The sequence below is a fragment of the Methylobacterium litchii genome, from assembly GCF_038442315.1.
Taxonomy (GTDB): domain Bacteria; phylum Pseudomonadota; class Alphaproteobacteria; order Rhizobiales; family Beijerinckiaceae; genus Methylobacterium; species Methylobacterium litchii.
Window position 1 is genome coordinate 55,869 of sequence record NZ_JBBXMY010000001.1, and the last position, 109,665, is coordinate 165,533.

General features: G+C 70.4%; 110 protein-coding genes and 1 riboswitch (1 of these 111 cut by a window edge). Of the genes, 57 read left to right on the top strand and 53 right to left on the bottom strand.

Annotated elements, in window-relative coordinates:
• On the top strand, positions 1-570 hold the 3' end of the coding sequence (locus AAHF99_RS00295) for a polyhydroxyalkanoate depolymerase (protein ID WP_342162161.1). It extends 708 nt beyond the left edge of the window; only the last 570 of its 1,278 coding nucleotides appear in the window; the start codon falls outside the window, past its left edge; its stop codon occupies positions 568-570.
• A 12-nt stretch (positions 571-582) separates the two neighbouring features.
• Here the strand turns inward: AAHF99_RS00295 and AAHF99_RS00300 are convergent, their stop codons facing one another.
• The 4 genes from AAHF99_RS00300 to tsaE form a co-directional block, all read right to left on the bottom strand.
• Positions 583-801: a hypothetical protein gene (locus AAHF99_RS00300; protein ID WP_342162162.1), complete on the bottom strand. Its 219-nt coding sequence runs from the start codon at positions 799-801 to the stop codon at positions 583-585.
• A 140-nt stretch (positions 802-941) separates the two neighbouring features.
• Positions 942-1,724 (bottom strand): SDR family NAD(P)-dependent oxidoreductase, encoded by a 783-nt coding sequence (locus tag AAHF99_RS00305; RefSeq protein WP_342162163.1) that lies wholly within the window; start codon positions 1,722-1,724, stop codon positions 942-944.
• A 42-nt stretch (positions 1,725-1,766) separates the two neighbouring features.
• Positions 1,767-2,510, bottom strand: coding sequence for a nucleotidyltransferase family protein (locus AAHF99_RS00310; RefSeq protein WP_342162164.1), 744 nt, complete (start codon positions 2,508-2,510; stop codon positions 1,767-1,769).
• Between the two features lie 26 nt (positions 2,511-2,536).
• Positions 2,537-4,111, bottom strand: a complete 1,575-nt coding sequence (tsaE, locus tag AAHF99_RS00315; RefSeq protein ID WP_342162165.1) for a tRNA (adenosine(37)-N6)-threonylcarbamoyltransferase complex ATPase subunit type 1 TsaE — start codon at positions 4,109-4,111, stop codon at positions 2,537-2,539.
• Between the two features lie 195 nt (positions 4,112-4,306).
• Here tsaE and cynS point away from each other — a divergent pair, with 195 nt between their 5' ends.
• Positions 4,307-4,795 (top strand): cyanase, encoded by a 489-nt coding sequence (cynS, locus tag AAHF99_RS00320; protein WP_243956051.1) that lies wholly within the window; start codon positions 4,307-4,309, stop codon positions 4,793-4,795.
• A 6-nt stretch (positions 4,796-4,801) separates the two neighbouring features.
• Here the strand turns inward: cynS and AAHF99_RS00325 are convergent, their stop codons facing one another.
• The 4 genes from AAHF99_RS00325 to AAHF99_RS00340 form a co-directional block, all read right to left on the bottom strand.
• Complete coding sequence (locus AAHF99_RS00325; RefSeq protein ID WP_243956052.1) at positions 4,802-4,954, bottom strand: hypothetical protein; 153 nt, start codon at positions 4,952-4,954, stop codon at positions 4,802-4,804.
• 101 nt (positions 4,955-5,055) lie between these two features.
• Positions 5,056-7,308, bottom strand: coding sequence for a xanthine dehydrogenase family protein molybdopterin-binding subunit (locus tag AAHF99_RS00330; RefSeq protein WP_342162166.1), 2,253 nt, complete (start codon positions 7,306-7,308; stop codon positions 5,056-5,058).
• Positions 7,309-7,315: 7 nt separating this feature from the next.
• Positions 7,316-8,323 (bottom strand): FAD binding domain-containing protein, encoded by a 1,008-nt coding sequence (locus AAHF99_RS00335; RefSeq protein ID WP_342162167.1) that lies wholly within the window; start codon positions 8,321-8,323, stop codon positions 7,316-7,318.
• Positions 8,320-8,847 (bottom strand): (2Fe-2S)-binding protein, encoded by a 528-nt coding sequence (locus AAHF99_RS00340; RefSeq protein WP_243956060.1) that lies wholly within the window; start codon positions 8,845-8,847, stop codon positions 8,320-8,322. Before AAHF99_RS00340 ends, AAHF99_RS00335 begins: the two co-directional genes overlap by 4 nt.
• 214 nt (positions 8,848-9,061) lie before the next feature.
• Between AAHF99_RS00340 and AAHF99_RS00345 the strand changes: the two genes are divergently transcribed.
• The 3 genes from AAHF99_RS00345 (at position 9,062) to AAHF99_RS00355 (ending at position 14,550) form a co-directional block, all read left to right on the top strand.
• Complete coding sequence (locus AAHF99_RS00345) at positions 9,062-10,450, top strand: M20/M25/M40 family metallo-hydrolase (RefSeq protein WP_342162168.1); 1,389 nt, start codon at positions 9,062-9,064, stop codon at positions 10,448-10,450.
• A gap of 108 nt (positions 10,451-10,558) precedes the next feature.
• Positions 10,559-11,431, top strand: a complete 873-nt coding sequence (locus AAHF99_RS00350; RefSeq protein ID WP_412759808.1) for a transporter — start codon at positions 10,559-10,561, stop codon at positions 11,429-11,431.
• A gap of 266 nt (positions 11,432-11,697) precedes the next feature.
• Positions 11,698-14,550 (top strand): DUF4781 domain-containing protein, encoded by a 2,853-nt coding sequence (locus AAHF99_RS00355; RefSeq protein ID WP_342162169.1) that lies wholly within the window; start codon positions 11,698-11,700, stop codon positions 14,548-14,550.
• Between the two features lie 75 nt (positions 14,551-14,625).
• Here the strand turns inward: AAHF99_RS00355 and AAHF99_RS00360 are convergent, their stop codons facing one another.
• The 4 genes from AAHF99_RS00360 to AAHF99_RS00375 form a co-directional block, all read right to left on the bottom strand.
• Positions 14,626-14,916, bottom strand: coding sequence for a hypothetical protein (locus tag AAHF99_RS00360; RefSeq protein ID WP_342162170.1), 291 nt, complete (start codon positions 14,914-14,916; stop codon positions 14,626-14,628).
• Positions 14,917-15,114: 198 nt separating this feature from the next.
• On the bottom strand, positions 15,115-15,798 hold the full coding sequence (locus AAHF99_RS00365) for a ParA family protein (RefSeq protein WP_342162171.1): 684 nt from the start codon (positions 15,796-15,798) through the stop codon (positions 15,115-15,117).
• Between the two features lie 124 nt (positions 15,799-15,922).
• A complete protein-coding gene (locus AAHF99_RS00370) occupies positions 15,923-16,699 on the bottom strand; it encodes a YoaK family protein (protein ID WP_342162172.1) in 777 nt (258 codons plus the stop codon).
• A gap of 68 nt (positions 16,700-16,767) precedes the next feature.
• Positions 16,768-17,709, bottom strand: a complete 942-nt coding sequence (locus AAHF99_RS00375; RefSeq protein WP_342162173.1) for a class I SAM-dependent DNA methyltransferase — start codon at positions 17,707-17,709, stop codon at positions 16,768-16,770.
• A 79-nt stretch (positions 17,710-17,788) separates the two neighbouring features.
• Here AAHF99_RS00375 and AAHF99_RS00380 point away from each other — a divergent pair, with 79 nt between their 5' ends.
• From AAHF99_RS00380 to AAHF99_RS00390, 3 genes are read left to right on the top strand one after another with little or no spacing between them, the layout of a single operon-like run.
• Positions 17,789-18,835 carry a ligase-associated DNA damage response exonuclease gene (locus tag AAHF99_RS00380; protein WP_342162174.1) on the top strand — a complete coding sequence of 349 codons (1,047 nt, stop codon included), beginning with the start codon at positions 17,789-17,791 and terminating at the stop codon, positions 18,833-18,835.
• Complete coding sequence (locus AAHF99_RS00385; protein WP_342162175.1) at positions 18,832-20,538, top strand: cisplatin damage response ATP-dependent DNA ligase; 1,707 nt, start codon at positions 18,832-18,834, stop codon at positions 20,536-20,538. The genes AAHF99_RS00380 and AAHF99_RS00385 overlap by 4 nt, the downstream gene beginning before the upstream one ends.
• Positions 20,535-21,002, top strand: coding sequence for a secondary thiamine-phosphate synthase enzyme YjbQ (locus tag AAHF99_RS00390; RefSeq protein WP_342162176.1), 468 nt, complete (start codon positions 20,535-20,537; stop codon positions 21,000-21,002). Before AAHF99_RS00385 ends, AAHF99_RS00390 begins: the two co-directional genes overlap by 4 nt.
• 40 nt (positions 21,003-21,042) lie before the next feature.
• Here the strand turns inward: AAHF99_RS00390 and AAHF99_RS00395 are convergent, their stop codons facing one another.
• The 4 genes from AAHF99_RS00395 to AAHF99_RS00410 form a co-directional block, all read right to left on the bottom strand.
• Positions 21,043-23,469, bottom strand: a complete 2,427-nt coding sequence (locus AAHF99_RS00395; protein ID WP_342162177.1) for a rhamnosyltransferase WsaF family glycosyltransferase — start codon at positions 23,467-23,469, stop codon at positions 21,043-21,045.
• A 269-nt stretch (positions 23,470-23,738) separates the two neighbouring features.
• On the bottom strand, positions 23,739-25,316 hold the full coding sequence (locus tag AAHF99_RS00400; RefSeq protein ID WP_342162178.1) for an efflux transporter outer membrane subunit: 1,578 nt from the start codon (positions 25,314-25,316) through the stop codon (positions 23,739-23,741).
• Between the two features lie 145 nt (positions 25,317-25,461).
• The gene (locus AAHF99_RS00405) at positions 25,462-28,611 is read right to left on the bottom strand and encodes an efflux RND transporter permease subunit (RefSeq protein ID WP_342162179.1); all 3,150 of its coding nucleotides are present in this window, start codon (positions 28,609-28,611) and stop codon (positions 25,462-25,464) included.
• A gap of 10 nt (positions 28,612-28,621) precedes the next feature.
• Positions 28,622-29,953: an efflux RND transporter periplasmic adaptor subunit gene (locus AAHF99_RS00410; protein ID WP_342162180.1), complete on the bottom strand. Its 1,332-nt coding sequence runs from the start codon at positions 29,951-29,953 to the stop codon at positions 28,622-28,624.
• Positions 29,954-30,266: 313 nt separating this feature from the next.
• On the opposite strand from AAHF99_RS00410, the gene AAHF99_RS00415 reads away from it, so the two are divergent.
• Positions 30,267-31,247 (top strand): CobW family GTP-binding protein, encoded by a 981-nt coding sequence (locus AAHF99_RS00415; RefSeq protein ID WP_342162181.1) that lies wholly within the window; start codon positions 30,267-30,269, stop codon positions 31,245-31,247.
• A 4-nt stretch (positions 31,248-31,251) separates the two neighbouring features.
• Here the strand turns inward: AAHF99_RS00415 and AAHF99_RS00420 are convergent, their stop codons facing one another.
• On the bottom strand, positions 31,252-32,361 hold the full coding sequence (locus tag AAHF99_RS00420) for an ATP-dependent DNA helicase (RefSeq protein WP_342162182.1): 1,110 nt from the start codon (positions 32,359-32,361) through the stop codon (positions 31,252-31,254).
• 13 nt (positions 32,362-32,374) lie between these two features.
• Positions 32,375-33,307 (bottom strand): oxygen-dependent coproporphyrinogen oxidase, encoded by a 933-nt coding sequence (hemF, locus tag AAHF99_RS00425; RefSeq protein ID WP_342162183.1) that lies wholly within the window; start codon positions 33,305-33,307, stop codon positions 32,375-32,377.
• A 130-nt stretch (positions 33,308-33,437) separates the two neighbouring features.
• Here hemF and addB point away from each other — a divergent pair, with 130 nt between their 5' ends.
• Complete coding sequence (gene addB, locus AAHF99_RS00430; RefSeq protein WP_342162184.1) at positions 33,438-36,587, top strand: double-strand break repair protein AddB; 3,150 nt, start codon at positions 33,438-33,440, stop codon at positions 36,585-36,587.
• A gap of 5 nt (positions 36,588-36,592) precedes the next feature.
• Here addB and AAHF99_RS00435 read toward each other — a convergent pair whose 3' ends face one another.
• Together AAHF99_RS00435 and AAHF99_RS00440 are read right to left on the bottom strand one after the other, a co-directional pair.
• The gene (locus AAHF99_RS00435) at positions 36,593-36,904 is read right to left on the bottom strand and encodes a cupin domain-containing protein (RefSeq protein ID WP_342162185.1); all 312 of its coding nucleotides are present in this window, start codon (positions 36,902-36,904) and stop codon (positions 36,593-36,595) included.
• Entirely contained in the window at positions 36,904-37,341 is a 438-nt protein-coding gene (locus AAHF99_RS00440; RefSeq protein WP_342162186.1) for a gamma-butyrobetaine hydroxylase family protein, read from the bottom strand. Before AAHF99_RS00440 ends, AAHF99_RS00435 begins: the two co-directional genes overlap by 1 nt.
• 82 nt (positions 37,342-37,423) lie before the next feature.
• Here AAHF99_RS00440 and moaA point away from each other — a divergent pair, with 82 nt between their 5' ends.
• Positions 37,424-38,470, top strand: coding sequence for a GTP 3',8-cyclase MoaA (gene moaA / locus AAHF99_RS00445; protein ID WP_342162187.1), 1,047 nt, complete (start codon positions 37,424-37,426; stop codon positions 38,468-38,470).
• Positions 38,471-38,514: 44 nt separating this feature from the next.
• On the opposite strand, the gene ssb is transcribed toward moaA, so the two are convergent.
• From ssb to AAHF99_RS00460, 3 genes are all read right to left on the bottom strand, one after another.
• Positions 38,515-39,075: a single-stranded DNA-binding protein gene (ssb, locus tag AAHF99_RS00450; protein WP_342162188.1), complete on the bottom strand. Its 561-nt coding sequence runs from the start codon at positions 39,073-39,075 to the stop codon at positions 38,515-38,517.
• Positions 39,076-39,215: 140 nt separating this feature from the next.
• Positions 39,216-39,446, bottom strand: coding sequence for a hypothetical protein (locus AAHF99_RS00455; protein WP_342162189.1), 231 nt, complete (start codon positions 39,444-39,446; stop codon positions 39,216-39,218).
• A 26-nt stretch (positions 39,447-39,472) separates the two neighbouring features.
• Entirely contained in the window at positions 39,473-40,105 is a 633-nt protein-coding gene (locus AAHF99_RS00460) for an MSMEG_1061 family FMN-dependent PPOX-type flavoprotein (RefSeq protein WP_243956096.1), read from the bottom strand.
• 138 nt (positions 40,106-40,243) lie between these two features.
• On the opposite strand from AAHF99_RS00460, the gene AAHF99_RS00465 reads away from it, so the two are divergent.
• The 4 genes from AAHF99_RS00465 (at position 40,244) to AAHF99_RS00480 (ending at position 43,530) form a co-directional block, all read left to right on the top strand.
• Entirely contained in the window at positions 40,244-40,849 is a 606-nt protein-coding gene (locus tag AAHF99_RS00465; protein WP_342162190.1) for an NnrU family protein, read from the top strand.
• A 188-nt stretch (positions 40,850-41,037) separates the two neighbouring features.
• Positions 41,038-41,748 (top strand): tetratricopeptide repeat protein, encoded by a 711-nt coding sequence (locus AAHF99_RS00470; protein ID WP_342162191.1) that lies wholly within the window; start codon positions 41,038-41,040, stop codon positions 41,746-41,748.
• A gap of 25 nt (positions 41,749-41,773) precedes the next feature.
• Complete coding sequence (der, locus tag AAHF99_RS00475; RefSeq protein WP_342162192.1) at positions 41,774-43,123, top strand: ribosome biogenesis GTPase Der; 1,350 nt, start codon at positions 41,774-41,776, stop codon at positions 43,121-43,123.
• A 113-nt stretch (positions 43,124-43,236) separates the two neighbouring features.
• The gene (locus tag AAHF99_RS00480; RefSeq protein WP_342162193.1) at positions 43,237-43,530 is read left to right on the top strand and encodes a PsiF family protein; all 294 of its coding nucleotides are present in this window, start codon (positions 43,237-43,239) and stop codon (positions 43,528-43,530) included.
• A 7-nt stretch (positions 43,531-43,537) separates the two neighbouring features.
• Here the strand turns inward: AAHF99_RS00480 and AAHF99_RS00485 are convergent, their stop codons facing one another.
• Positions 43,538-46,282 carry a hybrid sensor histidine kinase/response regulator gene (locus AAHF99_RS00485; protein ID WP_342162194.1) on the bottom strand — a complete coding sequence of 915 codons (2,745 nt, stop codon included), beginning with the start codon at positions 46,280-46,282 and terminating at the stop codon, positions 43,538-43,540.
• A 481-nt stretch (positions 46,283-46,763) separates the two neighbouring features.
• Between AAHF99_RS00485 and AAHF99_RS00490 the strand changes: the two genes are divergently transcribed.
• The 3 genes from AAHF99_RS00490 to AAHF99_RS00500 are packed head-to-tail and all read left to right on the top strand — an operon-like array spanning position 46,764 to position 48,593.
• Positions 46,764-47,828: an HD-GYP domain-containing protein gene (locus AAHF99_RS00490; protein WP_342162195.1), complete on the top strand. Its 1,065-nt coding sequence runs from the start codon at positions 46,764-46,766 to the stop codon at positions 47,826-47,828.
• Entirely contained in the window at positions 47,825-48,223 is a 399-nt protein-coding gene (locus AAHF99_RS00495; protein WP_342162196.1) for a PilZ domain-containing protein, read from the top strand. The genes AAHF99_RS00490 and AAHF99_RS00495 overlap by 4 nt, the downstream gene beginning before the upstream one ends.
• A gap of 49 nt (positions 48,224-48,272) precedes the next feature.
• Positions 48,273-48,593: a winged helix-turn-helix domain-containing protein gene (locus AAHF99_RS00500; protein ID WP_342162197.1), complete on the top strand. Its 321-nt coding sequence runs from the start codon at positions 48,273-48,275 to the stop codon at positions 48,591-48,593.
• Here AAHF99_RS00500 and AAHF99_RS00505 read toward each other — a convergent pair.
• Positions 48,590-49,708, bottom strand: coding sequence for a carboxylate-amine ligase (locus tag AAHF99_RS00505; RefSeq protein WP_342162198.1), 1,119 nt, complete (start codon positions 49,706-49,708; stop codon positions 48,590-48,592). The two genes, AAHF99_RS00500 and AAHF99_RS00505, sit on opposite strands and share 4 nt — an antisense overlap.
• Entirely contained in the window at positions 49,705-50,115 is a 411-nt protein-coding gene (locus tag AAHF99_RS00510; RefSeq protein WP_342162199.1) for a dihydrofolate reductase, read from the bottom strand. The genes AAHF99_RS00505 and AAHF99_RS00510 overlap by 4 nt, the downstream gene beginning before the upstream one ends.
• Before the next feature lie 208 nt (positions 50,116-50,323).
• Between AAHF99_RS00510 and AAHF99_RS00515 the strand changes: the two genes are divergently transcribed.
• Positions 50,324-52,015: a methyl-accepting chemotaxis protein gene (locus AAHF99_RS00515; protein WP_342162200.1), complete on the top strand. Its 1,692-nt coding sequence runs from the start codon at positions 50,324-50,326 to the stop codon at positions 52,013-52,015.
• Between the two features lie 18 nt (positions 52,016-52,033).
• Here the strand turns inward: AAHF99_RS00515 and AAHF99_RS00520 are convergent, their stop codons facing one another.
• The 4 genes from AAHF99_RS00520 to AAHF99_RS00535 all read right to left on the bottom strand — a co-directional run bounded on the left by AAHF99_RS00520 (position 52,034) and on the right by AAHF99_RS00535 (position 55,783).
• The gene (locus AAHF99_RS00520; RefSeq protein ID WP_342162201.1) at positions 52,034-52,777 is read right to left on the bottom strand and encodes an SDR family NAD(P)-dependent oxidoreductase; all 744 of its coding nucleotides are present in this window, start codon (positions 52,775-52,777) and stop codon (positions 52,034-52,036) included.
• A 5-nt stretch (positions 52,778-52,782) separates the two neighbouring features.
• On the bottom strand, positions 52,783-54,270 hold the full coding sequence (purF, locus tag AAHF99_RS00525) for an amidophosphoribosyltransferase (RefSeq protein ID WP_342162202.1): 1,488 nt from the start codon (positions 54,268-54,270) through the stop codon (positions 52,783-52,785).
• Positions 54,271-54,408: 138 nt separating this feature from the next.
• Positions 54,409-55,005 (bottom strand): CvpA family protein, encoded by a 597-nt coding sequence (locus AAHF99_RS00530; protein ID WP_342162203.1) that lies wholly within the window; start codon positions 55,003-55,005, stop codon positions 54,409-54,411.
• A gap of 136 nt (positions 55,006-55,141) precedes the next feature.
• Complete coding sequence (locus AAHF99_RS00535; RefSeq protein ID WP_342162204.1) at positions 55,142-55,783, bottom strand: hypothetical protein; 642 nt, start codon at positions 55,781-55,783, stop codon at positions 55,142-55,144.
• A gap of 119 nt (positions 55,784-55,902) precedes the next feature.
• Between AAHF99_RS00535 and alr the strand changes: the two genes are divergently transcribed.
• Entirely contained in the window at positions 55,903-56,991 is a 1,089-nt protein-coding gene (gene alr, locus AAHF99_RS00540) for an alanine racemase (RefSeq protein WP_342162205.1), read from the top strand.
• A gap of 31 nt (positions 56,992-57,022) precedes the next feature.
• The gene (radA, locus tag AAHF99_RS00545) at positions 57,023-58,453 is read left to right on the top strand and encodes a DNA repair protein RadA (RefSeq protein ID WP_243956132.1); all 1,431 of its coding nucleotides are present in this window, start codon (positions 57,023-57,025) and stop codon (positions 58,451-58,453) included.
• Between the two features lie 2 nt (positions 58,454-58,455).
• Here radA and AAHF99_RS00550 read toward each other — a convergent pair whose 3' ends face one another.
• A complete protein-coding gene (locus AAHF99_RS00550) occupies positions 58,456-58,689 on the bottom strand; it encodes a hypothetical protein (protein WP_342162206.1) in 234 nt (77 codons plus the stop codon).
• A 122-nt stretch (positions 58,690-58,811) separates the two neighbouring features.
• On the opposite strand from AAHF99_RS00550, the gene AAHF99_RS00555 reads away from it, so the two are divergent.
• Together AAHF99_RS00555 and AAHF99_RS00560 are read left to right on the top strand one after the other, a co-directional pair.
• Complete coding sequence (locus tag AAHF99_RS00555) at positions 58,812-60,701, top strand: chloride channel protein (RefSeq protein ID WP_412759809.1); 1,890 nt, start codon at positions 58,812-58,814, stop codon at positions 60,699-60,701.
• Between the two features lie 74 nt (positions 60,702-60,775).
• Positions 60,776-61,849, top strand: a complete 1,074-nt coding sequence (locus AAHF99_RS00560) for a tartrate dehydrogenase (protein WP_342162207.1) — start codon at positions 60,776-60,778, stop codon at positions 61,847-61,849.
• A gap of 3 nt (positions 61,850-61,852) precedes the next feature.
• Here AAHF99_RS00560 and AAHF99_RS00565 read toward each other — a convergent pair whose 3' ends face one another.
• The 6 genes from AAHF99_RS00565 to AAHF99_RS00590 all read right to left on the bottom strand — a co-directional run bounded on the left by AAHF99_RS00565 (position 61,853) and on the right by AAHF99_RS00590 (position 66,094).
• Positions 61,853-62,506 carry a Fic/DOC family protein gene (locus tag AAHF99_RS00565; RefSeq protein ID WP_342162208.1) on the bottom strand — a complete coding sequence of 218 codons (654 nt, stop codon included), beginning with the start codon at positions 62,504-62,506 and terminating at the stop codon, positions 61,853-61,855.
• Positions 62,503-62,775, bottom strand: a complete 273-nt coding sequence (locus AAHF99_RS00570) for a hypothetical protein (RefSeq protein ID WP_342162209.1) — start codon at positions 62,773-62,775, stop codon at positions 62,503-62,505. The genes AAHF99_RS00565 and AAHF99_RS00570 overlap by 4 nt, the downstream gene beginning before the upstream one ends.
• A 76-nt stretch (positions 62,776-62,851) precedes the next feature.
• Positions 62,852-64,810, bottom strand: coding sequence for a 1-deoxy-D-xylulose-5-phosphate synthase (gene dxs / locus AAHF99_RS00575; protein WP_412759810.1), 1,959 nt, complete (start codon positions 64,808-64,810; stop codon positions 62,852-62,854).
• 77 nt (positions 64,811-64,887) lie between these two features.
• Complete coding sequence (locus AAHF99_RS00580; protein WP_342162211.1) at positions 64,888-65,148, bottom strand: exodeoxyribonuclease VII small subunit; 261 nt, start codon at positions 65,146-65,148, stop codon at positions 64,888-64,890.
• Positions 65,149-65,282: 134 nt separating this feature from the next.
• A complete protein-coding gene (locus AAHF99_RS00585) occupies positions 65,283-65,795 on the bottom strand; it encodes a tyrosine phosphatase family protein (protein ID WP_342162212.1) in 513 nt (170 codons plus the stop codon).
• Positions 65,796-65,869: 74 nt separating this feature from the next.
• Positions 65,870-66,094, bottom strand: a complete 225-nt coding sequence (locus AAHF99_RS00590; RefSeq protein WP_243957119.1) for a hypothetical protein — start codon at positions 66,092-66,094, stop codon at positions 65,870-65,872.
• A 269-nt stretch (positions 66,095-66,363) separates the two neighbouring features.
• Between AAHF99_RS00590 and AAHF99_RS00595 the strand changes: the two genes are divergently transcribed.
• The 3 genes from AAHF99_RS00595 to AAHF99_RS00605 all read left to right on the top strand — a co-directional run bounded on the left by AAHF99_RS00595 (position 66,364) and on the right by AAHF99_RS00605 (position 68,417).
• The gene (locus AAHF99_RS00595) at positions 66,364-66,921 is read left to right on the top strand and encodes a metallophosphoesterase (RefSeq protein ID WP_243957120.1); all 558 of its coding nucleotides are present in this window, start codon (positions 66,364-66,366) and stop codon (positions 66,919-66,921) included.
• A 298-nt stretch (positions 66,922-67,219) separates the two neighbouring features.
• Entirely contained in the window at positions 67,220-67,567 is a 348-nt protein-coding gene (locus AAHF99_RS00600) for a hypothetical protein (RefSeq protein ID WP_342162213.1), read from the top strand.
• Between the two features lie 151 nt (positions 67,568-67,718).
• Entirely contained in the window at positions 67,719-68,417 is a 699-nt protein-coding gene (locus AAHF99_RS00605; RefSeq protein ID WP_342162214.1) for a 50S ribosomal protein L25/general stress protein Ctc, read from the top strand.
• A 61-nt stretch (positions 68,418-68,478) separates the two neighbouring features.
• On the opposite strand, the gene pdxH is transcribed toward AAHF99_RS00605, so the two are convergent.
• Positions 68,479-69,111 carry a pyridoxamine 5'-phosphate oxidase gene (gene pdxH / locus AAHF99_RS00610; RefSeq protein ID WP_342162215.1) on the bottom strand — a complete coding sequence of 211 codons (633 nt, stop codon included), beginning with the start codon at positions 69,109-69,111 and terminating at the stop codon, positions 68,479-68,481.
• Between the two features lie 95 nt (positions 69,112-69,206).
• Between pdxH and AAHF99_RS00615 the strand changes: the two genes are divergently transcribed.
• A complete protein-coding gene (locus AAHF99_RS00615) occupies positions 69,207-69,719 on the top strand; it encodes an RT0821/Lpp0805 family surface protein (RefSeq protein ID WP_342162216.1) in 513 nt (170 codons plus the stop codon).
• Between the two features lie 42 nt (positions 69,720-69,761).
• Here the strand turns inward: AAHF99_RS00615 and AAHF99_RS00620 are convergent, their stop codons facing one another.
• Both AAHF99_RS00620 and AAHF99_RS00625 read right to left on the bottom strand, forming a co-directional pair.
• Positions 69,762-70,070 (bottom strand): hypothetical protein, encoded by a 309-nt coding sequence (locus AAHF99_RS00620; protein WP_342162217.1) that lies wholly within the window; start codon positions 70,068-70,070, stop codon positions 69,762-69,764.
• Positions 70,067-70,978, bottom strand: a complete 912-nt coding sequence (locus AAHF99_RS00625; RefSeq protein ID WP_342162218.1) for a C40 family peptidase — start codon at positions 70,976-70,978, stop codon at positions 70,067-70,069. The genes AAHF99_RS00620 and AAHF99_RS00625 overlap by 4 nt, the downstream gene beginning before the upstream one ends.
• Positions 70,979-71,233: 255 nt before the next feature.
• On the opposite strand from AAHF99_RS00625, the gene AAHF99_RS00630 reads away from it, so the two are divergent.
• Positions 71,234-71,566 carry a hypothetical protein gene (locus AAHF99_RS00630; RefSeq protein ID WP_243957129.1) on the top strand — a complete coding sequence of 111 codons (333 nt, stop codon included), beginning with the start codon at positions 71,234-71,236 and terminating at the stop codon, positions 71,564-71,566.
• 6 nt (positions 71,567-71,572) lie between these two features.
• On the opposite strand, the gene AAHF99_RS00635 is transcribed toward AAHF99_RS00630, so the two are convergent.
• On the bottom strand, positions 71,573-72,295 hold the full coding sequence (locus AAHF99_RS00635; RefSeq protein WP_243957131.1) for an MgtC/SapB family protein: 723 nt from the start codon (positions 72,293-72,295) through the stop codon (positions 71,573-71,575).
• A gap of 201 nt (positions 72,296-72,496) precedes the next feature.
• Between AAHF99_RS00635 and AAHF99_RS00640 the strand changes: the two genes are divergently transcribed.
• The 9 genes from AAHF99_RS00640 to crcB all read left to right on the top strand — a co-directional run bounded on the left by AAHF99_RS00640 (position 72,497) and on the right by crcB (position 80,283).
• Positions 72,497-73,501 (top strand): AAA family ATPase, encoded by a 1,005-nt coding sequence (locus AAHF99_RS00640; RefSeq protein WP_342162219.1) that lies wholly within the window; start codon positions 72,497-72,499, stop codon positions 73,499-73,501.
• Between the two features lie 71 nt (positions 73,502-73,572).
• Complete coding sequence (locus AAHF99_RS00645) at positions 73,573-74,427, top strand: DUF58 domain-containing protein (RefSeq protein ID WP_342162842.1); 855 nt, start codon at positions 73,573-73,575, stop codon at positions 74,425-74,427.
• A gap of 18 nt (positions 74,428-74,445) precedes the next feature.
• Entirely contained in the window at positions 74,446-74,910 is a 465-nt protein-coding gene (locus AAHF99_RS00650; RefSeq protein ID WP_342162220.1) for a DUF4381 family protein, read from the top strand.
• Entirely contained in the window at positions 74,910-75,917 is a 1,008-nt protein-coding gene (locus AAHF99_RS00655) for a VWA domain-containing protein (protein ID WP_342162843.1), read from the top strand. Before AAHF99_RS00650 ends, AAHF99_RS00655 begins: the two co-directional genes overlap by 1 nt.
• Positions 75,914-76,840 carry a vWA domain-containing protein gene (locus AAHF99_RS00660; RefSeq protein WP_342162221.1) on the top strand — a complete coding sequence of 309 codons (927 nt, stop codon included), beginning with the start codon at positions 75,914-75,916 and terminating at the stop codon, positions 76,838-76,840. The genes AAHF99_RS00655 and AAHF99_RS00660 overlap by 4 nt, the downstream gene beginning before the upstream one ends.
• Positions 76,840-77,745, top strand: coding sequence for a tetratricopeptide repeat protein (locus AAHF99_RS00665; RefSeq protein WP_342162222.1), 906 nt, complete (start codon positions 76,840-76,842; stop codon positions 77,743-77,745). The genes AAHF99_RS00660 and AAHF99_RS00665 overlap by 1 nt, the downstream gene beginning before the upstream one ends.
• Positions 77,739-79,028: a hypothetical protein gene (locus tag AAHF99_RS00670; RefSeq protein ID WP_342162223.1), complete on the top strand. Its 1,290-nt coding sequence runs from the start codon at positions 77,739-77,741 to the stop codon at positions 79,026-79,028. The genes AAHF99_RS00665 and AAHF99_RS00670 overlap by 7 nt, the downstream gene beginning before the upstream one ends.
• 162 nt (positions 79,029-79,190) lie before the next feature.
• A complete protein-coding gene (locus tag AAHF99_RS00675) occupies positions 79,191-79,703 on the top strand; it encodes a hypothetical protein (RefSeq protein ID WP_342162224.1) in 513 nt (170 codons plus the stop codon).
• A 41-nt stretch (positions 79,704-79,744) separates the two neighbouring features.
• Positions 79,745-79,820, top strand: a riboswitch (Fluoride riboswitch).
• A gap of 73 nt (positions 79,821-79,893) precedes the next feature.
• Positions 79,894-80,283 (top strand): fluoride efflux transporter CrcB, encoded by a 390-nt coding sequence (crcB, locus tag AAHF99_RS00680; RefSeq protein ID WP_342162225.1) that lies wholly within the window; start codon positions 79,894-79,896, stop codon positions 80,281-80,283.
• Positions 80,284-80,337: 54 nt separating this feature from the next.
• Here crcB and AAHF99_RS00685 read toward each other — a convergent pair whose 3' ends face one another.
• Positions 80,338-81,168 carry a pyruvate, water dikinase regulatory protein gene (locus AAHF99_RS00685; protein ID WP_243957148.1) on the bottom strand — a complete coding sequence of 277 codons (831 nt, stop codon included), beginning with the start codon at positions 81,166-81,168 and terminating at the stop codon, positions 80,338-80,340.
• A 430-nt stretch (positions 81,169-81,598) separates the two neighbouring features.
• Between AAHF99_RS00685 and AAHF99_RS00690 the strand changes: the two genes are divergently transcribed.
• Genes AAHF99_RS00690 through AAHF99_RS00700 form a run of 3 tightly spaced genes read left to right on the top strand, consistent with a single transcriptional unit; the run spans position 81,599 to position 83,539 of the window.
• Positions 81,599-82,723, top strand: a complete 1,125-nt coding sequence (locus AAHF99_RS00690) for a uroporphyrinogen decarboxylase (RefSeq protein ID WP_342162226.1) — start codon at positions 81,599-81,601, stop codon at positions 82,721-82,723.
• Between the two features lie 4 nt (positions 82,724-82,727).
• A complete protein-coding gene (gene hemJ, locus AAHF99_RS00695; protein WP_342162227.1) occupies positions 82,728-83,159 on the top strand; it encodes a protoporphyrinogen oxidase HemJ in 432 nt (143 codons plus the stop codon).
• Positions 83,160-83,194: 35 nt separating this feature from the next.
• The gene (locus AAHF99_RS00700) at positions 83,195-83,539 is read left to right on the top strand and encodes a lysozyme inhibitor LprI family protein (RefSeq protein ID WP_342162228.1); all 345 of its coding nucleotides are present in this window, start codon (positions 83,195-83,197) and stop codon (positions 83,537-83,539) included.
• A 23-nt stretch (positions 83,540-83,562) separates the two neighbouring features.
• Here the strand turns inward: AAHF99_RS00700 and AAHF99_RS00705 are convergent, their stop codons facing one another.
• The 4 genes from AAHF99_RS00705 to AAHF99_RS00720 are packed head-to-tail and all read right to left on the bottom strand — an operon-like array spanning position 83,563 to position 86,394.
• Positions 83,563-83,967 carry a type II toxin-antitoxin system VapC family toxin gene (locus tag AAHF99_RS00705; RefSeq protein WP_342162229.1) on the bottom strand — a complete coding sequence of 135 codons (405 nt, stop codon included), beginning with the start codon at positions 83,965-83,967 and terminating at the stop codon, positions 83,563-83,565.
• The gene (locus AAHF99_RS00710) at positions 83,967-84,224 is read right to left on the bottom strand and encodes a type II toxin-antitoxin system VapB family antitoxin (RefSeq protein WP_342162230.1); all 258 of its coding nucleotides are present in this window, start codon (positions 84,222-84,224) and stop codon (positions 83,967-83,969) included. Before AAHF99_RS00710 ends, AAHF99_RS00705 begins: the two co-directional genes overlap by 1 nt.
• A 59-nt stretch (positions 84,225-84,283) precedes the next feature.
• Positions 84,284-85,258, bottom strand: coding sequence for an ATP phosphoribosyltransferase (gene hisG / locus AAHF99_RS00715; protein ID WP_342162231.1), 975 nt, complete (start codon positions 85,256-85,258; stop codon positions 84,284-84,286).
• A complete protein-coding gene (locus AAHF99_RS00720; protein ID WP_342162232.1) occupies positions 85,255-86,394 on the bottom strand; it encodes an ATP phosphoribosyltransferase regulatory subunit in 1,140 nt (379 codons plus the stop codon). Before AAHF99_RS00720 ends, hisG begins: the two co-directional genes overlap by 4 nt.
• Positions 86,395-86,648: 254 nt before the next feature.
• On the opposite strand from AAHF99_RS00720, the gene AAHF99_RS00725 reads away from it, so the two are divergent.
• The 8 genes from AAHF99_RS00725 (at position 86,649) to AAHF99_RS00760 (ending at position 91,923) form a co-directional block, all read left to right on the top strand.
• Positions 86,649-87,371 (top strand): SDR family NAD(P)-dependent oxidoreductase, encoded by a 723-nt coding sequence (locus AAHF99_RS00725; RefSeq protein ID WP_243957162.1) that lies wholly within the window; start codon positions 86,649-86,651, stop codon positions 87,369-87,371.
• Positions 87,364-88,437: a hypothetical protein gene (locus tag AAHF99_RS00730; protein WP_342162233.1), complete on the top strand. Its 1,074-nt coding sequence runs from the start codon at positions 87,364-87,366 to the stop codon at positions 88,435-88,437. Before AAHF99_RS00725 ends, AAHF99_RS00730 begins: the two co-directional genes overlap by 8 nt.
• Positions 88,434-88,889, top strand: coding sequence for an NUDIX hydrolase (locus AAHF99_RS00735; RefSeq protein WP_342162234.1), 456 nt, complete (start codon positions 88,434-88,436; stop codon positions 88,887-88,889). Before AAHF99_RS00730 ends, AAHF99_RS00735 begins: the two co-directional genes overlap by 4 nt.
• Entirely contained in the window at positions 88,889-89,341 is a 453-nt protein-coding gene (locus tag AAHF99_RS00740) for a TIGR02301 family protein (RefSeq protein WP_342162235.1), read from the top strand. The genes AAHF99_RS00735 and AAHF99_RS00740 overlap by 1 nt, the downstream gene beginning before the upstream one ends.
• A gap of 166 nt (positions 89,342-89,507) precedes the next feature.
• Positions 89,508-89,762, top strand: coding sequence for a hypothetical protein (locus tag AAHF99_RS00745; RefSeq protein WP_243926089.1), 255 nt, complete (start codon positions 89,508-89,510; stop codon positions 89,760-89,762).
• 81 nt (positions 89,763-89,843) lie between these two features.
• Entirely contained in the window at positions 89,844-90,698 is an 855-nt protein-coding gene (gene ygfZ / locus AAHF99_RS00750; RefSeq protein ID WP_342162236.1) for a CAF17-like 4Fe-4S cluster assembly/insertion protein YgfZ, read from the top strand.
• Positions 90,695-91,321 carry a DNA-3-methyladenine glycosylase I gene (locus tag AAHF99_RS00755; RefSeq protein WP_412759811.1) on the top strand — a complete coding sequence of 209 codons (627 nt, stop codon included), beginning with the start codon at positions 90,695-90,697 and terminating at the stop codon, positions 91,319-91,321. Before ygfZ ends, AAHF99_RS00755 begins: the two co-directional genes overlap by 4 nt.
• Positions 91,318-91,923, top strand: coding sequence for an HD family hydrolase (locus AAHF99_RS00760; RefSeq protein ID WP_342162237.1), 606 nt, complete (start codon positions 91,318-91,320; stop codon positions 91,921-91,923). The genes AAHF99_RS00755 and AAHF99_RS00760 overlap by 4 nt, the downstream gene beginning before the upstream one ends.
• Positions 91,924-91,972: 49 nt before the next feature.
• On the opposite strand, the gene AAHF99_RS00765 is transcribed toward AAHF99_RS00760, so the two are convergent.
• The 3 genes from AAHF99_RS00765 to AAHF99_RS00775 form a co-directional block, all read right to left on the bottom strand.
• A complete protein-coding gene (locus AAHF99_RS00765) occupies positions 91,973-92,371 on the bottom strand; it encodes a hypothetical protein (RefSeq protein WP_342162238.1) in 399 nt (132 codons plus the stop codon).
• 76 nt (positions 92,372-92,447) lie between these two features.
• On the bottom strand, positions 92,448-94,805 hold the full coding sequence (locus tag AAHF99_RS00770) for a xanthine dehydrogenase family protein molybdopterin-binding subunit (RefSeq protein WP_342162239.1): 2,358 nt from the start codon (positions 94,803-94,805) through the stop codon (positions 92,448-92,450).
• On the bottom strand, positions 94,802-95,278 hold the full coding sequence (locus AAHF99_RS00775) for a (2Fe-2S)-binding protein (RefSeq protein WP_342162240.1): 477 nt from the start codon (positions 95,276-95,278) through the stop codon (positions 94,802-94,804). The genes AAHF99_RS00770 and AAHF99_RS00775 overlap by 4 nt, the downstream gene beginning before the upstream one ends.
• A gap of 237 nt (positions 95,279-95,515) precedes the next feature.
• Here AAHF99_RS00775 and AAHF99_RS00780 point away from each other — a divergent pair, with 237 nt between their 5' ends.
• A complete protein-coding gene (locus AAHF99_RS00780; RefSeq protein WP_342162241.1) occupies positions 95,516-95,761 on the top strand; it encodes a type II toxin-antitoxin system Phd/YefM family antitoxin in 246 nt (81 codons plus the stop codon).
• Positions 95,762-96,184 (top strand): type II toxin-antitoxin system VapC family toxin, encoded by a 423-nt coding sequence (locus AAHF99_RS00785; protein WP_342162242.1) that lies wholly within the window; start codon positions 95,762-95,764, stop codon positions 96,182-96,184. It begins immediately after the preceding gene.
• A gap of 16 nt (positions 96,185-96,200) precedes the next feature.
• On the opposite strand, the gene AAHF99_RS00790 is transcribed toward AAHF99_RS00785, so the two are convergent.
• From AAHF99_RS00790 to AAHF99_RS00800, 3 genes are all read right to left on the bottom strand, one after another.
• Positions 96,201-98,168, bottom strand: a complete 1,968-nt coding sequence (locus tag AAHF99_RS00790) for a potassium transporter Kup (RefSeq protein ID WP_342162243.1) — start codon at positions 98,166-98,168, stop codon at positions 96,201-96,203.
• Between the two features lie 231 nt (positions 98,169-98,399).
• Positions 98,400-99,719 carry a flavodoxin-dependent (E)-4-hydroxy-3-methylbut-2-enyl-diphosphate synthase gene (gene ispG / locus AAHF99_RS00795; protein ID WP_342162244.1) on the bottom strand — a complete coding sequence of 440 codons (1,320 nt, stop codon included), beginning with the start codon at positions 99,717-99,719 and terminating at the stop codon, positions 98,400-98,402.
• 334 nt (positions 99,720-100,053) lie between these two features.
• Complete coding sequence (locus tag AAHF99_RS00800; protein WP_342162245.1) at positions 100,054-100,974, bottom strand: LysR family transcriptional regulator; 921 nt, start codon at positions 100,972-100,974, stop codon at positions 100,054-100,056.
• Positions 100,975-101,109: 135 nt separating this feature from the next.
• Between AAHF99_RS00800 and AAHF99_RS00805 the strand changes: the two genes are divergently transcribed.
• From AAHF99_RS00805 to AAHF99_RS00835, 7 genes are all read left to right on the top strand, one after another.
• A complete protein-coding gene (locus AAHF99_RS00805) occupies positions 101,110-102,606 on the top strand; it encodes a CoA-acylating methylmalonate-semialdehyde dehydrogenase (RefSeq protein WP_342162246.1) in 1,497 nt (498 codons plus the stop codon).
• Positions 102,607-102,666: 60 nt separating this feature from the next.
• The gene (locus AAHF99_RS00810; RefSeq protein WP_342162247.1) at positions 102,667-103,809 is read left to right on the top strand and encodes an acyl-CoA dehydrogenase family protein; all 1,143 of its coding nucleotides are present in this window, start codon (positions 102,667-102,669) and stop codon (positions 103,807-103,809) included.
• Entirely contained in the window at positions 103,809-104,849 is a 1,041-nt protein-coding gene (locus tag AAHF99_RS00815; RefSeq protein ID WP_342162248.1) for an enoyl-CoA hydratase/isomerase family protein, read from the top strand. The genes AAHF99_RS00810 and AAHF99_RS00815 overlap by 1 nt, the downstream gene beginning before the upstream one ends.
• 31 nt (positions 104,850-104,880) lie before the next feature.
• The gene (mmsB, locus tag AAHF99_RS00820; RefSeq protein WP_342162249.1) at positions 104,881-105,774 is read left to right on the top strand and encodes a 3-hydroxyisobutyrate dehydrogenase; all 894 of its coding nucleotides are present in this window, start codon (positions 104,881-104,883) and stop codon (positions 105,772-105,774) included.
• Entirely contained in the window at positions 105,774-106,547 is a 774-nt protein-coding gene (locus AAHF99_RS00825; RefSeq protein WP_342162250.1) for an enoyl-CoA hydratase, read from the top strand. The genes mmsB and AAHF99_RS00825 overlap by 1 nt, the downstream gene beginning before the upstream one ends.
• Before the next feature lie 51 nt (positions 106,548-106,598).
• On the top strand, positions 106,599-108,329 hold the full coding sequence (locus AAHF99_RS00830; protein ID WP_342162251.1) for an AMP-binding protein: 1,731 nt from the start codon (positions 106,599-106,601) through the stop codon (positions 108,327-108,329).
• Between the two features lie 192 nt (positions 108,330-108,521).
• Entirely contained in the window at positions 108,522-109,154 is a 633-nt protein-coding gene (locus AAHF99_RS00835) for a transglutaminase-like cysteine peptidase (protein ID WP_342162252.1), read from the top strand.
• Here AAHF99_RS00835 and AAHF99_RS00840 read toward each other — a convergent pair whose 3' ends face one another.
• Positions 109,155-109,412: a hypothetical protein gene (locus AAHF99_RS00840; RefSeq protein WP_243957203.1), complete on the bottom strand. Its 258-nt coding sequence runs from the start codon at positions 109,410-109,412 to the stop codon at positions 109,155-109,157.
• Positions 109,413-109,665 lie beyond the last annotated feature (253 nt).

The window sequence follows — 109,665 nt, forward strand, 5'->3', positions numbered from 1 at the left end:
ACGATCAGCCTCGTGCCGCCGATCTATCCGGGGGCCTTCCGGCGGGTCTATCCCGGCTTCCTGCAATTGTCGGGCTTCATGGCGATGAACCTCGACCGGCACGTCACCGCCCACACCGACATGTTCGACCATCTGGTGCGGGGTGACGGCGATTCGGCCGAGAAGCACCGGGACTTCTACGACGAGTACCTCGCGGTCATGGACCTGACCGCCGAGTACTACCTGCAGACCGTGCAGACCGTGTTCGTGAACCACGCCCTGCCGAAGGGGGAGATGGTCTCGCGCGGGGTGCCGGTGGACCCGGCCGCCATCCGCCGCTGCGCCATCCTGGCCGTCGAGGGCGAGAACGACGACATCTCCGGCGTCGGCCAGACCAAGGCCGCCCTGGACATGACGCCGAACCTGCCCGCCGCCCGCAAGGCGTACCACCTGCAGGAGGGCGTCGGGCATTACGGCGTGTTCAACGGCTCGCGCTACCGCGCGATCATCGCGCCGCGCATCGCGTCCTTCATCCGTGAGATGGCCGCCGAATCGACCCGGCGGCCGGTCTATCTCCGCAGCGTCGGCTGAGGCGCGGGCGCCTCAGGCCGCCTTCGCCGCCGGCTGCGCGGCGGGGCGCGGGCCGAACAGGGTCCGGTAGAGGGCGCCCGGCGTCACGGAGCGCCCGTCGCCGTCGATGATCGCCACCTCCGCGAGGCCGGCGGCCGACAGGCTCATGGCCTGATCCAGGGCCGCCAGGAGCGAGGCATGGCGATGGTCCCGGCGGCCGACGGCGCAGCGGGCAGTGACGGTGTAATGCACGGGTGGGATTCCTGGGCAGGCGGGCGGCGCACCTGTCGTGGCCGCCGCCGCCTCCGTCGCCCGCAATAGCGGCAAGACGTTGCCTTAAAGTTGTCCCGCCGGCGATACTGTCGAAAATTCCGCGAATTCTGTTTCCGGCATCACCCGTTGTGCCCACGCAGGGCCGGCAGGCCGATGCCGGTGGCCTCGAAGCCGCCATCGACGGCGACCACCTGCCCCGTCACGTAGGACGCCTTCTCCGAGCACAGGAACACGATGACGTTCGCCAACTCGCTCTCCAGCCCGTAGCGGGCGAGCGGCACCGCGTCGTGGTAGGCGGCGCGGATCTCGGGGCTGTGAACGGCCTTGGCCATGGCGGTGTCCACCGGGCCGGGGGCGACGGCGTTCACGCGGATGCCGTGCTGGGCGAGTTCGACCGCCTGCTGCTTGGTGAGCTGGGCGAGCCCGGCCTTGCTGGTCCCGTAGGCGACCCGCAGCGTCGAGGCGCGCAGGCCCGAGATCGAGGTGAGGTTCACCACCGCCCCGCCGCCATGGGCGGCCATGAGGGGCGCCGCCGCCTGGGTGCAGAGGAACGGCCCCGACAGGTTCACGGCGAGCACCTTCGACCAATCCTCGAAGGTCGTTTCCAGGAGCGGCTTGAAGATCGCGATGCCGGCGTTGTTGACGAGGGCGTCGAGGCGGCCGAACCGCTCCTCCACCTGTCGGACCGCCGCGCTCACCTGCGCCGGATCGGAGACGTCGGCCACGATGGCGAGCGTCGCGTCGGGCTTGGCGAGGCGGCCCATCGTGGCCTCCAGGTTGCCGCCGTCGATGTCGAGGAGGGCGACCTTCCAGCCTTCCGCGAGGAAGCGTTCGACGCTGGCGAGACCGATGCCCCGCGCCGCGCCCGTCACGAGGGCAATACGATCCTGCGTTTCCTGCATAGTGCGATCTCCGTCGCGGGGTGGGCCCGGTGGCCCTTGAACTCACGGAATCCGGGTGCTGGCCCGGACCCGCTCCTCGGCGGCACGGATCGCCTCCGGGGTGCCGACATGCAGCCATTGCCCGTCGAGGCGCATGCCGAAGAGCCGTTCCGAGGCGATGGCCTTGTCGAACAGCCGGTTGAGGGAGAAGGCGCCCTCCGGCGTGTCCGCGAACAGGGCGGGCTTCAGGATCGCCACGCCCGCGTAGATGAAGGGGGCGACCTTGCGCTCGCCGCGCCGTTCCAGGCGCCCGTCCGCCGCCATCAGGAAATCGCCCGCGCCCTCGTAGCCGAGGCTCGTCGTGGTGGGCGCCACGAGGAGGAGCGCGTCCATGCGCGCGCCGTCCCAAGCGGCGATGAGGCGGGACAGGTTCGGCTCCGGGCCTTCGAGCCAGAAGGAATCGGAGTTCAGCACCACGAAGGGCGCCGCGCCCATCAGCGGCAGCGCCTTACGGATGCCGCCGCCGGTCTCCAGCAGCGCCTCGCGCTCGTCCGAGACGGTGAGGCGCGGCGGTCCCGTCCTGCGGGCGAGATGCGCCTCGATCTGCTCGGCCAGCCAGTGGACGTTCACCACCGCGTCCGTCAGCCCGGCCTCGGCCGCCCGGTCGAGGGCGTGGTCGAGGAGCGGCTTGCCCGCCACCGCCACCAGGGGTTTCGGCAAGGTGTCCGTCACCGGCCGCATCCGCGTGCCGAGGCCGGCGGCCAGCACGAAGGCGCGGGTGATCGGGGTCTCGGGGGCGTCGCTCATGCTCGTTGTCCTGGCCGTCGCGCGGGTCAGGCCTCTGGGTTGTCGCCGACGGTGCCGGGCAGGTGCCGCTCATGCCAGTCCCGCACGGCCGCCAGCGCCGGATGGGCGAGGTTGCGGGCGAGGTAGCCCTCGATCCGCGGCAGGTGGGCGAGGTAGCCGGGCTTGCCGTCCCGCCGGTCGAGCCGGGCGAAGATGCCGAGGATCTTCGTCGCGCGCTGCGCCGCCAGCAGCGCGTAGGCGGTGGCGAAGGCGCCCATGTCGAAGTTCGGATCGCGGGCGCGGCGCTCGCGGACATAGAGGCCCAAGAGCCGCAATTCGAAGTCGGCGCTGGCGTCGACGCGGGCATCCTGCAGCAGCGAGGCGACGTCGTAGGCCGGATGGCCCATCACCGCGTCCTGGAAGTCGATGACGCCGACCCGCTCCAGACCCTCCCGGTTCGGCAGCCAGATCAGGTTGGGGGAATGGTAGTCGCGCAGGGTCCAGGTCGGGCGGGCGGGGACGGCGCCGTCCAGCGCCTCGCGCCACAGGGCGACGAACTCGTCGCGGACCTCCTGCGTGAGGCTCACGCCCCGGATGGCGGGGGCGTACCATTCCGGCAGAAGCTCCGCCTCGAAGAGCAGCGCGTCCTTGTCGTAGGGCGGGATGACGTGGTCGATCCCCTCCGCCACCGGCAGCACGGCAGGCAGGTCGGTGGCGTGGAGCTTGGCGAGCAGCCGCACCGCCTCCGCGTAGCGCTCCGGCCGAGGGGCGCCGTTCTCGATCACCGGCTCGCTGCCGAGGTCTTCGAGGATCAGGAGCCCTTCGGTCAGGTCCTCGCCGTAGACCTTGGGCGCCGAGAAGCCGAGCGCCCGCAGACCCCGGTCGAGGGCCACGAAGGCGTGGACGCTCTCCGCGAGGTGGACGATGGCCGAATAGGGCTTGCCGTCGCGCACGGGCGGACCGTCCGCCCGCGCCGGGGAGATCATCAGCACCGCCGTGGTGCCGTCGGGCTTACGCAGGCGCTCGTAGGCGCGGGACGAGGCATCGCCCTGCATCAGGATGCGCTCGGCATCGTCCCAGCCGGCGCGGGCCAGGAGCTTGCGCACCGCCCGCGCCCGGTCGATGCGGGCCTGCATGCCGCCGAAGCCCTCGATCCGGGCGAAGCGCGAGCCCTCGCCGAATTCCGGCCGCAGGGCCAGGGTGACGGAGAGGAGGGGCCCGCCCTGGGCCGGCATCTTCTCCGGCCACTCGACCAGGGTGATCGCCCCCTCGGCCATCTCCTCGAAGCCGAGTTCGACCAACTCGTCCGGGTCGCGCAGCCGGTAGAGGTCGGCATGGACGATGGAGCGCCCGTCGCGGGCCGTATAGGGCTGGACCAGGGTGAAGGTCGGGCTCGGCACTTCGAGGGCGGGATCGCCCGTCAATTCGCGGATGATGGCGCGGGCGAGCGTCGTCTTGCCGTCCCCGAGGCCGCCCGAGAGCGCCACCCGGTCCCCCGGCAGCAGGAACTCGCACAGGAACAGGCCAAGGTCCTCGGTCGCCATCTCGTCGGGCAACACGAATTCCCAGGCGGATTCCGCCTCGCCGGATTCCTCGCGTACGTCCTGATCGTCGCCGCCCAAAACCACCTCCGCGAGCTTGCACGCATGGTCCGTAAAGCAGGGACCGATGCAAGCCCAATCCCGCCGCCGCGCTGGTAACGCGACGGGGCGGTGCAGGGAAAGCACGCCCGCAACTCCCGGTCCAGGCTGGCACGGGGCTTGCCACGGCGGAACGCCGTGACACCAACGAAGGCACGTCACGGTGCGGAGGACAGGATGAAGCGCGAAGACCTCACCGAGAAGCTGCTCGATATCAAGCGGGAAAAGGGCTGGAGCTGGAAGTACATTCACGAGCAGATCGGCGGCCTGTCGCCCTTCCTGATCACCGCCGCCTGCATGGGCCAGATGAAGCTGCCCAAGGCGCAGGCGAAGCGTGCCGCCGAATTGTTCAGCCTCACCGAGGCCGAGGAGCGCATGATCAACGAGGCGCCCTATCGCGGCTCGATCCCGTCCATGCCGCCGACCGATCCGCTGATCTACCGCTTCTACGAGCTGGTGATGGTCTACGGCACGACCTTCAAGGAGCTGATCCAGGAGGAGTTCGGCGACGGCATCATGTCGGCCATCGACTTCAACATGGACATGGCGCGCGAGGCCAACAACAAGGGCGACCGCGTGAAGCTGACCATGTCGGGCAAGTTCCTGCCCTACAAGTATTACGGCAACGACGAGGGCACGCCGGAATACGGGTTCAAGGAGGGCTGAGCCCGTCTACCGGGACGCCGTCACGCTGAGCATCGGCAGGGTGACGCTCAAAGTCGCCTCGGGCTCCTTCGGGGGTCCGAGGCTCGCCAGGGCGGCGAGGCCCAGCGCCAGCGTCAGGGCGAGGAGCGACGTTTCGAAGCCGCGATAGACCCATTCCATCGTCACCTCCCGCGTTGAGATCCGAGGATCGGCGGGAAAGGTTACGATCCGGCTTACCGGCCGGCCCCTCCCCCGCGAGGAGGAGGGGCCGGACTCTCAGGTCAGAGCAGCTTCTCGATGGTGATCGGCATGTCGCGGACGCGCTTGCCGGTGGCGTGATGCACCGCGTTGGCGATGGCCGCCGCCGTGCCGACGATGCCGATCTCGCCGACGCCCTTCACACCCAGCGGGTTCGCCTTGTCCTCCTCGTCCACGAAGATCACGTCGAGGTCGTGGATGTCGGCATGGGCCGGCACGTGGTACTCGCCGAGGTTCCGGTTCATGAACCGGCCGAGCTTGTGGTCGAGCATCGACTCCTCGTGGAGCGCCGAGCCGATCCCCATCACGGTGGCGCCGATGATCTGGCTCCGGGCCGTCTTGGGGTTGAGGATCTTGCCCGCCGCGATGGCCGAGACCACCCGCGTCACGCGGACCTGACCCAGTTCCTCATCGACCTTCACCTCCACGAACACCGCCTGGTGGGTGAAGCACTCGAACTCCTTGGCGAAGTCCGAATCCGGCCCGGCCTCGCCGACCACCTCGATCCGGTCGAAGCCGCCGGCCTTCATCGCGTCCACGATGGCCACCGAGCGGGACGGATCGTCGGCCAGCGCGATGCGCCCCTTCGAGAAGACCACCCGCTCGAAATCGGCGTTGGCGAGGGGCGAAACGTCCATCTGCCGGGCGAGCACGAAGACCTGGGCCGCGATCTCGCGGCAGGCCTTCATCGCCGCCGTGCCGGAGGAGGCCGCCGTCCACGAGCCGCCGGCGACAGGAGCCTCGGCCAGCGACGTGTCACCGAGCTTCGTCGTCACGTCCTCCATCGTGAGGCCCAGCGTGTCGGCGCCGATTTGGGTGAGGATCGTGTAGGTGCCGGTGCCGATGTCGCCCGTGGAGTTGCCGAGTTCGAGCTTCCCGTCGCCGGTCAGCACCGCGCGGCACTTGGAGGGCATCATCAGCGCCTCCCAGATGCCGGAGGCGACGCCCCAGCCGACGAGCTCGCGCCCGTCGCGCATGGAACGGGGCTCGGGGGTGCGCTTGGCCCAGCCGAACCGCTCGGCGCCCTGCGTGAAACAGGATTTCAGCGCCTTCGAGCCGAAGGGCTTGTCCTCGATGGGCTCCCGGTCGGTGTAGTTGATGAGCCGCAACTCGATCGGGTCCTTGCCCAGCTCCTGCGCCAGCTCGTCCATGGCGCTTTCCAGGGCGAACAGGCCGGAGACCGCGCCGGGCGCACGCATATCGCCGGGGGTCGCCGTGTCGATCTTGGCGAGCTTGTAGGTGAGCTTGACGTTGTCGCAGGCGTAGAGCGTGCCCGACCAGTTGACGATGTTCTCCTGGTAATCCTCGTAACGCGAGGTGCCATGCACCGCATCGTGCTTGAGCGCCTGGAGGGCGCCGTCCTGGCCCGCGCCGAGGGAGACGGTCTGCACCGCCTCGGCCCGGTAGGTGAAGCTCCACATCTGCTCACGGGTGAGCACGATCCGCACCGAGCGGTCGAGGTCGCGGGCCGCGAGCATCGCCAGGAAGGCCTGGAATTGCGGGCGCAGGCCCGATCCGAAGCCGCCGCCGAGATAGGGGTTGAGCACCCGCACCTGCTCCGGCTTCAGGCCGAAGGCGCCGGTCAGGTATTGCTGCGTGTTCGCGACGCCCTGGACCTTGTCGTAGACCGTGAAGCTGCCGCCCGGCTCCACCACCACCGTCGTGGCGTGGGGCTCCATCGGGTTATGGTGCTCGTTGGCCATCCGGTACTGCTGGTTGACCCGGATCGGCGCCTTGGCGAAGGCCCCGTCCGCATCCCCCCACGGCTCCGGCGGCGGCTTGATGCCGTCGCGCTTCTTCGGCGGGTCGTAGGCCTCGCCGATGAGGGCATCGATGTCCGTTTTGGGCGTCTCGGCCTTGTAGGTGACCTTGACGAGGGAGGCGGCGTAACGCGCCGTCTCGAAATCCTCGGCCAGCACCACCGCCACCGGCTGGCCGGAGAACAGGATGTTCGCGTCGAAGAGCGGGCGGTAGGGCACGCCGGGGGGGCCGACCATGTCCTGGTAGGACTTCGGGTCCGCGGACATGTCCGGCCGGTTCTCGTGGGTGAGCACCTTCACGACGCCCGGAACGGCCTCGGCCTTGGCGGTGTCGAGGCCGGTGATCGTGCCACGGGCGATCGTGCTCGTGACGACATAGCCGTGGACGAGACCTTCGGCGGTGAACTCGGCGGCGTATTTGGCGAGGCCGGTGACCTTGGCGGGGCCATCGACGCGGCTGCGCGGGCTGCCGACATGCCGGTCACTGCCGGCGGCGGGGCTGATCTGAATGGTCATCGGGACCTCACTGAATGCGCTTGTCGCTGAGCGACTGGGGCGTGCCGGCGGCGGCCTGTTCGAGGCCGCGCACGATGGCCCGCCGGGCGAGTTCGATCTTGAAGCCGTTCTCGGACTGAGGCTTCGCCTCGGCCACGATCATGTCGGCGACCTTGGTGAAGGTCTCCCGCGTGGCGGGCTTGCCGGCGAGTTCGGCCTCGGCCTGAACGTTGCGCCACGGCTTGTGGGCGACGCCGCCCAGCGCCAACCGGGCGGTCTTGATCGTGTCGCCATCGAGGTCGAGGGCGGCCGCCACCGAGACCAGGGCGAAGGCGTAGGAGAGCCGGTCACGCAGCTTCAGGTAGGTGTAGTTCTGCGCAAAGCCCTGCTCCGGCAGATCGACGGCCACGACGATCTCGCCGGGCTTGAGGGTCGTGTCCTTCTCGGGCTCGTTCCCCGGCAGGCGGTGGAACTCGGCGAAGGGGATCGTCCGCTCGCCCTCCGGCCCGCTTACCTGCACCGTCGCCTCCAAGGCACTAAGCGCGATGCACATGTCGGACGGATGGGTGGCGATGCACTGGTCGCTGGTGCCGAAGATCGCGTGGATGCGGTTCACGCCGCCGATGGCCGGGCAGCCCGAGCCGGGCTCGCGCTTGTTGCAGGGCGTGCCGGCATCGTAAAAGTAGTAGCAGCGGGTGCGCTGGAGCAGGTTGCCGCCGGTCGTCGCCGCGTTGCGCAGCTGTGCCGAGGCGCCGGCCAGGATCGCGTTGCGCAGGAGCGGGTAGCGCTCGGCGACGCGGGAATCGTAGGCGACGTTCGCGTTGGTGGCGAGCGCGCCGAGGCGCAGGCCGCCGTTCGTCTCCTCGATGCCCTTGAGGGGCAGGTGGGTGATGTCGATGAGCCGGCCGGGCTTCTCGACCTCGTACTTCATCAGGTCGAGGAGATTGGTGCCGCCGGCGATGAAGCGGGCGCCGGCCCCGAAGGCGCCGACCGCCTCCGCCACCGTGCCGGCGCGGACGTATTCGAAGCGGTTCATCGTGCGCCCCCCTGGTGCATCACGTCCTCGATGGCATCGACGATGTTGGTGTAGGCGCCGCAGCGGCAGATGTTGCCGCTCATCGCCTCGCGGATTTCCTCACGGCTATGGGCGTGGCCCTCTTCCATCATGCCCACCGCCGAGCAGAGCTGGCCGGGGGTGCAGTAGCCGCACTGGAAGGCATCGTGCTCGATGAAGGCTTCTTGGATCGGGTGCAGGGCGTTGCTGCCCTTGCGCTCGCCGAGGCTCGCCAGACCCTCGACGGTGGTGATCTCGGCGCCGTCCTTCATCACCGCGAGGGTGAGGCAGGAATTCACGCGGGTGCCGTTCACCAGCACGGTGCAGGCGCCGCACTGGCCGTGATCGCAGCCCTTCTTGGTGCCGGTGAGGTCCAGGCGCTCGCGCAGGAGGTCGAGGAGGGTGGTCCAGGGCGTGACCTGCAACTCCCGGCGCTGGCCGTTGATGGTGAGCGTGATGCCGATGGGCGTGTCCGCCGAGACCGGCGGACTCTGTTCGAGCTGCATGGCGTCGTCCGCGAAAGGGGCCGGCGGCGCCGGCGGGAATGACGAAGGTTCGGCGGCGGGGCGCATCGCGATGGCCCGTGCACGACCGGTTCCGTCGATAACCATTCCAAACTGAGCCTGTTCCGAAGAGGGAGCCCCTGCGACGGAAGGGCATTGCCGCCCGGCGCCGGCCTCGGCTAACCCTGCGCCTGTCCCCGACACGGCGGAGAGAGCGATGGCCGGACTCGACGCGATCCTGAACGACATCGACGCGGATCTCGACAACGCGCTCGAACGGCTCTTCGCCTTCCTGCGCATCCCCTCGATTTCCACCGACCCGGCCTATGCCGGCCAGTGCCGCGAGGCCGCCGCGTGGCTGGCCGCCGACCTCACCGCGCTCGGCTTCGCGACCAGCGTGGAGGAGACCTCCCTTCACCCGGTGGTGCTGGCCCACAAGCCGAAGCCGGGGGCGCCGCATGTCCTGTTCTACGGCCATTACGACGTTCAGCCGGTCGATCCGCTCGACCTCTGGACGCACCCGCCCTTCGAGCCGCGCCTCACAGACGACGGCAAGGGGGGCCGGAAAATCGTCGCCCGGGGCGCCTCGGACGACAAGGGTCAGGTGATGACCTTCGTGGAGGCCTGCCGGGCGCATCTCGCGATGGCGGGCGAACTGCCCTGCGGCGTTACCATCCTCATCGAGGGGGCCGAGGAAAGCGGATCGCAGGGGCTGCCGGAATGGGTCGCGGCGAACCGCGACCGGCTCGGCTGCGACGTGGTCCTCGTCTGCGACACGGGGATGTGGGACCCGCGGACGCCGCAGATCACCTCGTCGCTGCGCGGCCTCTGCTACTTCGAGGTGAAGGTCACCTGCGCCGACCGCGACCTGCATTCGGGCTTCTTCGGCGGCGCCGCGCGCAACCCGATCCACGTTCTGTCGCGCATCGTCGCCGACCTGCACGACGCGGACGGCCGGGTGACGGTCCCCGGCTTCTACGAGGGCGTCCACGAGCGCCCGGCCGAGGTGATCGCGCAGTGGCGCGGCCTCGGCATGAGTGCGGAGACGCTGCTCGGCCCCATCGGCCTCAAGGAGCCGGCTGGCGAGAAGGGGCGCCTGCCGCTGGAACTGGTGCAGTCGCGCCCGGCCTGCGACGTGAACGGCATCTGGGGCGGCTACACCGCCGAGGGCACCAAGACGGTGATCGCCTCCACCGCCTCGGCCAAGGTCTCCTTCCGCCTCGTGGACGACCAGGACCCGGCGGCGCTCGCCACAAGCTTCGAGGCCTTCGTGCGCGAGCGGGTGCCGGCCGATTGCTCGGTCGAGATCGTCACCTACAAGGGCTCGCGGGCGATCAGCCTGCCCTTCGACATGCCGGAACTCGCCACCGCCAAGGCGGCCCTCGAGGCCGAATGGGGCGTGCCCGCAGTGACGGTGGGCGCGGGCGGCTCGATCCCGATCGTCGGCGACTTCAAGCGGCTGCTGGGCAAGGACACGCTGCTCATCGGCTTCGGCCTCGACGACGACCGCATCCACTCACCGAACGAGAAGTACGACCTCACGAGCTTCCACAAGGGCACACGTTCGTGGGCGCGGATCCTCGCCGCATTGGGCGAACGGGGCTGAGCCGGCCCGTGCCATAGGGCACGCTGCCGGCTCGTTCCCCCGCTCCGGCCGGATGAATCCGCGAAGCGTAGCCGTCTCATCGAACAGGGACGGGACGCGGAGGCGTGAATGCGGACGAGGGCGAAGCGGGCCACGGCGCTCGGGATGGGCCTGGGTGCGGCCCTGGCGGCGGGCGGGGCGCAGGCGGGCTCGGCGGCCCAGCCGGGCCAGACCATTGGCCTGCCGACCGGCGCGCAATTGCCGGTCGGCCTGTATTTCGTGAACCTGTCGAGCTTCGGCGTGCGCGACACCGCGCCGGCCTCGTCGGAGTCGAACGTCAACCTGCCGACGCTCGCCCTCGCGACGCCCTGGACGGTGCTCGGCGCGCGGGTCCAGTTCTTCTTCACGCAGCCGGTGGCGGCGGCGAGCCCGCGCGGCGGGCCCTACCAGAGCGGCATCGGCCAGCAACTCCTGGCCGGCCAGCTCGCCTGGGACCTCGGCAACGATTTTGGTGTGAGCTACCTGTTCGGCGGCTACCTGCCGATCGACACCCGCTTCCTCACGCAGGAAGCCTCGCTCTCACACCGCTTCGCGGCGAGCTACACCGGCAACGGGTTCAACCTGACAGCGAACCTGCTCTACGGCACGTTTCTGAACGAGCGCTCGCCCTTCGGCGTGCTCTACCCGGACTATCTGAACCTCGACCTCACCGCGACGAAGAAGTTCGGCAAGTTCGAGATCGGCCCGGTGGCCTTCGGCTCCACCGACCTGCCGACGGCCGTCGCCGGCTACCGGCGGCAGGGGCAGATCGCGGTGGGCGGCCTCGTCGGCTACAATTTCGGGCCGGTGAACCTGCAGGCCTACGTCACCCGCGACGTGATCGAGCGCAACTACGGCGGCTACGAGACCCGCGGCTGGCTGCGCGCCATCGTCCCCCTCTACCAGGACAAAAAGGACGTCGCGCCGAACCGCACCCTCGTGACGCGGGAACAGGGCGGGTAGGGCGCCGTCCGGCAGTCCTTCCGCGCGCAGGGACCGTCCCCCGTGGCAAACCCCGCCCTTGCACACGGAGCGACGGCGGAGGTCGTCGGAGGCCACTCGCGCCTCCCCACGATCCTCACACGCGAAGAGTGTCCTGCGTCGCGCAGAGTGGAAAGGCGATCCAAGTCTCCCCCATCCCAGTCCCCCCAAGGCGCTCAAGGGCTTCCGACAGCGGGGCGTCAGGTTGGCTCCGCAGGATCGGAGCGACAGCCGAATGGGGGAAAGATATGTCGAACCAGGCCGAAATATATCTGCCCGACCGCTATGATCCGCGGCCTGCGCAGCCGGCCGATCCCCCGAAGACGCAGCCGACCTTCGATCCAAGCGGCAGCCAAACGGCACAACCCCCTGCCCCCGCGCCCGCCCCCGCAGAGGCAGGGGGAGCACAAGGCAGCTCATCCGACGCCGTACAGGAGTTGCTTCGGACTGCACGCGATCCGAAGACGACGCCACATCAACTCATGTCATTGATGAAGAAGGATGGCCCTGAGATTGCCGACAGCTTTGCCCGGCTACTGACAAGTTCGAGTGAATACATGAAGACCGAACAACCTCCGCTGGTTGTTTCTGAATCGTCGCTTCTCGGTCGTGTTCTCGGTAGCGTAGCCGTTGAGCAGGATCCAGCCTGCACTAGGTTCGTTCAAAGCGTTCTAACGACAGCACCGGCGTCGGCTTATAAGGATGGAACCACCTTAATAGCCATGGCCGACATACTAGCCACGAGGGTACACCCCAATAAATCCGATTTCTATATGGATAAAATCGGTACGGTATTCGAGTCGAACTATGCTTTTGCAATAAAAATACTAGGAACTCCGGACCTGGTACCTAGTTTTTCGGCACTCATCTCACCAGAAACGACACTGGAAAAGCTGAGGACGGTGATAGAGGCCGCGCCCCCCGAGGCGGCGGGCAAGTTCGGAACGTTCGTCGGCCAGCATAGCGACTTCCTGCTGCAGCTTTCGAAGTCATTCGACAAAACCAACACGACCGGCATCAACCGGGCCTCGCCGGACGAATCACCCATCGCTCGCGTCCTGAACGCCCTGAAGGACGGCCCGCCGAGCAAAAGCCGCAGCCAGTTCGTCACGGAGGTTTTCAAAGAGACGACAGCGTTCGCGATCAGGGAGCCGGCCGTTCAGACAGCCATGGCCGATGCGACGGCAGCGGAATGGTATCCGTCCAATGAAAAGGATGCCGACAAAGCGCCCGAAGCCGCAAAGCGCTTGGCCGACATCTTTGCCACGGACCAAGGGCGGGGCATGCTCTTCGTCGGCGACAAGTATGGCCCGACCTCGGAAGATCGGTTGTTTGGCCTCGCCTTCCTGAGAAATCACCCCGACATCACCGGGAAGACGCTGTCGCAAAGCGAACATGGCTGGACCAGTCCGGCGGTCGTCACGCCTTACGCCCAGCTCGCCGCGAACCAATATCTCGCGCTGCGCTCCGACATACCCGTCGCCATGAAGGGTTTTGATCTTGAGAATACGATCGGCTTTGCCTTGAATCTCAAGCTCGACGTATCCGAGAAAGACAACATCAAAGATTTGAAAACCAAATTAGCGAATGGCGAAATCAACTGCTACGCGAATTCCGGCGCGGCCAAGAACATCCAAGACATTGCCGACCAGATCCGGTCCGTCGCCGGAAATGGCTCCGTCCGGGTCACGGTTTTGCCTGTCACGTTCGCCTGCGACAATGCACAGCCGCACACGGTCCCTCTATTTCGCGTCCTCGACGAACATAACGAAGAACGCTACGTCGATGAAATGGGGCGCCAATACGACAACTTCGAGGACTGGCGCAAGCACAACATTCTACCTCCCGGCGACCAGTACTTTCCCCATGATGGCCATCTCACCACCGGCGACAATAACGAAGCGGTCCTCGATCATGCCGCCACATCGAGGACCATCGACACCACCGGCGAAAAGGTCCTTCACTTCCTGGATAGGGCTGCCGTCATCGGCGGTCTGTTTGCAGGCGGCTTGGGTTTGGTTGCCAGCGGAGCCTTCGTCTTGCCGCTGATGGCGGCCTCGACCTTGGGAGGATTGTGGACCGGCATCGAGAGCGGCCGCCAACTCGGTGATCGCTACGAGCATGGACAGTCGATCAATCCATTTACAAGTCGGGTGGCCACCAACCTCTGGCTCAATCTCGGAGCTGGCGCGGCCTCGGTTCTCGCCCTCGGAAGCGCGGCACGATTGACGCAACTGAAGGAAGCCGCCGAAGAGGCAGTGGGCGCTGAGCAGATGATGCACACCGCCATCAAATGGGGAAGCTTCACCACGACAGCCGCACAGACGGTCGACCAAACCGTCGAGACCGGCCTTAAATGGAAAACGATGACGAATACAGAACGAATGTATTCGCTACTTAAGACGTGTTTTTTTGGCGTTACCGCTTTTCAACGGTTTACAGATATCAAAGTTGGCGATGTCGTAAGTGAATACAGTTATAATATCCTGCGCACGTACATACTAAGAACCTCAACCCCAGAAGTCATTCCTGATGAGGCACTCCCGCCGGGAGAAGTGATCATCGAACTCGAGCCCGAAACCAATGTCGTCCAGGGCGTACGGTCGGGACCGGGGGCAACGCAGGGTGAAATCGAATTGGCGTCCAACCTCGCGATGGGCCTGAGGCGCATCAATGCGATGGAGGAGGAACTCGGGGAGATCGTACCTGACGGGGGTCGATTTCCGCCAGGCAGTATCGGCCGTGTCGTTCAAGACAATGTTTCGAATCTCAATGAAAATCTGCTCGCCCAGCTCAAGAAGCTTCAGGAGACAAATCTCAGCCCTCAGCAGCGTAGCCAGGTTGAACAGGACGTTTCAGATGGTCTTGAACAGCTTGAAAAGCTTGAATATCAATATATCAAATGGAATTCAGACCCGGATTCAGCCAATCGCCAAGCCACTCAGGGCGAGATAGAAGACTTGTCGGAGGGCTCGGACACCACGAGCTACCACTCCGCTCGAAGCGAGCCGGCGCAATCATCTGATGACTCGGACGCTGCCGACGCCCCATCCATCGAGAGTGGAACAGGCAACCAGGGAATATTCGAGGCCGGAGGTTGATGACAACGATCACAGGCGACCGACAAGCAACGCCCCGCGATCCTCGGATCGCGGGGGTTCTTCTGTCAGATGCCCTTAACGGTGGGAGCGGCGGGGCGCGGTGCCCGAGGCCCAGTGCGGGGCGACCACATCACCGCGGCTGACCGTGGCGCGGTTCCCGTCGTGGAACATCGGCGTGCCGGCGATCTGGCCCGTGCCCATCCGCTGGGAATGGAGCGACTTCGGGTTGTGGTACGGGTCGCTGACGTAGCTGCTCATGTGCCCGCCGCCGGCCGCCTGGCGGCTGCCGTCGCCGCCTTCGGCATGGGCCAGGGACGGCAGGACGAGAGCGGTGACGGCCAGGCCCAGGATCGCAAAGCGCTTCATCTCAATAACCCCTTCGAGGTGTCTTCGCGCCGGACCCTCTGCCCTGCGCCGATGAGAAGAACATAGCGCCTATTTTCGAATGTATAAGTGCGCATGCGCACAGTATATCTTGCTGTAATTTAATCATTTTATTGTCGTTGCTGGGTGCGCTCACACACATGGAGAGAGAACGAGCGGACTAATCCCCCGCCCCGGCCGTCAGGGCCGGGCGATGCGGCGGTCGATCCAGGACCAGAGGGCGCGGATCTCGGACGCCGCGTAGCCGGCCGGCGCATGCTCGGTGACGCCCCGGCCCAGGGCGATGGCATCCTGATGATCGACGCGCTGGAGGAGGGAGGGCTCGGCCATCATCCCGAGGCCGGCGAGTTGCTGCGCGTAGAGCCCCGTGCGCGGCGAGGGCGGCGGCGGGCACTGGTTGAGGACGAGGGCGAGGCGGTCGCCGAGCCCCTGCCCGGCCAGGAGTTCGATGGTCGGCAGGGCCGCCATCAGGTCGAGCCGCGAGGGGCGGATCGGGATGAGCACGAGGTCGGCGAGCCGCAGGATCGCCGCGACGCCGCCGATGGAGGAGCCCGGCGTGTCGATGATCGCGAGGGTGCGCCCCTGCTCGGCCTGCTCGTCGAGGATCGGCTGGAACTGCGCGAATTCCCAGGGACGCAGCCGGTCGACCACCGGCTCGGGTCCCCCCCGGAGGGTGCCCCAGGCGCAGAGCGAGCCTTGCGGGTCGGCGTCGAAGGCCGTCACCCGCTCGCCGGCCTGGGTCGCCGCGACGGCGAGGGAGGCGGAGAGCGTGGTCTTGCCGGTGCCGCCCTTCTGGACGGCGACCGCGACAACGCGGGGGCGGGGGCGGGGGCTGGTGTGGGGGCCCGTGTGGCGGGGATCCATCGCGCGATTCCGTCCCCGGTCACGGACGGGGAGCCGCCTGATTCCGGGCGGTGCAGGCTTACGGCAGGCGCGGCCCGCGGAAAACCGCAGGCCGCGCCTCGCCCACAACCGGCGGCGGGTGGTGTCAGTGGATGGCGTCGATGATCTTCGCCTTGGGGCTCGCATCCGGCGCGGGCGAGGAGCCGGCGACGAGGGTGCTGCCCGGCTTCGCCACGGTGAGCGCGATGGCGATGACGGCCAGGATCGCCGCGAGGCCGGCGGGGAACAGGAAGGCCATCTCGCCGAAGCGGTAATCGAGCAGGCCGCCGAGGACGGCGCCGGTGCTGAGGCCCGCCCATAGCGGCGCCTGGATCCAGAAGGAGGGTGCCACGGTGCCCATCAGCAGGTTGGCGCAGCCCGTGCCGAACCGGACCACGGCGCCGGTCACGTAGGTGAGCGCCAGGGAGCGGCCGCCCTCGTCCTGCAGGGTGGCGTTCTGCAGGCCGAGCGCCAGCACGATCGGGTAGGCGTGGAGCGGGTAGGCGAAGGTGCCCCAGGGCATGAGCAGGCCGGCGGCGAGCAGGGCCGCCTGCATCGTCAACAGCACCGAGAGCCGCCAGCGACCCACCGCCGCCGCGATCAGCGTGCCGAGGAAGGCGCCGAAGCAGAACACCGCGATGGTGCTCGCCACGCGGGTGACGTTGTCCCAGTCGCCGTTCGCCACCGCCACGCCGAAGCGGGTGGTGTTGCCCGACATGAACGACATGAAGAGCTGCGAGAATTCGAGGAAGCCGATGGAATCGGCGGTCCCGGCGAGCATCGCCAGGGCGATGGCGAAGAACAGGCGGGACCGTGGATCGGCGGGGAACGACTTGTCCTCCGGGGCTCCGGACTTGTCCTTCTCGATCCGCTCGTTGACCATGCGTCACCCCCCGTGACTGAGGCCGCCCCATGGCGGCCGACCATTAATGGACGGCGCCGGCCAAGGTTTCATCCAAGCACGGGTTGCAGGGCGGCAATGCGACCGGGCACCGGCCTTCCCCCCTCGAACCGAACCGTCGCCTCGCGCAGCACCCGCACGGCGAGACCGGCTGCCCCAGCCGCCGCGAGCACGTGAGCATCCGCATGGGCGTAGCGTCCGTCCGTGCCGAGGCGCACCGCAGGGTCCGCCTCGCCCTCCGGCGGCGATTGGATCGTGAAGGCCGCCCAGCCCCCCGGCCGGAGCACGCGGGCGATGCCGGCGAGGATCGGCGCGAGGTCGGCGCAGTAGATGAACACGTCCGCCGCGAGGCAGAGATCGGCCGATTCCGCCGGCTCGTCCCTCAGGAACGCCCCGAGTTCGGCGGCGACCAGCCTGTCGTAGCAGCCCTTGGCGCGGGCCTGGACCAGCATGGCCGGCGATAGGTCGACCCCCGTGAGCCGCCCGATTCTGGGAGCAAGCGCCGCTCCCGCGAGGCCGGTGCCGCAGCCGAGATCGAGGGCGGCCTCGAAGCGCGCCGGCGCGGCGGGCAGCACCTCCGCCACCAGGGCCGGCCCGACATAGCGCAGCCCCTCCACGAGGTGGCGCTCGAAGCGCGGCGCGTAGCCGTCGAACAGGGCGCGGACATAGGCGGGGGTGAGGGCGGCCCCCTCCCCCACCCCGAGCCGCGCGCGATGCAGCCCGGCGCCGATCCCATCCTCCGGGTCGAGGCTCAGGGCGGTCCCGTAGGCCGCGAGCGCCGCCTCCCGCTCGGCGGGGTCGCGGGTGGCGGCGAACAGCGCCTCCCGCGCCCGCCCGAGGAGCAGCCACGCGGGGGCGTAGCGCGGGGCGATCTCCACCGCCTGGGCGGCGAGGTCGGCGCAGGCGGCCGCGTCGCCTTCCGCGAGGCAGGCCTCGGCGTAGCGATAACGGCGGTCGGCGAGCAGATCGCCGGAACTCTGGGGGACGTACATGCGTCGAACTGGGTTTCAAAAGGGCGAGCCCTTTTGCGGGCGCGGGGCGGAGCCCCGCAAGGTGTCTGATCGAGGGCCGATGTCCACACGCGCGAGCGATCTGCTCACCCTCACCCGCGAGGGGCTCTACTGCCCCCTCGGGCAATTCCACGTCGACCCGACCTGGCCGGTGGCGCGGGCGCTCATCACCCACGGCCATGCCGACCATGCCCGCGCCGGCCACGCCCATGTGATGGCCACCCCCGAGACCCTGCGGATCATGGCCGTGCGCTACGGCGAGGATTTCTGCGGCTCCTCCCAGGAGGCCAAGCTCGGGGAGACCCTGCGCGTCGGCGACGTCTCCGTGCGCTTCGTGCCGGCGGGGCATGTGCTGGGCTCGGCGCAGATCGTCATCGAGCGCGAGGGCGTGCGGGTCGTCGTCTCGGGCGACTACAAGCGCGCCCCGGACCCGACCTGCCTGCCCTTCGAGGTCGTGCCCTGCGACGTCTTCATCACCGAGGCGACCTTCGGCCTGCCGGTCTTCACCCATCCCGACACGCGGGGCGAGGTGCGCAAGCTCATCGCGTCCCAGAGACTCTTCCCGGAGCGCGCCCACATCGTCGGCGCCTACGCGCTCGGCAAGGCGCAGCGGGTGATGGCGCTGCTGCGCGAGGAGGGCTGGGACGGGCCGATCCATCTCCACGGGGCGATGGAGAAGCTGACCGAGCTCTACAAGCGCGAGGGCATTCCGCTGGGCGAGACCCGCAAGGTGGTAGCCGCCGAGCGCAAGGATCTGGCGGGCGCCATCGTGATCTGCCCGCCCTCCTCCATCCAGGACGTGTGGTCGCGCAAGTTTCCCGATCCCGTCACCTGCTTCGCCTCCGGCTGGATGCGGGTGCGCGCCCGCGCCCGGCAGAAGGGCGTGGAACTGCCCCTCGTGATCTCCGACCACGCCGACTGGCCGGACCTGTGCCGCACCATCCGCGAGACCGGGGCGGGCGAGGTCTGGGTGACGCACGGGCAGGAGGACGCCCTGGTCCATTGGTGCGGCAGCGTGGGCATCCGCGCCAAGCCGCTGCATCTCCTCGGCTACGGCGACGACGGCGAGGCCGAGCCCGTGGCGGCCGGCACGGAGGAGGCGGCGTGAACGACTTCGCCCATCTCCTCGACCGCCTCGGCTACGAGCCCCGCCGCAACGCCAAGCTGCGGCTGTTGCAGGATTACTTCGCCCGGACGCCCGACCCGGAGCGCGGCTACGCGCTTGGCGCGATGACCGGCACGCTGAGCTTCCGCGAGGCCAAGCCGGCCCTGATCCGGGGGTTGGTGGAGGCGCGCATCGACCCGGTGCTGTTCCGCCTGTCGCACAATTACGTCGGCGACCTCGCCGAGACGACGGCCTTGATCTGGCCTGCGCCGGCCGAGGCCGACGGGGCCGGCATCGGCCACAACAATCCCCCTCCCCCGAGCCTCGCGGAGGTGGTGGAGACCCTAGCCGGTACGGCGAAGAAGGACCTGCCCGGCCATCTCGCCACGTGGCTCGACGCGCTGGACGAGACCGGGCGCTGGGCGCTCCTGAAGCTCGTCACCGGCAACCTCCGCGTCGGCGTCTCGGCGCGGCTCGCCAAGACGGCGGTCGGGGCGCTGGGCGGGCACGAGGCCGACGCCGTCGAGGAGGTGTGGCACGGGCTGGAGCCGCCCTTCGCCAGCCTGTTCGCCTGGGTCGAGGGACGGGCCGAGCGCCCCGAGACCCTGAACCCGGCCCCCTTCCGCCCGCCGATGCTCTCGCACCCGATCGAGGAGCGGGACGACCTCGACAAGCTCGAACCGGACGCCTTCTCCGCCGAGTGGAAATGGGACGGCATCCGCGTGCAGCTCGTCGGCGGGCGTGACCGCGAGGGCGTGCAGGTGGGCAAAGTCTATTCCCGCACCGGCGAGGACATCACCGGGGCGTTCCCCGACCTCGCGGAGGCGATCACGTTCGAAGGGGCGCTGGACGGCGAGCTGCTGATCCTGCGCGAGGGCCGGGTCCAGAGCTTCAACGTGCTGCAACAGCGGCTCAACCGGAAGTCCGTGACGGGCAAGCTCCTGGAGGAATTCCCGGCGCATGTGCGCGCCTACGACCTGCTCGCGAGCGAGGGCGAGGACCTGCGGCCCGAGCCGTTCTCGGCGAGGCGGGAGCGGCTGGAAGAGGTGATCCGCCGCCTCGACCACGCTCGCATCGACATCTCGCCCCTCGTGCCCTTCGCGGATTGGGACGCGCTGGCCGCCGCCCGCGCCGACCCGGCCTCCGTGGGCGCCGGGGAGGATGCGGACGCGATCGAGGGCGTGATGCTCAAGCGCCGCAACAGCGTCTACCTGCCCGGTCGCCCCAAGGGTCCGTGGTGGAAGTGGAAGCGCGAGCCGCACATCGTCGACGCGGTGATGATGTATGCCCAGCGCGGGCACGGGAAGCGCTCGTCCTTCTACTCGGACTACACGTTCGGCGTGTGGCGCGAGGCGCCGGAGGGCGGCGACGAGCTGGTGCCGGTGGGCAAGGCCTATCACGGCTTCACCGACGCGGAACTCGCCAAGCTCGACCGCTACGTCCGCAACCACACGACCAAGCGCTTCGGCCCGGTGCGGGAGGTCGCCTACGGGCGCGAGGCCGGGCTGGTGCTGGAAATCGCCTTCGAGGGTGTGCAACGCTCCACCCGCCACAAGTCGGGGGTGGCGATGCGCTTCCCCCGCGTCAGCCGCATCCGCTGGGACAAGCCCCCGGCGGAGGCGGACCGGATCGACGTGCTGGAGCGCATCCTCGCCCGGGGCGAGACGGAGATCGCCCCCGGCGCCAGCCTGCAGGAGGACGCATGAGGAGCGGTCGGTTCGGACGGGTCGAGGCGCTGGTTGCCGGGCCGGTGACGCAGCAGGCGAGCGGCCGGCTCATCGTCGCCACGCCCGGCCAGGGCTTCACCGACATCACCGCCGCCATCGCCGGCTTCGTGCACGAGAGCGGTATCGGGAACGGCCTCGCCAGCGTGTTCTGCCGGCACACCTCGGCCTCTCTCACCATCCAGGAGAACGCCGACCCGGACGTGCAGACCGACCTGCTCACCGCCCTCGACGGCCTCGCCCCCCGGCACGATGCCTATGTCCACGGTTCGGAGGGGCCGGACGACATGCCCGCCCATATCCGCACCATGGTCACGGATTCCGGCCTCGTGGTCCCGGTCGTCGGCGGCCGGCTCGCCCTCGGCACGTGGCAGGGGATCTACCTGATCGAGCACCGCGACCGCCCGCACCGCCGGGAGGTGCTGCTGACGGCGATGGGCGGATGATCCGCGCGAACCCTCGCCGTCGGGTCCGCGCGGAGCGGCCTCACCCGTCCAGCGCCGCTAGCAGCCGTTCCGTCGCGTAGACGCTCGCCTCATCGAGGGGGAACGGTTTCGGGACGCCACGCGGGGCCTGGACCGGGTACGCGCCGGTCCGGTACCGCTCGACACACGCCTCCAGCGCGTCCGAGAGCAGATCCGGCGAGAGATAGGGCAGAGAGGTCAGGTCGAAGCGGTCGGTCATGTGCCGGTCGCCGTAATCGTTGGTGACGACCATGAGCCCGGCCTCGGCCATCTCCAGGGGTGGATAGCTCGGATGAGGCGACAGCATCAGCGAGATGCCGATGCTGGAGCGGTTCAGCCAGTAGGCGTATTGCTCCAAGGTGAGCTTGCCGAGGACCGACAGGTTCTGGACCGGGCTTGCCCAGCGCTCATCGAAGTTCTCGCCCAAGGACAGGATCCGCCATGTGGACGCCTCCACGGGGTTCCGCATCTGCCATTTGGCCAAGGCATCGCAGATGATTTCGAAGGCGTTACGGTGGACCGAGGGCCGGCCGTAGATCATGATGATCTTCTCCCGCCTCGCCGGCTTGAGAAGCTTGTTGATGTTGTCGTTCAGCTTGTACGGCAGACAGAACGAAGTTTGGAATTCATACTGTGACTTGTTGAAGAAATTTAGTAGCTCTTCTGAATTGATGATTGCAATGAATCGATCAGTTTCGAAATAAGTGCTTTCGGCGAGAGCATATTTGCTCGCCCAACCGTAGAAATTCGGCTCATAATCCTGGATAAGATAGATATACTTGCTGGCTTTCTTGAAGTAACTGCGAATGAAGCTCTGCCCGGACTTGGCGAACAGGGCCGTCCACCATGCGGTGGCGAAGAACACGTCGTTCGCCCGCACCGGGAACCGCTTGAAGGTGCGCTGGTCGGCATCGACCAGGGTGAAGCGGGCGCCGGAATCGATGTCGCCGATCTTCTGCACGGTATAATCCGGGAAGGCGGACCTCCCCTCCGGCTCGATCTCGGCATCCGTGGTGACGATGGCGAAGTCGACGTCGTCCCCCGCCTTCTTCGCGATATCCTTGAATAGCTTGATCGCGGTGGCGATGCCGCCGAACGTCTGCCGGGGGTTGATCGACGGAACGAGCAGTACAAACCGGCGCCGCTCGGACAGGGACGGCGCGAAGAGGATGTCCCGCGCCTCGGGGATGGTGCGCGCCAGCGGGAGATGGCCGGAGACCGCGCCCGCGATCAGCGGGCGATCGACCTTGGCCAGGATCTCCTCAAGGTCGGTCGCCGTCCTCGCGGAGAAGACGCATTGCGGATGGGGATAGGTGAAGGTCCGGTCGAGCACCTTCGCCCAGCCGAAGCCTTCGCTCTCGCCGAAATACAGGAGACTCCGCTCGATGGCATGGGCCAGCGTGCCATCGACCTGGGCCGCCTCCTCATCGAAATCGTCGAGGCGAAGGCCGAGCGACAGGAGGCCCTTCAGGGCCGCCGTCCGCGCCCAGAACATGGTCCCGGACGGAAACTCCAGGATCATGTCCTTGCTGAGCGTAACGCCGACCTTGCGCAGGAGCCGCGACGCATTCTCGAAGTTATAGCCCCAGTTCAAGATCCCCCGCAGCACGTAGAGGTGCTGGGGAAACACGAACCCTTTCCGGTGCCGGTCGAGCAACGTCAAGTTCGTCTCGATGATGTCCTTCGATCCGATCAGGCTAGCGAACAGATAGTTGCGCCACGACGCGAGATCATCGCCGCCATGGGGCGATTTCTTGGTATGGAGGTGGAGGAAGGCCGGGTAATCCTCGAAGACGTCAACGAATGCCGTCAGCATCGGGCCGACGTCGCGCCCGCGATTCGCCACGACGCGCACCTCGACCTTGCCGCGCCGGAAGGCACCGCCGTCCTTGAGGATCGCGGCCTTCTTGTCCTCGGTATCCGTCGAGACGAAGATGTCGATGGGACAGGGACATTCCTCGAGCTTCTCGAAGATCTCACCCATGAGTTCGGGATAGTACGCATGGACGATGGCGGCGACGCGCGGGAAATCGAACCCGCGCAGGTCGGCCGGCAAGGGCGTGGCGAGCGCAAAATCCTCGTGGTTGAGCGGGCGCCGAGAGGGGACGACCCCGTTGGGATACACGAGCTGTTCGGTGTGGTGGAAATCCAGTTCGGCGCCACGGAATCCAAGACCACGCCCGATCGTCACATAGTGGACGAACGGCTCCATAGTGCCGATCTTGTCGCCGTACTCCCGCAGATAATAATGCGGGTCGAAATCGGGGATCGGCCGTCTCCCTTCCTTGGAGCCGTGCTCCAGATAGTGGATGACGGGATCGACCCGGTCTCCGACCACGTCCGGGTAGGAATTCCGGTAGAAGGTATCGTCGAAATCTCTTCGGATCTTCTCGGAGTCCGCCCTATAGATTTGGTACTTGTCCCTCCTGAAGCGAAGACGAATGTTCATCGATTTCAATTCCTTTCGCCTTTGCATGAGGCAAGACGACGCTCGCCGTGAAAACGTCATCCTGATCGGCAATATATCTTGATTGCAGCAATAGAATAAATACGATCAGGATGCCGCATCAAACGCGATCTGACATGCTTCGTCAATCGTGAGCAGAAATCCACGCGACCCGCATGGCAGAATGTATATTTATAGTGCCGGTTTGACCATTGATCTACGGCAACTCACGCAGATCAGTTACGCTACGCTGCGTAGCCTATCGCCAATTTCTACAGAAACTTCAATGGGTCCGTCTCCGGCGGCGCGGGGGCGACGTCGTTGCGGTTCCACCAGCCGCCGCCCAGCGCCACGAACAGGGCCGCCGTGTCGGCATATTGCGTGGCGCGGGCCGAGGCCGAGGTGATCAGCGCCGAGAGGTAGCCCTGCTGCGCGATCAGCACCTGCGACGAGTTCACGGCGCCCGCCGTGTATTGCTTGCGGATCAACTCCAGGCTCTGGCCCGTGGCCTTCTCGGCGGCCTGGGCGGCGGCCACCGCCCTGGCATCGGCCTGCAGGGCGCGCAGCGCGTCCGCGACGTTCTGGAAGGCGGTGATCACGACCGCCTTGTACTGCGCCTGGGCCTGGTTCAAGCTCTCCTCCGAGGCCCGCTGGCGGCGGAACAGGGTGCCCGCGTCGAAGATCGGCGCCGTCGTCTGGCCGATGATCGTGAAGAAGGCCGCGCCGGGATTCGTCACGTTGGCGAGACGCACCGCGCTCGATCCGCCGGTCACCCCGATGGTGAATTGCGGCAGGCGGTTGGCCACCGCCACGCCGACATTCGCGGAGGCCTGCTGCACCAGCGCCTCGGCGGCCTTCACGTCCGGCCGCTGCTGCACGAGGCGCGAGGGCAGGCTGACGGGCAGCTTCGTCGGCAGGCGCAGCGACGCCAGGGCGAAGGTCTCCGACACCTCGTCCGAGGGCAGGCGCCCGGCCAAGGCCGTGAGCAGGTCGCGCTGGATCGCGAGCTGCTTCTCCAGGGGCGGCAGCAATTGCTGCGACAGCGCCAGCGCCGCCTGCTGCTGCACCACGTCCGCCCCGGCGATCTGCCCGAGGGACAATTGCTTGTTGTAGAGCCCCAGCACCTCGGTCTGGGCCTGGATCACCTTCTTGGTGGCGTCGATCTGCGCCCGCAGGGACGCCTCCTGGATCGCCGCCGCCACCACGTTGGCCGTCAGGCTGAGATAGGCGGCCTCCAGCTGGAACCGCTGGTTCTCGGCCGTCGCCTCCAGGGATTCGATCTGCCGCCGGTCGGCCCCGAACACGTCGGGGTTGTAGGAGACCACCGCCTGCGGGGTGAAGAGCGAGTAAAGATACCGCGTCTGGTTGTTGAGCGGCGATTGCAGCTGCAGGCCCGGCGCCAGGGCCTCCTGCGCCAGGGGCGTGGCGGTGAGGGTCGGGTAGAGGGTGCCCTTCTGGGCCAGCACGTTCTGCTGCGCCACCCGCAACCCGGCCTGGGCGGCCTCCAGGTTCGGGTTGTTGGCGAGCGCCTGCTCCACGAGGCGGTTGAGCGCCTTCGAGTGGAACAGGGTCCACCATTGCCCGGGGATGTCGGCGCCGGAGACGAAACTCTGGTCCGCCGAGCCGCCCTGGCGGGTGCGCACCGTGTCGGCGGCGGAAGGGTTGGCCAGCGGCTCCTTGGTGTAGCGCGTGACCGGCGGCGCCTCGGTCGGGACGAAGTTCGGCCCCACGGCGCAGGCCGACAGCCAAGCCGACAGCCACGCCGCCGCCAGCGATCCGGCGACGACGCCGCGCGTCGTCCGGGCCGCCGCGACCCGCCCGGCACCGTTCCGGCCCCTCCTCGTCATCATGCCCCCGCCGCGGTCCGACACCCGCTCCGCTCCCCGGGAAAAGGGCCGCCGGGACGGCGGGAGTCAATGCGGACCCCGCCCCGCCGGCCGCGTCGGCCCCGCGCCTGTGGCTCGCCGGCCACGGCGCCGCGCGCAAGGCCCGCCATCACGCCGCCATCCGGTGTTCGCGCAGCGCCCGCGCGTCGGGGTTGGTCTTCCGCCGGGAGAACAGGGAGATCAGGATCGGCACGATCACGAGGATCAGGTTCGGCGCCAGGAGGATGCCGCCGACCACCACGAGGGCCAGCGGCTTCTGCACCTGCGAGCCGATGCCGGTGGAGATCGCCGCCGGCAGCAGGCCGACGCAGGCCGCCACGCAGGTCATCATCACCGGGCGCATGCGCACCACGGCGGCGTTCCAGATCGCCTCCGACCGCTCCCAGCCCTCCTCGAGGAGCTGGTTGTAGTAGGCGAGCAGGATCACGCCCTCCATGGTCGAGATGCCGAACAGGGCGATGAAGCCGATCGCCGCCGAGATCGAGAAGGGCGTGCCCGTCACGAACAGGGCGAAGATGCCGCCGATCATCGCCATCGGGATCACCGAGAGGGTGAGCAGCATGTCGGTGACGGAGGAGAAGTTCACGAACAGCAGCAGCGCGATCAGCAGCAGGGTGATCGGCACGACGAGGCTGAGCCGTGTCGCCGCCTCGGTGAGGTTCGTGAACTGGCCGACCCATTCCGCGTGGTAGCCGGAGGGCATGTCGACCTCCTGCTCCACCCGGCGCTGCGCTTCGAGCACCGTCGAGCCGAGGTCGCGCCCGCGCACGGAGAACTTCACCGGGATGTAGCGCTCCTGGTCCTCGCGGTAGATGAACGAGGCGCCGGAGACGAGATCGACGTCGGCGATCTCGGAGAGGGGCACCTGGATCACACCGCCATTGGGGTTCTGCGCGCCGACCGAGATGTTGCGGATCGTAGCCAGCGACGAGCGGAACTCCTTGGCGAGCCGCACCCGCATGGGGAAGTGCCGGTCCGAGCCGTACTCGTAGAGGTCGCCCACCGTCTGGCCGCCGACCGCCGCCTGGATCGTGGTGTTCACGTCGCTGATCGAGAGGCCGTAGCGGGCGGCCTTGTGCCGGTCGACGTCGATCCGCACCGTCGGCTGGCCGAGGGATTCGAACACCGAGAGGTCGGTGATGCCCGGAATCGTGGAGAGCACCGCCTTCACCTGGTTGGCGGTCTTCGTCAGCTGCGCGAGGTCGGTGCCGTAGATCTTGACCGAGTTCTCGCCCTTCACGCCGGAGGCCGCCTCCTGGACGTTGTCCTCGATATACTGGGAGAAGTTGAACTCGATGCCGGGGAACTCCTCGGCCAGCTGGGTGCCGAGGTTGCGGATCAGGGTGTCCTTGTCGAGGCCCTTCCGCCACTGGTCGGCGGGCTTCAGGGGCGCCAGGATCTCGACGTTGAAGAAGCCGGTCGCGTCCGTGCCGTCGTTCGGCCGCCCCTGGTGCGAGATGACCGTCACCACCTCCGGCACGTCCTGGAAGATTTTGCGCAGGCGCTGCACGTAGGCGTTGCCGGCCTCCAGGGAGATCGAGGAGGGCATGGTGCCGCGCACGTAGAGGTTGCCCTCCTCCAGCTTCGGCAGGAATTCCAGGCCGAGATGCCGGGCGGCCAGCCCCGAACCGAGGAGGACCGCGAGGGTCACGGCGACGGTGATCACCCGGTTGCGCAGGCCGAAGCGCAGGGCGGTCTCATGCCCGACGCGCAGCACCCGCACGATCAGCGTGTCGCGCTCCTCCACCTTCTTCGGCAGCATGATCGCCGAGAGGGCGGGCGAGACGGTGAAGGTCGCGATCAGGCCGCCGACCAGGGCGTAGGCGTAGGTCTTGGCCATCGGCCCGAAGATGTGGCCCTCGACGCCCGACATGGTGAAGAGCGGCAGGAAGCCGACGATGATGATGGTGGCCGAGAAGAAGATCGCCCGGTTCACCTCAGCGCCCGCGATGGCGATGGTGCCGAGCCGCCCCTTCAGGCCCCCCGGGGCCGGCTGCCCCTCGGAATGCTCCGGCTCGGCGAGATGGCGGAACACGTTCTCGACCATGATCACCGTCGCATCGACGATCAGGCCGAAATCGATGGCGCCGAGCGAGAGGAGGTTCGCCGAATCGCCCCGGATCACGAGGATCAGGATGGCGAAGCCCAGCGCGAAGGGGATCGTCGCCGCCACGATGATCGCGCTGGTGAGCGAGCCGAGGAACAGCCACTGCACCACGAAGACCAGCACCACGCCGAAGACGAGGTTGTGCATCACCGTGTGGGTGGTGGTGTGGATCAGGCCCGAGCGGTCGTAGATCCGCTCGATCTTCACGTCCGGCGGCAGGACGGTCGAGGCGTTGATCTTGTCGATCTCGGCCTCGACCCGCTCCAGGGTCGGCAGGCTCTCGCCGCCGCGGGTCATCAGCACGATGCCCTCGACCACGTCCGGCTGGTTGTCGTGGCCGACGATGCCCAGCCGCGGCGCGTTCGAGACGCGCACGTCCGCCACGTCCCGCACCAGCACCGGCACGCCGTTGACGAGGCTGATCAGCGTGTCCTTGATGTCGTCCATGTCGCGGATCAGGCCGACGCCGCGCACCACCGCCGATTGCTGGCCGACATTGAGGGTCTGGCCGCCGACATTGATCGAGGCGTTGTTCAGGGCGTTCGTCAGCTGCACCAGGGTCAGGCCCTGCGCCTGGAGCCGGTTCAGGTCGACGGCGACCTCGAATTCCTTGGCCTTGCCGCCGAAGGCGGTGACGTCCACCACGCCGGGAATCGCCTTGAAGCGGCGCTGCAGCACCCAATCCTGCAGGGTCTTCATGTCCATCGGCGAGTAGCCCGCCGGGCCGACGAGCTTGTAGCGCATGATCTCGCCGACCGGGCTCGTCGGCGAGATCGCCGGCTGGGCGCCGTTCGGCAGTTGCGGCGCCTGCGACAGGCGGTTGAGCACCCGCTGGAGCGCTTCGTTGTAAGTGTATTCGTAGTTGAACTGCACCTTCACGTCGGAGAGGCCGAACAGCGAGATGGTGCGCACCGTGGTCGTGTTGGGGATGCCCGCCAGCGCGACTTCCAGGGGAATCGTGATGTATCGCTCGATCTCGTCCGCCGACTGGCCGGGATTCTGGGTGATGACGTCGACGAGCGGCGGCACCGGGTCCGGATAGGCCTCGATGTTGAGCTTGGTGTAGGCGGCGTAGCCGATGCCGAGCATCAGCACGAAGAGCAGGCAGACGAGGACGCGCTGCCGCAGCGCGAAGACGATCAGAGCGTTCATCGCGCCCGCCTCACGACGCCTTGTCGCCCGTGGCCGCCCTGTCGATGAACAGGGCGCCGCGGGTCACGATCTGATCGCCGGCCTGCAGGCCGGAGACGACCTGGGCGTTGTCGCCGTTGATCAGCCCGAGTTGCAGGTCGCGGGCCTCCACGGCGCCGTCCGGCCGCGCCACCCAGACATGGGTGCGCCCGCCCTCGTAGACGACGGCGGAGAGCGGCACGCTCGGGCTCGGCTCGCCCTTGCCGGTGATGATCGTGTAGGTGGCGAACATCTCCGGCCGGAGCAGGCGGTCGGGATTGTCGACCTCGCTGCGCACGGCGAGGCGGCGCGTCGCCGCGTCGAGGCTCGCGGCCATGTAGTTCACCCGCGCCTTGAACACGCGGGTGCCGAACCCCGCCACCTTCGCCTCGACCTCCTGGCCGATGCGGATCTTCGGGATCTCGCTCTCGCGCACGTTGGCGATCAGCCAGACGGTGGAGAGGTCGCCGATCACGAATTGCGGATCGCCGGAGGCGTTGATGTACTGGCCGGTGCCGACCTTGCGCTGGACGATGGTGCCGGGGATGGGCGCGCGGATCTTGGTCTCCGGGCTCATCGTGCCGTTCTTCTCGTAGGCCGTGATCTCCGCGTCCGTCTTGCCGAGCAGCCGCAGGCGGTTCTTCACCGCGTCGAGGGCGGCCTCGGCGGTCTTCAGGTCGCTCTGCGCCGCGATCACGTCGTTCTGCGCGGATTGGTAATCCTTCAGGGCCACCGCCTTGGCCTGGAACAGCTCCTGCTGCCGGGTGGCGATGGTCTGGTCGAGCTTCAGCAGCGCCTGCTGCTTCTGCAGGGTGTTGAGCGCGGCCTGATAATCGTTCTGCGCCTGGACCATGTCCGTGGCCTCGACCACGAACAGCACGTCCCCGGCCTTCACGTCGTCGCCCGCCCGGACCAGCACCTTGGTCACGCGGCCGGAATAGGGGGAGACGACGGGCACGTTGTCGTCGTCGTTGAGGGCGATGCGGCCCTCCGCCGCGCCCTCCGGCCGGAAGACCTGGGTCGCCACGGGCAGGATCTCGAAGGAGGCGCGCTGCTCCTTGCTCGGGCGGAACACCCGCTCCACCGGGGCGGCCTTGGTCGCCTCGATCCCGGCATCCTGGTCGTCCGAGGCGAACAGCCCCTTGGCCGCCGCGATCACCCGCTCGCCGAGGTCGCGCGCCTCGTGCGGGCGCAGGGCCGCGAAGGCGCCGATGCCGCCCAGGACGACGAGCAGGACGAGGACGACGAGGCCCCGCCGCCGCCGAGCGGGCCGCGTCGGGGAGAGGCCTGCCTGATCCGGGTGGAGGGGGTTGCGGGCGTCCATGGGCGTCGTTTCAGCCGGGCGTAGAGATGTCAGCCGCGATTCGCGCCTGCCTTGGGAGCAAGCGTTGAACCCGAGGTTGGCGCTTTTCCAAGGCAATGACGCGAAAGCGGTCGCGCCACCGTCTCGGCACGGGGGTTAGAACCTCGGCCGCCGCGCGGCAAACGACGGTTTCGTGAGGGGCTGCCTCCGTCTGTGATCGACCCGCATGACGGACCTGTGACGGGCTGGGGACGGGGGCCCTTCCGTTGGCGGGGTCGCGTGACAATGTTACAGCGACAACCCCGACGACCCTTCGCGAACACGGCAGGCCGCTATGGCACATTCCCCCCAGACGGACGGCAAGATCCCGGTCACGGTGCTCACCGGCTATCTCGGCGCGGGCAAGACGACCCTGCTCAACCGCATCCTCACCGAGAATCACGGGCGCCGCTACGCGGTCATCGTCAACGAGTTCGGCGAGATCGGTATCGACAACGACCTCGTCGTCGGCGCGGACGAGGAAGTGTTCGAGATGAACAACGGCTGCGTCTGCTGCACCGTGCGCGGCGACCTGATTCGCATCATGGACGGGCTGGTGAAGCGCCGGGGCAAGTTCGACGCGATCATCGTGGAGACGACGGGCCTCGCCGACCCGGCCCCCGTGGCCCAGACCTTCTTCGTAGACCAGGACGTCGGCGACGCCGCCCGCCTCGACGCGGTGGTGACGGTGGCCGACGCCAAGTGGCTCACCGACCGCCTCAAGGACGCCCCCGAGGCGAAGAACCAGATCGCCTTCGCGGACGTGATCCTGCTCAACAAGTCGGACCTCGTCTCACCGGCCGACCTCGACCGGGTGGAGGGCGAGATCCGCGCCATCAACCCCCTGGCGCAATTGCACCGCACGACGAACTGCGCGGTGCCCCTCGACGCGGTGCTGGAGCGCAACGCCTTCGACCTCGACCGCATCCTCGACGTGGAGCCCGACTTCCTGGAGGAGGGCCACCACCATCACCACGATTCGGAGATCCGCTCGATCTCCGCGAAGATCGAGGGCGAGGTGGACCCGGAGAGGTTCATGCCGTGGATCTCGAACCTCACGCAGGTCCAGGGCCCGGACATCCTGCGCTGCAAGGGCATCGTCGCCTTCCCGAACGAGCCGAAGCGCTTCGTCTTCCAGGGCGTGCACATGATCCTCGACGGGGACGTGCAGGGCGATTGGGGCAAGGACGAGAAGCGCGTCAGCCGCGTGGTCTTCATCGGCCGCAACCTCGACGAGGCGACGATCCGCGAGGGCTTCGAGGCGTGCCGGGCCTGAGGCCCTACACTACCACGGTGATCGCCTGCGCCGCCCGCGTCAGCCCGGTGTAGAGCCACCGGGCCCGGTGCTCGCGGAAGGCGTAGGATTCGTCGAACAACGTCACCTTGTCCCATTGCGAGCCCTGCGCCTTGTGCACGGTGAGCGCGTAGCCGTAGGTGAACTCGTCGGTCTCCCGGCGCTGGTAGAGGGGGATCTCCTCGTCGGTGCCGGCGATCATCGCCCGCAGCACCTTGATGTCGGTGGGGCGGCGGCGCAGCGCCGGATCGTCCTCCGGCACGATGTCGAGGCGGACCATGTCGGGCCGGGGCGGCGCGCGCAGCGCATGGACCGTCCAGGTCGAGCCGTTGAGCAGGCCCTTCACCCGGTCGTTGCGCAGGCAGACCAGCTTCTCCCCCACCGCCGGCATCGGATCGGTGTGGCCGGCGATCTCCCGCAGGCGGTTGTTGTAGAGCCGCCGCGTCTTGTTGAGCCCGACCAGCACCTGATCGCACTCCATGACCTGCGCCGGGTCGAGATCCCGGCGGGAGACGACGCGGCTCGCTCCGAACTCCCCCCGCTCCAGCCGGCCGCCCTCGCGCACGGTCATGGCCATGCGCACGATCGGGTCGTCCTTGGCCTGCCGGTGGACATCGGTGAGCATCACGTCGGGCTCGGCCTCGGTGAAGAAGCCGCCGCCGCGCACCGGCGGCAACTGGGCCGGATCGCCCAGGACCAGCACCGGCTTGTCGAAGGACAGGAGGTCGTTGCCGAGATCGGAATCGACCATCGAGCATTCGTCGATGACGATGAGGTCCGCCTTGGCCACCGGGCCGGAGCGGTTGAGGGTGAAGGTCGGGCCGCCGCCCTCCTCCGCCTCCTTGGTGCGGTAGATCAGCGAGTGGATCGTCGCGGCGTCGTGGCAGCCCTTCTGGCGCATCACCGAGGCGGCCTTGCCCGTGAAGGCGCCGAACACCACCGACCCGTCGACATCCTCCGCGATGCGGCGGGCGAGCGTGGTCTTGCCGGTGCCGGCATAACCGAAGAGGCGGAACACCTGCGCGCCGCCGTCGCGGCGCCACGCATCGATCGCCTTCAGGGCCGCATCCTGCTGCGGCGCATAGGCATCCGTCATCGCGGGCGCGACCTCACGGCCAGCGCACGGTCGGCGGCATGGAAGACAGGATGGAGGCGACGTTGCCGCCGGTCTTCAGCCCGAAGATCGTGCCCCGGTCGTAGAGCAGGTTGAACTCGACGTAGCGCCCGCGCCGGACCTGCTGCTCGTGGCGGTCCTCCTCCGTCCAGGCCTTGCGCATGTTCTCGCGCATGATCGGCGGATAGGCGTCGAGGAAGGCGAGGCCGACCGACTTGGTGAAGGCGAGGTCCGCCTGCGGCTCCTCGCTCCAGCGGTAATCGTAGAAGATGCCGCCGATGCCCCTCGGCTCGTTCCGGTGCTTGAGGTGGAAGTACTCGTCGCACCACGCCTTGTAGGCGGCGTGATCCACCCCGTGGGCCTCGCAGGCCTTCTGCAGGCAGGCATGGAAGTGCCGGCTGTCCGGGTCGTCCTGGGTCCGCCGCCGCTCCAGCACGGGGGTCAGGTCGGCGCCGCCGCCGAACCACGCCTTGGTCGTCGCCACGAACCGCGTGTTCATGTGCACGGTCGGGGCGTGCGGGTTCCAGGGATGGGCGATCAGCGAGATGCCGGTCGCGAAGAAGCGCGGATCCTCCGCCGCGCCGGGCATCTGAGCCCGGAACTCGGGGGCGAATTCGCCATGCACGGTCGAGATGTGGACGCCGGCCTTCTCGAAGGCCCGACCCCTGAGCATCGCCATCACTCCACCGCCGCCCGGCACGCCGCTGTGGTCGGTGCGCTGCCACGGCGTCAGGACGAAGCGGCCGGGCTCGCGCGGGGCGTCCGGGTGCAGGGGCTCCTCCGCCTCGTCCTCGATCGCCTCGAAGGCGGCCACGATCCGGTCCCGCAGGGTGGCGAACCAGGACGCGGCCTCCGCCTTCATGGCGGCGACATCGGCCTCTCGGACCGGCAGGCCGAGGGCGGCACGGGGATCGGCGGGCATGCTCATGCCCATGGCTTTCCCACCCCGCCAAGCGGGCGTCAATCGGCAGGCGTCAATCGGGGGCGGCGCCCCGCCGGGGCGTGTATAAGGGCTTCCCGCGAGGCCCGTCCTCGCCTCCCGAAACCCCGCCCGCTCCATGACCGCCCGCCAGGCCGTCTTCACCGTCTCCCGCGGCGTGCCGTTCCTGCCGGCCATGGCCGACGCCCTGCTGTCCGGGCAGCTGGTCGGGCCGGTGGTGCGGGATCCGCTGGCGCTGGCCTCCGTCTCGATCTACCTGCCGACCCGCCGGGCGGCCCGCGCCCTGTCGGCGATCCTGGCCGCACGCCTGGGCGACGCGGCGCTGCTGCCGCGCACCGTGCCGCTCGGCGAGGCGGACGAAGCCGAACTCGACCTCGCCGCCGATCCGCTGCTCGGCGCCGCCCCGGCCCGGCCGCCCATCGCGCCGCTGGAACGGCGGCTGATCCTCGCCCGCCTCGTCCGCGCCTGGGCGCAGACCGTCGACCGCTCGCTCCTGCCCCTGCAGGACGAGGTGCCGTTCCTCGTGCCCTCCTCCCCCGCCGACGCGGTGGGGCTGGCGGGCGACCTCGAAGGGCTGATGGACGCGCTCACCGTCGAGGGCCTGCCCTGGTCGGAGATCGCCGGGGCGGTGGAGGCGGAGTATTCCCGCTACTTCGGCCTGACCCTCGACTTCGTGAAGATCGCCGCCGAGAACTGGCCGAAGCTCCTCGACGCGCGCGAGCTCGCCGACCCCGTCGCCCGCGCCCGCAGCCTGATCCTCGCGGAGGGCGAACGCCTCGCCAAGGCGCCGGACGATCCGGTGATCGTCGCGGGCTCCCTCGGCTCGGTGCCCGCCACCGCCAAGCTCATCACCGCCGTGGCGAGGCTGCCGCGCGGCGCGGTGGTGCTGCCGGGGCTCGATCTCGACCTCGACGAGGCCGGCTGGGACGGGATCGAGACCGGCGAGGGCTTCACCCGCACCATCGCCCACGGCCATCCACAGGCGATCCTGCACCGGCTGCTCGGGCCGGGCGGCCTCGCCATGAACCGAACGGAGATCGTCGCGCTCGGCACCCCCGACGCCGCCGGGACGGCCCGCGCCCGGATGCTGTCCCAGGCGCTCAGGCCCGCCGACACCACCGATGCGTGGTCGATCCTCGACCCGGCCGAGCGCGAGGCCACCGCGCGGCTCGGCCTCGACGGGCTCGCCCTGGTGGAGGCCACCGACGAGCGCGAGGAGGCGCTGGTCGCCGCGCTGGCACTGCGCGAAACCCTGGAGACGCCCGGCGCGACGGCCTTCCTCGTCACCCCCGACCGGGGGCTCGCGGGCCGGGTCGCCGTCGAGCTGCTGCGCTGGGGGATCGTGGCGGAGGATTCCGCCGGGCTGGCGCTCGCCGCCGCCCCGGCCGGGCGCCTCGCCCGCCTCGCGGCAGAATTCGCCGCCGACCTCGCCCGCGAACAGGCCGACTCCCTCCCGGCCCGGCTCATCGCCCTGTTGTCCCACCCGATGGTGCGCCTCGGCCTCGCCCGCACGGATCTGGTGCGCGGCGCCGCCGCCCTGGAGATCGGCCTGCTGCGCGGCCCCGCCCCCGCCCCGACCCTGGCGGGCCTGCGCCGGGCGCTCGCCGCGCGGCGGACGGGGGAGGACCCGGACCGCCGCCCGCCCCGGGCCGAGCGGCGCCTGACGGAGATCGACTGGGAGCTGGCCGCCTCGATCCTCGACCGGCTGGACCTCGCCTTCGCCGAGTTTCCCGGCCCGGACGGCGCGGGGGCGTGCGACCTCGTCGCCGTGGCCGCCGGGCACCGGAATGCCTGCGAGGCCCTGCTCTCCGGGCCGGAGGGGGACGAGGAAGCAGAGGCCGAGGCCTCGCTCGCCTGCCTCGACACCCTGTTCGACGATCTCGACATGGCCGAGCCCGGCGGGATGGAGGGCGACTTCGCCGACTATCCGAGCTTCTTCACCACCCTGACGCGGGAGCGGAAGGTCGGCTGCGCCGGGCCCTCGCCGCATCCGCGCCTGCGCATCCTCGGGCTGATCGAGGCGCGCCTGCTCCAGGCCGACCGCATCGTGGTCGGCGGCCTGGACGAGGGCGTCTGGCCGGTGCGCACCGTGACCGACGCCTTCCTCAATCGCCCGATGCGCGAGCGGATCGGCCTCGACCCGCCGGAGCGGCGGATCGGCCAGATGGCCCACGATTTCACCGAGGCCCTGGGCTGCCACGACGTGGTGATCACCCGCGCCCTCAAGCGCGACGGTTCGCCCACCGTCCCCTCGCGGCTGATCCAGCGGATGCGCGCCTTCGCGGGCGAGGAGGCCTGGGGTAAGGCGCTGAACGCCGGGCGGCGCCTGTCGGGCCTCGCCGCCGCCCTCGATGCCGCGCCCGCCCAGCCGCGCCTGAAGCGGCCCGCGCCCAAGCCCGACCCGGCCCTGTTCCCCCGCAGCCTCAGCGTCACCGAGATCGAGACCCTGGTCCGCGACCCCTACGCGATCTTCGCGCGGCACGTCCTCGGCCTCGATCCGCTGGAACCGCTGGCCGCGCAGCCCGGCGCGGGCGAGCGCGGCACCCTGGTCCACCGCATCTTCTCGGAGTTCGCCACGGCGTATCCGCAGGCGCTGCCGGCCGAGGCCGACCAGCGCCTCGCCCAGATCGCCGCCGACGCCTTCGGGCCGATCAACGACGCCTATCCGAGCCTCTACGCGGAATGGTGGCCGCGCTACGCCCGCATGGCCCTGTCCTACCTGCCCTGGGAGGGCGAGCGGCGGCCCGGCCTGACCCGCGTCCATGCCGAGATGTTCGGCCGCTGGACGATTCCGCTCGGCCGCGAGACCTTCACCCTGCGCGCCCGCGCCGACCGGATCGAGCTTCGGCCGGACGGCACCGCCTGCATCGTGGACTTCAAGACCGGCACCGTGCCGAGCGCGAAGGAGATCTTCACCGGCTTCTCGCCGCAGCTGACGCTGGAGGCGGCGATGCTGATGCACGGCGCGTTCAAGGACCTGCCGCGCACCGCGCAGACGCCGGACCTGCTCTACGTCCACGCCTCGGGCGGACGGAAGGCCTTCGTGCCGATCCCCGTGAAGCCGCCGCGCGGCGACGAGCGCAGCGTCGAGGCGATCGTCGCCGAGCACACGCAGCGCCTGCGCGGCCTGATCGCCCGCTTCCTCACCGGGGAGGCGGCCTTCACCTCACGCCCCTACCCGCAATACGCGAAGGGCACGGGGGCCTACGACCACCTTGCGCGGGTCAAGGAATGGTCGCTGGGCGGCGAGGGCGGCGAGGAGGAGTAGGGCCTCTAAAGGGCGCCGGGCCGCTTCAGCTCGATCTCGATGAAGGCGATCGGATGATCCGCGCCGTTCATCACATCGTGCCGGATGCCGGCCGGGCGGGTGTAGGTGTCCCCGGCCTTCAGGGCGGTCTCGCTCACCGCCTGCCCGTCATGGACCCGCAGGATGCCGTCGGCGAGCATCACCACGACATAGGGCCAGCCGTGCTCGTGCCAGCCGGTGACGGCGCCGGGGGTAAAATCCCAGCGCGTGACGCGCACGGAGGCGTCGTCCTGCTGCACGGTCGGCACGGCAGGGATCGTGCAGGCGAAGCCCGGCATCAATGGCAGCCGCAGGAGCCCGAGCCGCAGCCGCCGGACTTGGCGGGCGCCACCGTGTCGCGGTCGAGCCCCCGCTCGGCGAGTTCGCCGAGATAGGTCTCCCACCGCCGCACGTAGTTGCGGCCGAGCTCGTGCAGGTAGCCCCAGCCGTAGAGGCCGGTGTCGTGCATGTCGTCGAAGGTGAGCTTCACCGCGTAGTTGCCGACCGGCTCCACGCCGAGGATCGCGACGTTGCGCTTGCCGCCGAGCACCTTCCGCTCGGCGGGGGAATGGCCCTGCACCTCGGCGGACGGGCTCGACACCCGCAGGTATTCGGCCGGCAGGGCGAAGCGCGTGCCGTCCTCAAAGGCGACGTTGAGGATCCGCTTGTCCGGGGACAGGCGAAGCTCGGTCGGCCAGAAATCCTGGCCTTGGTCCTGGGTCTGGACAGGGTTCACGGGTCACACCGTTGCGGCAATCGGGGGTTGCGCTCACAGGGCGCGCTTGCCCCTGGGCGTTCCGGCCATCATATCTGGCATAATGGCCGATGACATCACCCTCCCTTCGACGGTCCTGCCGGCCGGCGCGAGGCCCGCGCCGCTGATCGACCCGTTCCAGCGGGCGATCACCTACCTGCGCATCTCGGTGACGGATCGCTGCGACCTGCGCTGCGCCTACTGCATGTCCGAGAACATGCAGTTCCTGCCCAAGCGCGACCTCCTGAGCCTGGAAGAGCTCGACCGGCTCTGCGGTGTGTTCATCGCGCGCGGCGTGCGCAAGCTGCGCATCACCGGGGGCGAGCCCCTGGTGCGCCGGGACATCATGCACCTGTTCCGCCGGCTCTCGCGCCATCTCGACTCTGGCGCGCTCCAAGAACTGACCCTCACCACCAACGGCACGCAGCTCGCGCGCTTCGCGCCGGAACTGGCGGCCCTCGGGGTGAAGCGCGTCAACGTCTCCCTCGACACCCTGGACGCGGCCAAGTTCAAGGACATCACCCGCCGGGGCGACCTGCCGGTGGTGCTCGGCGGCATCGAGGCCGCGCGCAAGGCCGGGATGCAGGTGAAGATCAACGCCGTGGCGCTGCGCGACGTCAACGGCGATGAGATCCCCGACATGATCGCCTGGGCCCACGGCCTCGGCATGGACATGACGCTGATCGAGGTGATGCCGCTCGGCGAGATCGAGGCCGACCGCACCGACCAGTTCCTTCCGCTCTCGGTGGCCCGCCAGCGCCTGGAGAGCCGCTACACCCTCACGCCGCTCCCCGACCGCACGGGCGGCCCGGCCCGCTACGTCCGCGTGGAGGAGACCGGCGGACGGCTCGGCTTCATCACGCCGCTGACGCACAATTTCTGCGAGAGCTGCAACCGGGTGCGCCTGACCTGCACCGGCCAGCTCTATCTCTGCCTCGGCCAGGAGGATTCGGCGGATCTGCGCGCCGTGCTCCGCGCCACGCAGGACGATGCCGTGCTGGCGCGGGCGGTGGAGGAGGCGATCTCCCGCAAGCCCAAGGGCCATGACTTCGTCATCGAGCGCCAGCGTCCGGCGGCCGTGCCCCGGCACATGAGCGTGACGGGCGGCTGAGGCGTCCCCCTCCCCGCAGGACGGGGAGAGGGACAGGACCGATCCTAGAACGGGATGTCGTCGTCGAGGTCGTAACCGCCCCGGCCACCGCCGGCGCCACCACCCGTGGACGGCGCCGGGCGACGCTCCCCACCCTGGGCGCGGCCACCGCCGAAATCGCCACCCCGGCCACCGCCGCCGCCGCCGAAGTCACCGCCCCGGCTGATCTGGCCGCCGCCTTCCTCCTCGGAGGCGAACTCGCCGCCGCCACCGCCGCGCCCGTCGAGGATCGTCAGCTCGCCGCGGAAGCGCTGCAGCACCACCTCGGTCGTGTACTTCTCGACGCCCGACTGGTCGGCCCACTTCCGGGTCTGGAGCTGGCCCTCGATGTAGACCTTCGAGCCCTTGCGCAGGTACTGCTCGGCCACCCGCGACAGGTTCTCGTTATAGATCACGACCGAGTGCCACTCGGTCTTCTCCTTGCGCTCGCCGGAAGCCTTGTCCTTCCACGATTCCGAGGTCGCGATCCGCAGGTTGCAGACCGGATCGCCCGAACCGAGGCGACGGATCTCGGGATCGCGCCCGAGATTGCCCACCAGAATCACCTTGTTGACGCTGCCCGCCATCGATCTCTCCTTGCGTTCCGCATCTCACGGGGCTGCCGTTACGGCCTACACATGCGCCCCTCGCCGCCCGTCGGCAATGCCGCGCGGCGAGGCACCCACAGCGCTTCTGTTCTACTTATGTTCCATCAGGGCGACAAGCGTCACTCCTCGCGGAGGATGCGCAGGGAGCGCACGGTCAACTCGTCGATCTCCAGCGATCCGATCCGCGCCCGGCCGATGGACAGGCGGCCGATGGCGAAGGCGCCGAACACCACCACCCCGAGGGCGAGCGCTCCCATCGCGTAGGCCCCCGCCGCCCCGGCGCCGAGGGTGTGAGCCCCCGTCGCGCTGGTGCCACGGGCGCGGTTGGCGGGCGGTCTCGGGTCGGCCATGGCATTCCTCGCTCCGGTGTCGGGGCTCAGTATAGGCGGTTCACGTAGGCTTCGGCGATGGAGGCCTCCGCCTCCTCGACGGGCAGCGCCCGCGTCTGGTCGGCGAGGATGCGGCCGAGGCTCGGGAAGGCGTCGCGCGGGACGTGCTGGCCGGCGTCCCACAGGCGGGAGCGGATCAGCGCCTTGCCGCAATGGAACAGGGATTCCCTGACCCGGACGACGAGCCCGGTCTCAGGGACCTTGCCCTGCGCGACGGCCGATTCCAGCAGCGCCGGATCGCGGGTGATCTCGGCCGCGCCGTTCACCCGCAGGGTCTCGGGGATGCCGGGCACGAAGAAGATCAACCCCACATTCGGGTTGGTGAGGATGTTGACGAAGGAATCGACCCGGTTGTTGCCCCGCCGGTCGGGGATCACCAGCGTGCGGGCGTCGGGGGCGGCGACGAAGCCGGGGGCGTCGCCCCGGGGGCTGGCATCGACGTCGCCCGTCCCGTCGGCGCTGGCGAGCACGAGGAAGGGCGACAGGGCGATGAAGCGCAGGGCGTAGGCGTCGAGATGGTCGAGGACCTTCTCGGCGGCGAGCGCCCGCACCGGCCCGATTCCGGCGCGCAGGGCCGTCTCGTCGCGGATCACCGAATCGTCGGGGCTGTCATTCGCCATGGGATCTCCTCCAGGCACCGAGGCCTGCATTCCCCGTGCCGAAGGTCAACCCGGGACGGGCTGCGTCCGGGCGGCGGCTGGACAAGCGCCCCGAACTTCGCTTGAGAACCGCGACCCTTCGTTTGTCCACGAGGCCCCATGTTCCTCCTCATCCTCGGCCTCGTGCTGTTCCTCGGCACCCACGCCTTCTCCATGCTCAGCGCCCGCCGGATGGCCATCATCGGCCGGATCGGCGAGAACCGCTACAAGCTCGGCTACACCGCCCTGTCCCTGCTCGGCCTGATCCTGATCGGCGTCGGCTTCCACGATTACCGGCTGCAGGGAATGATCCCGGTCTGGGATCCGCCGGTCTGGACGCGCCACCTGGCGCTCACGCTGGTGCTGCTCGCCTTCATCAGCCTCGCGGCGACCTACATCCCGAGCCACATCCGCGCGAAGGCGAAGCACCCGATGCTGCTCGCCGTGAAGATCTGGGCCACCGCCCACCTCCTCGCCAACGGCGACCTTGGCTCGATCCTGCTGTTCGGCGGCTTCCTCGCCTGGGCGGTCTCGGCCCGCATCAGCATCAAGCGCCGCGAGCGGGCGGCGGGCGTGCCGGCCGGGGGCCGCGCCGCCGTCGCCGTGCCGGCCGGCTGGCGCAACGATGTGCTGGTGGTGCTGATCGGCACCGCCGCGTGGTTCGTCTTCGCCCGTTACCTCCACTACCCGGTGATCGGCGTGCCGGTCTGGCCGGGGAGCATGTGAGGGTTCAGAACGGATAGGCGCCCTTGCAACGGCGGACGCGGCCGTCCCTACGGACGGAGCATGGGTCGCCAAAGGTCGCCAAGTCTGCGGGCGCCAAGTCCGCGGTCGCCAAGTCCGCGCCCCTGTGTTAGGCGCACGGCCTTCGAGGATCGCGAGGTGGTCCGGCGCCCGCCGCCGGCCGGGATACGATGGCCGAGAACAACGAATTCATCCGCGAGGTCGATGAGGAGTACCGCCGCGAGCGGATCCTCACGATCTGGCGCCGCTACAGCGGCGTGATCATCGCGCTCGCGGTGCTGCTGGTCGCGGGCGTCGCCGGGTGGCGCTACTGGCAGACGCAGCAGCAGGCGGCGGCCGAGGCGGCCTCCGTGCGCTTCGACGCGGCCAACCGCCTCGCCCGCGACGGCAAGCCCGAGGAGGCCGACAAGGCCTTCACCGCCCTGGAGCAGGACGGCACGGCGGGCTACCGCCTCCTCTCCCGCTTCCGCGCCGCCTCCGAAACCGCCAAGGCCGACCCGGCCAAGGCCGCCACCGCGTACGATTCGCTCGCGGGCGACGCCTCCCTCGGCGACGGCCTGCGCGACCTCGCCCGGCTGCGCGCCGCGCTGATCCGCATGGACGGCCCGAACCCCGATCCGGCGCTCGCCAACCTGCAGAGCCTCGCCGCCGGCAGCCCCTACCGCCACACGGCACGGGAGATGCTGGGCCTCGCCGCCCTGAAGAAGGGCGAGTACGAAGAGGCGAGCCGGTGGTTCGACCAGATCGTCGCCGATCCCGACACGCCGCGCTCCCTGCGCGAGCGCATCGAGGTCTACGCGGCCATCGTCGCGGGCGGCCCCGTCACGCAGACGGAGGCCAAGCCCGAACCCGCCGCGCCGCCGCCGCCCATCACCCGCTGACCCCGACACACGAGAGACTGACCCGATGGACATGCCGACCGTCGCGATCGTCGGCCGGCCGAATGTCGGCAAGTCGACGCTCTTCAACCGCCTCGTGGGCAAGAAACTCGCCCTCGTGGACGACCGCCCCGGCGTGACCCGCGACCGGCGCGAGGGCGACGTCGCCTTCGGCGGCCTGATCTTCCGGGTCATCGACACCGCCGGCCTCGAGGAATCGGACGACGACACCCTCACCGGCCGGATGCGGATGCAGACCGAGGCCGCGATCCTCGCCGCCGACGTGGTGCTGTTCGTCATCGACGCCCGCGCCGGGGTGCTGCCGGCCGACCATTCCTTCGCCGAACTGACCCGCCGGGCGGGCTGCCCGGTCATCCTCATCGCCAACAAGGCCGAGGGCGGAGCCGGGATGTCGGGCGCCTACGAGGCGTTCTCCCTCGGGCTCGGCGACCCGATCCCCTTCTCCGCCGAGCACGGCGAGGGGCTGGGCGAGTTGCACAACGCCCTGATCGAGGCCCTGCCCAAGCCCGATCCCGACGAGGAGGAGGACGAGGACGGCCCCGGCGGCCGGTCGCTGCGCGTCGCCATCGTCGGGCGGCCCAATGCCGGCAAGTCGACGCTGATCAACAACATGGTCGGCGAGGATCGGCTGCTGGTCGGCCCCGAGGCCGGCATCACCCGCGATTCGATCTCCCTCGACTGGGAGTGGCGGGGCCGGCGGATCAAGCTGCACGACACCGCCGGCATGCGCCGCCGCGCCCGGATCGACGACAAGCTGGAGAAGCTCGCCGTCTCGGACGGGTTGCGCGCCGTGCGCTTCGCCGAAGTGGTGGTGGTGCTCCTCGACGCGACGATCCCCTTCGAGAAGCAGGACCTCACCATCGTCGATCTCGTGGAGAGCGAGGGCCGCTCCCTGGTGATCGGCCTCAACAAGTGGGACCTCGTGGCCGACCAGCCGGGCCTCCTCAAGCAGTTGCGCGAGGACTGCACCCGCCTGCTGCCGCAGGTGCGCGGCGTGTCGGTGGTGCCGCTCTCGGGGCTGGCCGGCGAGGGCATCGACAAGCTGATGCAGGCGGTGGTGAATGCCGCCGAGGTCTGGGACCGGCGCGTGTCGACCTCCAAGATCAACGACTGGCTGAGCGAGGCGACCTCGCGCAACCCGCCCCCGGCGGTGTCGGGCCGGCGGATCAAGATCCGCTACGCCACGCAGGTGAAGAGCCGCCCGCCGCATTTCGCGCTGTTCGGCAACCAGCTCGACGCGCTGCCGAAATCCTACACCCGCTACCTCGTCAACGCCCTGCGCGAGGCCTTCGACCTGCCGGGCACGCCGATCCGCCTGAGCCTGCGCACCTCGCAGAACCCGTTCGACAAGAGCTGAGCCGGGCCGTCACCGTTCGTTACAGGGCGGAGACGAATCCGCCATCCGGCGGATGCAAGTCCGGCGCGTCATGGCGCTCCCGGCCCCGAGGGGCCGCCATCCGGGAGCAGCCCATGAGACCCCTCCTCCGTTCCTGCCTCGCCGCCGCGACCCTCGCCGGCCTGTCCGGTGCGAGCCTCGCGCAGGAGGCCGCGCCGCCGCCGGCCTCGGCGCGGGCGCAGTGCCGCGCGCAGGTCGACAGCCGGAGCCTGACGGGGCCGGAGCGCAAGGCGGCGATGCGGGATTGCATGAAGCCCCAGCGCGACGCCTGCCGGGAACAGGCCATCGCCAAGGCCCTGCCGAAGGGGCCGGACCGCAAGGCCTTCATGCACCAGTGCCTCGGCGGCGCCGTGGCGGCGGCGCACTGAGCCGGCCTCAGCCCTCGATCAGGCTGCGGATGCGCGCCGCCAGGGTGTCGAGGGAGAAGGGCTTGGTCAGCACCTGCATGCCGGTGGCGAGGTGGCCGTGGTTGAGGGCCGCGTTCTCGGCATAGCCGGTGATGAACAGCACCTTCAGGCCCGGGCGGCTCAGCCGTCCGGCATCGGCCATCTGCCGCCCGTTCATCCCGCCCGGCAGACCGACATCGGTGACGAGGAGATCGATCCGCGCCTCCGATTGCAGCACCGCCAGGCCGGACGGGCCATCCGCCGCCTCGAGGGCGGCGTAGCCGAGATCGCCCAGCACCTCGGCGACCAGCATCCGCACGGTCGGCTCGTCATCGACCACCAGCACCGTCTCGCCGGCCTTCGCCTGGGCCGCCTTCACCTGTTGGGGGATCTCGTCCGGCTCCTCGGCCTCCCCGAGATGGCGGGGCAGGTAGAGGCAGACCCTCGTGCCCTGCCCGACCTCGGAATAGATCCGCGCCTGCCCGCCCGATTGGCGGACGAAGCCGTAGATCATGGACAGGCCGAGCCCCGTTCCCTCCCCGAGGGGCTTCGTGGTGAAGAACGGGTCGAAGGCCTTGGCGACGATGACGGGCGCCATGCCGGTGCCGTTGTCCGAGACGCAGAGCGACACGTACTGGCCGGGCTCGACGTCGCGCTCGGCGGCGGCGCGGGGATCGAGCCAGCGGTTGCAGGTCTCGATCACGATGCGCCCGCCCTCCGGCATCGCGTCGCGGGCGTTGATGCAGAGGTTGAGGAGGGCGTTCTCCAACTGGCTCGGATCGACCAGCGTCGGCCAGAGGCCGCCCGCCGCCGCCACCTCCACCGCGACGGAGGGCCCGACCGTGCGGCGGACCAGATCCTCCATCCCCGCCACGAGACGGTTCACGTCGGTGGGCTTCGGGTCCAGCGTCTGGCGGCGGGAGAAGGCGAGCAGCCGGTGCGTCAGGGCCGCCGCGCGCTTGGCCGCCCCCTGCGCCGCGCCGATGTAGCGGTCGAGCTCGCCGGTGCGACCCTGGAGCAGGCGGGTCTGCATCATCTCCAGGGAGCCGACGATGCCGGCCAGCATGTTGTTGAAGTCGTGGGCGAGGCCGCCGGTGAGCTGGCCCACCGCCTCCATCTTCTGCGCCTGACGCAGGGCCTCCTCGGTGCGGGCCAGGGCCTCGGCGCGCTCGCGCTCGGCGGTGATGTCGCGGCCGACGGCGTTGATCAGGCCGTCGCTCGGTCGCGTCGACCACGCGATCCAGCGGTAGCCGCCGTCGCGGGCCCGGTAGCGGTTGTCGAACCGTGCATGCGACATCCCGCAGGAGAGATCGCGCGCGCCTTCCAGGCTGCGTGCCACATCCTCGGGATGGACGAGGTCGAACAGGTTGCGGCCGAGAAGCTCGTCCTCGCGCCAGCCCAGAATTTCCGTCCAGGCCGGGTTCACGGCGGTGACGATGCCCTCGAAGGTGCAACGGAGCATCAGGTCCCGGGAGAGCTGCCACAGGGCGTTGCGGTCGGCGGTGCGCTCGGCCACCAGCCGCTCCAGGGCCACCGCCCGGCGCTTGCCCTCGTCGATGTCGGCATTGGTGCCGACCCAGCGCGCGATCACCCCGGCCGCGTCGCGGATCGGCTCGGCGCGGACGAGGAACCAGCGGAAATTCCCGTCCGCCCGGCGCAGGCGCATCTCGTGCTGATAGACGGTGCCCGTGGCGAGGGCGTGGGACCACTCCGCCGCCGCCGCCGGCAGGTCCTCCGGGTGGATGACCTGGCGCCACCCGTCCAGCCCTTCGAGGAGGCCGGGCGCGAGGCCGGTATAGTCGTAGGTCTGCGCGTTGAACCATGTGAGCGTCCCGTCCGGACGGCCCGACCAGACATGGTTCGGGATCGCCTCGGCCAGGATGCGGAACTGCTCGTCGCTCTCGCGCAGACGCGCCTCGGCGCGCTTGCGCTCGGTGATGTCGCGGAACAGCACCGAGACCTGCCGCCGGCTCGCGGGCTCCACCCGCGCCGCCGAGACCTCGATGTGCCGCCCGACCGTGACGAAGGCCCGCTCGAACCGGATCGGCACCCCGTTGCGCAGCACCCCACCATAGAGGTCGAGCCAGCCCTCCGCCTCGTCCGGCGCGATCTCGCGCAGGCGCTTGCCGACGATGTCGGGGATGCCGGTATGCCGCTGGTAGCCGGAATTGGCGACGACATGGACGTAGTCGCTCAGGGGGCCGTCCGGCCCGTCGATGAACTCGATGATGCAGAACCCGTCGTCCACCGCCTCGAACAGGGCGCGGTAGCGCTGCTCGCTCTCGGCCAGGGCATCGCGGACGGCGCGCTTCTCGGTGATGTCGCGGGCGATTCCCTGGAACAGCACGGGGTGGCCGTCCGCGTCGCGCTCGATCTCGCCCCGGCGGGCGATCCAGCGGATCTCCCCGGTGTCGGAGCGGCGGATCCGGTACTCCACGTCCTTCGGCGGCTCGCCGCTGCGGCGGCTCTCTGCGGTGGAGGCGAGGTGCCTGTCCTGGGCCAGGACGAGGTTCTCGAAGGCCTCGGCCGGGTAGCTCTCCCGCTCCGGCATCCCGTAGAGCCGGCAGAAATGCGGGGTCGGGTAGAGGGTCCCGTCCGCGATGCTCACCGAGAACAGGCCGATGCCCACGGCCTCCTGCGCCCGCAGCAGCCGCGCCTCGGCGACGCGCAGGGCGTCCTCCGCCTTCAGGGCGGAGGCGCGGCGGGGGAGCCTGTCTGAGGTGGGCCTGTCCATGCGGTTGCGCAGCCGGAAACTCGGTCCCGTCCTACCGCACAAGCCTTACCGAATCAGGCTTGGCCGGTGCGAGGCCTCCGGTCGGCCGGGGAACTCGCCTTTTGGTTGTATATCGAGCCATTTTTCGACGAGGTCGCACAAATCGGCGGGTGCTTTTGATCCATGTAAGTGTCGCCTCGGCCCGAGTGGATCACCGTCACGGTGCCGGACTTGTCCGGCCGGTCCCGCCGACTTTGGCATCCCCCCGTTCATGGTCGGTGGGACCGTTCCCTGAGGGGGACGCCGTCGCCTGGCTGCATGGGCGTTTTCAAGCCATTTCTGTTATAACTTTAAGTTGTAGTGTTGTGCCTCCCACGTTGGGTGGGCGGGCCTAATTCCCGCAAAAGTAGAGATTGATTAGGACTCAGCGTGGCATTGTAAAACGACTTCCGGCGGGAGATCGGAATCATGCCATTCGACGGGCGTCTCAGCGCCGGCCGCCATGTCTGAGCTTCTACTGATCAGCGACGACCTTCGTCATTCCGAGCGCCTTGCCCGGGGCTTCGACGACCCGCGCTCCTGCCACCTCCACGACCTCTACGACGCGGAGCCGCCCTCCGGGCGCCCGTCCCTCATCGTCAGCGACGTGAAGGACCTGACCTCCGACGCGCTGGTGCGCCTGCGCCGCTGCCTCGACGCGGTGCACGGCCAGGGCGTGCCGCACATCCTCCTCGTCCACGGCCATGCCGCCCGCGCCGAGGTCCAGGCGCGGCTGCTGGGCGCCGAGACCCTTCCGGCGGCCAAGGCCCTGCGCCTTCTGCCGGTGCGGGTGCGCGACCGCGCCGGGCCGTTTCCCCCCAAGCCCGCCTCGGCGAGCGCGCGCCGCCATGCCAGCGAGGCCGGGCGCTACCTCGACGCGGTGTTCTTCTCCGGAGAGACGCTGACGCCCGACCTCGCCGACACCGGCACCGAACTCGTCGCGAGGGCGATCCACGAGACCGGCATCGCGGACTGGGTCCGGGCGGTGCAGCGCTTCGACGACGTGACCCACCAGCACATCCTGCTGGTCGCGGGGCTCTCGGCAGCCTTCGCCTACGCCCTGGGGCTGAACGCCGCCGACCGCCACCATCTCGCCAAGGCGGCGCTGCTGCACGATGTCGGCAAGACGCGGATTCCCGCCGCCATCCTCAACAAGCCGGGGCGCCTCGACCCGGACGAATTGCAGGTGATGCGCACGCACGCGGCCATCGGCCATGCGATGCTCGCGAATTCCGGCTTCGACGCGGCGACGCTCGCCGTCGTCCGCTCCCACCACGAGATGCTCGACGGCTCCGGCTACCCGGACGGCCTGCGCGACCGGGCGATCCCCGACCGCGTGCGCCTCGTGACCATCAGCGACATCTACGCCGCCCTGATCGAGCGGCGTCCCTACAAGTCCGCCATGTCCGAAGCGGCGGCCCTCGCGATCATCGAGTCGATGGCGGGCCGGCTGGACGCGGATCTCGTGCGCGCCTTCCGGCCGGTGGCGGACGCATTCGACGCGGCGGCCATGGGGGCGACGGCATGACGAACGCCAGCGACAACGCCAGCGATCTGGACCTCATGTTCCGCGACGTGCGCCGCGAGGAGCGCAAGGAGACCAACTGGATCGCCAAGATCCGCCTGTTCGACGGGCAGGAGATCGCGACCTCGGTGAAGGACATCTCGGCCTCCGGCGCGCGGCTGGCGGTGCCGGAGGGCATGGAGCTTCCCGAACGGTTCATGTTCCGGGTGATCGGGCGCGATTTCGTCTGCGCGGTGAAGGTGGTGTGGCGGCGCGGCTCCCATGTGGGCGTGCAGATCGAGCGGGTCGGCAAGCTGGAGGCGAAGGCGGTCAAGCAGCCCGAGCCGGAGGCCGCCGTGCCCGAGGCGAGCGGCGGCGCCATCCGCGGCCTGCGCGGCAGCCGGATCTCGGCGTTCTGACCGCACCGCCCCGGCGTGCTAGGGCGGGTCCGCGACGGCGGACGGGACCATGGCGCGGCTCAGCATTCGGATCGACATCCGGCCGGATTTCCGGATCGGGCCGGGGAAGGTGGCGCTCCTGGAGGGAATCGCCGAGCACGGTTCGATCGCGGCGGCCGGGCGGGCGCTCGGCATGTCCTACCGCCGGGCGTGGCTCCTCGTGGAGGCCATGAACACCGGCTTCGGGCGCCCCGTGGTGGAGGCGCAGACCGGCGGTCGCGCCGGGGGCGGCGCCCGCCTGTCGGACCTCGGCGCCGACATCGTGACCCGCTACCGGGCCATCGAGCGGGCGGCCGAAGCCGCCGCCGCGCCGTTCCTCGACGGGCTCTAGACCACCGCTCCGGCGATCCAGTCCACCGCCGCCATCAAGGCGGCGCGCTCGTCCCGGCCGGCGGCGCGGGCCGCTTCGTAGGCCGCGATCTGCGCGTCGGCACTGGTGCCCTCCGCGACGATGGCGCGGGCGCGGGCCACGTCCCGCTCGCAGCCGAGCGCCTTGGCGTCCTCCGCGATCAGGGCGAGCACCGTCTCCAGGGCGTCGGCGAACGGCACCGCGTCGCCCCGCGCCTCGTCGATCAGTTCGGCGCGGATGCCGTCGCGCTGGGCGCGCCACAGGTTCTCGCCGGCGATCGCCCGCGACACGCCGTCGAGCCCGGCATTGAGGTCGGGCCGGCGCACGCAGAGTCGCACGAGGCAGCGGAACAGCGCGGCGAGGCAGAAGGAATCGTCGAGCCGCGTGCAGGCGTCCGCGATGCGCAGTTCCAGCGTCGGGAATTTGATCGAGGGCCGCAGCGACCACCACAGATAGCTCGCATCCGCGATGGCGCCCGCGCGGGTCAGGATCGCCACGAGGCGGTCGTGGGCGGCGGCGTCCGCGAAGATCTCGGGGAAGCCGGTGCGGGGCATCTCCCCGAACACGCAGAGCCGGTAGGCGCGCATCCCCGTCGCCTCCCCCTGCCAGAAGGGCGAGGAGGCCGAGAGGGCGAGCAGCAGCGGCTGGAACGGCAGGAGCCGGTTCATCAGGTCGATCCGCGCGTCGGGATCGGGCACCTCGACATGGACATGCATGCCGCAGATCAGCGCCCGGCGGGCGGCCATGCCGAGATCCGACAGGATGTCCTGATAGCGCTCGCCGTCCGAGGCGGTCTGGCTCCGGCGCCGGGCCAGGGGCTGGGTGCCGCAGGAGAGGAGCGTGAGCCCGTGATCGGCCGCGATCTCGTTCAAGCGGGCGCGCTGGCCACTGAGATTCGCCCGCGCCTCGTCCATCGCCGTCAGCGGTGGGGTGCACAACTCGATCTGCGCCGCGACCAGTTCCCGCCCGGTCTCGGGCAGGCCCGCCGCCGCCTCGGCGTGGAAGGCCGCGAGGTCGCCCTGCGGCGTGTCGCGGGTGGCGGCATCGGCGAGGAAGTATTCCTCCTCGATGCCGAAGCCGTAGGGATGGTCGCTCATGTCCGCCTCAGCGCCCCGCCGACGAGCCAGGCGGGATCGAACCAGCGGTCGGCCTCGCCGTCATAGGGCAGGCGGGTGATGTCCCAGTTCTGGATGTAGCGCGCATAGACGTTCCACACCGCGATGCCGCCGCCGACGAAGATCCGTCGTCCGGGATAGCGCGCGAGGACCGCCTCGGGATCCTCGTGCGAGCGGATCACGTCGATGGTGCGGTCGCGGAAGGCGAACTCGGGCACGGACGCGATGGTCTTCGGGCCGGCGATGAGCACGTGGCCCTGCGTCTCGGCGAAGAACCGCGTCACGTCCTCGACGTAGAGCGGATCGGTGTTGCCCTCCCAGGGCAGGTGCCCGTCCAGGCCGAGCTGGCCCCGCTGCCCGATGGCGCACATCGCCCGCACGTCGATCATTCGGTTCCTCCCGCCCCTGACTGTTCCATAGCCGGGCCGAGGGCGCCCGGCAAAGGGCGGCGGGTCGAGCTTATTCTTTCACCGCACCGGAGGCCGGAACTATAAGTGCGAACCTTTCAAGTCCTTCATAGTCAAACGCACCGTTAACGCCCTCCGGCGTAATACCTGTCATCTCTGGCCGAAGGTCGTTCCGGCTCCGGATCTGGTCATGCGCTCCTTTAACGATCTGAAGCTCATCGCCAAGCTGGCCCTGCCGGCGGGGCTGGTCCTGCTCATGGCGGCGGGGCTCCTGCTCATGGCCCGCTCCGGCCTCGACACCCTGCGCGGGGCCACGGACGAGATCGTCGACGGCCAGGTGAACCGGGTCGTCGCCGCCCTGCGCATGGCGGACGCCCTCAACGCGGCGACCATCGCGCAGAAGGGCGTGATCGTGGAGGGCAGCGGCGACGTGCTGCAGACCCTGGCCGAGAAGCATAAGGAGGCCGAGACGCGGGCAGGCCGGGAGGCCGAGCGCTTGGTCTCCCTCGCCGCCGACGCGGCGCAGCGGGGGCAGGACGAGGCCGCCCGCGAGGCCGTGAAGGGCTACCTCGCCTTTTCCGACAAGGTCGTCACCAACGCCAAGCAGGGCATGACCGATATCGCCTTCGCCATGTCCACGCAGGACGAGGCGGCCCTGCGTGCCAAGGCGCTCGCCGCCGTCGAGGCGCGGGTGACGCAGACGCTGGGCGACCTCTCGGCCGCGCGGGAGGCCGCCGCCGGGGTCGCCGCCGCCACGAAGGACCGCCTGACCTGGCTCGCGGGGCTCGGCCTCGCCGCCGCCTTCGCCCTCCTCGCGGCGATCGCGGTCTACGGCATCGCCCGCCCCCTCGCCCGGATGGCGGGGGCGATGAACGACCTCGCCGCCGGGAATCTCGGGGTGACGGTGGTCGGCACGGAGCGCCGGGACGAGGTCGGCCTGCTCGCCCGCGCCCTGCAGGTGTTCAAGGACGACGCCGCCGTGGCCCGCCGCCTGTCCGCCTCCGAGGCGTCGCACAGCGAGGCCGCCGCCCGGCGCGGGGCGGCCCTCGACGGCCTCGCCCTGTCCTTCGAGGAACGGGTCTCGGGCCTGACCCGCGCGCTCGCCTCGGCCTCGGCCGAGATGGAGGCCGCCGCCCGCGCCATGGCCGAGACCGCCGAGGACGGGACCGGCCGCACCGTCGCGGCGGGCGGGATCGCCCGGGACACCTCCGCCAGCGTCCAGACGGCGGCGGCGGCGAGCGAGGAGATGACCGCCTCGATCCACGAGATCCTGGAGCAGGTCACGCATTCCTCGGCGATGGCCGGGCGGGCCGTGGCGGATGCCGCGCGCACCGACGCCACCGTGCAGCAGCTCTCCGCCGCCGCCCTGCGCATCGGCGAGGTGGTGCAGATGATCTCGGCCATCGCCGGCCAGACCAACCTGCTCGCCCTGAACGCGACCATCGAGGCCGCCCGCGCCGGCGAGGCCGGACGGGGCTTCGCGGTGGTGGCCGCCGAGGTGAAGGAACTCGCCGGCCAGACGGCGCGGGCCACCGAGGAGATCGGCGTGCAGGTCGGCCAGATCCAGGCGGCGACGGAGGCCGCGGTCGGCGACATCCGCCGCATCGGCGCGGCCATCGGCGAGATGTCGGAGCGGGTCGGGGGCGTCGCCGCCGCCATGGAGCAGCAGGGCAGCGCCACCGGGGAGATCGCCCGCAGCGTCGCCCACGCGGCGGACGGCACGGCGCAGGTGAGCGCCACCCTGGCGGACCTGCGCCAGGGCAGCGAGCGCACCGGCCGGGAGGCCGCGAAGGTCCTCCAGGCGGCCCGCGCCCTGTCCGAGCAGTCCGAGCGCCTTACGGGCGAGGTCGGCGACTTCCTGGCCGAGGTGAAGGCGGCGTAAGGGCTTCGCCCTCCCCGCTCATTCCGGTGCGCGGGGCGTCAGCAGCCGGTCCTGCCTGAAATCGTAGATCAGGCCGGTCTCCCGCCACTCCGGCGAGGCGAGGCGCACGAAATGCGGCGCCAGATCCTCCGGCGTGGGCAGGGTCTGCGGGTCCTCCCCCGGCATGGCCGAGCGGCGCATCCGGGTGCGCAGCGCCCCGGGGCTCACCAGCATGGCGCGGATCGCCGTCGATTCGGTCTCGGCGGCGTAGCTGCGCACCAGCGCTTCGAGGGCCGCCTTGGTGACGGCGTAGGGACCCCAATAGGCCCGGCAGGAATGCGCCGCCCCCGAGGTCACGAAGATCGCCCGCCCGGCATCCGACATGCGCAGCAGCGGGTCGAACGAGCGGATCAGCCGCCAGTTGGCGGTGACGTTGATGTCCAGCGTGCTCGCCCAGATCTTCGGATCGATATGGCCGAGCGGCATCAGCACGCCGAGCACGCCCGCATTGCCGATCAGGATGTCGAGCTTGCCCCAGCGCTCGTGGATCGCCCCGCCGAGGCGGTCGATGGCGTCGAAATCCTTGAGGTCGAGGGGCACCAGGGTGGCGCTGCCGCCGATCCGGCGGATCTCGTCGTCGAGCTCTTCCAGGGCGCCCTGGGTGCGGGCCACCGCCACGACGTGAGCCCCCGCTTCCGCGAGGGCCAGGGCGGCGGCGCGGCCGATGCCGCGCGAGGCGCCGGTGACGACGGCGACGCGGCCGTCCAGGGATTGGGGAGCCATCGGGATCAATCCGCCTCGGCGAGCATCGCCATCTGCCGGGGGCTGGCGATCGCCAGATCGGTCAGCCCCGTCGGATAGTCGCCGGTGAAGCAATGGTCGGTGTATTGCGGGCAGGCGCTGCGCCGCTCCGTCTCGCCCATCGCCCGATAGAGGCCGGGGATCGAAAGGAAGGCGAGCGAATCCGCGCCGATATATTCCCGCATCCCTTCGAGGTCGTGGGTGGCGGCGAGCAGCTTTTCCCGCTCCGGCGTGTCGATGCCGTAATAGTCGGGATGGGTGATCGGCGGCGAGGCGATGCGGAAATGCACCTCCGCCGCGCCGGCCTCGCGCATCATGCGCACGATCTTCACCGAGGTCGTGCCGCGCACCAGGCTGTCGTCCACCAGCACGATCCGCTTGCCGGCGATGGCCGCACGGTTGGCCGAATGCTTCATGCGCACGCCGAGTTCGCGCACCGACTGGGTCGGCTGGATGAAGGTGCGCCCGACATAGTGGTTGCGGATGATCCCCATCTCGAAGGGGATGCCCGTCTCCTGGCTGTAGCCGAGGGCCGCTGGCACGCCGGAATCCGGCACCGGCACCACCACGTCCGCCTCGGCGCGGGATTCGCGGGCGAGTTCGTGGCCGATGGCCTTGCGCACGGCGTAGACGCTCTTGCCGTTCACGATGGAATCCGGCCGGGCGAAGTAGATGTACTCGAAGATGCAGGGCCGCATCGGCTGCGCCGGGGCGAAGCGGATCGACTCGATCCCCTCCTCCGAGATCACGACGATCTCGCCGTTCTCGATGTCGCGGACGTAGCGGGCGCCGATGATGTCGAGCGCGCAGGTCTCGGAGGCGAGCATGTAGCGCCCGTCGAGTTCGCCCAGCACCAGCGGGCGGATGCCCAGCGGGTCGCGGGCGCCAATGAGCTTCTTGTTGGTCAGTGCCACCAGGGCGTAGGCGCCCTGGATCGCCTGCAATGCGTCGATGAAGCGTTCGATGATGCGGGGTTTGCGCGAGCGGGCGGCGAGGTGGAGGATCACCTCCGTGTCCGAGGTCGATTGCGTGATCGCCCCATCGCGCACGAGGTCGCGGCGGATCGAGAGGGCGTTGGTCAGGTTGCCGTTATGGGCCACCGCGAGACCGCCGCCCGCCAGCTCCGCGAAGAGCGGCTGGACGTTGCGCAGGATCGTCCCGCCCGTGGTCGAGTAGCGGACGTGGCCGATGGCCGAGCGGCCCTTCAGGCGCTCGATGGTCGCCGCGTCCGAGAACGAATCGCCGACGAGGCCCGGCCGCCGCTCCGAATGGAACACCTTGCCGTCGAAGGCGACGATGCCTGCCGCCTCCTGGCCCCGGTGCTGCAGGGCGTGGAGCCCCAGCGCGACGATGGCCGAGGCGTCCGGGTGGCCGAAGATGCCGAAGATCCCGCATTCCTCGCGCAGCGTATCGCCGTCGAGATCGAACTGCGCGGTATCGAAATCCTCGGAGGCGTCGACGGGGGCTCGCGACATGATCGGGCTCGGTCACTTCCTGGGGGCGACGGACTCAAGACGGCCTGCGTCACGCCGCCGTCATGTAATCGCTCCCGCAGCGCAGGCCAACGGCGTCGGCCGCAGGGCAGCGGCCCGCGCCCGTCAGCGCTCGAACCGTCAGCGCTTGGGCGCCGTCTCGGTCCGCTTCTGGACGGTCGCGTCGTCGGCGGGCGCGTCGGCCGCCTCGTTCGGCGGGCTGACGGGCTTGGGCTTCTTGAACTGCTTGAGGAAGCCTTCCGGGTTCTCCGGCAGCTGCGCCACCAGCGCGTCGCCGGATTTCTCCAGCATCGGCCGGGAGCGGGCCTGCGCCGCCCAATCCGGCACCTTGCCCTGGACCAGCCAGGATAGGAACACCCAGCCGATCACGCAGATCAGGAAGCCCCGCGCCGCGCCGAACAGGAAGCCGAGGGAGCGGTCCACCGCGCCGATGCGCGAATCGAGCACCACGTCGGAGATCTTCACGGTGATGATCGACACGATGATGAGCGTGATGAGGAAGATCGCCGCAATGGAGCCCACGAGGGCGACCGTGTCGCTGCTCACGTGCTGCTTCACGGTGGGCAGGAGCATCGGGAAGAACGACCACGCGGCCGCCGCCGCGACGACCCAGGCGACGATCGCCAGGACTTCGCGCGTCACGCCACGGACGGCCGCCAGGAGCGCGGACACGGCAACGATGCCAAGGACCACGAGATCGAGGACTGTGAACGGCATCGCCTCACTTCAGGAACGCACGGGAAGCGCCGACGAGGCCCGTGCGGCTCTCCCGACCACTCCCTCAGTATATCTTGCCGAACCTCGGCCGTCACCGGGGGGCGGCGGACGGGCCGGGCCGTGTATCACCGTTGCATCAGAAGGCGCCAGTGCAGCCGCCGACCGGGAGGGTGGCGCAGGCCTCGTTCGCGGCGCTCGCCGCACCGCCGGAGATGCCGGCGCCCCCGCCACCGCCGCCCCCGCCGATGGCCCTCACCCCCGTCTGGCGCGTGGGATCGACGGTCGTTCCGGTGGCGATGCCCGCCCCGGAGCCGCCGAAGCCGCCCCCGGTGGAGCCGGTCGCGCCGATGCCCGCCGAGACCGTGCCCGTCGAGAGGCCGAAGCGGTTCGTCGTGCCGAAGGACGTGGCGCCGAGGCCGAGGGAGGACAGGCCGAAGCTGCCGGTCGCGCCGATGGACAGGGTCGCGCTCGTGGGGGTGGGCAGGGAACCGAGGGACAGGCCCGAGCCGAAGGTCAACCCGCCGGCATTCTGGATGCCGCCGGTCTGCGACGAGATGCTCGGGAAGGCGCCACGCGCGGTGCCGCCGAGGCTCAGGCCGCCGGGATTGGCGATCGTCGTCTGCGGCACGACCGATGCCTGCTGATTCGTGAAGCCCGGCGCGGCGGGGGCGACGCTGACCGAGCCGATGGCGGATCCCGCCGGGCCGAGGGGGGCGGTCTGCGCCGAGGCCGCGCCCGCCAGGGGCAGCAGTGCCGCCGCGAGGAGGGCTCTCCGCATGGTTATGTACCTCGTTCGTGTCTGACGGGGACTCGCGAACGGGACAGCCGGTTCCGTCGTTGCGGAGCCGGGGGGTGTGGCCCTACGTCCGGGGTGACGGGTGAAACGGGAGAGGTGGCGTGGCGGTGTCGCGGGCAAGCAGCGAGGTGCATGGCGGCCGGCTGACGGTCGATCTCTCCGCGCTCGCCGCCAACTGGCGGCGCCTCGCCGCCCGGGCGCCGGGGGCCGAGTGCGGCGCGGTGATCAAGGCCGACGCCTACGGCACCGGCATCGACCGCGCCGGGCCCGCCCTGTGGGAGGCCGGGTGCCGCAGCTTCTTCGTGGCCCATCTCTCGGAAGGCCTCGTCGCCCGCGCCGCCCTGCCGGAGGCCGCGCTCTACGTGCTGAACGGCCTGCCGCCGGGTTCGTCGCCGGCTTTCGCTGAGGCGCGCCTGCGCCCCGTCCTCGGGAGCCTGGAGGAACTGTCCGAATGGGCCGCCTTCTCGCGGGGGCGCCACCCTGCGGCGCTCCACGTCGACACGGGCATGAACCGGCTCGGCCTGTCGGTGCCCGAGGCCCTGGCGCTCGCCGACGATCCCCGGATCGCGGCGGCGGGCATCGACCTCGTGATGAGCCACTTCGTCAGCGCGGAGCGCCCGGAGGATCCGGTGAACGCCCGCCAGATCGCGGATTTTTCCCGCGTGCGGAAGGCTCTGCCCGCCTTGCGCGGGTCGCTCGCCAACTCCTCCGGCGTCTTCCTCGACGGCGCCCGGCACGACCTGCTGCGGCCGGGCTACGCCCTGTTCGGCGGCAACCCGACCCCCGACGCGCCGAACCCGATGGACCCGGTGGTGCGCCTCGACGCCGCCATCGTGCAGGTGCGTCAGGTCGAGGCCGGCATGAGTGCCGGCTACAACGGCCGCTGGACGGCGCCCGGCCCCCGTCGCCTCGCGACCCTGTCGCTGGGCTACGCGGACGGCCTGCCCCGGGCGCTCAGCGGGCGCGGCCATGCCCTGGTCGGCGGGGTCGCCTGCCCGATCCTCGGCCTCGTCTCCATGGACCTCATCATCCTCGACGTCACCGACGCCCCCGCCGCCCGCCGGGGGGCGCGGGCCGTGCTGATCGGCGACGGCCTCGACGTCGATACGGTGGGCCGGTCCGCCGGCACCATCGGCTACGAGATCCTGACGAGCCTTGGTTCCCGTTATGTTCGGGATTATGATGGCTAGGGCCGCGTAGGCGGACGAGTCCGGGACACCCATGGCCAAGATCCACCAGACCTTCGTCTGCCAGTCCTGCGGGGCGGTCTACAACCGCTGGCGCGGGCGCTGCGAGGCCTGCGACGGCTGGAACACGATCCAGGAGGAGAGCGCGGGCGGCCCCGGCCAGTCCGGCCCCGCCGCCACCCGGCCCTCCCGCTCCCGGGGGCGGATCTTCCCCCTGGAGGGGCTGACCGGCGAGGCCAAGGAGGCGCCGCGCAGCCCCTCCGGCATCGGCGAGCTCGACCGGGTGACCGGCGGCGGCTTCGTGCGCGGCTCGGTGATCCTGCTCGGCGGCGATCCCGGCATCGGCAAGTCGACCCTGCTGATGCAGGCCGCCGCCGCCATGGCCCAGCAGGGCGCGGGCGTCGCCTATATCTCCGGCGAGGAGGCGGTGGGGCAGGTGCGGCTGCGGGCCGAGCGCCTCGGCCTCGCCAAGGCCGACGTGCAGCTCGCGGCGCAGACCAATGTCGAGGACATCGTCGAGACCCTGAGCCAGGGGAAGCCCCCGGCGCTGGCGGTGATCGATTCGATCCAGACCATGTGGACCGAGACCGTCGAATCGGCCCCCGGCACGGTCACGCAGGTGCGCTCCTCGGCGCAGGCGCTGATCCGCTTCGCCAAGACCACGGGGACGGCGGTGATCCTCGTGGGCCACGTCACCAAGGACGGGCAGATCGCCGGCCCCCGCGTCGTGGAGCACATGGTCGATGCGGTCGCCTCCTTCGAGGGCGACCAGGGCCACCATTTCCGCATCCTGCGCGCGGTGAAGAACCGCTTCGGGCCCACCGACGAGATCGGCGTGTTCGAGATGACCGATGCCGGCCTCTCGGAGGTGCCGAACCCCTCCGCCCTGTTCCTCGCCGGACGCGACCAGCAGGCGGCGGGCACCGCCGTCTTCGCCGGGATGGAGGGCACCCGGCCGCTCCTCGTGGAGATCCAGGCGCTGGTGGCGCCGTCCTCCCTCGGCATGCCCCGCCGGGCGGTGGTGGGCTGGGACCCGAACCGCCTCTCCATGGTGCTCGCGGTGCTGGAGGCCCATGCCGGGATCCGGCTCGGAAGCCACGACGTCTATCTCAACGTCGCGGGCGGCCTGCGGGTGGTGGAACCGGCGGCCGACCTCGCGGTCGCCGCCGCCCTGGTCTCGTCCCTCTCCGGGGCGGTGCTGCCAGCCGAGACGGTCTATTTTGGCGAGATCGGCCTCTCGGGGGCGATCCGCCCGGTCGCCCAGGCGGGGGCGCGGCTGAAGGAGGCCCAGAAGCTCGGCTTCGCCAAGGCCCTCATCCCGCAGGGGCGGGGCGAGGGCGAGAAGGTGCTCTCGGTCGAGACCCTGCGCCACATCGCCGACCTGGTGGCCGGGATCGGCGCGGGCTCCCCCCGGCGAGGCGGGCGCGGCCGGGCGCCCGCCCGCGAGTTCGAGGACGAGTACTGATCCTACGCGATGTAGGGCGTGTGCTTGTCGCCCCCCGTGGCGTTCGATCCGTCGTTGGTGCCGGAATTGGCGGCGTTGGTCTCGTGCCGCTGGTCGCGCGGCATCTCGGGAAACTGCGTGAGCGGACGCCAGGGCGTCGGCGCCACCCCCAGCCGCAGGGCGCTCGGCAGGCGGAACAGCCAGACCGCCAGCACCATCCACGGAACGACGAAGAAGACGAAAGCGGCCAAACCCATTGCGATCCCCTGTGAACACCCCTCCGGCCGTTCAATGCGGCCGAGGTTCCGAGGGATCCAATCCCGGATGAGATAAGCCCGCACGGTGGACGCCCGCCCCCTCCCCTGCGTAAGAACCAGGGGTGAGCGCGCGACAGCCCTCCCCCGGCACGGCGTCCGATCCGGACACCGCGCCCAAGGCCGCGCGAGGCCGCGGAAAGCGGGTGCGCGCGCCCTTCGTCCAGGCCCCCGGCCGGCTGCGCGCCTTCGTCCGGCGCAGCGAGGGCGGCCTCGTCCTGCTGGCGACCTTCGTCGGCGCCGTCTCCGGGCTCGCGGTCTCGGGCATGACCCTGCTCACCCAGGGCTTGCGCGAACTCCTCTACCAGCTCCCCGCCGGCAGTCGCCTGAGCGCCATGGAGGCGGTGAACCCGATCCTGCTGCTCGTCGGCCCCTGTTTCGGCGGCCTCGCGCTGGGGCTCCTGATCCTCCTCGTCCACTACGTGCGCGGCCCGCGCAAGCGCCCGGCCATCGACCCGATCGAGGCCAACGCCCTGCACGGCGGGCGGATGTCCCTGCGCGACAGCCTCTATCTCGGCCTGCAGAACATCATCTCGAACGGGAGCGGCGCCTCGGTCGGCCTGGAGGCCGGCTACACGCAGATCTGCTCCGGCGTCGCCTCCCGGCTCGGCATCGCCTTCGAATTGCGGCGGGGCGACCTGCGCACCCTCGTGGGCTGCGGCGCGGCGGCGGCCATCGCGGCGGCGTTCGGCGCCCCGCTGACGGGGGCGTTCTACGCCTTCGAACTGATCATCGGCACCTATTCCATCGCCATGCTGACGCCGGTCGTCGTGGCGGCGCTCTGCGGCAGCCTGATCTCGCAGGCGATCCTCGGCACGCAGCCCCTCGTCGTCTTCGACAACATGCAGGCGGTGACGACCTCCCACGTCACCAGCCTGGAGATCGTGCCGAGCCTGATGCTCGGCCTGTTCTGCGCCGGCCTCGGCATCGCGGTGATGCGCGGCGTGACCCTGGTGGAGCAGATCGTCCAGGCCTCCGGCCTGCCGCGCGTCGCGGCCCCCGTCCTCGGCGGCCTCTGCGTCGGGGCGCTGGCGCTGGCGGGCACGCCGCAGGTGCTCTCCGGCGGCCACGGCGCCCTGCATATGCATTTCCTGGAGAGCGCCCAGGGCTATACCGGCCTCGCGCTCGCCGGGCTGTTCGTGGCCAAGGCCCTGGCTTCGGCCATCTCCATCGGTTCGGGGTTCCGCGGCGGCCTGTTCTTCGCCTCCCTGTTCCTGGGCGCCATCGCGGGGAAGTTCTTCGCCGTGGCGGCGCCGCTCCTGATTCCGGGCATGGCCGGCTTCGGCCTGACGCCGCTGGCCTACGCGGTAATCGGCATGAGCGCGCTCGCCGTCGCGGTGATCGGCGGCCCGCTCACCATGACGTTCCTGGCCCTCGAGGCCACGGGCAGCCTGCCCATCACCGGCCTCGTGCTGGCGGCGGTGATCGCCTCCTCGCTGACCGTCCGGAAGACCTTCGGCTATTCCTTCGCCACCTGGCGCTTCCACCTGCGCGGCGAGAGCATCCGCAGCGCGCACGACATCGGCTGGATCCGCTCCCTGACCGTCGGGCGGCTGATGCGGCGGGACGTGCGGCCGGTGCCCCTCGACACGCCGCTGGCGACCTTCCTGCGCGCCCACCCCCTCGGCTCGCCCTCGCGGGTGGTGGTGACGGACGGGAAGGACCGCTACGCCGGCATCGTCTCCGTCCCGGAGGCCCATGCGCTGGCCCGCGAGGCCGCCTCCGGCGAGCAGCCGGCGCTGGCCGACCTCCTGCGCTGCACCGACGACTTCCTGACGCCGGAGATGAACGCCAAGGAGGCGGCGTCCGCCTTCGACCGGACGGAGAGCGAGGCGCTGGCCGTCCTCGATCCCGCGCGGACGGTGCTGGGGCTCCTCACCGAGAGCCACACGCTGAAGCGCTACAGCGAGGAACTGGACCGGCAGCGCCGGGCAATGGTCGGGGAATCGGTCTGAACGTCAGGCCGGCGGATTGACCCGGCGGCCCATGTCCACACCTTGGGCCGCACAGAGACCACGCGGAGGAACCCATGGCAGAGCGCAGCTACCGCATCGCGGTCATTCCCGGCGACGGCATCGGCAAGGAGGTCGTGCCCGAGGGCGTGCGCGTGCTGGAGAAGGCCGCCAAGCTGCACGGCTTCTCGCTCCAGCTCGACTGGTTCGATTTCGCGAGCTGCGACTATTACGAACAGCACGGCCGGATGATGCCGGAGGACTGGAAGCCGCAGATCGAGGGCCACGACGCGATCTATTTCGGCGCGGTGGGCATGCCCGACCGGGTGCCGGACCACATCTCCCTGTGGGGCTCGCTGATCCTGTTCCGGCGGGAATTCGACCAATATGCCAACCTGCGCCCGGTGCGGCTGATGCCGGGGGTGAAGTGCCCGCTGGCGGACCGGAAGCCCGGCGACATCGATTTCTGGGTGGTCCGCGAGAACACCGAGGGCGAGTACTCGAACGCGGGCGGGCGGATGTTCGTCGGCACCGACCGGGAATTCGCCATGCAGGAGACGATCATGACGCGCCACGGCGTCGACCGGATCCTCAAGTTCGCCTTCGAGCTGGCCAAGACCCGGCCGCGCAAGCACGTGACCTCGGCCACCAAGTCCAACGGCATCTCGATCACCATGCCGTACTGGGACGAGCGGGTGCGGGCCATGGCGAAGTCCTACCCGGACGTGACCTGGGACCAGTACCACATCGACATCCTGACCGCGCATTTCGTGCTGAACCCGGACCGGTTCGACGTGGTGGTGGCCTCGAACCTGTTCGGGGACATCCTGTCGGACCTCGGCCCCGCCTGCACGGGCACGATCGGCATCGCGCCCTCGGGCAACATCAACCCGGAGCGGGTGCATCCGTCGGTGTTCGAGCCGGTCCACGGCTCGGCCCCCGACATCGCGGGCCAGGGCATCGCCAACCCGATCGGCCAGATCTGGTCCGGGGCGATGATGCTGGAACACCTCGGCGAGCACGCGGCGGCGGCGGAGATCGTCACCGGCATCGAGCGGGTGCTGGCCGAGCGGACGCTCCGCACCCGCGACCTCGGCGGCAACGCGGACACGCAGGCCTGCGGCAAGGCCGTGGAGGAGGCGCTGGGCTGAGGCTCAGCCCGCGGCGGTCGCGGAGCCGAGGGTCGTCAGGGCCCTCAGCCCTTCGACCTCCCGCTCCAGCGGCCTCGGCTCGCGGAGGAAGGGCGCGAGGTAGGCGTCCAGATATCCGTCGCCGGGCAGATGCACTTCTCTGGTCAGGGCCGTCAGGAAGGCGGCCTTGTCCGTCTCGTGCCACGCGACGGAGAGGTCCGCCCGGTGGGCCAGGACCGCGTGTACCGTCATGATGGTGCGCCCGTTGCCGTCGAGGAACGGATGGGCGTGGGCCAGCGAGCCCAGCACCTCGCCGGGCTTCGCCCGCATGAACGCGCGATCGTTGCCCTGCCGGAGGGCGTAGTCGGCGGCCCGGCGGATATCCTTCGGGAAGGCGAACATCCTGTCGTAGCCGCCGCGGCTGATGTTGGCTTGCGGTGCAGTCTCCCACCGGTCCTTCCCCGCCCAGGGGTAGACCGAGCCGAACAGGGTCGCATGCGTGGCGAGGATGTCTGCGTAGTTCAGAGGGTTCCGGCGGGACAGGGCGGCGACGGCCTTGCCGACCTTCATCATGAAGGCCCTGTGCTCGAGTTGCTTGACCCGAGCGAGGTCTTTGAGACCGGCGACGTTGCGGAGATAGCCCCGTTCCTCGAAATCGCCGAAGACGTCGAAGGTCAAGCGTCCAAGCCGTCCCGCTCGGCCAGATAACGCGCATGAAGCAGCGTGTTCTCGATGTCGGGGATGGCTTCGGCCCGGCCCAGGGCGACGAGCAGCCACTCGGTCTCGTCGAGGTTCACATCGTCGCCGGCCACGCGCGAGACCGCCTCGGCCCAGTCGTCGAGGCCCGCCCGCTCGTAGCGGATGCCGTGACGGCGGGCGAGATCGCGGATGGTGTCCCGGGCCGTCATCACCTCGGCCTCGGGACGAACGGCAGCCTGTGCGGTCATGGCGAACTCCTCGAGAGGAATTCTACCCCATTCCCCGCCGTCCCGTCGACTCATCCGGACGGCGTGAGGGTGCCGCTCAGCGCGGCCGGCGGCGGACGCTGACGACGTTGTCGGAGAGGTCGGCCTTCTCGGCCTTGGCGGCGGGCAGCGTCTCGGTGACGACCTTGACGATGCTCGGGGCGTCGAGGCCCGCCTCGGCGTACATTGTCTCCGGCTTGTCGTGGTCCTGATACGCGTCCGGCAGGGTGAGCGTCCGCACCCGCACCCGGCCCGCATCCAGCGCGCCCTTCTCGGCCAGAAGGTGCAGCACCATCGCCCCGAACCCGCCCCGCGAGCCCTCTTCGATGGTCAGCAGCACCTCGTGCCGCGACGCGAGGTCGAGGATCAGCGCCTCGTCCAGCGGCTTGGCGAAGCGCGCATCCGCCACCGTGACCGCCACGCCCTGATCGGCGAGCGTATCCGCCGCCTTCAGCGCCTCCGCCAGACGCGTGCCGAGCGACAGGATCGCCACCCGCGCGTTCGCGTCCTCGCGCACCACGCGGCCCTTGCCGATGGGCAGGGCCTCGCCCCGCTCCGGCAATTCGATGCCGACGCCCTCGCCGCGCGGGTAGCGCAGGGCGGACGGGCCGCTGTCATGGGCGTGCAGCGTCGCCACCATGTGGACCAGCTCGGCCTCGTCGGCCGCCGCCATCACCGTCATGTTCGGCAGACAGCACAGATAGGCGAGATCGAACGCGCCCGCATGGGTCGCGCCGTCCGCGCCGACGAGCCCCGCCCGGTCCATGCAGAAGCGCACGGGCAGGTTCTGCAGGGCGATGTCGTGCACCACCTGGTCGTAGGCCCGCTGCAGGAAGGTCGAGTAGATCGCCACGAACGGCTTGTAGCCCTCCGTCGCCAGACCGCCCGCGAAGGTCACGGCGTGCTGCTCGGCGATGCCCACGTCGAAGGTCTTGTCGGGGTGGGCTTTTCCAAAGAGATCGATACCGGTGCCGCCGGGCATCGCGGCGGTGATCGCCACGACCTTCGGGTCGGCGTCGGCCGCCTTGATCAGGCTCTCGCCGAACACCCGTGTATAGGCCGGCGCGTTCGGCTTGGCCTTGGCCTGGACGCCCGACACCACGTCGAACTTCACCACCCCGTGGTAGCGGTCGGCCGAGGCCTCGGCCGGCGCGTAGCCCTTGCCCTTGCGGGTGACGACGTGCAGCAGGATCGGGCCGGTCTCGGTGTCGCGGACGTTCTTCAGCACCGGCAGCAGGTGGTCGAGGTTGTGCCCGTCTACCGGGCCGACATAGTGGAAGCCCATCTCCTCGAACATCGTGCCGCCGCCGACCACGAGAGAGCGGGCATACTCTTCCGCCGCCGCCGCACGCTGGTAGATCGCCTTCGGCAGCAGCTTGCCGAGCTGCTTGGCGGCGTCACGCAGGGTCCGGTAGGTGTCGCCCGAGGCGAGCCGCGCGAGATAGGCCGACATCGCGCCGACGGGGGGCGCGATGGACATGTCGTTGTCGTTGAGGATGACGATGAGGCGCGAATGCAGGGCGCCGGCATTGTTCATGGCCTCGTAGGCCATGCCCGCCGACATCGAGCCGTCGCCGATCACCGCGATCATGTTGCGGCGCTTCGGCGTCTGGCCCTTGGCCTTCGCGGCGGCGGCATCGAGGTCGCGGCCGACCGCCATGCCGAGGGCGGCCGAGATCGAGGTCGAGGAGTGCGCCGCGCCGAACGGATCGTAGACGCTCTCGGAGCGCTTGGTGAAGCCGGACAGGCCTCCGCCCTGGCGCAGGGTGCGGATGCGGTCGCGGCGGCCGGTGAGGATCTTGTGCGGGTAGCACTGGTGGCCGACATCCCAGACGATGCGGTCGTCGGGGGTATCGAACACGTGATGCAGGGCGACGGTGAGCTCGACGACGCCCAGCCCCGAGCCGAGATGGCCGCCGGTGATGGACACGGCGTCGATCATCTCGGCGCGCACGGCATCGGCCACGGATTGCAGCTCGCCTTCCGGCACCGTCCGCAGATCCGACGGCTCGTTCACACGATCCAGCAACGCTGATTGCTCAGGGGTGATCGCCACGGTCACAACCTCATTTCCCACGGGACCGACCCGAGACTTCACGACACATCGAGGGGCGCCACACCCTCCGCCCGCCCATCGGCGGTGAGGGTGATCCGCTGGATCCGCGCCTCGGCCTGCTTGAGCAAGGCCTCGCAGCGCCGCTTCAGTGCCTCGCCGCGTTCGTAGATCTCTACCGACCTGTCCAGCGGCACGTCGCCGCGTTCCAGTTGCCGCACGATGTCCTCGAGATGCTCCAGGGCCTTCTCGAACGGCAGGGCCTCGATCGACGGGTCGGTCGCTGGTGTCTCTGCGGTCATCCCTGCCTCATCCTTTGTCCGGTTCTAAGGCGGCTTGCGAAGCGGGGACAACCCGGCTCGTCCGAAGCCGGGCCCGTCATCCGCCGCTTTTGCCCGGAACGGGCGCGTTTGCGCCACACCCGCTCCAGGCCGTGTCAGTCCAGGGCAAGGACGAAGGGTGTGCCCTCGAAGGCGTCGGCGCCGCGCCCGATTCGCGCGATGGCGGCGACCATCCTGCCGTTGCGCCCGAGCAGCCGGTCCGCGATCTCCACGAACAACCGGTTGGGGGTGGCCGAAGGCGAGGCGGCGCGCAAGGCATCGGCGATGGTGCCCTCATCGCGCTCCGGCGCCAGGGCGCAGGCGGCGATGTAGGCGGCGGCCGGCGAGCGGCTGATGCCGGCGTAGCAATGGATCACCAGCGGCGTCTCCCGCGGCCACGCGCGGATGAAGGCGAGGAGCGCCGCCACATGCTCCTCGCCGGGCAGGACATGGCCCGCCTGCGGTGCGGCGATATCGCTCACGCCGATCCGTGCGTGGTTTTCAGGGGGAATCGCGGCCGGGCGCTCGACGGGCATCCCGATGGTGACGAGGGTGAGGAGATGGCGCGCGCCCGTCGCGTGGACGGTGTCGGGCAGACGCGAAAGCGGGCAGACGTGCAGGGTCGGCATCGTCCGCCCGTGCGATGCGATCGTGTCCGATCGAGGGCGGAGGGTGTCGGGGCCGAGCCCCGACAGACGTCCGGTCAGGCCGCGTTGACGGCGAGCGCGTGCGGATTGCCGGCGAGGCCGGCGCAGAGGTCGTCGATCTCGGTGAGATCCAGGGCGTCGCCGGTCTGGCCGGCGATGGTGTCGATCAGGTGGTCCTGGCGCGGATCGAAGGGGTGACCCTGCATCCGGTAGAACTGGTAGTAGCGCAGAGCGGCGAGGACGGTGTCGCGTTCTCGGTCGGTTACGGTGAAGTTCTGCATGGGTCTTCGCTTCCCCTTGTGGCTTCAACGAACGCCTGGACCGGACCGCGACGCCGCGGACCAAGCTTGGCCATTGTAGCGCGCGTGTCACAAGCGGGACAGTTCTTGACAGATCGCCCCGACGTGATTCGTTTTCGTTAGGATTTTCTGCCGTGGCGCTTCGTCAGCGGCGGCGGGACTGCGCGAGACTTTAAGCCGCTGTCTTTTTCGCCTTGCGGGCCGCGCCCCGGGCTCCACCTCGTCCGGGACGGAGCGAACAGCCGGAGCCGATGGCGACCTACTTCACCGCCGACACCCATTTCGGCGATCCGCATGTCCTGCGGCACGCCCGCGCGCGTTTCGGCACGGTGGAGGCCCATGACGAGGCGCTGATCGCCGCCTGGAACGCGGTCGTCGGGCCGGAGGACACGGTCTGGCATCTCGGCGACTTCGCCGTGGAGGCGAGCCGGGAACGCTGCGCGGACGTGTTCTCGCGGTTGCACGGGGTGAAGCACCTCGTGCGCGGCAACCACGATTCGAACCGCATCCTCGACCTGCCCTGGGCCGCGCCCCCCGTCGAGAGCATGCGCCTCACCGTGACGGACGGGACCGGCCGCGACCGGCGCCTGTTCCTGTCGCATTACGCGCACCGCGCCTGGCCCGGCCTGTGGCGCGAGACGCTCCACCTCTTCGGCCACAGCCACGGCTGGCTCCCCGACACCAGCCGCTCCTGCGACGTCGGCATCGACGCCTGCGACGCGCGGCCGGTCGATCTCGACGCGATCCTCCTGCGCCTGCAGGCGGCGGAGCTGGTGCCGGAAGAGTTGGCCCGACACGGGATGCGATGAGGACGGGCTTGCGGTCGGGCAGCCACGCTTTCATGATCGGCCCGTTCGACTCGATGGGGTTTCAGGGTGTGGCCGGTCGGCTCCGTATCCATCGCCATCACCGAGTATGGCTTCGGAAACACGGTGCTGATCGAGATCGGGACGCCCATCGGTCGCCTGGAGGCGGTCGGGGAACTGGAGCAAATCGGCCGAACATTGTATTTTCGTCGGGCGCACGTTCAGGGGCTGCACCGGGGTGCCTTAGGGCGGGCGGGATTGAACGCAATCGGTGCGGAGATCCTGAGAGAGGCTGAGGTCGATGCGGTCGTCGTTGAAGGAGGCCCTCGAACGACCGGCGCGGGACCGAAGCGCGGGCGCAGGCCGCCGCCCTTCCGGTATCCCCGTTGAACTCGTGCTGCGGGCGCCGGGCGTCATCGAACAGCCCGTGAGCCTCGTGCGGGCGCTGGCGGGTTTCGGCCTGGACCTCGGTGAGGCGCACGACGTGCTCGACCGGCTCGCGGGTGGGCACAAAGTGCCGGTGACCCTGTACCTGACACCGCAGAGCGAATCGCCCTTCGCCCTCCAAGGGTTCGGAGTCTGCGCGGACGCCCCGACCCGGGACGAGGCGATCGACCTGATCAGACGGCGGGGATTGGCGGCGGCCTGATCCGCCGATTGCCTTCCGGCGCTCATTTGTGTATCGCCACGGCGCGCCCCCGAGACACCCTTGGAGGCAGGGGCGCGCCGGGAAGGCTTGAGCCGTCCGCTTCGGGCGGCTTTTTCGCGTTCCGGCTCCAGCTATCTGAAGGATCACGCCTATGAGCGCCATCAAGTCGCTTGAGGCCGTGGCACGCGACCGGGTCGGCAAGGGGGCCGCCCGGGCCGTTCGTCGCCAGGGCCAGATTCCCGCCGTCATCTACGGCGCGGGCCAGCCGCCGGTCTCCATCGCCATCGACCTCATCCGGGCCCGCACGCTGATCTATGCCGGCGGGTTCAAGACCACCGTGTTCGAGATCGCCGTGGGCGGCCGCAAGCTGCGCGCCATCCCGCGCGACTTCCAGCTCGATCCGGTCTCCGGCGTGCCGATGCACGTCGACTTCCTGCGGGTCGTCTCGGGCCAGACCGTGACGGTCGCCGTGCCGGTGCACTTCGTCAACGAGGACGCGGCCCCGGGCATCAAGCAGGGCGGCGGCACCCTCAACATCTCGCACCACACCCTCGAGCTCGACGTCGCCCCGGACCAGATCCCGGACGCCATCGAGGTCGACCTGACCGGCCGCCAGATCGGCGACGTGATCCACGTCTCCGACATCAAGATCCCGGCCGGCACCTACACCGGCGAGTCGACCGATCCAGTCGCCAACATCGTCCCGCCGACGGTGCTGGGCGCCGAGGTCGAGGCCGAGGAGGCCGCGATCGCCGAGGCGCAGTCCGCTGAGGCCGCCGAGGAGAAGGCCGAGGCTGAGGCCGAAGCCGCCGAGGACGAGGCCGAGAAGAAGGCCGAGTCCGAGGACTGATCCTCCGGACATCCCGCACACGCGAAAGCCCCGGCCACCCGGCCGGGGCTTTTTTCATGCCTCACGGGTAGAGGCGCGTGCCCCGCCAGCCCGCGCCGTCGCGCACGAACCGTACCCGGTCGTGCAGGCGGAACTCGCCGTTCCGCCAGAACTCGATGCTGCTCGGCAGGATGCGGAAGCCCGTCCAATGCGGCGGGCGCGGCACCGCCCCGTGGCCGACCCGCTCCGTCACGGCGGCGACGGCGTCCATCAGCGCCGTCCGGTCCGCGACGGGCCGCGATTGCTGGCTCGCGATGGCGCCGATGCGGCTTTCCCGGTGGCGGCTCGCGAAATAGGCGTCGGCCTCCGCGTCGGTCACGCGCTCGACGGGGCCCCGCGCGCGGATCTGCCGCCCCAGGCTCTTCCAGTGCAGGACCAGGGCGGCCTGCGGGTTCGCGGCCAGCTCCTCGCCCTTGGTCGATTGCGTGTTGGTGTAGAACACGAAGCCACGCTCATCGAACGCCTTCAGCAGCACCACCCGCACGTCGGGCAGGCCGTCGCTGCCGGCCGTGGCCAGGGCCATGGCGTTCGGATCGTTCGGCTCGGCGGCCTCGGCCTCCTTCATCCAGGCCGCGAACAGGGTGACCGGGTTCTCGGCGCGGGTGAAATCTTCCAGGATGACGGCAGCCGGGCCACCGATCGTTAACTCGTTCAAGGGAAGACTCCTGCCTGCCACGTCCGGGGCCTGAGGGGGCAACGGCGCGTCCGTCGAACGCAAAAGACCGCCGTTGAGTCAGGTGTGATGGTCTGATGGTCTCGCGTCACTGTAAAGGTCTCCGGACCCTCGTTCCGGCGGGGGCTGCCCTGTGCCTGGGCGTCGTCCTCGGGGGGTGCAGCCAGCCGCTGCTGCTGTTCCGGGGTACGCCGGAGCCGGCAGCGTCCGCCGTCGTCGAGGAGCCCCTGACGACGGGCAGCATCGCGCCGCCCAAGACCTTCGGGCCGGACCTCAACGGCGAGGATTGGCGGCGGGCGCAGGCCGCGCTGACGGTCGCCCTCGATCCGCAGGGCAACGGCCGCCCGGTGAAGTGGGACAACCCCGATTCCGGGATGCACGGCTCGGTGAACCCGACCGGCCTGCCCTACGTGGCGGACGACCGGATCTGCCGGAATTTCCTCGCTTCGGTCATCGGCTCGGAGAAGAGCCGCTTCGTGCGCGGCACGGGCTGCAAGCCCTCCGGCGGCGAATGGACCCTGCAGGCGATGCACAAGGCCGCCCCGCCCACCAAGGAGTCGGGGAAAGGCCCGGACAAGGCGGGGGAGTGAGGGGCGGGCGGCCCCGGTAAGCCGCCCGCGCCGTCGCCGATCTCAGTAGGGGTAGCCGTAATAGGGCCGCATCCGCAGGCGGCCGGCCGGCTCGGGCTGCGGGCCGGGGGGCACCGCATAGCGGGAAGCTGCATCCGGTGCGTAGGTCTGCAGGTAGGAATCGTAGCCCGGATCGCGGTAATTGCCGTTGTTGACGCCGGCCGAGCGGTCGTTGCCGCTGAGCGCCGCGTAGGGCGAGAGGCCGCTGCCCGAATCGCCGCCACCGCCACCGCCGCCGCGCGCGAGGGCCGCACCGGGCAGGAGGGCGAGGAGGGCGCCGCCGAGGGCGAGGCCGAGTCGAGTGCCAGTCATTCCGGGTCTCCGGGTTTGCGAACTTGACAATGGAACGGGTCCGCCGGGGCAGCGGTTCCTGGCGCCAGCCGGCGGAAGGATGTCACGGGGCCGTAGCTGTTGGCCAGGATGCGCGCCCGCGCCTCCGCCAGGGGCTCCACCGCCACCGCCATGTGGTGGCCGTTGGCGTGAAGGAGGGAGGTGGCGTCGCGCATCATCCCGACATGGCCGCGCCAGAACACCAGGTCCCCGCGTCGCAGCCCGGCGGGATCGTCGGGCAGGGCGGTGCCGAAGCCGCGCTCCTGCATGTCGGCGTCGCGGGGGCAGTCGCGGCCCGCGAGGTGCAGGCAGAGCTGCACCAGCCCGGAGCAGTCGAGCCCGAGGCTCGTGCGCCCGCCCCAGAGATAAGGCGTACCGACGAGCCGCTCGGCGGTGCCGACGAAGTCGGGGGCGGTGAAATCCGCCTCCCGGCAATGGGCGGCGAAGACGAAGCCGCCCGGCGTCGCGAGATAGTCGCCCTCCCGCCCGGTCGCGGTGAGGCGGGCGCCGAGGCCGAGATGGCCGCGCGGGGGCCGCTTCAGGTCCGGCGCCGGGTAGAGGAAGCTGCGCACAGCCGTGACCACATGGGTCGGCTCCGGATCGGCCGGGCCGAGGCTGCCGACGGGCAGGTAGCCGACATAGCCGTCGCGCGTCAGCTGAACGAAGGCGTGCCCGTCCTCCTCCGCGTAGAAGGTGACGGCATCGCCCAGCACGGCCTCGGTCTCGGTGCCGGAGGCGTCCGAGGGCGTTCGCCGCAGGGGCGCGGAGGGGACAACGACGCGCCGCGCCTGCCCCGCGACGAAGCGCGCGGCCTCGACCTGCCCGCGCAGGGCGGCATCCGCCAGATGCGGCCGGGCGGGGGTGAGGCGCGGATCGAACGGCAGGGTCATGGGCGCAGGATAGGCCCTGCCGGGTTAATGCGAAACGCGGGCGCTCGCCCGCCGGGTCGAGGGATCGGAGCTCTGCGGGCGCGGCCCGCCATCCATGCGGCATGCCGTCGCGCCGGGATGCCCCGTTGGGGGCCATCCGTCCATGCCACGGGCCGATCCCAGCGCGGGCGACCCATGCGATCACCATCGTTTGATGCACTGCACAACCGGCCTCGGGCGCGCTATGCTTGAGGCATGCAGACCGCGAGTCGTCCCGTGAAGAAGACCCAGAAGAGCTTCGCCGACCTTCCGCCGATCCGGGTGCGCCGCGAGCCGCCGACGATCGTCGAGGCGGTGGCCGCCGCCCAGGACCTGGCCGACGATGTCGAGCAGCAGGTGGAGATCGCCGCCGGGCTGATCGGCCTCCCCGCCGACGAGGTCCGCCCGCATGTGCTGGCCGCCAAGCGCGCCAAGCCGGAGCGGGCACCCGAGCGCATCCTCAGCCACGCGAGCCCGAGCCGCGCCCCCCGCACGGTCATCGTCGAGCGCCGCGTCCGGCCAACGGTGGTGGTCGAGCGCCGCATCCGCCCGCTGACGCCGCCCCGCTGAGCCGGTTCAGTCGGCCGTCGTCTGGCTGGTCCAGGTGGCGTGGCGGATGCCGGGGGCCTTCTCCAGCTCGGCCGTGACCGCGTCGAGCTCCGACGCCTCGACGGCGCTGGCCGTCAGGGTGGCGATGACGTCGACCGCGTCCTCGCCCCGCTCCTCGATCTCGATGGCGCTGACGGGGTAGTTCGCCGCCTCCAGGCGCTCGATCAGCAGGTCCTGCGCCGGCCCGGTGGCGCCCGGCGCCGTCGTCACCTGGACCTCGTAGGTCGCCTCCGTCTCCGACTCGCGGATCGGCAGGCGGTCGATGAGCTTCACGAGGGGCCGCAGGGCCGTGTTGCAGGCGAGCACCGTCGCTGTGACGAAGGTCGCCTCCAGGGGCATGTCCGCCCCGGCGAAGGCGCCCACCGCCGCCGAGCACCAGAGGGTCGCGGCCGTGTTGAGGCCGCGCACGTTCATCCCCTCCTTCATGATCACGCCCGCGCCGAGGAAGCCGATGCCGGAGATCACGTAGGCCACGGTGCGGGTGCCGCCCTCGCCGCCGGTGAGGCGCATCCCGAGATCGACGAAGGCCGAGGCGCCCACCGCCACGAGCACCGCCGTGCGCAGGCCCGCCGTGCGCTGGCGGTACTGTCGCTCGGCACCGATGAAGGTGCCGAGGCAGAAGGCCACGAAGAGGCCGAGGGCGGATTTCACCGGTTCGGGGAGGTCGGCGTAGGCGAAGGCGGCATGCATGGCGGCCCGCTCATCCTCCGCGCCTGTGAAGAAACCGTGACACGATGCCCGCAAACGGCCCGGCCCACGCAGGATTGACGGGCACCCGGCCTGCGGGCACACCCGAGACGGCTTGAGAGAGCCCGTGCGCGACACGGGACCCGGCCGCGAGGAGACGTGCAGGATGCCGGATTGCGCCGACCTGTCGGGACCAATCCACTCATGAGCGGCGCGGCCCTCGCCGACCGCCCCTCGCCGGGAACCGATCCCTCCGGCCTGCACGGGCGGGTGCTCGCCCTGCGCGACGGGCTGGAGACCGGCCTGATCGGCGCCTCCGGCCTCGTGGAGCGGCTGCTGATCGGCCTCCTCACCGGGGGCCACCTGCTGATCGAGGGCGCGCCCGGCCTCGCCAAGACCCGCGCGGTGAAGCGCCTCGCGGAGGGGCTCGACGGCTCCTTCGCCCGCATCCAGTGCACCCCGGACTTGATGCCCGCCGACCTCACCGGCACCACCGTGTGGCGCCAGGACAGCGGCCATTTCGAATTCCTGCCCGGCCCCCTCTTCCACGCCCTGGTGCTGGTGGACGAGGTGAACCGCGCCCCCCCCAAGGTGCAGTCGGCGCTGCTCGAATCCATGGCCGAGGGGCAGGTGACCGTCTCCGGCGAGACCCACCGCCTGCACGACCCGTTCATGGTGGTGGCCACCCAGAACCCGATCGAGCACGCGGGCACCTTCCCCCTGCCCGAGGCGCAGCTCGACCGCTTCCTGCTCCACGTCGTGGTGGACATGCCCGACGCGGCCTCCGAGCGGGCGATCCTCGACCTCGTGGAGGGCGAGATCACCCACCGCATCGCGCCGATGCCGATCCGCCTGTCGATGGAGGACGTGCGCGCGGCCCGCGAGGCGGCGCTGGCCACCTACGTCTCCCCGGCGCTGAAGGACTATCTCGTGCGCCTCGTGGCGGCGACCCGCACCGACGAGGCCGCGCCGGACCTGCGCGGGGCCATCGAGCACCCGGCCTCGCCGCGCGGGACGCTCGCGCTGATGCTGGCCGGCAAGGCGCGGGCGTGGCTGCGCGGGCGCGACCACGTGATCCCCGAGGACATCACCGAGCTGGCGCGGGACGCCCTGTCCCACCGGATCGGCCTGACGTGGCGGGCCTCCGCCGAGGGCAAGACCGCCCGGGGGCTGATCGACGACCTCGTGCGGCGGGTGAAGGCCCTTTGAGCCGAGGGACAGCGGCACCGTCCCGAGATCCGGCCCAGGATCCTGTGATCCACCTCTCGGGCGAGGCGCTGATGGGCTTACGCCACCTCGCCCGGCGGGGCGCGGCGCCCGTGACCCGCACGCTTGCCGGCCTGCCGGGGGGCATCGTCACCAAGCGGCGGGGCCGGGGCTCCGAGCCCGAGGACGTGCGCCTCTGGGCCGAGGGCGACGACCGCCGCCACATCGACCGCAACGCCACCGCGCGCACCGGGCAATTGCACGTGCGCACCCACCACGACGAGCGCGACCGGGCGGTGATCCTGCTCGCGGATTTCCGGCCCTCCATGCTGTTCGGCACGAAGCGGACGCTCCGCTCCGTCGCGGCGGCGGAGGCGCTGGCCCTCCTCGGCTGGCGGATCGTCGCCGATGGCGGACGCGTCGGCCTCGCCGTGGCGACCGCCTCGGGTGAGCCCACCGTCCTGCGCCCGGCGGGGGGCGAGCGCGCCATGGCTTCCGTGACCGGCGCCCTCGCGGTGGCCCATGCCCAGGCCCTCGACGCGGCACGGGCGGAAGACCCGCCCCTCGAACCCCTGCTCGGCATCGCCACGAGCCTCCTGCCGTCGGGCGGGCATCTCGTCATCGCCAGCGCCCTCGATGCCCCCGGCCCCAATTTCGAGCGCCTGCTCGGCCTCGTCGCCGAGCGCGTCTCGGTGCGCCTTCTCCTGGTGAGCGACGCCTTCGAGCGCGCCCGGCGGCCGGGTTTCTTCCCCTTCGCCCTCTCGGACGGGCGGCGCGGTTCGCTCCGGGCCGACGGCACGGGGGAGCAGATGCTCGACGCCCGCCTCGGGGATTACGCCGCGCGCGGCATCGCCGGCCTGCGCCTCGACGTGGAGGCGGGGCCGGAGGCCTACGCGCCGCTGATGGAGCGGCTCGATGCCGTGCTCTGAGACCGCGCGGGGCCGCCCGTGACCCCCGCCGACGCCCCCGCGACCCTCGACCAGTTGCGCGGCCTGCACCTGCCGGGCGGCGCGAGCGGCCCCGTGCCCGGCGAGATCCTGCTGGCGCTGGTCCTCGGCTTCGGCGCCGCGCTCCTCGTCGGACTGCTGCGCGTCGTGGTGAGCCGGGTCCGGGCCAGCGTCCGCCGGGCGGCGCTGGCCGACCTCGCCGGAAGCCGCACCCTCGCCCCGCCGGACAGGATCCTCGCCCAGGCGCGGTTGCTGCGCCGCCTCGTGCGCACCCTCGACGGCGACGAGGCCGCCTCCGCCCACGGCGCGCCTTGGGCCGCGCGCCTCGATGCGCGTCTGCGCACCGACTTCTTCACCGCCGGCGCCGGGCGCGTGCTGGTGGAGGGGCTCTACCGGCGCGAAGTACCCGACCCCGCGCTCCTCGACGCGGAGCTGACCCGGCTGATCGGGAGGCTCAAGGCATGATGCCCGGCTGGCTCGCCGCCTTCGTCTCCGGCTTCGACCTCGCGGCCCCCTGGCTGCTCCTCGCCCTGCCGCTGCCGCTCCTCGCCGCGCGGCTCCTGCCCCGCGAGCGGGTGGAGGGCGGCGCCTTGCGCGTCCCCGGCACCCTGGCCGCGAGCACGGGCACCGGCCACGAGGGCGCAGGGCGCGGCCGCCGCCGGGCCGCCCTGGTCTGGGGCCTGTGGATCTGCCTGATCGCCGCGCTCTCCGGGCCGCGCGTGGTGATGCCCTCGGCCGCGCTCCCGGCTTCGGGGCGCGAGATCATGATCGCCATGGATCTCTCCGGCTCCATGGAGCGGCGCGACTTCTCCCTCGACGGCGAGACCGTGAGCCGGCTGGCGGCGGTGAAGCGCGTCGGGGCCGACTTCATCCGCCGCCGGGCGGGGGACCGGATCGGCCTCGTCCTGTTCGCGGATCAGGCCTACGTCGCCGCCGGGCTGACCTTCGACACCGCCTCCGTCGCCCGCGCCCTGGAGGAGGCGACGATCGGCATTTCCGGCCGCTCCACCGGCATCGGCGACGGGCTCGGCCTCGCCCTGCGCCGCCTCGACCCGCGCGACGCGAACATTCCCGAGGGGCGCCCCGCCGCGACGAAGGCGGTGGTGCTGCTCTCGGACGGCGCCAACAATGCCGGCCAGACCGCGCCGAAGGACGTGGCCGACCTCGCCAAGGAGATCGGCGTGCGCGTCTACACCATCGCGCTCGGCCCCCGCGACCTCGCCGACGCCAACGGCGAGCAGGACGTGGTCGACAGCGAGACCCTGAAGACCATGGCCGAGACGAGCGGCGGGCGCTTCTTCCGGGTGAAGACCACGGACGACCTCGTCACCGTGGCGCAGGCCATCGACACCCTGGAGGGCGGGCGCACCCCGCCCCCGCCGCTGCCCCTGCGCAAGGATCTGTGGGTCTGGCCGGGCGCCCTGGCACTGGCCTTCGCCGTGGGGCTGCTCGCCGTGCGGAGGAGCGCATGACGCTCGCCGGACTCACCCTCCTGCGGCCCTGGTGGCTCGCGGCGCTCCCCATCGTCGTCGCCCTGGCGCTCTATGCCGTGCGCCGGGCGGCGCCGCTCGGCGATTGGGGCCGGGAGGTCGATCCCGCCCTGATGGCCTACCTCTCGCGCACCGGATCGGTGCTCGGCGGCAAGCGTGGCGCCAACCTCGCGGCGGGGCTCTGCGCGGCGGGTCTCGTCCTCGGCCTCGCCGGGCCGGCGGTGGAGCGCCGGGACACCGGCACGTTCCGCAACCTCGACGAGACGATCCTCGTCGTCGACCTCTCCCGCTCGGTCGCCGAGGGCGGCAACCTGCAGGGCGTGCGCGAGGCCGCCGCCTCCGTCGCGCAGGCCGCCGGCACCCGCCCCGTCGCCTTGGTGATCTATGCCGGCGACGCCTACCTCGCCGCCTCCCCCACCACCGACCGGGACAGCCTCGGCACCACGCTCTTCTCCCTCGACGCCGACACGGTGCCCGACCGGGGCAGCCACCCGGAGCGCGGCCTCGCGCTGGCCAGCCGGACCCTCGCCGAGGCCAACGTGATCGCCGCCAACGTAGTGCTGATCAGCGACGGCGACGGCATCGGCGAGGCCGCCCTGCGCGAGGCCGGGGCGATCCGCGCCCGGGGCTGGCGCCTCGACACCCTGTTCGTCCCCGCCACGAAGGCCCTGCCGCCGGGCGTGCCGAAGCCGGATCCGGGGCCCCTCCAGCGCCTCGCGGCGGCGGGTGGCGGCACCAGCGCCGAGATCCGTGCCGCGACCCCCGTGCTCGACGCGGTGGCTGCGCCCACCGCCCAGCACCTCGCGGCCGGCGGCTACGGCGTCGTCGCCTTCGCCGATCTCGGGCGTTGGCTGCTCGCCCTGGCGGCCCTACCCGCCCTCCTGCTGTTCCGACGGAGCGCCTGATGCCGGCCGCCCTCGCGTCACCCCGGACCCTCGGCCTGCCGCCGGCGTGGCGGCGGAGTGCGCGGATCGGCGGGCTCGTCCTCGTCGGCCTGGGGATCGTGACCCTCGTCGCCCTGTCGCAGCCGCGCACCGGTGTCGGGCGCCTGCTGATGAGCGTCCACCTGCCCGGCCTCGCCGCGCGGGTATTCGAGGACCCCGCTTGGCGGGCCGCCGCCGTCTACGAGGCGGGGCGGCTGGACGAGGCCATCACCCTGTTCCGCAACGGCGGGCGCCGGGCGAGCTACAACCTCGGCAACGCGCTCGCCCGCTCCGGCGACCTGCAGGGCGCCATCGCCGCCTACGACGAGGCCCTGCGCTTCAACCCCCGCGACGCGGACGCCCAGGCCAACCGCTCGCTGATCGCCCGGATGCTGGAAGAGGCGATCGACCGCGGCCCCGGCGGCGGCATCGCCAACGGCACGGCGCAGTACGGCGCCCGCTACAACAAATCCGCCCACCAGGACCCGAACGACGACGTCAACGCCTCGTCCAGCGGCGAGGGCCTTGCCGGCAACCGCGAAGCGAGCAGCAGCGCCTCGCTGCCCGGCAATAGCGCCGTCGCCCGGCGGGGCCGCTCCGAACAGGCTGCCATCGACTCGGCCGGCGGCAAGGCACGCGGCTCGGTGGGCGACGCCGCCGGGCGCGGCCGCTCCGGCACCGGCCCCGCCATGGTCGCCGAGGCCCCCGAGCGCGAGGCCCGCCGGGTGACGAAGAGCTTCGAGGCGCACGAAATCCGCCCCGACCGCCTGTGGCTCCAGACTCTGCCCGACGATCCCGGCCGCTACCTCAAGCTCCGCCTCAAGGCCGAGCAGGCCCGCCGCGTCGAGGCCGGCACCGCCATGCCCGCCGGGAGCAACCCATGGTGATTTTTTGGGACTGGGGTCGCGGGGTGCGGCGAGGGCGGACTGGGCTTCTCGCCGGGTTGCTGCTGGCCGGGATGTCGCTGCCTGCCCTCGCCGAGGTGGAACCCGGTGACCTCACCCTCACCGTCACCCCCGAACTGAACGGCGGGGCGACGCCCTACACCCGCGAGATGGTGCTCCTGAAGATCCACGGGGTCTACCGCCAGCCGATCCTGCTGGAGGAGGTGATCCAGCCGCCGCTCGCCAACTTCACCTGGACGCAGCTCGGCCGCGACCATTGGAGCAAGACCCGCCTCCCCGACGGCCAGACCGCCATCGCCTTCGACCGGACGGTGGCGATCTTCCCGCACCATGCGGGCGCGTTCACCATCGAGCCCTTCGTCCACCGGCTGACCGTCAACGACGTCGGCGAGCGCAAGGTGGTGGACGTGCGCTCGCAGCCGATCCCCTTCACCGTCGCCCCCTGGACCGCCCCGACCGGCGGCCCCGACGCGAAGGAGCCCTGGTGGCTCCCCGCCCGCGACGTGAGCATCACCGATTCGTGGAGCCGCGACCCGGAGACGGTGAAGATCTACGAGACCGTCCGGCGGACGGTGGTGCTGGAGGCGCAGGGGATGCTCGCCGAGGGCCTGCCGCCCCGGCCGGTCCTGCGCACGCGCGGCATCATCACCTTCGCCGGGCCGGTCGTCCGCGAGACCATCATCACCCCCGCCGGCCCCGTCGCCCGCGCCACCTATGTCTGGGACGTGAAGCCCGGCGTGCCGGAGGTGATCCCCCTCGACGCCATCGCCATCCCGTGGTTCGACACGGTCTCGCGCACCATGCGCGAGGCCGAGATCCCCGCTCGCCAGATCGGCGGCGGCCTGCCCGACCGGGAGACCGACGGGGCCAAGGGCGCCGCCGCCTCCGCGCTGATCGCCGTGGCGGCGGGCGTGCTGGCCTTCGGGCTCGGCCTCGCCCTCCTCGGCTTCCGCCGGGAACGGGGGACGCTCCGCCTGCCTGCCGTCATCGCCCGCGACCTGCGCCGGGCCGCCCGGACCGGCGACGCCAACGCCGTCCGCGCCGCCGTGGCGGCGGGCGAGGCCGCGATGCCCGCCCTCGCCCGCCGCTGGCGGGAGCGGCCCGAGACCCGCGAGGCGCTCGCCGCCCTCGACCGCGCCGTCTACGGCCCGACCGGAGGCGCGACGCCGGATCTCGTTGCCCTGGCCCGCGCCCTGACGAAGAGCGAGCCCGGCCGGGCATTCGGCCCCGCCCCCGTGCTGAAGCCCCTCGACGGACCTGCATGATGTTGCCTGTTTTTCAGGCAGGCTGAGGTTTTAAGCAAACGCTCAAGTCCTGAGCAAGCATCAATGTTTTGCACTATCTTGCGTCAACTGCATTCGCTCCGTAGACCGAACACCAACGGACGAAGAGTCCGCGTTTTCGCTGTCGCCCGGAGGACTAAACCGATGCCGCATACCACCGAAGTCAAGGACCGTTTCCGCACCCGTCTTGCCGCCGCCGATGCCCGCAGCAACGGCTTCCGGCAGAAGCTGCTGGACGACGGCACCCGCGCCCTCCAGCCGGTGATCGAGGTGCTGAACCTGATGGCGGAGGTGCTGAACGAAGAGCACAACGCCCATGGCTGCATCACCGGGACGGAGTTGCTGATCGACACCGACAACTTCGTCACGCTCTGTGCCAAGCTGCGCGGGGTCGACAGCGAGCAGAAGATCAAGATCAAGTACGGCCCCGAGCTCGGCGGCAAGAACTATATTTCGATTTCCGGCCTGCATCAGCGCTACAACGAGCGTCTCGTGCCGGGTTCGAGCGCCAGCGCGCATATCGGCCGGGTGATCGGCAGCGACATCCATCTCGACGAGCATCGCGGCGCCGACCTCGCGGAGGTGGTTCGCGACGTGATCGAGGATTTCTACGTCGCGCAGATCGAGCAGCGCAGCCACTTCGCCGTCGCGGCGTAGGGTTCAGGCCCTTTCCCTCGTCCCGCCCGTGCGTTAACGCTCGGCGGGATGGGGATGGAGCTCCCCGACAACCGCCTTGCCGGATGACCGGCCAGGGCTGATGGCTCCTACCGCAAGGGCGGCTTTCGCCTGCGGTGGGGGCGTGCCCGCATCGCGGCCGGGCCGCTCGTCCAACCGGGACGGGACAGGCATGATCAACACCCTCATCGTTTTCCTCGGCGCCGGGATCGGCGGCGGGTTTCGCCACGGATTCAACGTGGCGGTGTCGCGGACGCTGCCGGGCCTGGGCTTTCCCCTGGCGACGCTCCTCATCAACGTGCTGGGCTCGTTCCTGATGGGCGTGCTGGCCGAAGGCTTCGCCCTGCGCGGCGCAGCGGGCCACCCCGCCCGTCTGCTCCTGACGACGGGCGTGCTCGGCGGCTTCACCACCTTCTCGACCTTCTCCCTCGATGCCATCGCCCTGTACGAGCGGGGCGAGACGGCCCTGTCGGCCGCTTACGTCCTGGCCTCGGTCGCGGGCGGCCTCCTCGGCCTGATCGCCGGCATGGCCCTGGTGCGCGGCATCCTGAGCGCATCCTGACGGGGATCCCAAAGGGCAAGCCCTTTGGTGGGGTCCAGGGGCAAGGCCCCTGGATTATTCCGCGATGAACTTCATCCGGTGGTCGCGGTGCAGGTCGAGGATGGCGGCGGCCGTCTCCTCGATCGACCGGCGCGTCACGTCGATGGTCGGCCAGCGGTTCTTGATGAACAGCCGCCGGGAGGCGGTGATCTCGTCGGCCACCGCCTCGCGGTCGACATACATCGAACTCTCGTCGGCGTTCAGGCTCGACAGCCGGTTCTGGCGGATCTGGATGATCCGCTCCGGCGAGGCGAACAGCCCGACTATCAGGGGCTTGCGCGCCGCCTCGATGGCCGGCGGCATCGGCATGCCCGGTACGAGGGGCAGATTCGTGGTCTTCAGGCCCCGGTTGGCGAGGTAGATCGAGGTCGGCGTCTTCGAGGTGCGGCTGACGCCGAGCAGGATGACGTCCGCCTCCTCCAGATCCTCCGGCAGGTTGCCGTCGTCATGGGCGAGGGTGAAGTTCATCGCGTCGATGCGCTTGAAGTACTCGGCGTTCAGCATGTGCTGGGCGCCGGGACGTGCCGCCTTCTGCGTGCCGAGGTAGGATTGCAGCAGGTCGTGGACCGGCTGCAGCACCGACAGGCAGGGCGAGCCGGATTCCCGCGCCGCCATCTCCAGCCGCTGGCCGAGGTCGCCCCCCACCAGGGTGTAGAGCACGAGGCCCGGCGCGGCGCGGATCTCCGAGATCACCCGCTCCAGCTGCGAGGCGGAGCGCACGAGGGGGTAGACGTGCTCGATGGCCGAGACGCCCTCGTACTGCGCCGCCGCCGCGCGCCCGACATTGATGAGCGTCTCGCCGGTGGAATCCGACACGAGATGTAGGTGGAAGTAGCTGCGGCCCATACGCGGCGTCTCCGGCCGGTTCGGTTATCCAACGGCGACCGCCGGGGAGTCGATAAGTGTGGATAGGCAGGCCCGGTCGGCCGGTCCAGAGCAGAACCCCGTCCGGCTATCGACTCCTGCATACACAGGCCGTCAAATCGGGGCGGATTCCGCACCCGGTTCGGGAAAAGCCGGACACGCGGGGTCCGGACCGGCTCACCACCCGGCGCAAGGCCTTGAGCAGGAACCCTCTTCCATCATCTTCGCGCAAATCCTTTAAAGCTCCGTTAACGGCGCCGAACCGGGGATCGGGTGTGGATACGGTTGCGCTCCCGCTCATCAGCCTCCAAGAGAAAAAACAGAGTCTAAGATTCTCTCTCTCTCTTTATGAGAGGTCCCCTGGGGATCGTCGCGACCGGGCCGGTTGGCGAAGAAACGGGTACGGGAGCGCATGACGGTTCAACCGGACAGGACGATGCTGAAGGTGCTCTCGGGCGAGGCGGTCTGGCCGCCTCCGGCCTGGATGATGCGCCAAGCGGGACGCTATCTGCCGGAGTATCGGGCCACCCGGGCGACGGCGGGCTCCTTCCTCGACCTGTGCTACACGCCCGACTTCGCCGTGGAGGTGACGCTCCAGCCGATCCGCCGCTTCGGCTTCGACGCGGCCATCCTGTTCTCGGACATCCTCGTCGTGCCCCACGCCCTCGGGCAGGACGTGCGCTTCGTGGAGGGCGAGGGCCCGCGCCTCGATCCCCTGAGCGACCGCGCCGCCTTCGAGCGTTTGCGCGAGGCGGGCGACGGGGCGGTGATGACCCACCTCGCCCCCGTCTTCGAGACGGTGACGCGGCTGCGGGCCGAACTGCCGGCGGAGACGACGCTGCTCGGCTTCTGCGGCGCGCCGTGGACCGTGGCGAGCTACATGATCGGCGGCCGGGGCACCCCCGACCTCGCCCCCGCCCGGGCGCTCGCCGAGGGCGACACGGCGCTGGTGGACGAACTGATCGACCGCCTCGTCACGGTGCAGACCGACTACCTCGTGCGCCAGCTCGAGGCCGGCGCCGACGCCGTGCAGATCTTCGAATCCCATGCCGGCACCCTGCCCAAGGCGGTCCCCGCCTCCGCCGACGTGGTCGAGCCGGTGGGCGACGTCACCGAGAGCGCCCTGCCGGGCGGGGCGGTACCGGACGCCCTCACCCGCTGGTCGCTCCGACCCATCGCCCGGATGATCGCGGGGGTCCGCGCCCGGGTGCCGGGCGCCAAGATCATCGTCTTCGCCCGGGGCTCCGGCCTCGACGGCCATGCCCGCGTGGTGCCCGAGACCGGCGCCGACGCGGTGGGTGTCGATTGGGGCGTGGATCTGAAGGCCCTGCGAGGCCGCGTACCGGCCTCGACGGTCACGCAGGGGAACCTGCACCCCGAAACGCTGATCGCGGGTGGCGCGGCCCTGGACGCGGCCGTGGACGGCATCCGCGAGGCCGTGCAGGGATCGCCCCACGTGTTCAACCTCGGCCATGGGATCACGCCGCAGACGCCGGTGGCCCATGTCGAGCGGATGCTCGCCCGGCTCAGGGGCTAGGGGCGTGCTCTACGACTGGATCAAGGCCGGACACATCGTGAGCCTCATCGCCTGGATGGCGGCGATGCTCTACCTGCCCCGGCTGTTCGTCTACCACGCGAGCCTGCCGCCGGGCTCCGAGGTGCAATCGGCGACCTTCAAGATCATGGAGCGGCGCCTGCTCAAGGCGATCATGACGCCCGCCATGATCGCGACCTGGGTGTTCGGGCTGACGCTGGCCTGGATGAGCGGCTACTACGCCGCCCCCTGGCTGCAGGCGAAGTTCGCCCTGGTGGTGGCGATGTCGGGCATCCACGGCTGGCTCGCCCGGATGGTCAAGGACTTCGCCGCCGACCGGAACACCCGGGGCCACAAGTTCTACCGGGTGATCAACGAGGTGCCGACGCTGCTGATGATCGTCATCGTGGTGCTGGCGACGGTGAAGCCGGGCTTCTGACCGGGAGCCTCCGGCAGGCTCGGCCGTTATCGTCCATGCGCCGCACGACCTTTGCCCTTGCCGTTCTCCTCGTCCTCGCCGGCGGCTCCGCCGAAGCGGCGAGCTTCGCCTGCGACAAGGCCGAGGCCCCCGACGAGAAGGCGATCTGCGCCCATCTCCCCCTCAACGACCGGGACGTCGAGATGGCGACCCGGTTCGAGATCCTGAAGGCGGTGCTGCCGATGGGCGGCCAGTCCAAGCTGCGCGAGGACCAGGAAATCTGGCTCACCGAGCGCCGCACCTGCGCCGCCGACGTGGAATGCCTGCGCAATACCTACGACGCGCGCCTCAAGGTGCTACGCGGGGTGCTGTCGGAATTCGCCAAGCAGGGGCCGCAGTAGAGCGGGGAGCCCGAGGGGCACCCTTACTCTGCCAGGGCCGGCTCGATGTCCGTGTGCGGGAAGTCGTTGCCCTTGAAGAGCAGCGTCGCGCCATAATGGCGGGCACAGGCATAGGCGAAGCAATCGCCGAAATTCAGCGATGCCCGGTGCCGGCCCTTGCCGTAGCGTTCGAACGCATCGAGCGCCCCGTCCCCGACCTCGGGGGGAACGGCCATCACCACGATGCCGGCGAGCGCGAGATAATCGGCGATGGCCTCCCGCGCCTCCCCGAGGGGAAGGCCCAGGCGGCGGGCGACGGCGATCGTCGCCTCCCACACCGCCAGCGGCGACGTGATCCGCCGCTCCGCGCGCTTAAGCCCGGAAGCAAGCCTCCTGGCGTCGTCCTCATCCGTGAGGATCGCCGTGAGCGCCGACGCATCCACGAACATCAGTCGCGCTCGTAGAGGCTGTCGATGAAGGTCTTGTCGGCGGGTTGGCCGGAGCCGGCGCGCGCCCGCAGGCGCCGCGTGAAGGCGAGCGTACGCTCCACGAGGTCGGCCTCTCCGCCGGCGCGCGCACTCTCCTTGGCGCGGGCGATCTCGTTGAGCAGGGCCTGCCGGACGGCCTCGGTCTTGGTCGATCCCCTGAGCGACGTCAGCTCGTCAGCCAGGGCATCGACCTGCGGATCCTTCACGTAGAGGGGCACGGACTCACCTCGAGGGATATCTGAATGATCTTAGGGGATATCCCGCGATCCGTCCAACCTCACAGCCGCGCCAGCAACCGCTCCGCCAGCGGATTCTCCGCCGCGAAGGCGTAGTCGATCTTGCGGACGCTCACCGCCCGCGCGCCGGCCTGGACCAAGGCCTCGGCGAGGTCGATGGCGCCGGCCTCGGGGCAGCGCAGGACGATCTCGCCATCGGCACCCGCCGGGGCGCCGTAGGGCAGCTCGGCCTCGTGCAGGCCCGCCAGGGTGGCGAGGTCGATGGCGCCCGCCTCCGGCATCCCGGCGCGGACCTCGCGGGTGGTGCGGGCGCGCTCCTCGGCGCTGATGCGGCCGAGCACGGCCCGCAGCGCCCCGCGCTGGGCCTCGCCCCAGTTGGCCCGCAGCGAGGCGACGAGGTTCGCCTCCGAGCGCAGGATGATCCCGTCATCGAGGATCTTCAGGGCGTTCGCGGCGAGCGTCGCCCCCGTGGTGGTGATGTCCACGATGATCTCGGCCGAGCCCGCCGCCGGGGCGCCCTCGGTGGCGCCGAGACTCTCCACGATCCGGTAATCGGCGACGCCGGTCTCGGCGAAGAACCGGCGGGTGAGGTTCACGTATTTCGTCGCGACGCGCAGCCGGCGGCCGTGGCGCACGCGCATCGTCGCGGCGACCTCGTCGAGGTCGGCCATCACCCGCACGTCGATCCAGGCCTGGGGCACGGCCACCACCACCGTGGCGTTGCCGAAGCCGAGCGGCGTCAGCAGCTCCACCTGGCCGCTCACGTCGGGCAGGGTCTCGCGGATCAGATCCTCGCCGGTCACGCCGAGATGGGCGGCGCCGGAGGCGAGCTGGCTCGCGATCTCCGAGGCCGAGAGGTAGCGGACCTCGACGCCGGGCACGCCGACGAGCTTGCCGCGGTAATCCCGCGCCCCCGCCCCCTGCGCCAGCTTGAGGCCGGCGCGGGCGAAGAAGGCGTTGGCGTTCTCCTGCAGGCGCCCCTTGGAGGGCACCGCCAGCACGAGGGCATCGCTCATCGCCCGGCTCCCGTCGCGCGCTCGATCCAGAAGGTGCAGCCCACGGCCGGCAAGGGCGCGGCGCTGCCGAGATGGGCGAGCAGGCCGTCGTAGCGCCCGCCGCCGACCAGCACCGGCCCGTCCCCCTCGGAAACCTCGAAGATGAAGCCGGTGTAATAGTCGAGGTTGCGGGCGAAGCCGCCCTGGAAGCGGAAGTTCTCGATCGGCAGCCCCCGCGCGGCGATGAAGCCGGTACGCTCCTCGAACAGGTCGAGGGCGGCGTCGAGCGCCCCATGGCGCACGCCCGCATCGGCGACCAGCGCCCGCAGGTCCCGGGCGGCCGCGTCGGGATCGCCCGTCACCGCGCGGTAGCGGTCGAGGATCGCGCGATTCTCGGCGTTGAGCCCGGCGCCGCCATTGGCCTGCGCGGCGGCCTTGCCGAGGAAGCGCTCGGCGATCTCGCCCGCGCTGCGCCCGCCCACCGCCGAGATGCCGGCGATGGCGAGCACATCCTCCACGAAGGCGCGCACGCCCTGCGGGTCCTGGCCCTGGATGGCCGCGAGCAGGCCCGCATGGCGGTCCTCGCCGGGGGCGCCCTCCGCGCCGTTGGTCACGGCGTCGAGGGAGCGCCCGGCCGCCAGCGCCCGCAGGGTCCGCCGCTTGGCGGCAGGCGGCACGGCGAGGCCATCGAGGAGGGCCACCGTCAGCCCCATGTCGCCGAGGCGCACGGTGGTATCGGTCCGTCCGAGGAGGGCGAGCCCTTCGAGGGCGAGGCCCAGCACCGCGGCGTCGGCGGCCGGGGTGTCGGTGCGGCCGAACGATTCGATGCCGGCCTGGACGATTTCGGCGGGCTCCCCGGCGGTGAGGCGGAAGACCGGCCCGGCATAGCTGTAATCCGCGGCCTGCCCGTCCGCCCGCTGGCGGTGCAGGCGGCAGACGGGGATGGTGAATTCCGGCCGCAGGCACAGTTCGGCCCCGCCGGCATCCTGCGTGACGAAGATCCGCCGCCGGATGTCCTCGCCGGACAATTCCAGGAACGGCTCGATCGGCTGAAGGACCGGGGGCGTCACGGGCGCATAGCCGGCCGCCGCGAGATGGGCGATCAGCCGGGCCTGTGCGGGCTCAGCCGTTTCCGTGTCGGGCTCCGGTCGCGTCATGGTCATCCTCTTGCGGCCGCTCTGTAGCAACCGCCGCGCGGCTTGGCGACACGATGCGCGCACGACAAGCGCGCGTGGATATGCGCAGGGCCGTCGCGCGTCGACCCGGAGGTCCGGTTGAATCGCCGGCCCTGGATTTCCCGCGCCTGTCCGCCTAGACGTTGCAGTGCACCGGCGGGACCGGCCCCCCGGGATCCCCGCGCGACAGTGAGGCTCCGACAGTGGCCCTCTCCCCCAACGAACGTCGGCGCATCATGCTGCTCACGGGCGCCAGCCGAGGCATCGGCCACGCCACCGTGAAGCGGTTCTCCGCCGCCGGATGGCGCGTCATCACCTGTTCCCGCCACCCCTTCCCCGAGAATTGCCCGTGGGAAATGGGGCCGGAAGACCACCTGCAGGTCGATCTCTCCGACGCGGCCGACACGGTGCGCGCCGTTGAAGAAGTGCGCGGACGCCTCGCCGCCGAGGGCGGGGTGCTGCACGCGCTGGTCAACAATGCCGGCATCTCGCCCAAGGGCCCGGAAGGGGAGCGCCTCGGCGTCCTTTCCACCGGCTTTCCCGACTGGCAGCGGGTGTTCCAGGTGAACTTCTTCGCCACGATCCTCCTGGCCCAGGGGCTGCGCGATGAACTGGCCCGGGCCAAGGGCTCGGTGGTCAACGTCACCTCCATCGCCGGCTCGCGGGTCCACCCCTTCGCCGGTTCGGCCTACGGCACGTCGAAGGCGGCGCTCGCCGGCCTGACCCGCGAGATGGCGGCCGATTTCGGCCCGCTCGGCGTGCGGGTGAACGCGATCTCGCCCGGCGAGATCGACACCTCCATCCTCTCGCCGGGGACGGAGAAGATGGTGGAGCAGATCCCGCAGCGCCGCCTCGGCACCCCGGACGAGGTCGCCAAGGCGATCTACTTCCTGTGCACCGAGGCCTCGTCCTACGTGAACGGCGCCGAGCTGCACATCAACGGCGGACAGCATGTCTGACGCGCCGGGGCGCGCTGGCCTCGCGATCCTGCTCGTCCTCCTCGCCGCCGGCCCGGCCCACGCCGAGCCGAGCGTGCGAATCCTTGACCTGCCGTTCAAGGTTCGCGAGATGCGCGGGCCGCGCAGCGAGGTCGCCGTCGCGGTGGCGACCTCCGGTCTCCTTCCCATCGCCCGCGCCGGCAAGGAGCCGGCCCCCCTCGTCCTCGTCTGGGGGGAAGAGGGCGGCGCCATCCTCACCGTGGAGAACGGCCGCATCGCCGCCAAGCCGGTCGGTCGGGAGGCGGTGGAGGACCTCGTCGCCTCCGAGACCCCGCGCGGCGCCCTGCCCGGCATCCGCCGCGCCCTCGACGGGCCGCTGAGCGCCTTCCTCACCGGCCGCACCCGCGGCCCCGACGGCGCCCCCGCCGCGACGACCCTCACCCTGCGCGAGCGCCAGCCCCTGGCGGTGAGCACCGATCCGAAGCCGGTGCCGGTGGCCACCGCCGCCCTGCCCGCCGGGGACGGGGCGGTGTTCGCCCCGCGCGCGCCGTGGATCGTCTCGCTGTCCGGCCGCCCCGCCGTCCTCGCCGCGACCCTGACGGGTGCGGAATCCGGGAGCCTCGTCCTCGCCACCCGGCCGGCTGCCGATTCCTCTACCTGGACGCTCGGCGCCCGCACGGAGCCCGGCCCCCGCCCCGCCATCGCGGCGGTCGGCGATTTCTCCGGCAAGGGTCTGGGCGTCGCGACCGTCGATGCCACCGGCCGGCTGAAGCTCTGGACCCTCGCCCCCAACAGGATCGAGCCCGGCCCCGAGGCCGCCGGCTACACCCTCGGTGACGGCGGGGCGGACCTCGCCGATGCGCTTCCCCGCGAGGGCGGGGCGGATCTCGCCGTGCCGGTGGCGGGCGTGCCGGCCCTCGCCATCGTCTCGGCCCGCCAGGGCCTGAGCGAGCGCGCCCGCGTGACGCTCCCCGCCCCGGCCGGCACGGGCGTCGCTGTCCTCGGTGAGGGCGCGCTCGCGCGCCTCGTGGTAGGGCTCGGCGACGGGCGGGTGGCGGCCGTCGCCCTCGATGGGGGGACACCGTGAGCGAGGGCGAATCCCGCACCTTCCCGGCCCGTCCCTTCGTCGGCGCCTCCATCGCGGTGATCCGGGACGGGCGCGTGCTGCTCGCCTCCCGCGCCAACGAGCCGATGCGCGGCGTCTGGACCCTGCCCGGCGGCCTCGTGGAGGCGGGCGAGACCCTGGCCGAGGCGGCTTTGCGCGAACTCACCGAGGAGGTCGGGATCACCGCCGAGGTGGTCGGCGTGCTCTCCCCCACCGAGATCATCGTCCGCGACGAGGCGGGCCGGGCGCGGCACCATTACGTCGTCCACCCCCACGCCGCCCTGTGGTGCGGCGGCGAGCCCGTCGCCGGGCCGGAGGCCCTGGGCGTGCGCTGGGCGGCGCTCGACGAAATCGCCGGCCTGGAGACCACGCCGGGGTTGATCGGCACCCTGCGCGAGGCCTTCGCGCGGCTCGATGCCCGGGGAATCGCCTGATGCGGCTTGTCCCGTGGCATCGCGTCGCCGTCCTTGCCCTGGCCGCGGTGCTCGTCGCCCCGCCCGCCGAGGCCCAGCAGCGGGCGAAACCGCCCGCGAAGGAGGCGACCAAGGAACAGCCCAAGGAGCCCGCGAGCCCGGCGGACGTCCCCGCGCCTTACGACCGCGACCTGATGCGGATGGCCGAGGTGATCGGCTCCCTCGCCTTCCTGCGCGGTCTCTGCGCCACCCCCGACGCGGCGGAATGGCCCGCGCGGATGAAGGCGTTGATCGAGGCCGAGGGGATCACCCCCGCCCGGCGGGACAGGCTGGCCGGGGCCTACAACCGGGGGTATCGGAGCTACGCCCTCACCTACCGGGTCTGCACGGCGGCGGCGCACGAGGCCGCCGCCCGCTTTCTCACCGAAGGCGAACGCCTCTCCCATGCCCTGGCCGGGCGGTTCGGCGGGTGAGGTGATGCAGGTCTGCCACAGGGTCGGGTCATCCCGAGAAAGGTCCGCATTCGAACGGTCGCGTTAACCGATTCGCAATTACCGGCTAGGCGTCCCGCTATGAGCCGCCTATCATCCATTGTGTCCGCCGGGCTGTCTCAGGCCGGCGCAATGGAAGTGTCGGACCATGCAGACCATCTCGCAAAGCGCCCCCATCGAGGCCGATGTCGAGGAGAAGCGTGCCGCCCTGAGCTATGTCTCGGAGGCGTTCGCCGAAGGCTGCTTGGACGGACTCGACGGGGATTGCATGGCGCAGGCGGCCCTGTTCGCCGCGTTCCAGGAACTCGTCATGACCTACGGTGAGGAAGCCACCGCGCGCTACGCCGAAGGTTTCCCGGACCGCATCCGCGGCGGCGCCTTCACCACGACGCTCCAGCACTGATCGTTTCTGGCCCGCCGGTTGAGGCGGGCCGCTTTCCCCCTTACCTCCCGGCTGTCGCCCGCCGCGTGAGGAAATCCCCGAATGCCCATCGCCCTGCTGCCGGACCGCGCCCTCGTCACCGTGACCGGGCCGGAGGCCACGAGCCTCCTCCAGGGTGTCCTGACCTGCAATGTCGAGACATTGAGCGAGGGCGAGGCGCGCCTCGGCGCCCTGCTGACCCCGCAGGGCAAGATCCTGTTCGATTTCCTGATCTCGCGCCTGCCGGACGGGTTCCGCCTCGACGTGGCGACGGACAAGGCCGCCGACCTCGCCAAGCGTCTCGGCCTCTACAAGCTGCGCGCGCAGGTCGAGATCGCCGCCGATCCGACCGTGGCCGTGGCCGCCGCCTGGGCGGGGGCGACCACCACCGCCGAGACCGCTACGGTCGCCGACAACCGGCATCCCGATCTGGGCCAGAGGCTCTACGCCGCGGAGGGCGCGTTCTCGGCGGATGCATCGGAGGACGATTACCACGCCCACCGGATCGGCCTCGCCGTGCCGGAAGGCGGGCGCGACTACGCCTATGGCGACGCCTTCCCGCACGAGGCGCTGATGGACCAGCTCGGCGGGGTCGATTTCCGAAAGGGCTGCTATGTCGGCCAGGAGGTCGTCTCGCGGATGCAGCACCGGGGCACGGCCCGCACCCGGCTCCTGGCGGCGGAGTTCGCCGAGGGTGCGCCCGCGCCGGGCTCCGAGATCCAGGCTGGGCAGAAGGTGCTGGGGCGGACGGGCAGCGTCGCCGGATCGCGCGGCCTCGCCCTGGTGCGCCTCGACCGGCTGGGCGACGCCCTCGCGGCCGGGGAAATCCTGCGGGCGGACGGAAAGCGCCTCGCCGTGGGGCGGCCCGGCTACGCGACCTTCGCCATGCCGGACGCGGGCGGCGAGGCGGCGGGTTGAGCGTGGACGCGCCGCTGCCCGAGGGGCTGATCCTCCACCCGGACGGATGCCCCCGCTGCTGGTGGGCTGGGCAGGACCCGCTCTACGTCGCCTACCACGACACCGAATGGGGCGTGCCGGAATACGAATCCCGCGCCCTCTACGAGAAGCTGATCCTCGACGGGTTCCAGGCGGGCCTGTCGTGGATCACCATCCTGAAGCGCCGCGAAGGATTCCGTGCGGCCTTCGACGGGTTCTCGCCCGAGATCGTTGCCCGCTACACCGACGCGGACATCGCGCGGCTGATGGCGGACACGGGCATCATCCGCAACCGCGCCAAGATCGTCGGCACGATCGCGGGGGCGCGGGCGTGGCTGCGCATCGAGGAGAGCGGCCCCGGCTTCTCGCGCTTCCTCTGGGACTTTTGCGACGGGCGGCCGATCCAGGCCAACCCCCACAGTCGCGCCGACATCGCCACGGAGACGGAGGTGTCGCGGCGCATCGCCAAGGCCCTGAAGGCGGAAGGCTTCTCCTTCTGCGGGCCGGTGATCATCCATGCCTTCATGCAGGCGGTGGGGATGGTGAACGACCACCTCACCGGGTGCCACCGCCATGCGGCCTGCGCCGCCCTTAGTAAGGCATGAGCGCGCCCCAGGCGAAGGAGCCGCCGAGGGCGTGGCAGCGGATGCTCTCCGGGCGGCGGCTCGACCTGCTCGATCCGTCTCCCCTCGACGTCGAAATCGCCGACATCGCCCACGGACTCGCCCGCGTCGCCCGCTGGAACGGGCAGACGGCGGGGCCGCACGTCTTCTCGGTGGCGCAGCACAGCCTGCTGGTGGAGGGGATCGGGCGCCATCTCGACCCGGCCTGCACCCCGGCCGACGGCCTGGAATTCCTGCTGCACGACGCGCCGGAATACGTGGTGGGGGACATCATCTCACCGCTCAAGGCGGCGATCGGCGATGCCTACCGGGGCGTGGAGAAGCGGCTGCTGGCGGCGGTGCGCCAGCGCTTCGGGATTCCGGCCCCCTCCCCCGCGCTCACACGGCGGGTGAAGCGGGCGGACCGGATCGCGGCCCATCTCGAGGCGGTGCGGCTCGCGGGCTTTTCCCCCGACGAAGCCGCCCGCTATTTCGGCCCCGCCCCCGCCCTACCGGAAGCGGTGCTCACCCTCGCCGACCCCTGGCCGACGGCGGACGCGCAGGCCCGTTTCCTGACCCGCTTCGCGGTGCTGGCGGAGGCCTGACAGGGATCCCAAAGGGCGAGCCCTTTGGCGGGTGCAGGGCAGCGCCCTGCTACGGCGCCTTGCTGAGCTGCGACTTCACCCGCTCGATGGCGGCCTCGCAGGCCTTGGTATCGCCCTTGGCCTCGGCGGCGCGGGCCTCGTCCAGGGCGACCTTCGCCTGCTGGGCGGCGTCGGCCCCCTTGCCGGCCTCGGCGGACTTCTCCGGCGGAGCCTGCGGTGCCTCGTTCGCCCGTGCCCCCTCCGTGCCGGTGACGCCCTCGCCGCTCCGCTTGGCGGCGGTGCCCTGCCCGCTCGTGTTCGCGGAGATGGCGTCGCGCGTCTCGGCCGTCACCTTGCCCGACAGGGCATCGATCTGCTGGGCGCAGGGAGAGGCCTGAGCGGATGGAGCGACGGAAACGAGGCCACCGGCCGCGATGAGCACGGCAAGGGCGGAGGCGGAACGCAGCATTGTGAAATTGTCCTCGGTCGCTGATCCGGTGCGGAGAGCGCTGGCTTGCGCCCAACGCACCGGATCGCGGCCGGGTTCAGGCGCTGGCGGCCTGATCGCGGATCGGCAATTGCCGGACGCGGCGGCCGGTGGCGGCGAAGACCGCGTTGGCGATGGCCGGCGCCACGGGCGGGACGCCCGGCTCGCCGACGCCGCCGAGCGGCCCGTCGTACTTGCCCGTCGGCACGAGGTGGACGCGAACGACCTTCGGGGCGGCGTCGATCCGGATGATCTCGTAGCCGTCGAAGTTGTTCTGCTGGGCACGGCCCTGCTTGAAGGTGATCTCGGAGGTGAGGGCGAGCCCCATCCCCATGACCACCGCGCCCTCCATCTGCGAGCGGATGCGCTCCGGGTTCACCTGCGGGCCGCAATCGACGGCGATGTCGATGGCCTGCACCTTCACCTGGCCCTTCTCATCGACCTCCACCTCGGCCGCGACCGCCGTGTAGGTGACGAAGCTGTAGTGCCCGGCGATGCCCAAGCCCCGGCCCTTCGGCAGCTGGCGACCCCAGCCGGCGCCCTTGGCGGCGGCCTCAATCACCCCGCGCAGGCGGCCCGTGTCGATCGGATAGCGGGACGGGTCTTCGCCGTAGTTCCACACGTCGCCGATGGCAGTCGGGTCGATCTTCTTCGGCGGGCCGATGAGATCGAGCAGGTAGTCCTTCGGATCCCGACCTGCCTCATGCGCCAGCTCCGAGACGAAGGACTGGATCGCGAAGGCGTGGGGGATGTTCGAGACCGAGCGGAACCAGCCGATCCGCACATGGGCGGCGGCTTCCGGGTTCTCCATCCGCATGTTCGGGATCGCGAACGGGGTGTTGACGAGGCCCATGCCGAGCTCGAACGGCAGCTCGTGCTTCGGGTCCGGCGCGAAGATCGAGCCGATGGTCGGCGCGCAGGAGCGGTGCAGCCACGCCACCGGCATGCCCTTCTCGTCCAGCCCCGCCTCGATCCGCTCAGCCGAGATCGTGTGGTAGTAGCCGTGGTGGATGTCGTCGTCGCGGGTCCAGGCCAGCTTGACCGGGGCGCCGCCGACCTCGCGGCTGCAGAGCGCCGCCTCGACCACGTAATCGGGCTTGGACTTGCGCCCGAACCCGCCGCCGAGCAGCGTCACGTTCACCGTGACCTTGTCGTCGGGCAGGTTGAGGGCCTTCATCAGCCGGTCGTTGGCCGCCTGCGGACCCTGGGTCGAGGCCCAGGCCTCGCAGACGCCGTCCTTCACCCGCGCGATGGCGGCCGGGGGCTCCATCGGCGCCTGGACGAGGTGGGGCACGAAGTACTCGGCCACCACCTTCTTCTTGGCCTTGGCCATGGCGGCGTCGACGTCGCCCTGCGTGCGCACGACCTTGCCGGGCTTGCGCGCGGTCTCCTCCAGCTCCTTGCGGAACACGTCGGTGTCGTAGGTGGCGTTCGGGCCGTCGTCCCAGGTGATCTTCAGGGCCTCGCGGGCCTTGAGCGCCGCCCAGGTGTTCTTGGCCACCACCGCGACGCCGCCGAGCGGCATGAACTCGGAGGGGATCGGGGCGCCGTCGATCTTGAAGATCTTCACGACCCCGGCGACCTTCTTGGCGTCGGAATCGTCGAAGGACTTCACCGTGCCGCCATAGACCGGGGGACGGGCGATGGTGGCGTAGAGCATCCCGTCGAGCTTGGTGTCGGCGCCGTAGACGGCCTTGCCCGTAGTGATGTCGACGTTGTCGATCAGCCCGATCTTGCCGGTGCCGATGTAGCGGAAGTCCTTGGGGTCCTTCAGCGTGACGGTCGCCGGCACGGGCAGCTTGCCCGCCGCCTCGGCCACGTCGCCGTATCCCAGAGTCTTGCCGGACTTCGCATGGGTCAGCGTGTGGTTCTTGGCCGTGACCTCGGAGGCCGGCACGCCCCATTGCTTGGCGGCGGCCTCGACCAGCATCGCGCGCATCGCCGCGCCGGCGTGGCGGAAGTGCTGGAAGAAGTGGCGCAGCGAACGCGAGCCGTCCGTGTCCTGGTTGCCGAAGCGCTGCTCGTCACCCCAGGCCTGGACCACCTTCACCTTCGGCCAATCGGCTTCCAGCTCGTCCGCGACGGTGAGCGCGATGGAGGTGCGCACGCCCTGGCCCATCTCGGAGCGGTGGTTCGTCACCGTGACGGCGCCGTCGGGGGCGATCGCGATGAACACCTTCGGGTCGTCGCGCCAGCCATGCGGCATGCCGTCGGCGCCGTACTTGTGCTCTTTCTGCTCCTTGGTCTGGGTCTCGTCGGCCTGGGCCGGGGAGCGCAGCGACAGGGCGAGCACCAGCGCGCCCGCGCCGCCGAGGATACCCCGGCGGCTGACATTGGCGAGCGCCGGACGGGGCGCGGGCCGGGTCGCGGCTTCTTGGGAAGCCTGTTCGGCCATCAGCGTGAGTTCGTGGATCACAGGCGCTCTCCCTTCGGGGCGGCAGTCTGGCCGGCGGCCTGATGGATGGCGGCGCGGATGCGCGGATAGGTGCCGCAGCGGCAGAGGTTGCCGCTCATGGCGTCGTCGATCTGCGCGTCGGTGGGCTTGGGCGTGTCCTTCAGCAGGGACGCGGCCTGCATGATCTGACCGCCCTGGCAGTAGCCGCACTGGGCGACGTTCTGGTCGCGCCACGCGACCTGGACCGGGTGGTTGCCGTCCGGCGACAGGCCCTCGATCGTGACGACCTCCTTGCCCTCGGCCTCCGAGACCGGGGTGACGCAGGAGCGCACGGCGGTGCCGCCGAGATGGATGGTGCAGGCGCCGCAGAGCGCCGCGCCACAGCCGAACTTCGAGCCGGTGAGGCCGACCTCGTCGCGCAGATACCAGAGGAGCGGCATATCGGGGTCGCCGTCGAAGCTGCGCGCAGCCCCGTTCACGGTGAGCTTGATCATGAGAAGTCCTCGCGTGTCGACCGCACCCGGAGCGGTCCAAGGGAGGGCGGCCTGAGGCACGCCGTCCGAAAGGCGGAATGCGGCGAATGCATTCAATTGGAACGGGTGTAAGGAGGCGGCGGTTCACTCGCAATCCGAACCGACCGTGCATGTGCGCTGGCACACGTAAGCGGGGCGGGCGTTGACCTCGCGATGTGGCGCCTCCACAATCCCGCACGATCATCGCGAACCACGATCATGAGTACGGTCAGCCTCGCCGAGGCGGAAGCCCATTTAGAGACGTTGCTCGACCGCGTCGCGGCCGGCGACACCGTGACGATCACGCGCCACGGACGTGCGGTCGCCAAGCTGACGGCGGTTCGCGCCGAGCCGCGCAAGCCCGTCGATCTCGCTGTCCTTAGGGCGACGACGGCGGGAATGCCGGTGCAGGACGAAGGCGCGGCGGCGTTCGTGCGGGCCATGCGCGACGGCGCCCGCTACTGAATGCCCTACCTGGACACGTCGGTGCTGGTCGCTGCGCTCACGGCGGAGCCGGAGACCGCGCGAATGCAGGCCTGGATCACGGCCCAGAACCCCGATGAGCTGACCATCAGCCCCTGGGTCGTCACGGAGTTTTCCGCCGCGCTGTCCATCAAGGTCAGAATGGGCCAGCTCGGGCCCGGCCAGCATGAGACCGTGTTGGCGGTCTTTTCCCGCCTCGTCGCAGACTCGTTCGTGATGCTGCCCACCGCCGATCCCGTCTTCGATGAGGCGGCGCGGCTCGCGGACCGCTCGGAGACCGGCTTGCGGGCCGGCGACGCCCTGCATCTGGCCATTGCCGCCGGAGAAGGGCTCGTTCTGGCGACGCTCGATCGCAAGCTTGCCGAGGCCGGCCGGCGCCTCGGCATGTCCACCATGCTCGTCTGAGAGCGATCGCGGCGCCCTACACCGTCACCTGCGTCCCCACCTCGACCACCCGCCCCGTGGGGATCTGGAAGAAGTCCGTCGCGTCGTTGGCGTTCTTCGCGAGCGTGATGAAGATGCGGTCCTGCCAGAGGGGCATGCCCGAATGGGCCGCCGGGCGGATCGAGCGGCGGGACAGGAAGAACGACGTCGCCATGATGTCGAACTTGAAGCCCTGGCGGCGCAGCAGCGTCAGCGTCTTCGGGATGTTCGGCGTCTCCATGTAGCCGAACTTCATCACCACCCGGTAGAAATGCGGGCCCACGGGGTCGATGCGCACCTTGTCGGCTTCCTGCGAGCGCGGCGTGTCCACCGTCTCGACGGTGAGGACCACGTTCTTCTCGTGCAGCACCTTGTTGTGCTTCAGGTTGTGCAGGAGGGCCGCCGGGGCGATCTCGGGGTCGCTCGTCAGGAACACGGCGGTGCCGCGCACATGGTGCGGCGGGCTCTTCTCCAGCATCGCCACGAGCTCGGTGAGCGGCACGTCGGTCTTGCGGGTCTTGTTGAACAGGATCGTCACGCCCCGCACCCAGGTCCACATCAGGATGACGAGGGCCCCGGCGAGCAGCAGGGGCACGTAGCCGCCCTCGACCACCTTGATGAGGTTCGAGAGCAGGAACAGGAACTCCACTACGATGAAGGGCAGCATCGCCGCCGCCGCCGCGATGGGCGACCACCCCCACATCCGCCACATGACGAGGTAGGTCATGGAGGCGGTGAGGAGCATCGTGCCCGTGACGGCGATGCCGTAGGCCGAGGCCAGCGACGAGGAAGTCTTGAACAGGATCGCCAGCAGCACGACGCCGACCATCAGCAGCGTGTTGATCTGCGGCAGGTAGATCTGCCCCGCATGCGATTCGGAGGTGTGGCGGATCTCCAGGCGCGGCAGCAGGCCGAGCTGGATCGCTTGCCGCGAGAGCGAGAAGGCGCCGGTGATCACCGCCTGGCTCGCTACCACCGTGGCCAGGGTGGCGAGGATCACCATGGGGAGCAGGCCCCAGGCCGGCACCATCTGGAAGAACGGATCGGATGTGTCGGGCTTCTCCAGCACCAGGGCGGCCTGCCCGAGATAGTTGAGGGCAAGCGCCGGGAAGACGAGGCAGACCCAGGCCACCTGGATCGGCTTGCGCCCGAAATGGCCGAGATCGGCGAACAGCGCCTCCGCGCCGGTCACGGCGAGGAACACGGCGCCCAGCGCCACCAGCGCCCCGGAGCCGTGGCCGAGGAGATAGTTCACCGCGTGCCAGGGGTTGGCGGCCCGGAACACCTCCGGATGGACGAAGATGTGCGGCAGGGCCGCCGCCGCCATGGCAAGGAACCAGACGATGGTCATCGGGCCGAAGAAGGCCGCGACCTTGGCCGTGCCCCGGTTCTGGACGAGGAACAGGGCGACGATGATCGCCACCGTGATCGGCAGGACGTAATCGTCCAGCGTGGGCGTGACGAGCTTCAGCCCCTCCACCGCCGAGAGCACCGAGATGGCCGGAGTGATGACGGCATCGCCGTAGAACAGCGCCGCGCCCATCAGCCCGAGCATGAAGACGATCCGCGAGCCGCCGAGCGCCTTCCGGGCCAAGGCCATCAGCGAGAGGATGCCGCCCTCGCCGTTGTTGTCCATGCGCAGCAGGATCATGACGTATTTCACGGTCACGATCAGGAACAGCGCCCAGAGGATGAGCGAGACGGTGCCCAGCACCTCCTCCGGCAGCAGGATGTTGTCGGCGCGGGAGGGGGCGAGGGCCTCGCGGAAGGCGTAGAGCGGGCTCGTGCCGATGTCGCCGTAGACGACGCCGACCGAGCCGACGAACAGCGTCCAGAACCCGGCATGGCCGTGGCGGGTCTCGGCCCGTTCGGGCGCATCCAGGGCACCGGACGGCGCGGGGCCGTCCGTGTCCGTGGGCGCTGCGTCAGGCTGGGCGGAGGCGCCCGATACGACGGTCTGGCTCATGTGGGATGTCGGGTGTGTCCGCTCGGCCGGCGGCTCGCATCGCGGCTCTTCGCGGTCCGGATCATGGGGCCATCGGGGCGCGAAGCAACCGCCGGGCTGGCCGGCATTCGGGTTCGTGGCGCCTGACTATCACGCCCTCGGGCGGGCGGGAACCATGTACGGTTGCGATGGCGACGCAGCCGGGCGGGGTGCCCCTCTCCCCACGGGCGGGGAGAGGGCGGATCCGGCGGCTCACTCGGCGGCGTTGCGGTTACCCTGGCCGAAGCGGCGCTCGATGTAGTCGATGACGATGGTCTCGAAATCCTTGGCGAGCGTCGCGCCGCGCAGCGTCATCGCCTTCTTGCCGTCGATGAAGACCGGGGCGGTCGGGGTCTCGCCCGTGCCCGGCAGCGAGATGCCGATGTCGGCGTGCTTCGATTCGCCCGGCCCGTTCACGATGCAGCCCATCACGGCCACGTTCAGCCCCTCGACGCCCGGATAGGTCTTCTTCCACTCCGGCATGGAGGTGGTGATCCAGTTCTGGATGTCGCGGGCCAGCTCCTGGAACGTGGTCGAGGTGGTGCGCCCGCAGCCGGGGCAGGCCGCGACCAGGGGCACGAAGGTGCGGAAGCCCATGGTCTGCAGCAGTTCCTGCGCGACCTTCACCTCCACCGTGCGGTCGCCGCCGGGCTCCGGGGTCAGCGAGTAGCGGATCGTGTCGCCGATGCCCTCCTGCAGCAGGACGCCGATGGCGGCGGAGGCGGCGACGATGCCCTTCGAGCCCATGCCCGCCTCGGTGAGGCCGAGATGGATCGCGTAGTCCGAGCGGCGGGCGACCTCGCGGTAGACCGCGATCAGGTCCTGCACCGCCGAGACCTTGGCCGATAGGATGATCTTGTCTTTCGCCAGCCCGAGTTCCTCGGCGCGCTTGGCGGAGCCCAGCGCGGAGCGGACCATCGCCTCGCGCATGACGGCGCGGGCGTCGATCGGGCGCGGGGCCTTCGCGTTCTCGTCCATCAGGTGGGTGAGGAGTTCGCCGTCGAGCGAGCCCCAGTTGGCGCCGATGCGCACGGTCTTCCCGTACCGGATCGCCTGCTCGATGATGGTCGAGAACTGGGTGTCCTTCTTCTCCTTGAAGCCGACGTTGCCGGGGTTGATCCGGTACTTGGCCAGCGCCTCGGCGCAGGCCGGATGGTCGGACAGGAGCTTGTGGCCGATGTAGTGGAAGTCGCCGACGAGCGGGACATGGACGCCGATCCGGTCCAGGCGCTCGCGGATCTTCGGCACGGCGGCGGCGGCCTCGTCGCGGTCGACGGTGATGCGCACCAGCTCCGAGCCCGCGCGGGCGAGCTGCGAGACCTGCGCCACGGTGCCGTCGATGTCGGCCGTGTCGGTGTTGGTCATGGACTGCACGACGATCGGCGCGCCGCCGCCCACCGTGACGGCACCTTCGCCCTCGCCCACCGTGACACCGACCGTGCGGTGGCGCGGGGCGGGGCCGGCGATCTCCGGGCCGAGACCGGCGAGGGAGCCACCGGTGAAGAGGTTCTCGCTGTCGCTGCCGGCTTCCATGATGTTCGCTTTCCTGACTTCCACCGGGTCTTGCGCCCGCGATGCCGGGACCGCGCAGCGCGAAAACTGACCTGTGCAGCATCTTAGCTGCGAACGGCGCGACGCGGAATCAAGGCGGCCCGGTCCATGCCGGCTCCCGGTGCCTCATGTCCCATCCCCGTGGCGATGTCGAGGTTGGTGGGGCGATTTGCGGCATCTGTGACCTGGGGGCGACGCGTATCGCGCTGTCTCCGTCATTGCGAGCGACAGCGAAGCAATCCAGCCGGCACTGCCTTATCCGGACAGGGCGCGCCCTGGATTGCTTCGGCTCCGCCTCGCAATGACGGGGCGAGGGTCAGGAAGCGAGCGCGGTGCCCGCGAACAGCTCCCGCGCCGCCTCGACCTCGCTGGCGATGAAGGCCGCCACCGCCCGGATCGGCGCCGCCTGCCGGTGGTCCTCGTGAATGTGCATGTGGAAGGCGCGGGTCAGCGAGACCGCCTCCGGCAGCACCGCCCTCAGCCCCGGATGCGCGGCGGCGATGAAGGCCGGCAGGATGCACAGGCCCGCCCCGGCGAGCGTCGCGTGGACCTGGGCGAGGAGGTTCGTGGAGCGCAGCCGCGCCGACACCGAAGGCCCGAGGACGCCGAGATAGTTCAACTCGCGGGTGAACAGCATGTCCTCGATGTAGCCGACGAAGGGATGGCCTTCGAGGTCGGCGGCGGCGTGGATCGGCGGGTGTTGCGCCAGGTAGCTCTCGGCGCCGTAGACGAAGAGCCGGTAATCGATGAGGCGGCGCGCCACCAGCCGGGCCTGCTGCGGCGGCGACAGGCTCACCACGATGTCGGCTTCGCGCTTCGACAGGCTGAAGATCCGGGCGGTGGCCATGATCTCCACCTCCAGCCCCGGATGCCGGCCCGTCAGCCGGTGCATCCGCGGCGCCAGGAAGACGCTGCCGAACCCGTCCGGCGCGCCGATCCGCACCGTGCCGGAGACGGTGTGCGCGGCCTCCGCCGCCGCGCTGGCAGACAGGAAGGCGCTCTCCATGCCCTCGGCGGCGGCGAGCAGGTTCTCGCCCGCTTCGGTCAGTGCGTAGCCGAGGTTGCTGCGGTGGAACAGGCGCGCGTCGAGCACGCCCTCCAGGGCGCGGATGCGGCGGCCGACCGTGGTGTGCTCCGTGCCGGTCTGGAGTGCGGCGGCGCTGAGCGTGCCCGTCCGCGCGACGGCCAGGAAGAAGCGCAGATCGTCCCAGCTTCCCGCGATCTTCCGCGCGACCATGACCCGACCCGCCGCATGACAAACGCCGTGCATCGATGCACGACCGGTGCGAGCCGGTCCAGCTTTATCGCTCAGTCGAGGCTGCTACAGTTCCGGTAAAAGCCGGATTCGGCTCGAATCACAGGGAGATACGCCATGCGCACCATCGGGCATTTCATCGGCGGCCGGACCGTCGGCGGAGAGAGCGGCCGCACGGCGGACGTGTTCCACCCCTCGACCGGCGAGGTTCAGGCCAAGGTGGCGCTGGCCAGCAAGGCCGAGATGCGCGCGGCGGTGGAGAACGCCAAGGCGGCCCAGCCGGCCTGGGCGGCGACCAACCCGCAGAAGCGCGCCCGCGTGATGATGCGCTTCCTCGAACTCATGCGTGGCTACAACCAGGAGCTCGCCGAGCTGCTGGCCTCCGAGCACGGCAAGACGGTGCCCGACGCCAAGGGCGACATCCAGCGCGGCGTCGAGGTGGTGGAGTTCGCCTGCGGCATCCCGCACCTGCTGAAGGGCGAGTTCACCGAATCGGCCGGCACCGGCATCGATGTCTATTCGCTGCGCCAGCCGCTCGGCGTGGTCGCCGGCATCACGCCGTTCAACTTCCCCGCGATGATCCCCCTGTGGAAGTGTGCCCCGGCCATCGCCTGCGGCAACGCCTTCATCCTGAAGCCGTCCGAGCGCGACCCCGGCGTGCCGCTCCGCATCGCCGAGATCTTCCTGGAAGCCGGGCTCCCGCCGGGCATCCTGAACGTCGTGAACGGCGACAAGGAAGCCGTGGACGCCATCCTCGACGACGAGGACATCGCGGCGGTGGGCTTCGTCGGCTCCTCCTCCATCGCGGAATACATCTACGTCCGCGCCGCGCAGACGGGGAAGCGCGCCCAGTGCTTCGGCGGCGCCAAGAACCACATGATCGTCATGCCCGACGCCAACATGGACCAAGCGGTCGATGCTCTGATCGGGGCCGGCTACGGCTCGGCCGGCGAGCGCTGCATGGCGATCTCGGTGGCCGTGCCGGTGGGCGAGCAGACCGCCGACCGCCTGATGGAGCGGCTGATTCCCCGCGTCGAGGCGCTGAAGATCGGCCCGTCCCATGACGAGGCGGCGGATTACGGCCCCCTCGTCACCCGCGACGCGGTGGAGAAGGTGCGCGGCTACATCGAGACCGGGGTGCGCGAGGGCGCGCAGCTCGCCGTCGATGGGCGCGGCTTCAAGCTCCAGGGCTACGAGAACGGCTTCTACCTCGGCGGCTCGCTGTTCGACCGCGTGACCCCGGACATGACGATCTACAAGGAAGAGATCTTCGGGCCGGTGCTCTCGGTGGTGCGGGCCAAGAATTACGAGGAGGCGCTGGCGCTGCCCTCGACGCACCAATACGGCAACGGCGTCGCGATCTTCACCCAGGACGGCGATGCCGCCCGCGACTTCACCACCCGCGTGAACACCGGCATGGTCGGCGTGAACGTGCCGATCCCGGTTCCGATCGCCTACCACACCTTCGGCGGCTGGAAGCGCTCCGGCTTCGGCGACCTGAACCAGCACGGGCCGGACTCGATCCGCTTCTATACGAAGACCAAGACCGTGACGCAGCGCTGGCCCTCCGGCATCAAGAGCGGCGCGGAGTTCTCGATCCCGACCATGCGGTAAGAGCGCATGGCCCTCCCCCGCCACGCGGGGGAGGGGTATCGAGACCGGGGAGGATCACCCATGCAATTCGGCCTCGACGAGGACCAGACCGCGATCCGCGACATGGCCGCCGCCTTCGCGGCCGACCACATCGCCCCCCATGCCCTGGAGTGGGACGAGACCAAGACCTTCCCCGTCGCGACCCTGCGCGAGGCGGCCGGGCTCGGCATGGCGGGCATCTATGTCCGCGAGGAATCCGGCGGCACCGGGATGGGGCGGATCGAGGCGGCGCTGATCTTCGAGGCGCTGGCGATGGGTTGCCCGACGGTGGCGGCCTTCCTGTCGATCCACAACATGTGCGCCTGGATGGTCGACGCCTACGGCTCGGAGGAGCAGCGGGCGCGCTTCCTCCCCGGCCTCACCGCGATGGAATCAATCGCCAGCTACTGCCTCACCGAGCCGGGCTCCGGCTCCGACGCGGCGGCTTTGCGCACCCGCGCCGAGCGGGACGGCGACCATTACGTGCTCCACGGCGAGAAGCAGTTCATCTCGGGTGCCGGCGCCGCCGACCTTTACGTCTGCATGGTCCGCACCGGCGAGGCGGGACCGAAGGGCGTCTCGGCCGTGCTGGTCGAGGGCGACACGCCGGGCCTCTCCTTCGGCGCCAACGAGCGCAAGATGGGCTGGAACGCCCAGCCGACCCGCGCCGTGCGCTTCGACGGCTGCCGTGTGCCCGTCGCCAACCGCCTCGGCGCCGAGGGCGAGGGGTTCCGCATCGCCATGAGCGGTCTCGACGGGGGCCGCATCAACATCGCCGCCTGCTCGCTGGGCGGCGCGCAATCGGCGCTGGACAAGGCGCTGGCCTATATGGGCGACCGCCGGGCCTTCGGCGCGAAGCTCACCGATTTCCAGGCGCTGCAATTCCGGCTCGCCGACATGCAGACGGCGCTGACCGTCTCGCGAACCTTCCTGCACCACGCCGCGCGGGCGCTCGACGCGAAATCCCCCGAGGCAACGCAGCTCTGCGCCATGGCCAAGCGCCATGTCACGGACGCCGCCTTCGAGGTGGCGAACCAAGCCCTGCAACTGCACGGCGGCTATGGCTACCTCGCCGAATACGGGATCGAGAAGATCGTCCGCGACCTGCGGGTGCACCAGATCCTGGAAGGCACGAACGAGATCATGCGGGTGATCGTCGCCCGCACCCTGATCGGGGGCCGTTGATGGACGCGGTGATCGTCGAGACCGCAGGCAGCCTGGGGCGCATCCGCCTCAACCGGCCGAAGGCGCTGAACGCCCTGAACCATGAGATGGTCGGGCTGATCGACCGGGCGCTGGACCGGTTCGGGGCCGACAGGGCCGTGACGGCGGTGCTGCTGACCGGCGAGGGCGAGCGCGGCCTCTGCGCGGGGGGCGACCTACGCTCCCTCTACGAGAACGAGACAGCCGCCGCCGAGCCGTTCTGGCGGGACGAGTACCGCCTCGATTCGCGGATCAGCCGCTACGAGAAGCCGTTCGTCGCGGTGATGGACGGCATCACCATGGGCGGCGGCGTCGGGCTCTCGGGCCATGCCGCGCACCGGATCGTCACCGAGCGCTCCCGCATCGCCATGCCGGAGACGGGCATCGGCTACCTGCCCGATGTCGGCGGGACGTGGCTCCTGCCGCGCGCGCCGGGCGAACTCGGCACCTATCTCGGCCTGACCGGCGCGCAGATCGGCGCCCCGGACGCCATCCTCTGCGGCATGGCCGATGCGTTCGTCCCCTCCGCCGCGCTGCCGGAGCTGATCGCGGCGCTGGCCTCCGGCGAGGCGGTCGACGCGGCGCTCGCCCGCATCGCGAAAAACCCCGGCCCCGCGCCGCTCGCCGCCCACCGGGACGTGATCGACCGCTGCTTCGCCTTCGACATGGTGGACGAGATCCTTGCCGCCCTCGACGCGGACGGGTCGGATTTCGCGGCCGAGACGAAGGCGGTGCTCCTCACCAAGGCGCCGTCGAGCCTCGTGCTGACGCTGTGCCTGCTGCGGCTGGGCCGGGCGGCGCCCAACCTCGAAGCCTGCCTGGAGCGGGAGTTCCACGCCTCCCTGGCGGTTCTGGACGAGGGCGATTTCCGCGAGGGCATCCGCGCGGCGGTGATCGACAAGGACAAGTCGCCCCGCTGGAACCCGCCGCGCCTCGATGAGGTCGATCCCGCCCGGATCGCCCGATGGCTGGAAACGCGGGCCGCGCCGGTCTTCGCGAAGGACCGCACGGGGCCTGTTTAGGGCCAAGAATAACAAACGGGAGGACACCACCATGGCACGCACGATCGGCTTCATCGGGCTCGGCAACATGGGCGGGCCGATGGCGGCCAACCTCGTGAAGGCGGGGCATACCGTGCGCGGCTTCGACCTCGTGCCCGCCTCCCTCGACCTCGCCCGCGAGGCCGGCGTCGCGGTGGCCGGGTCGGCGCTGGAGGCCGCCGAGGGGGCCGAGGTGGTGATCACCATGCTCCCCGCCGGCCGGCATGTCATCGAGGTCTGGACGCAGATCGCCGAGGCGGTCCCCGCCGGCACGCTGCTGATCGATTCCTCCACCGTCGACGTCGAGAGCGCCCGCAAGGCCCACGCCCTGGCGCAAGGACGGGGCTGCCTCTCCGTCGATGCGCCGGTCTCCGGCGGGACGGGCGGGGCCAAGGCCGGCACGCTCACCTTCATGGCCGGCGGCGAGGAGGCCGCCTTTGCCGGGGCCGAGCCCCTGCTGAAGGCCATGGGCAAGAACGTGTTCCATTGCGGGCAGGCCGGCGCCGGGCAGGCGGCCAAGATCTGCAACAACATGATCCTCGGCATCTCGATGATCGGCGTCTGCGAGGCCTTCGCGCTCGGCGAAAAGCTCGGCCTGTCGCACGAGGCGCTCTACGACGTCGCCTCGGTCTCCTCCGGCCAGTGCTGGTCGCTGACGAGCTACTGCCCGGTGCCCGGCCCCGTGCCGGCCTCCCCCGCCAACAACGGCTACAAGCCGGGCTTCGCCGCCGCGCTGATGCTGAAGGATCTGCGCCTCGCCCAGGCCGCCGCCCTGGCGGCGGGCGCCGCGACGCCGCTGGGCGCCGAGGCCGCACAGATCTACGGGTTGTTCGACGGCCTCGGCCACGGGGGTGAGGACTTTTCCGCCATCATCCGTATGCTCCGTGGGGCCGCAGGAGAGGCGTGATGACCTACGAGACGATTCTCACCGAGACCCGGGGGCGGGTGCTCCTCATCACCCTCAACCGGCCGAAGGCGCTGAACGCGATCAACGCGCAGCTCACCGCCGAGGTGATCGCCGCCGCCTCCGCCGCCGATGCCGACGAGGGGATCGGCTGCATCGTCCTCACCGGCTCCGAGCGCGCCTTCGCGGCCGGCGCCGACATCAAGGAGATGCAGCACCTCTCCTACGCCGAGGTCTACGGCAAGGACCGCTTTTCCGACTGGGACCGGTTCAACGCCGTGCGCACGCCGATCATCGCGGCGGTGGCGGGCTACGCGCTCGGCGGCGGCTGCGAGCTGGCGATGATGTGCGACTTCATCCTCGCCGCCGACACCGCCCAGTTCGGCCAGCCGGAGATCAAGCTCGGCGTGATGCCCGGCATGGGCGGCAGCCAGCGCCTCGCCCGCTACGTCGGCAAGGCCAAGGCGATGGAGATGTGCCTCACCGGCCGGATGATGGACGCCGCCGAGGCCGAGCGCTGCGGCCTCGTCTCGCGGATCGTGCCCGCCGCCGACCTCGTGGAGGAGGCGGTGAAGACCGGGCAGACCATCGCCGGCATGTCGAAGCCCAGCGCGATGATGACCAAGGAGGCGGTGAACCGCGCCTACGAGACCACCCTCACCGAGGGGCTGCGGTTCGAGCGGCGGGTGTTCCACGCCATGTTCGCCACGGACGACCAGAAGGAGGGCATGGCCGCCTTCGTGGAGAAGCGTCCGGCGACGTTTTCGCACCGCTAAGAACACGCTACCCCCGCCAAGGGGGAGACGACGTCCCAAGGGGAGGACACCATGCCGAGCTTCCGGGAGGCCCGCGACCTGCTGCTGGCCCATCGCACGGATTACGCCGCCGCCGTCGCGCAGTTCACGTGGCCCGAGGCGGTGCCGTTCAACTGGGCGCTCGACTGGTTCGATGCCGGGCTCGCCGCCGAGTATCCCGACCGGCCGGGCTTGCGCATCGTGGAGGCCGCGACGGGGGCGGAGCAATCCCTCACCTTCGCCGAGTTGAGCCGCCGCTCGAACCAGGTGGCGAACCACCTCGCCGGCCTCGGCCTGAAGCGGGGCGACCACCTGCTCCTGCTGCTCGGCAACGTGCCGGCCCTGTGGGAGACGTTCCTCGCCGCGATGAAGCTCGGCGTGGTGGTGATCCCCGCCACCACCCTGCTCACCGCCGAGGAACTGGCCGACCGGCTGGAGCGGGGCCGGGCCAGGGCCATCGTCGCCGGGCCGGAGCAATTGCCGCGCTTCGCCACGCTCGACACGGGCGACGTCATTCGCATCGTCACCGGGCCGGCGACGGAGGGCTGGCGCGCCTATGACGAGGCGTACACGGAATCCGAACGCTTCTCGCCCGACCGGCCGACCGGGGCGGATGATCCGCTGATCCTCTATTTCACCTCCGGCACCACGGCGAAGCCGAAGCTGGTGCGCCACAGCCACCGCTCGTACCCGGTGGGCGCCCTCTCGACCATGTACTGGCTCGGGCTCCAGCCCGGCGACCAGCATTGCAACGTCTCCTCCCCCGGCTGGGCCAAGCACGCGTGGTCGTCGTTCTTCGCCCCCTGGAACGCGGGGGCGACGATCCTCGTGATCAACCAAGCGCCGTTCAACGCGCGCATCCTGCTGGATCAGTTGGAGAAGACCGGGGCCACCACCCTCTGCGCGCCGCCGACCGTCTGGCGCATGGTGATCCAGGAGACGCTCGACGGCCGCGACCTCCGCCTGCGCGAGGTCTGCGCGGCGGGCGAGCCCCTGAACCCGGAGGTGATCGAGCGGGTGAAGGCGGCCTGGGGCCTCACCATCCGCGACGGCTACGGCCAGACCGAGACCACGGCGCTGATGGCCAACACCCCCGGCCAACCGGTGGTGCCCGGCGCCCTGGGGCGGCCGCTCCCCGGCTACCGGGTGCGGGTGCTCGATGCCGACGACGAGCCGGCCAGCGAGGGCGAGGTCTGCCTCGAACTCGGCGCCCACCGCCCCGCCGGGCTGATGCAGGGCTACGATGACGGGCGCGGGCGCCTGACTGGGGCCGAGGGCGAGGTCTACCGCACGGGCGACGTGGCCTTCGTCGATGGGCAGGGCTGCTACACCTTCGTCGGCCGGGCGGACGACGTGTTCAAATCCTCCGGCTACCGGATCAGCCCGTTCGAATTGGAGAGCGTGCTGATCGAGCACCCCCTCGTCGCCGAGGCGGCGGTGGTGCCGGTGCCCGACCCGCTGCGCTACACGATTCCCAAGGCCTATGTGCTGCTCACCGCCTCGGCCAAGGCCGGGCCGGAGGCGGCGCTCGACATCTTCCGCTTCACCAATGCCAAGCTCGCGAGCTTCAAGCGCCTGCGCGCCCTGGAATTCGTGGACGAGTTGCCCAAGACCATTTCCGGCAAGATCCGCCGGGTGCAGTTGCGCCGGCTGGAGCACGACGGCGTCACCGACGACCCGTACCGGGGCACCGCCTTCACGCAGGCCGACTTCCCCGAGCTGAAGGGCGAGGCCGAGAAGAAGCCCGACCAGACGGCCGGGTGAGGGACGCCCTCACGGTTAACCGCCTCCTGGCGCAATCGGAAGCATTTAGCGGATCCGGCGAGGGTCGCATCGACCTTGCCCCGCGCCGGCCGGGGCCGGGCGGCCGATGCGTAAAATTGTCGGTATTCGCTTCAGCGCGAAGGAGGCTGCTCGCTGCAATCCTAGGTCTATAGAGACACGGGATTGCACGCGATGCGCGCGGGATTTCTCAAGGCGGTGCGGGGGGCGGTGGTCGCCGCCCTGGCGCTCGCGGGGGTGGCCACGGCCGCCCAGGCGCAGGTGCTGGCGAGCCTGCCGACCGAGCCGGGTCTGGTCCCGAAGGCCGAGGCTAAACCGATCGCCGCCTGGGTGACGTTCTGCGAAGCCTATGCGGACGAGTGCGCCGTGGACCGCAACGAGCCGGCGCGGATCGCTCTGACCCCGTCCATCTGGACCAGCATCGTCACCATCAACCGCCGCATCAACAAGGCGGTCGAGCCGATGACCGACATGGAGCACCTGCACGTCGCCGACCACTGGGACCTCGCGGAGGACGGGTACGGCGATTGCGAGGATTACCAGCTTCTGAAGCGCCACCTGCTCGCCCTGGCCGGGCTGCCCCGCCGGGCGATGCGGATGACCGTGGTGATCGACGAGAAGGGCGAGGGTCACGCCGTGCTGACCCTGCTGACCGACCGGGGCGATCTGGTGCTCGACAACAAGACCGACACGGTCCTGCCGTGGCACCGCACAGGCTACGTGTTCATCAAGCGCGAGAGCCAGGACACCGTGGCGTGGGTGTCGCTGGGCGGCGCCACCTCTCCGGCGACCACCGCCAACCGCTGATCAGGCCGCGCGCGGCAGGTCCGTGCGGGCGAGCCCGGCGACGTAGGTCTCGACCCGGCCGATGAAGGCGGCGAGATGGGGCGCGATGCCCCGCAGCGAGGCGAGATCGCGCGAGAGGATGTCGAGCGACAGGGCGCGGTCGCCGGCCGTGGGGGAGCCGTCGAGATAGGCGTTCACCGCGTGCTCCGCGATGCCGAGGGCCCCGGCCCGTCCATCCTCGGCGAGGGCGCGGATGACCTGCTGGATGGCGGGCTGCATGGAGTTGTCCTCGAATCCCAAAGGGTCACGGTGCCGTTCCGTGGCCGCATTCTTGCGACGATGGTCGATGGATCACCGCAACCGACCGTTGCGGAAGGCGCCTTTCAAGCCGGCAAAGGGCGGGAAAAGCAAGGGTCCGAGAGGGTTGCCGGGTCGTTCGCAGAACCGGTATGCTCTGAGCGCATGCGTTGAGCTGCAGCCCTGCGCGCAAAAACATGATTCCGGACGGAACCTCAGCAGGACCTTGAGGGTT

Bases quoted from the DNA above. Each gene is read 5' to 3' on its own strand.
- AAHF99_RS00305 (WP_342162163.1), bottom strand. From the start codon at position 1,724: ATGCAGGAAACGCAGGATCGTATTGCCCTCGTGACGGGCGCGGCGCGG.
- AAHF99_RS00310 (WP_342162164.1), bottom strand. From the start codon at position 2,510: ATGAGCGACGCCCCCGAGACCCCGATCACCCGCGCCTTCGTGCTGGCC.
- cynS (WP_243956051.1), top strand. From the start codon at position 4,307: ATGAAGCGCGAAGACCTCACCGAGAAGCTGCTCGATATCAAGCGGGAA.
- AAHF99_RS00325 (WP_243956052.1), bottom strand. From the start codon at position 4,954: ATGGAATGGGTCTATCGCGGCTTCGAAACGTCGCTCCTCGCCCTGACG.
- AAHF99_RS00330 (WP_342162166.1), bottom strand. From the start codon at position 7,308: ATGACCATTCAGATCAGCCCCGCCGCCGGCAGTGACCGGCATGTCGGC.
- AAHF99_RS00335 (WP_342162167.1), bottom strand. From the start codon at position 8,323: ATGAACCGCTTCGAATACGTCCGCGCCGGCACGGTGGCGGAGGCGGTC.
- AAHF99_RS00340 (WP_243956060.1), bottom strand. From the start codon at position 8,847: ATGCAGCTCGAACAGAGTCCGCCGGTCTCGGCGGACACGCCCATCGGC.
- AAHF99_RS00345 (WP_342162168.1), top strand. From the start codon at position 9,062: ATGGCCGGACTCGACGCGATCCTGAACGACATCGACGCGGATCTCGAC.
- AAHF99_RS00350 (WP_412759808.1), top strand. From the start codon at position 10,559: ATGCGGACGAGGGCGAAGCGGGCCACGGCGCTCGGGATGGGCCTGGGT.
- AAHF99_RS00355 (WP_342162169.1), top strand. From the start codon at position 11,698: ATGTCGAACCAGGCCGAAATATATCTGCCCGACCGCTATGATCCGCGG.
- AAHF99_RS00360 (WP_342162170.1), bottom strand. From the start codon at position 14,916: ATGAAGCGCTTTGCGATCCTGGGCCTGGCCGTCACCGCTCTCGTCCTG.
- AAHF99_RS00365 (WP_342162171.1), bottom strand. From the start codon at position 15,798: ATGGATCCCCGCCACACGGGCCCCCACACCAGCCCCCGCCCCCGCCCC.
- AAHF99_RS00370 (WP_342162172.1), bottom strand. From the start codon at position 16,699: ATGGTCAACGAGCGGATCGAGAAGGACAAGTCCGGAGCCCCGGAGGAC.
- AAHF99_RS00375 (WP_342162173.1), bottom strand. From the start codon at position 17,709: ATGTACGTCCCCCAGAGTTCCGGCGATCTGCTCGCCGACCGCCGTTAT.
- AAHF99_RS00380 (WP_342162174.1), top strand. From the start codon at position 17,789: ATGTCCACACGCGCGAGCGATCTGCTCACCCTCACCCGCGAGGGGCTC.
- AAHF99_RS00390 (WP_342162176.1), top strand. From the start codon at position 20,535: ATGAGGAGCGGTCGGTTCGGACGGGTCGAGGCGCTGGTTGCCGGGCCG.
- AAHF99_RS00395 (WP_342162177.1), bottom strand. From the start codon at position 23,469: ATGAACATTCGTCTTCGCTTCAGGAGGGACAAGTACCAAATCTATAGG.
- AAHF99_RS00400 (WP_342162178.1), bottom strand. From the start codon at position 25,316: ATGATGACGAGGAGGGGCCGGAACGGTGCCGGGCGGGTCGCGGCGGCC.
- AAHF99_RS00405 (WP_342162179.1), bottom strand. From the start codon at position 28,611: ATGAACGCTCTGATCGTCTTCGCGCTGCGGCAGCGCGTCCTCGTCTGC.
- AAHF99_RS00410 (WP_342162180.1), bottom strand. From the start codon at position 29,953: ATGGACGCCCGCAACCCCCTCCACCCGGATCAGGCAGGCCTCTCCCCG.
- AAHF99_RS00415 (WP_342162181.1), top strand. From the start codon at position 30,267: ATGGCACATTCCCCCCAGACGGACGGCAAGATCCCGGTCACGGTGCTC.
- AAHF99_RS00420 (WP_342162182.1), bottom strand. From the start codon at position 32,361: ATGACGGATGCCTATGCGCCGCAGCAGGATGCGGCCCTGAAGGCGATC.
- hemF (WP_342162183.1), bottom strand. From the start codon at position 33,307: ATGAGCATGCCCGCCGATCCCCGTGCCGCCCTCGGCCTGCCGGTCCGA.
- addB (WP_342162184.1), top strand. From the start codon at position 33,438: ATGACCGCCCGCCAGGCCGTCTTCACCGTCTCCCGCGGCGTGCCGTTC.
- AAHF99_RS00435 (WP_342162185.1), bottom strand. From the start codon at position 36,904: ATGCCGGGCTTCGCCTGCACGATCCCTGCCGTGCCGACCGTGCAGCAG.
- moaA (WP_342162187.1), top strand. From the start codon at position 37,424: ATGGCCGATGACATCACCCTCCCTTCGACGGTCCTGCCGGCCGGCGCG.
- ssb (WP_342162188.1), bottom strand. From the start codon at position 39,075: ATGGCGGGCAGCGTCAACAAGGTGATTCTGGTGGGCAATCTCGGGCGC.
- AAHF99_RS00455 (WP_342162189.1), bottom strand. From the start codon at position 39,446: ATGGCCGACCCGAGACCGCCCGCCAACCGCGCCCGTGGCACCAGCGCG.
- AAHF99_RS00460 (WP_243956096.1), bottom strand. From the start codon at position 40,105: ATGGCGAATGACAGCCCCGACGATTCGGTGATCCGCGACGAGACGGCC.
- AAHF99_RS00465 (WP_342162190.1), top strand. From the start codon at position 40,244: ATGTTCCTCCTCATCCTCGGCCTCGTGCTGTTCCTCGGCACCCACGCC.
- AAHF99_RS00470 (WP_342162191.1), top strand. From the start codon at position 41,038: ATGGCCGAGAACAACGAATTCATCCGCGAGGTCGATGAGGAGTACCGC.
- der (WP_342162192.1), top strand. From the start codon at position 41,774: ATGGACATGCCGACCGTCGCGATCGTCGGCCGGCCGAATGTCGGCAAG.
- AAHF99_RS00480 (WP_342162193.1), top strand. From the start codon at position 43,237: ATGAGACCCCTCCTCCGTTCCTGCCTCGCCGCCGCGACCCTCGCCGGC.
- AAHF99_RS00485 (WP_342162194.1), bottom strand. From the start codon at position 46,282: ATGGACAGGCCCACCTCAGACAGGCTCCCCCGCCGCGCCTCCGCCCTG.
- AAHF99_RS00490 (WP_342162195.1), top strand. From the start codon at position 46,764: ATGTCTGAGCTTCTACTGATCAGCGACGACCTTCGTCATTCCGAGCGC.
- AAHF99_RS00495 (WP_342162196.1), top strand. From the start codon at position 47,825: ATGACGAACGCCAGCGACAACGCCAGCGATCTGGACCTCATGTTCCGC.
- AAHF99_RS00500 (WP_342162197.1), top strand. From the start codon at position 48,273: ATGGCGCGGCTCAGCATTCGGATCGACATCCGGCCGGATTTCCGGATC.
- AAHF99_RS00505 (WP_342162198.1), bottom strand. From the start codon at position 49,708: ATGAGCGACCATCCCTACGGCTTCGGCATCGAGGAGGAATACTTCCTC.
- AAHF99_RS00510 (WP_342162199.1), bottom strand. From the start codon at position 50,115: ATGATCGACGTGCGGGCGATGTGCGCCATCGGGCAGCGGGGCCAGCTC.
- AAHF99_RS00515 (WP_342162200.1), top strand. From the start codon at position 50,324: ATGCGCTCCTTTAACGATCTGAAGCTCATCGCCAAGCTGGCCCTGCCG.
- AAHF99_RS00520 (WP_342162201.1), bottom strand. From the start codon at position 52,777: ATGGCTCCCCAATCCCTGGACGGCCGCGTCGCCGTCGTCACCGGCGCC.
- purF (WP_342162202.1), bottom strand. From the start codon at position 54,270: ATGTCGCGAGCCCCCGTCGACGCCTCCGAGGATTTCGATACCGCGCAG.
- AAHF99_RS00530 (WP_342162203.1), bottom strand. From the start codon at position 55,005: ATGCCGTTCACAGTCCTCGATCTCGTGGTCCTTGGCATCGTTGCCGTG.
- AAHF99_RS00535 (WP_342162204.1), bottom strand. From the start codon at position 55,783: ATGCGGAGAGCCCTCCTCGCGGCGGCACTGCTGCCCCTGGCGGGCGCG.
- radA (WP_243956132.1), top strand. From the start codon at position 57,023: ATGGCCAAGATCCACCAGACCTTCGTCTGCCAGTCCTGCGGGGCGGTC.
- AAHF99_RS00550 (WP_342162206.1), bottom strand. From the start codon at position 58,689: ATGGGTTTGGCCGCTTTCGTCTTCTTCGTCGTTCCGTGGATGGTGCTG.
- AAHF99_RS00560 (WP_342162207.1), top strand. From the start codon at position 60,776: ATGGCAGAGCGCAGCTACCGCATCGCGGTCATTCCCGGCGACGGCATC.
- AAHF99_RS00570 (WP_342162209.1), bottom strand. From the start codon at position 62,775: ATGACCGCACAGGCTGCCGTTCGTCCCGAGGCCGAGGTGATGACGGCC.
- AAHF99_RS00580 (WP_342162211.1), bottom strand. From the start codon at position 65,148: ATGACCGCAGAGACACCAGCGACCGACCCGTCGATCGAGGCCCTGCCG.
- AAHF99_RS00585 (WP_342162212.1), bottom strand. From the start codon at position 65,795: ATGCCGACCCTGCACGTCTGCCCGCTTTCGCGTCTGCCCGACACCGTC.
- AAHF99_RS00590 (WP_243957119.1), bottom strand. From the start codon at position 66,094: ATGCAGAACTTCACCGTAACCGACCGAGAACGCGACACCGTCCTCGCC.
- AAHF99_RS00595 (WP_243957120.1), top strand. From the start codon at position 66,364: ATGGCGACCTACTTCACCGCCGACACCCATTTCGGCGATCCGCATGTC.
- AAHF99_RS00600 (WP_342162213.1), top strand. From the start codon at position 67,220: ATGCGGTCGTCGTTGAAGGAGGCCCTCGAACGACCGGCGCGGGACCGA.
- AAHF99_RS00605 (WP_342162214.1), top strand. From the start codon at position 67,719: ATGAGCGCCATCAAGTCGCTTGAGGCCGTGGCACGCGACCGGGTCGGC.
- AAHF99_RS00615 (WP_342162216.1), top strand. From the start codon at position 69,207: ATGGTCTCGCGTCACTGTAAAGGTCTCCGGACCCTCGTTCCGGCGGGG.
- AAHF99_RS00620 (WP_342162217.1), bottom strand. From the start codon at position 70,070: ATGACTGGCACTCGACTCGGCCTCGCCCTCGGCGGCGCCCTCCTCGCC.
- AAHF99_RS00625 (WP_342162218.1), bottom strand. From the start codon at position 70,978: ATGACCCTGCCGTTCGATCCGCGCCTCACCCCCGCCCGGCCGCATCTG.
- AAHF99_RS00635 (WP_243957131.1), bottom strand. From the start codon at position 72,295: ATGCATGCCGCCTTCGCCTACGCCGACCTCCCCGAACCGGTGAAATCC.
- AAHF99_RS00640 (WP_342162219.1), top strand. From the start codon at position 72,497: ATGAGCGGCGCGGCCCTCGCCGACCGCCCCTCGCCGGGAACCGATCCC.
- AAHF99_RS00645 (WP_342162842.1), top strand. From the start codon at position 73,573: ATGGGCTTACGCCACCTCGCCCGGCGGGGCGCGGCGCCCGTGACCCGC.
- AAHF99_RS00655 (WP_342162843.1), top strand. From the start codon at position 74,910: ATGCCCGGCTGGCTCGCCGCCTTCGTCTCCGGCTTCGACCTCGCGGCC.
- AAHF99_RS00660 (WP_342162221.1), top strand. From the start codon at position 75,914: ATGACGCTCGCCGGACTCACCCTCCTGCGGCCCTGGTGGCTCGCGGCG.
- AAHF99_RS00665 (WP_342162222.1), top strand. From the start codon at position 76,840: ATGCCGGCCGCCCTCGCGTCACCCCGGACCCTCGGCCTGCCGCCGGCG.
- AAHF99_RS00670 (WP_342162223.1), top strand. From the start codon at position 77,739: ATGGTGATTTTTTGGGACTGGGGTCGCGGGGTGCGGCGAGGGCGGACT.
- AAHF99_RS00675 (WP_342162224.1), top strand. From the start codon at position 79,191: ATGCCGCATACCACCGAAGTCAAGGACCGTTTCCGCACCCGTCTTGCC.
- crcB (WP_342162225.1), top strand. From the start codon at position 79,894: ATGATCAACACCCTCATCGTTTTCCTCGGCGCCGGGATCGGCGGCGGG.
- AAHF99_RS00685 (WP_243957148.1), bottom strand. From the start codon at position 81,168: ATGGGCCGCAGCTACTTCCACCTACATCTCGTGTCGGATTCCACCGGC.
- AAHF99_RS00690 (WP_342162226.1), top strand. From the start codon at position 81,599: ATGACGGTTCAACCGGACAGGACGATGCTGAAGGTGCTCTCGGGCGAG.
- AAHF99_RS00700 (WP_342162228.1), top strand. From the start codon at position 83,195: ATGCGCCGCACGACCTTTGCCCTTGCCGTTCTCCTCGTCCTCGCCGGC.
- AAHF99_RS00705 (WP_342162229.1), bottom strand. From the start codon at position 83,967: ATGTTCGTGGATGCGTCGGCGCTCACGGCGATCCTCACGGATGAGGAC.
- hisG (WP_342162231.1), bottom strand. From the start codon at position 85,258: ATGAGCGATGCCCTCGTGCTGGCGGTGCCCTCCAAGGGGCGCCTGCAG.
- AAHF99_RS00720 (WP_342162232.1), bottom strand. From the start codon at position 86,394: ATGACGCGACCGGAGCCCGACACGGAAACGGCTGAGCCCGCACAGGCC.
- AAHF99_RS00725 (WP_243957162.1), top strand. From the start codon at position 86,649: ATGCTGCTCACGGGCGCCAGCCGAGGCATCGGCCACGCCACCGTGAAG.
- AAHF99_RS00730 (WP_342162233.1), top strand. From the start codon at position 87,364: ATGTCTGACGCGCCGGGGCGCGCTGGCCTCGCGATCCTGCTCGTCCTC.
- AAHF99_RS00740 (WP_342162235.1), top strand. From the start codon at position 88,889: ATGCGGCTTGTCCCGTGGCATCGCGTCGCCGTCCTTGCCCTGGCCGCG.
- AAHF99_RS00745 (WP_243926089.1), top strand. From the start codon at position 89,508: ATGCAGACCATCTCGCAAAGCGCCCCCATCGAGGCCGATGTCGAGGAG.
- ygfZ (WP_342162236.1), top strand. From the start codon at position 89,844: ATGCCCATCGCCCTGCTGCCGGACCGCGCCCTCGTCACCGTGACCGGG.
- AAHF99_RS00760 (WP_342162237.1), top strand. From the start codon at position 91,318: ATGAGCGCGCCCCAGGCGAAGGAGCCGCCGAGGGCGTGGCAGCGGATG.
- AAHF99_RS00765 (WP_342162238.1), bottom strand. From the start codon at position 92,371: ATGCTGCGTTCCGCCTCCGCCCTTGCCGTGCTCATCGCGGCCGGTGGC.
- AAHF99_RS00775 (WP_342162240.1), bottom strand. From the start codon at position 95,278: ATGATCAAGCTCACCGTGAACGGGGCTGCGCGCAGCTTCGACGGCGAC.
- AAHF99_RS00780 (WP_342162241.1), top strand. From the start codon at position 95,516: ATGAGTACGGTCAGCCTCGCCGAGGCGGAAGCCCATTTAGAGACGTTG.
- AAHF99_RS00785 (WP_342162242.1), top strand. From the start codon at position 95,762: ATGCCCTACCTGGACACGTCGGTGCTGGTCGCTGCGCTCACGGCGGAG.
- AAHF99_RS00790 (WP_342162243.1), bottom strand. From the start codon at position 98,168: ATGAGCCAGACCGTCGTATCGGGCGCCTCCGCCCAGCCTGACGCAGCG.
- ispG (WP_342162244.1), bottom strand. From the start codon at position 99,719: ATGGAAGCCGGCAGCGACAGCGAGAACCTCTTCACCGGTGGCTCCCTC.
- AAHF99_RS00800 (WP_342162245.1), bottom strand. From the start codon at position 100,974: ATGGTCGCGCGGAAGATCGCGGGAAGCTGGGACGATCTGCGCTTCTTC.
- AAHF99_RS00805 (WP_342162246.1), top strand. From the start codon at position 101,110: ATGCGCACCATCGGGCATTTCATCGGCGGCCGGACCGTCGGCGGAGAG.
- AAHF99_RS00810 (WP_342162247.1), top strand. From the start codon at position 102,667: ATGCAATTCGGCCTCGACGAGGACCAGACCGCGATCCGCGACATGGCC.
- AAHF99_RS00815 (WP_342162248.1), top strand. From the start codon at position 103,809: ATGGACGCGGTGATCGTCGAGACCGCAGGCAGCCTGGGGCGCATCCGC.
- mmsB (WP_342162249.1), top strand. From the start codon at position 104,881: ATGGCACGCACGATCGGCTTCATCGGGCTCGGCAACATGGGCGGGCCG.
- AAHF99_RS00825 (WP_342162250.1), top strand. From the start codon at position 105,774: ATGACCTACGAGACGATTCTCACCGAGACCCGGGGGCGGGTGCTCCTC.
- AAHF99_RS00830 (WP_342162251.1), top strand. From the start codon at position 106,599: ATGCCGAGCTTCCGGGAGGCCCGCGACCTGCTGCTGGCCCATCGCACG.
- AAHF99_RS00835 (WP_342162252.1), top strand. From the start codon at position 108,522: ATGCGCGCGGGATTTCTCAAGGCGGTGCGGGGGGCGGTGGTCGCCGCC.
- AAHF99_RS00840 (WP_243957203.1), bottom strand. From the start codon at position 109,412: ATGCAGCCCGCCATCCAGCAGGTCATCCGCGCCCTCGCCGAGGATGGA.